Here is a 112,797-nt window from a genome sequence, read left to right as displayed (position 1 = left end):
CCGACATCCACGGCCAGTTCGCGGGCATTCCGGTCGTGGTGCAGGCGGTCAATGCGCTCAACAGGACGCGGCCGGTGCGCAAGCTGCTCGACAGCGCGCTGCACGTGCATCCCGACGCGTGGCTGCCCGACCTGGCGACGAAGCGCTTTCGCTGGAGTGCGCCCGCCGACGATGTCGCCCGGCCGGTGGTGGACGGCGAGCGCACGCCCGGCAAGGTGGCGATCTTCTCGACCTGCTACGTGAACTACAACGAGCCCGGCATCGGCTTCGACCTGATCAAGCTGCTGCGGCACAACGCCATCCCCTACGTCGTGGTCGACAAGGAGAGCTGCTGCGGCATGCCGAAGCTGGAACTCGGCGATCTCGACGGCGTCGCCAGGCACAAGGAGGCCAACATTCCGGTGCTTGCGAAGTACGCGCAGGACGGCTTTGCGATCCTGTCGGCCATCCCTTCGTGCACGCTGATGTTCAAGCAGGAGCTGCCGCTGCTGTTCCCCGACGATGCCGACGTGAAGCGCGTGCAGCAGGCGATGTTCGATCCCTTCGAGTACCTGGTGGCGCGCCACAAGGACGGCCTGTTGAAGACCGACTTCAGCACGCCGCTGGGCAAGGTGAGCTACCACATCCCGTGCCACGGCCGGGTGCAGAAGATCGGCAAGAAGACCGAGGAGATGTTCAAGCTGATCGGGCAGGCGGTCAGCGTGCAGCTCAACACCGTCGAGCGCTGCTCGGGCCATGCCGGCACCTATGGCGTGAAGACGGCGACGCATCCGATCGCGATGAAGATCGGCAAGCCGGTGTTCAAGGCGATGGCGAAGGACGCGCCCGACTACATCAGTTCCGACTGCGCGCTGGCCGGCCACCACATCGCGCAGGGCATGGCACAGGATGCATTGCCGGCCGCGCGGCTGCAGCATCCGCTGAGCCTGATGCGCATGGCCTACGGCCTGGAGTGAACACGATGGCGATCACCAAAGAGAGTCTGATGACGCTGGAGGCCTACGCGAAGATCCGCAAGACCAGCACCGCCGAGTTCATCGCGCACCGCAGGCTGCGCACGGCGCATCTGGGCGAGCACATCAGCATCCAGTTCGAGGACGAGCGCACGATCCGCCGGCAGATCCAGGAGATGCTGCACATCGAGAAGATCTTCGACGAAGAAGGCATCCAGGGCGAGATCGACGCCTATGCCGCGCTGGTGCCCGACGGCACGAACTGGAAGGCGACGCTGCTGATCGAGTACCCCGATCCGCACGAGCGCAAGCGCGAGCTGGCGCGGCTGATCGGCGTGGAGGACCGCGTGTTCGTCGAGGTCGAAGGGCACGACCGGGTCTACGCGATCGCCGACGAGGACCTCGATCGCGAGAACGACGAGAAGACCTCCGCGGTGCATTTCGTTCGCTTCGAGTTCGGCAAGGCGGCGCGGGCGGCGGTGCGGGCGGGGGCGGGGGTCAAGCTCGGGTGCGACCACACGCACTATCCGGCGTTGATGACGATCGGGCCGGAGGTGCTGGCCAGCCTGGCGGGTGATCTGGTTCTTGCTCCCTCTCCCTCTCCCTCTGGGAGAGGGTTGGGGTGAGGGCGCCGGGCGTCTAGTACGGCTGCATGTTTTCTTGAGGCCGGAGCCGGGAATTCGCCCCGGCGGGCGAGTCACGTTCTTTGTCTCGCCAAAGAAAGTAACCAAAGAAAGGCGACCCCCACTGTGCGCGACCCCTGCGCTTCGCCACGGGGCAACCTGCGGTGCTCGCTTTTCGGCGCGCACAGAGGGGATGAGGGTCCACGCGCCATGGCGCGTATATGTGTTTCTCGGGCCGTCGCTTCGCTTGGCTGGAGAACAGCCAAGACAACCGAATGCCGCTGCTGATTGCTGATCGCACTTGTCGCCCGCCGGGGCGAATTCCCGGCTCCGGCCTTCGATCAAACGCAACGCACAAGGCAGAGGCCCGGAGCCCTCACCCCAACCCTCTCCCAGAGGGAGAGGGAGCAAGTCAATTCGAGACATCTCCGAACACGAGCTCCAGCGCTTCCCGCGGCAGCCGCCCGCGCAGCGCGATCGCCACCACTGCGGCACCGCCCGCCGGCGCCTCGGTCGCTCGCAGTGAGCCGTGCTTGCCTGCAAACTGAATCTCGGACCACTGTTCTGCGCCCGTGCGCACCAAGCCTTTCAGTCGCAGCAGTCCAGCCGGCGTATCCCGCAGCCATTCGCGCAGCGATGCCGCAGCGAAAGCGTGCCCGGGCCTGCAGGACCACGTGTCGAACAACTCGCCATGATCATGCGGATGATCGTGATCGTGATCGTGATCGTGATCGTGATCGTGATGGTCATGGTCATGGTCATGGTCATGGTCATGGTCATGGTCATGGTCATGGTCATGCCCACTACCACGCCCACGCCCCCCTGGCAGCACCAGCCCCTCGAGCAATGTCATCGGCACATGCGACTGCGTCGTCTCCAGCTGCGGCGTCTTCCCCGCAATCGTCGCGATCCATTCACGCACGCGCACGAGTTCTTCCGGCGCGACGAGGTCCGTCTTGTTCACCACGATCAGATCGGCCGCGCGCAGCTGCCGCTCCAGCGTGTCCGTCAACAGCGGATCGCGCGCCTGGTCCCGCACCGCACCCGCATCGACCAGCACGATCACGCCGTCGAGATTCAGCCCCGGATCGGCCATGCCCAGCTGCGCGATGCGCCATGGATCCGACACCCCGCTGGCCTCGATCACCACCGCGTCGAAAGGCGTCGCTGCGTCGAGCACCGCGATCAGCGCGCGCGACAGGTCGTCGCCGATCTGGCAGCACACGCAGCCGTTGGTCAGCGCGATGGTGTCGCCGCTGGCCGCCGCGATCAGCTCGGCATCGATGTTGAGCGCGCCGAAGTCATTGACCAGCACCGCGATGCGCCGTCCGCGCGCCTCGCGCAGCCAGCGGTTGAGCAGCGTGGTCTTGCCGGCACCGAGAAAGCCGCCGATCACCGTCAGCGGCAGCCGGCGCCGTGGCTGCTGCGGCGCCATGCCGCTCAGCCCCGGCGCGCCTCGAAGACGCGCCCCGACAGCACGGTGCCCCAGACGCGCGCCTCCTTCAGCTTGGCCGGGTCCATCGCGAGCGGGTCGTCCTCGAGCACGCAGAAGTCGGCGCGCTTGCCGCATTCGATGCTGCCGATCTCGTGGTCGAGCTTCAGCGTCCAGGCCGCGCCGAGCGTGATCGCGCGCAGCGCCTGCGGCACGCTGAGGCGTTCGGCTTCGCCCAGCACGCGGCCCTTGGGCGTGACGCGGTTGACCGCGCACCACGCGGTGAACAGCGGCCCGAGCGGCGTGACCGGCGCATCCGAATGGATCGCCAGCGGCACGCCGGCGGCGAGCGCGCTGCCGCAGGCATTGATCCGGTTCGCGCGGTCGGGGCCCATCGTCATCTCGTAGTGCTGGTCGCCCCAGTACCAGATGTGATTGGTGAAGAGGTTGGCGCACAGGCCGAGTGCGGCCATGCGGTGGAACAGCGGCGCATCGATCATCTGGGCGTGCTGCAGCGTGTGGCGATGGTCGGCGCGCGGTGCGCGCGCCAGCACGCGCTCGATGGCGTCGATCGCCGCCTCGCTGGCCTCGTCGCCATTGGTGTGCGTGTGGATGGTGAGACCGGCGCGGTGGTAGGTCTCGAAGTCGGTCTCGTACTGCGCCGGCGCGGTGACCCAGATGCCGTTGGGCGCGCCGTTGAAATGCCCGGGCCAGCGCAAGCGCGCCGAGAAGCCCTGGATCGAACCGTCGAGCATCATCTTGACCAGCCCGTAGCGCAGCCGGTCGGTGTTGCGCGGCATCAGGCCCCGCACGTGCTCGGCACCCAGCGCCGCGGCATGCGAGCCATGGAAGGCCTTGAACGCGGGCAGGATGCGCACGCTGAAACCCTCGTCCTGCGTGACCGTCTCGAGCACGCCGCAATCGACTTCGGTCAGCGCGTTGACCAGGTCGGTCGCCGTCGTCACGCCCTGCAGGCAGGCGAGGCGGCCGAAGGAGCGCACGCCGGCTTCGGTCATCGGCGCCAGCAGCCCGGCGTTGCCGATCTTGCGCAGCACCAGGAACATCGCGGCCGGCTCCTGCAACTCGCCGGTGGGTTCGCCGTCCGCCGCGCCGCCGGCAAACTTGACCACGCCTTCGACCTCGTTGTCGCGCGTGATCCCGGCCAGCCGCAGCATCGCGCTGTTGACGTTCATCAGGTGGCCGTTGGCATGGCTGATCACGATCGGGCGCGTGACGCTGGCGCGATCGATGTGCGCGACCGTCATGCGCTCGCCGCCGAAGTAGATCGGATCGAAGCCCCAGGCGATCAGCGGCTCGGTGGCGGGCCGGCCTTCGGCATCCATCTGCGCGGCGACCTCGGTGAGCCGCGCGACCACCGCGTCCATCGAGCGCAGGCCGCTCCACACCTTGCCCTGCGGATCGCGCCGGTCGAACCAGCCGAGGTACGCCCAGTCCCACATGCTGCCTTCCTTCAGATGGCAGTGGCCCTCGACCAGGCCGGGCATCAGCACCTTGTCGGCGAAGCGCGTGTCGAGCTCGAAGGCGCCCCAGGCCTGCATGTCGGCCAGCGTGCCGACCGACAGCACGCGTCCGTCGCGCACCGCGACGTGCGTCGCGGTCTCCTGCATCGGGTTCATCGTGATGATCTTGCGGGCGGGGTAGACGGTGGTGGAACTCATGGCGATATCGAAAGAAGAAAGGAAGGCGGAGAACAAGGCCTCAGGCCTCGGGCATCCGCAGGGGAGGGCGCGGCATGCCATCGACGAGGTCGACACGGCGGCAGCGCACCCAGTGGCCGGGCGCGGCTTCGCGCAGCGGTGGCAACTCGGCCGCGCAGGCCGGCTCGGCGACCGGGCAGCGGCCGGCGAAGCGGCAGCCCGCGGGCGGATCGATGGGGCTCGGCGGATCGCCCGTGAGCTTGATGCGCTGCGCCGCGCGGCGGCGCCCGCCGCCGACCGTCGGCACCGCCGACATCAGCGCGACGCTGTAGGGATGCAGCGGCTGCGCGAAGAAGGCGCGGCGCGGCGCGCGCTCGACGATCTGGCCGAGGTACATCACCGCGATGTCATCGCAGATGTGCTCCACCACCGCCATGTCGTGCGAGATGAAGAGGTAGGTCAGTCCGAGTTCGCGCTGCAGGCGCGCCAGCAGGTTGAGGATCTGCGCGCGGATCGCGATGTCGAGCGCCGAGACCGGCTCGTCGCACACCACCAGTTCCGGATTGGTGGCGAGCGCGCGCGCGATGTTGATGCGCTGGCGCTGACCGCCCGAGAACTGGTGCGGGAACAGGTGCTGCTGTTCCGGCCGGAGGCCGACCTGCTCGAACAGTTCGGCCACGCGGCGCGTGCGCTCGGCCGGCGTGCCGACCTTCATCAGGTCGAGCGGCGCGCGCACCGCGGCGCCCGCGCGTTCGCGCGGGTTCAGCGAGGAGAACGGATCCTGGAAGATGATCTGCATGCGCGTGCGCGCCTGGCGCAGCGCCTCGCCCTGCAGCGCGCCGAGGTCGGTGTCGCCGAGCTGCATGCGGCCGGCGGTGAACGGCGCGAGGCGCATCACCGCCAGCGCCGTGGTGGTCTTGCCCGAGCCCGATTCGCCGACCAGCGCGAGCGTGCTGCCGCGCCGGATGTCGAAGGAGACGCCGTCCACCGCCTTCACCACCTCGGCGGGCTTGCCCCAGCCGGTCTTGCGCGGGAAGTGGACTTGCAGATCGCTGACGGACAGCAGCGTGTCGGTGGTGACCGGCATCATGCGGCCTCCGCCATGGCTTCGGCATGCAGCCAGCAGGCCGCGCCGTGCGGCATCGCCGCATCGGTCGGCGCCACCAGCCCGTCCACCTGGAACATCGGCGGCACCTCGGTCGCGCAGCGCGGCATCGCATGCGGGCAGCGCTCGCGGAAGGCGCAGCCGGCGCCCAGCTCCCAGATCGACGGCACCACGCCCGCGATCTCGGCCAGCGCCACGCGCTCGCCGTGGTTCGCGGCCACGCTGCTGCCGAGTTCGGGCAGGCAGTCGATCAGCCCCCGCGTGTAGGGATGGCCGGGCTCGGACAGCACCTGCTCGGTGCTGCCCTGCTCGATCACGCGGCCCGCGTACATCACGATCACGCGGTCGGCCATCTCGGCCACCGCGCCCATGTCGTGCGTGATCAGCATGATGGCCGTGCCCCTGTCGCGCTGCAGGTCGCGCAGCAGGTCGAAGATCTGCGCCTGCACCGTCACGTCGAGCGCGGTGGTCGGCTCGTCGGCGATCAGGATGTCGGGCCGGCAGGCCAGCGCCATCGCGATCATCACGCGCTGGCGCATGCCGCCCGAGAGCTGGTGCGGATACTCGTCGACGCGCCGCTCGGGTGCGGGAATGCCGACCTGCTGCAGCATCTCGATCGCACGCTGGCGCGCGGCGCCGGCATCGAGGCCCGCATGCAGGCGCAGCGATTCGCCGATCTGGTCGCCGACGGTGAACACCGGGTTGAGCGAGGTCATCGGCTCCTGGAAGATCATCGAGATCCGGTTGCCGCGCACCGCGCGCATGCGGGCCTCGTCGGCGGCGACCAGGTCCTCGTCGTGGAACATCACACGGCCGGCGCTGATGCGGCCGGGCGGCGAAGGGATGAGGCGCAGCAGCGCCAGCGCGGTCATGCTCTTGCCGCAGCCCGATTCGCCGACCACGCACAGCGTCTCGCCGGCGCGGATCTCGAAGTCGACGCCGTTGAGCACCAGCGCCTGGCCGCGGCGCGTGCGGAATTCGACGTGCAGGTCCTGCACGCGCAGGATGGCATTGGCTTTGTCGGTGCTCATCAACGCTCCCTCAGTTTCGGGTTGAGGGCATCGTTGAGCCCATCGCCGATCAGGCTCACCGCGAGCACGGTGACGAAGATCGCCGCGCCCGGAAAGGCCACCGCCCACCAGCACGACAGCACGTACTGGCGGCTCGATCCGATCATCAGGCCCCAGCTCATCTGGTTGGGATCGCCGAGGCCGAGGAAGGACAGGCCGGCCTCGAACAGGATCGACACGCCGACCGCCAGCGTGGCCGACACCACCAGCGGCGGCAGCGCGTTGGGCAGGATCACCTTCCAGATGATGCGGGCGTCGCGCGCGCCGATGGCGCGCTCCGCGCGCACGAATTCCAGCCCGCGGTACTTCAGGAACTCGGCGCGCGTGAGCCGGGCCGTGCCGGTCCAGCTGACGATGCCGATCGCGATCGTGACGGTGAGCAGCGTCGGCGAGAACAGGGTCACCACCACCATCGCGAACAGCAGCGCCGGCAGCACCTGGAAGAACTCGGTGATCTTCATCAGGATGGCGTCGACCTTGCCGCCGTAGTAGCCCGCGAAGGCGCCGAGCGTGATGCCGATCGCGACCGACAGCAGCGCCGCCACGGCGCCCACCAGCAGGGTCGCGCGGCCGCCGTAGATCAGCGTGGTCAGCACGTCGCGGCCGAGGTAGTCGCTGCCGAGCCAGGCGTCCTCGGTGAAGGGCGGCGTGAGCGGCGCGGCCTTGATCTCGAAGGGGTCGGCCGGATAGACCCACGGGCCGGCGATGGCAACCGCCAGCACGATGAGCAGCATCACCATGCCGGCAATCGCCGAAGGGTTGCGCACGAACATGCGCATCGCCTCGACGGTCGGGTGCTCGACCTTGGGTACGGCGCGAGGCTTGGCGGTGGGCGAAGTGATCGCGGGGGAGCTCATGAGGTTTTGATCCGTGGGTCGATCAGGCGGTAGCACACATCGGTGAGCAGGTTCATCACGATCACCACCACCGAGGAAAACAGCAGCACGCCGAGGATGGTCGGGTAGTCGCGGCGCAGCACCGAGTCGAAGGCCAGGCGTCCGAGGCCGGGCCAGTTGAACACCGTCTCGACCAGGATCGCGCCCGCCAGCACGTTGCCGAACTGCAGCCCGAGCACGGTCACGACCGGCAGCAGCGCGTTGCGCAGCGCGTGCTTGTAGAGCACCACGCGATCGGCCAGGCCCTTGGCGCGCGCGGTGCGGATGAAGTCGGCGCCCAGCACGTCGAGCATCGACGAGCGCGCGAGGCGGCTGTACTGCGCAAGGTAGACCAGGCCCAGCGTCACCATCGGCAGCACCAGATGCTGCAGCACGTCCAGCATGTCCATCACGCCGCCGCCGCTCGCATCGGCCGCGCGCATGCCCGACACCGGCAGGATCGGGATCAGCGAGGCGAACAGGATGATCAGCATGATGCCCATCCAGAACACCGGCGCGGCGAAGCCGATCATGCTCAGCACCGTGATGCACTGCGACAGCAGCCCGTTGGGCTTGCGCGCCGACAGCACGCCGAGCGTGGTGCCGACCACGAAGGCCATCAGCACCGAGCTCAGCACCAGCAGCAGCGTGGCGGGCACGCGCTCGGCGATCATCGAGCTCACGGGCAGGTTGAAGAAGTACGAGTAGCCGAGGTCGCCGCGCACCACCTTGCCGAGGTAGACCGCGAGCTGCACGGGCAGCGGCTTGTCCAGCCCGTACTGCGCGCGCAGCTGCGTGCGCAGCTCGGGGCTCATGCCGCCGCTGGCGCCGGCGATGGTTTCCACCGGGTCGCCCGGTGCGGCGTGCACCAGCACGAAATTGAGGACCACCACCGCGAGCACCAGGGCCACGCCCTGGAGCACGCGGAAAAACAATTGACGCGCGAGATTCATGGGCGGCTACTTGAAGTAGACCTCGTCGAAGGGCGACATCGGCCCCCAGATGGTGGTGGGCACGTTCGCAACCTTCTTGACGGTGGCCGTGTGGTACGGGATCTGGTTGATGAACAGGATCGGCAGCTCGTCGGTCACGATCTTCTGGAAGGTCGCGTAATAGGCCTTGCGCTGGGTCGGATCGACCAAGCCGCCGGCGGTGTTGAGCAGCTCGTCCACCTTCGGGTTGTTGTACGACTGCGTGTTGGTCCAGACGATCGGCTTGATGTTGGTCGACAGGTAGGTGCGCGCCACGCCGATCACCGGATCGCCCCAGTTGAACACCGCGTCCATCGACATGTCGAAGTCATGGGTCGCCATGCGCTTGGCCCAGGCCGGGAAGTCGGCCGAGGCGCGCACCTCGACCGTGATGCCGACTTTCTTGAGCTGGCCGCGCAGGTACTCGGCCACGGTCTTCTGCTGGTCGTCGCCGCCCGGCAGGTAGTCGACGGTGAGCTTGAAGCGCTCGCCGCCGGCGCCGGCCTTGTAGCCGGCGTCGTCGAGCATCTGGGCCGCCTTCTTGAGGTCGTAGGGATAGCGCACCAGGTCGGTGGTCGCGAAGGGGCTGCTGGCCACGATCGGGCCGTCCGACACGGTGGCGAAGCCGCCCATCAGCGCCTTGACGATGAAGTTCTTGTCGACCGCGGTGGCGATCGCCTTGCGCACGCGCACGTCCGACAGCGGCTTCTTCGCGGTGTTGAAGGCCAGCCAGTTGAGCGCGCCGATGCCTTCGTAGCCCTTGGCCGTGAGCGCGATCTGCGGATTGGACTGCAGCCGGCGCAGGTCGGTCGCCGCGGTGACGAAAGGAATCATCTGGATCTCGTCGCGCTCCAGGCTCAGCACCAGCGTGGCGATGTCGGGCGCCATGTTGATGACGATCTTGTCGAGGTAAGGCTTGCCGGGCAGGAAGAACTTGTCGAAGCGCTCCATCACGATGCGCTGCGAGGGATTGAACTCGGTCACGCGGAACGGGCCGGAGCCGATCACGTCGGTGCTGTTGCGCGGGTGGTTCTTCAGGTCCTGGCCGTCGCCGTAGATGTGCTTGGGCAGGATCGGGCACAGCGCCGGCGACATGGCCAGCACGATCGCCGGGTGCGGCGTGCTCATGCGGATGATGGCGGTGTAGGGATCGGGCGTGTCGACCTTCTCGACCGGACCCATCATGGTCTGGAACGGGTGGTTGGCCTTGATCGCCATGACGGTGAAGGCGACGTCGGCCGAGGTGACCGGCTTGCCGTCGTGGAACAGGGCGTCATGGCGCAGGTTGAGCGTGAGCGACTTGCCGTCCTCGGCCAGCTTCCACGATTCGGCGAGATAGGGCTGCGGGTTCCACTTGTCGTCGAAGCGCAGCGGGCTCGCGAAGATCTGCGTCGAGGGCACGGCGGTGGCGACGCCCGACTGCACGGCGCCGTTCAGGTGCCGGGCCGTCTGCGTGCTGCCGATGACCAGCGTGCCGCCGCGCTTGGCTTGCTGCGCCAGTGCGCCCAGCGGCAGCAGCGAGCCCGAAGCCATCAGTGCGACCGACGAGAGCACGGCGGTGCGGCGGGTGGGATGGAAATGCGACATGACGGACACCTCGTGAAGTTCTTCGGCAAAGATGATCGACCATAACGGCCGCGAGGTCGAAGATATTCGTTCCATCGATGCCGGCGAAGAGCCACGTCCACGCGACCCGCAGGGCCAGAAATCGCGGGTTTGTCCTGTTGTGCACCACAGCAATGCGTTGGCCGCGCGGATGCGCGAGCCCGGTGCGCCGACGCCTATTTCTCGTCGCGCAGCCAGTACCACTTGTAGAGCATGCGCTGGCCGATGCGGCGGAAGGGCGCGAAGGCCGGCGACTCGACCAGGCCCAGCACGTTCGGGAAGGGCAGCGGCGACTTGTAGATCGGCAGCTCGAACACTTCGCGGCCGCTGTCCTTGCCGGCCACGCGCTCGGCCAGCCGCTTGCCGGCCCAGGTCGAGAACGACACGCCATTGCCGCCGTAGCCGACCGCATACCAGATCTTCTTGCCCGCATCGGGCTGGGTGATGCGCGGCATCATGTCGTGGCTCACGTCGACCCAGCCCCACCACGAGTACTCGATCGGAATGCCGGCCAGCGGCGGGAACTTGCGCGCGATGGCATCGGTGAGCAGCTTCAGGTGCACCGGGTCTTCCGCATCGGCGCCGCTGACCGAACTGCGGCTGCCCAGCTGCAGCCGGTTGCCCTTGAGGAGGCGATAGTAGAAGCGCAGCGTGCGCGTGTCGGTGAGGAAGGTGAGCGACCTGAAGTTGGTCGCCTCCAGTTCCGCATCGGTCAGCGGCCGCGTCACCACCGAGTTCGAGAGGATCGGCATGATCCGGTTGCGCAGCAGCGGATTGAGTCCCTGGCCCGTGTAGCCGCCGGTGCATACCGCCACGCGCCTGGCGCGCACCGTGCCGCCAGGCGTGCGCAGGTGGTGCACGCCGTCGATGGTCTGCCAGCCCTGCACCGGGCTCGAGGTATGGACCTTCACGCCGAGCGCGCGCGCCTTTCGCATCAGGCCGAAGGTGAACTTCAGCGGATGGATGCCCACGCCTTCGGCCTCGAGCATCGCGCCGGCGGTTTCGCGCTCGTCGCAGTACTCGCGCCGCACTTCCTCGGCCGTGAGCATGCGCGTGTCGTAGCCGAACTGCTCGCGCATCACGCGCGCTTCGCTCTCCAGGCCCGCGAGCTTCTCGGGCCGGTGCGCAAGGAAGAGGTGGCCGCCGTCGTAGGCGTCGCAATCGATCTGTGTCGTCAGGTGCCTGAAGTTCTCGAAGCCGCCGCGGATCTCGGCATCGAGCCGGCGCGCGACGTCGATGCCCCAGCGCGCGATCCACTGCGAGCGCTTGAGGCGCCCGCTCGCGTTCTGGCCCTGGCCGCCGCTGCGGCTGGAGCAGCCCCAGGAGGCCTGGTTGGCCTCCAGCACCGTCGCGGCGATGCCGTGCTCCTGCGCGAGGTAGAGCGCGGTCGACATGCCGGTCGCGCCCGAGCCGATGATGGCCACGTCGACATCGATGTCGCGCATCACCGGGCCGTCGTCTTCCGGCGGCGCGCCGGCGCTGGCCACCCACCAGGTGGGCGCGTAGGCGCGTCCGGCGCCGGGGTCGGGCGCCACCAGCGGGTCGTAGCGCGGGTCGTAGGGCTTGCGCGCGGGCGAGGCGGGTCCGCTGGCGAACTGCGCGGTGCCGGTCGTGGTCATGAACGCTCCCGGAATGGACTACTTGGCGGCGGGCAGGTTGGGGCGTGCCTTGCGGAACACGTTCTTGAGCTGGATCTTGCCGTCCTTGAAGGTGAAGACGTCGATGCCGTCGGTCTCGATGCGGCTGCCGTCCGCGGCGGTGCCGGTGAAGGTCCACTGCGAGGTGCCGAAGTCGCCGTGAACGAAGTGCTGGCCGTTGCGCCATTGCGCATCGGGCACGGCTTCCCAGGCGGCGGCGAAGGCGCGGCGCACGGCGGCGGTGCCGGTGATCCGCGCGCCGCAGGCCTCGGCGCCGCCGGCGGTCTGGAACACGCAGTCCTCGCTCATGAAGCTCATCAGCGCGTCGATGTCGTGGCGGTTCCAGGCGTCGCTGAAGGCGGCCAGGGTGGCGGTGGTCACGGGGGCGGTGGTGGATGCGGTCACGCGGAAACTCCTCAGATGAATGGGGTCAAGGGTAGGGAGCCGTCGCGTGGAGCGGTAGGGCCAGATGCGGGGATTCGACCGAGCCAGTGGCCCCGACTGGTTCTAAACTTCCCGCACCATGCCGAATCCGCGATCGACCCAATGGGCCCAGCTCTTCGCGCTGCCCGACCAACCCGGCCTGCCGCTGCAGGGCCGCCTGCGCGCCGCGGTGGTCCAGGCCATCCTCGAAGACCGCCTGACCTCCGGTGCGCCGCTGCCTTCGTCGCGCGAACTCGCGGCGCTGCTCGGCCTGAGCCGCAATACCGTGACCTCCGCCTACCTGCAGCTGATGGACGAAGGCTTTCTCGAAGCGCGCCCGCGCAGCGGCGTGTTCGTGGCGGCCAATGCGCGGCCGCTGTCGGCCGCGCTGGCCGAGCCGCTGGTGGGCCGCAGCGGCCAGTCGGGCCTGCCGCCGGACTGGTCGGCGCGCGTGCGGCGCTCGCTGCTCGATCGGCCCACGCTGTCCAAGCCCGAGCGCTGGCGCGACTATCCCTATCCCTTCGTCTACGGCACCTACGATCCGCAGCTTTTCCCCACCGAGGACTTCCGCGAATGCTGCGCGCGCAGCCTCGCGCGCTCGCAGCTGCCGCACTGGACGCCCGACTTCGAGACCGACGACGTGCCCGACCTCATCGAGCAGATCCGCACGCGCCTCCTGCCCAAGCGCGGCGTGTTCGCGCTCAAGGAAGAGATCCTCGTCACCCTCGGCGCGCAGCATGCCTGCTACCTGCTGGCCGATGCGCTGTTCGACGAGAACACCCGTGTCGGGCTGGAAGAGCCCGGCCATCCGCATGCGCGCAACAGCTTCGCGCTGCGCAAGCCCAAGTGGGTCGAGATCGACGTCGACGAGGAGGGCCTGGTGGTCGATGCGCTGCCGGCCGCCGACTATCTGTTCGTCACGCCCTCGCACCAGAGCCCGACCACCGCCACGCTGAGCCTCGAGCGCCGCCAGTGGCTGCTGCGCAAGGCCGAGCTGCAGGACTTCGTGATCATCGAGGACGACTACGAGGCCGAGAATCTTTATGAAGGCGCGCCCATGCCGGCGTTGAAGAGCCTGGACAAGACCGGCCGCGTGATCTACGTCGGCTCGGTGTCCAAGAGCCTGTCGCCGGCGCTGCGGCTGGGCTTCATCGTGGCGCCGCGCGCGCTGATCAAGGAACTGCGCGTGATCCGGCATGCGATGGTGCGGCATCCGAGCGCCTTCCTGCAGCATGCCTATGCGCTCTTCCTGTCGCTCGGCCATCACGAGTCGCATGCGCGGCGCGTCAACCATGCGATGCAGGAGCGCCTCGCGCTGGCCGCGCAGGCGCTGCGCGATCACCTGCCCGATTTCGAATTCACGATGCCGCAGGGCGGCGCCTCGCTGTGGGTGCAGGCGCCGACCTGGGTCGATGCGGCGGAGCTGTCGCTGATGGCGCGCAGCCACGGGGTGCTGATCGAGGCGGGGGATGTGTTCTTCGCCAAGCCGCCGTATCCGTGTCCCTTCTTCCGGCTGCGCCTGTCGTCCATCGCTTCGGCGCAGATTCCGGCGGGGATCCGGGCGCTGGGACTGGCGGTGGAGGAACTGGCGCAGGCGCGCGGCGAGAAGCGGGCGCCTGCCAGCCGGCCGCATTGACCGGCCCGCAATGCACCGCCACCGTGCGGCGCCCAGCGCCAGCGCACCACAACAAGGGTAAATCCCAGCCCCCTGGCTCCATGCCAACGCGCAGGCTGGCCCTTCCGACCCGCGCCGCTTGGGTGCAAAGTCGCTTCCAGTTCACCTCAAGGAGAAACAGATGAACGTGCCTCGTCTCATGCTTCGATACGCCGCCCTGGCCGCCGCGATGTTCTGCGGTGCCGCATTCGCCCAGACCAAGGAGGTCACGATCGCCCACCAGGACATGCTGGACCCGTACCGCATCGTCATGGAATCGGGCGAACTCGAGAAGGCGACCGGCTACAAGATCAACTGGCGCATGTTCGGCGGCGGCGGCGACGTGATCCGCGCGATGGCCTCGGGCGACGTCCAGATCGGCGAGGTCGGCTCGGCCGGCATCACCGCGGCGGCGACCCAGGGCCAGGACATCAAGCTGTTCTGGATCCTGGACGACATCGCCGACGCCGAGGCGCTGGTTGCGCGCAACGGCTCGAACATCAACAGCGTCAAGGACCTCACGGGCAAGAAGGTCGCCACGCCCTTCGTCTCGACCTCGCACTACCAGCTGATGGTCGACATGAAGGCCGAGGGCGTCGATGCCAAGACCGTGAACGTGATGAACCTGCGTCCGCCGGAAGTCGCGGCCGCATGGGAGCGCGGCGATATCGATGCCGCATTCATCTGGGATCCGGTGCTGACCAAGATCAAGGCCAACGGCAAGGTCATCGCGACCTCGGGCTCGATCGGCAAGAAGGGCTATCCGACCTTCGACGGCATGGTCGTCAGCTCGAAATGGGCCGCGGCCAACGAAGGTTTCATGGTTGCGCTGGTCAAGGCGCTGGCCAAGGCCGACGAGGAATACCGCAGCAACACCGCGAAGTGGACGGCCGATTCGCCGCAGGTCAAGGCGGTCGCCAAGTGGACCAAGGCGGATGCCGCCAACGTGCCCGCGGCGATGGCGCTCTACCGCTTCCCGACGCTGGCCGAGCAGGCTTCGCCCGCCTGGCTGGGCGGCGGCGCCGCGAAGGCGATGACCAACACCGCGGCGTTCCTCAAGGAACAGAACCGGATCCAGGAAGTCAAGCCGAGCTACGCGGACTTCGTGACCACGACCTACGTGCAGAAGGCAATGGGCAAATAAACGTACTCCCCCAGGCTGCGCGCACTTCGTGTCGCTTCGCCAACTCCCTCACCGGGGGCAACACCAGCGGCCCGGCAAAGCCGGTTCCGCGGTGTTTCGCGAAGGGGCGCGACGTTTCGCAGGGTATGGGTCACTGGTTTTCTGCATGGAGCGCTGAGATGCCAACATTGGACATCCGTGAATTGACGGTCAACTACGCGGTGAAGGGCGGCACGCTGCAAGCGCTCGCGCCGGTGAACCTGACGATGCGCGACGGCGATTTCGTCGTCGCGCTCGGCGCCTCGGGCTGCGGCAAGACGACGCTGCTCAATTGCATCGCCGGCTTTCTGCCGGCCTCGACCGGCGACATCCTGCTCGACGGCAAGCCAGTGGTCGGCCCGGGCGCGGACCGCGGGGTCGTGTTCCAGAAGCACGCGCTGATGCCCTGGCTCAACGTGCGCGACAACGTTGCGCTCGGCCTGCGCCTGACGGGCGTGGACAGGGCCCGGCGCGACCGCGTCGCGGCCGAGAAGCTGGCGCTGGTGGGCCTCGAGAAGTACGGCGACAACGCCGTCTACGAGCTCTCCGGCGGCATGCAGCAGCGCGTGGGCATTGCGCGCGCGCTCGCCTCCGATCCGGCGGTGCTGCTGATGGACGAGCCGATGGGCGCGCTCGATGCGTTCACCCGCGAGACCGTGCAGGAGATCCTGCTGCGCGCCTGGTCGGCGACCCACAAGATGGTGTTCTTCATCACCCACTCGGTCGAAGAGGCCCTGTTCCTCGCGACACGCCTGATCGTGATGAGCCCCAGCCCCGGACGCATCTCGCACGTCTACGACAACGTGCCGTTCTCGCGCCAGTTCCTCTCGCACGGCGACGCGCGCCGCGTCAAATCGGAGCCGGAGTTCATCCGCATGCGCGAAGAAGTGCTTTCCATCATCCACCACCGCGAGCCTGCGGCTCGCGCCACTGCGGAGGCCGATCATGTCTGAGGTCGCACAACCCGCCGTCATCGCGGTCCCGCCGGCCGCAGGCGCTCCCGCGCAGCTCAAGACCAGCTCGTTCAAGGTGCCGGGCGCCGGCAACAGCGCCACGATCAGCGTCGTCACGGTGATCGCGCTGCTGGTGCTGTGGTTCCTGGTCACCAACCTGGGCCTGGTCAAGCCGCTCTTCCTGCCCTCGCCGCAGGCGGTGTTCCAGCAGTTCTACGACTACCTGACCGGCCAGGCCAACGACAAGCCGCTGGCGCAGCACTTCACGGCCAGCATGCTGCGCGTGTTCTCGGCCTTTATCCTGGCCTGCCTGACGGCGATCCCGCTGGGCATCGCGATGGGCATGAGCCGCGTGGTGCGCGGCATCTTCGATCCGCCGCTGGAGTTCTACCGCCCGCTGCCGCCATTGGCCTACCTGCCGCTGATCATCATCTGGTTCGGCATCGACGAAGTGCCCAAGGTGCTGCTGATCTTCCTGAGCTGCTTCGCGCCGCTGGCGCTGGCCGCGCGCGCGGGCATGCGCAGCGCCTCGCAGGAGCAGATCAACGCGGCCTACTCGATGGGCGCGAGCTACATGCAGGTGATCCGCCACGTGATCCTGCCCTCGGCGCTGCCCGACATCCTGATCGGCATGCGCATCGCCATCGGCTTCGGCTGGACCACGCTGGTCGCCGCCGAGATGGTGGCGGCCAATGTCGGCCTCGGGCAGATGGTGCTCAATGCATCGAACTTCCTGCGCACCGACATCGTCATCATGGGCATCATCGTGATCGGTGTCGTGGCCTACATGTTCGACCTGCTCATGCGCTGGGTCGAGCGGCGGCTGGTGCCGTGGAAGGGTCGGATGTAAGGCCGACGCCGGGACATCCGCTGCCGGCGCGGCCCGCGGCCGGCCTCTACCGGCCGCCGCGGCCCGCCTGCAGCGAAGGCGCCGCAAGGCCGATCTCGTCGGGTTCGGGCGAACGCCCGATCCACCACGCGCACACCGCCGACACCGCGCCCGCGAACACCACGTACCAGCAGATCAGCCACGGATCGCCGCCGCCCGACTTGAGCAGTGCGGTCGCGATGATCGGCGTGATGCCCGAGGCGAAGATGCCCGAGAACTGGTAGACGAAGGAGATGCCGGTGTAGCGCACCTTGGCATCGAAGAGATCGCAGAAGAGCGCGGCCTCCGGCGCATAGACCGCCGCGTACAGGATGCCGAAGGGCACGACGATCGCCAGCCAGATCAGGAGCACGTTGCCGCCGCTGTGGGTCATCAGCCAGAAGCCGGGGAAGGCCGACAGCGCGGTGATGATCGAGCCCCACATATAGACCTTCGGGCGACCATGCCGGTCCGACATGCGGCCGAAGTAGGGAATGGCAAAGCACATCACCACCGCCGCCGCCATCACGCCCAGCAGCGAATCGGTGCGGCTGATCTTGAGCGTGCTGGTGAGGTAGTTGATCGAGAACACCGCGAACACGTTGAAGAAGACACCGTCGATGTAGCGCGCGCCCATGCCCTTCAGGATGTTGCCGGGGTAGCGCCGCAGCATGTCCATGAATGGAATGCGCGATTCGGCGTTGCGCGCCTTCAGCGCCGAGAACTCCGGCGTCTCCTGCACGCGCAGGCGGATGTACATGCCGACCACCACCATCACGCCCGACAGCAGGAAGGCGATGCGCCAGCCCCAGGCCAGGAACTGCGCGTCGGTCAGCAGCGAGGACAGCAGCGCCACCACGCCGGAGGCCATGCACAGCCCGACGGCCAGGCCGATCTGCGGCAGTGAGGCGTAGAAGCCGCGCTTGCCTTTCGGCGCGTACTCGTAGGCCATCAGCACCGCGCCGCCCCATTCGCCGCCCAGGCCGATGCCCTGCGCGACGCGCAGCAGCAAAAGCAGAAGCGGCGCCGCGACGCCGATCTGCGCATAGGTCGGCAGCAGGCCGATCAGCAAGGTCGAGATGCCCATGATCATCAGCGTGATGATCAGCATGCTCTTGCGGCCGATGCGGTCGCCGAAGTGGCCGAAGATCACGCCGCCCAGCGGCCGCGTCACGAAGCCGACCGCGAAGGTGGTGTAGGCCAGCAGCGTCGACACCACCGGGTCGCTGCCCGGAAAGTAGAGCTTGTTGAAGACGATGCCCGCGACCACCCCGTAGAGGAAGAAGTCGTACCACTCGATGGTGGCGCCCACGATCGCCGACATGACGACCCTGCGAATCACCTTCTCGTCAATTGCACTCATGTGTTGTCTCCATTGAAGTGTCTTAGTGAATGCCCGTGCGGGCCCGGATCTCTCGCAAAATCAGTGCGGTCTGGCGGCGTCCTCGCGAATCATGTCGACGGCCTTCTCGGCCATCATCACGGCCGGCGCGTTGGTGTTGCCCGAGACCAGCGTCGGCATCGCCGAGCAGTCGATCACGCGCAGGCCGCCGATGCCGTGCACGCGCAGCCGCGCGTCGACCACGGCCAGGGGGTCGCTGCCCATGCGGCAGGTGCCGGTGGGATGGAAGATCGTGGCGCCGTTGTCGCGGCAGAAGGCGAGCAGCTCGGCATCGCTGGCCGCGCCCGGGCCGGGCTTGACCTCGCGCTTCACATAGGGCCGCATGGCCGGCGACTCGGCGATGGCGCGTGCGGCTTTCATACCCGCGACGGCGGTCGCGCGGTCGAGCTCGGTCGACAGGTAGTTGGGCTGCATCTCGGGCGGCTCGAAAGGGTCGAGCGAGCGGATGCGTATGTGGCCGCGCGACTCCGGCCTGAGCTGGCAGACCGAGAAGGTGAAGCCCGAGTACGGATGCACCTTGCCGCCGGCCATGTCGGCCGACAGCGTGGCGACATGGAACTGGATGTCGGGCGTCGCGGCCACGGGTCGCCCCTCGGCATCCTTGAGTGCGCGCATGAAGCAGCCGCCCTGGTTGATGCCGACCGCCAGCGCGCCGGTGCGGTGCAGCAGCCACTCGATGCCGAGCTTCGCCTGGCCGACCCACGAATTGAGCTGGTCGTTGGTGGTGATCGGCTTGGTGCACTCGTAGCCGAGCCGGATCTGCAGATGGTCCTGCAGGTTCTCGCCGACGCCCGGCAGGTCGTGCAGCACCGCGACGCCGCGCGCCTCGAGCAGTGCACGCGGCCCGATGCCCGAGAGCTGCAGCAACTGCGGCGACTGGATCGAACCGGCCGCGAGCAGCACCTCGGCATTGCAGCGTGCGGTCTTCATCTCGCCGCCCTGTCGATAGCGCACGCCGACCGCGCGCCGGCCCTCGAACACGAGGCCGGCCGCGAAGGCATCGGTCTCGATGCGCAGGTTGGGCCGGTGCCGCGCCGGCACGAGGTAGGCCTTGGCCGTGCTGCAGCGCCAGCCCTTGAAGGTGGTGAGCTGGTAGTAGCCGGCGCCTTCCTGCGCGGCGCCGTTGAAATCGCCGGTGCGTGGCACGCCGATCTGCTGCGCGCCGTCGATGAAGGCCTCGATCAGCTCGTGCTTCGCGCTGATGTCCGAGACCTTCAGCGGGCCGGCGCCGCCATGGAAGGCATCGCTGCCGCGCTGGTTGCCTTCGGACTTGACGAAGTAGGGCAGCACGTCGTCATAGCCCCAGCCCGCATTGCCGAGCGCGGCCCAGTGGTCGTAGTCCTCGCGCTGGCCGCGGATGTAGATCAGGCCATTGATCGCGCTCGAGCCGCCCAGCGTCTTGCCGCGCGGCCAGTAGATGCGGCGGCCGTTCATGTTCGGATCGGGGTCGGTCTCGAAGCGCCAGTTGTAGGTGGCGCTCCACATCGTCTTGCCATAGCCGATCGGCAGGTGGATCCACAGCGAGCGGTCGGCCGGCCCGGCCTCCAGCAACAACACGCGCGTGCCCGGGTCTTCGCTCAGCCGGCCGGCCAGCACGCAGCCGGCGGAACCGGCACCCACGACGATGTAGTCGAACGCTTCACTCATTCAGAAGAACCCCGGCAATGGAACAATCGCTGTCGTTGGATCGAGTGGCCGCATCGTAGGTCATGTATTTTCGGAACACAATGTTCCACTTTAGAGGTTTACCCGTATGACGCGTTCCGCGCGCTCCGCTGCCGCCGTGCTTTCCCAGGCGCCCACGTCGCCGCCCGAAGAGTCCGCTTCGGGCTCGTCGGCCGAGCGCAGCCTGCGCCTGCTGGCGCTCCTGGCCAACGAGGGCCGCGCGCTGTCACTGGCCGATCTGGCCGCGCGGCTGTCGCTGCCCAAGGGCACCGCGCATCGCATCTGCGCGCAGCTGCTGGCCGGCGGCTTCCTGGCGCGCGACGTGGACGAGCGTTCGTTCAGCGTCGGGCCGGCGCTGCGGCAGCTGGCCTTCGACACGCTGAACCATGGCGTGGTGCGCGGGCTGCGGCACGAGGTGCTGGCCGAGCTCGTGCGGCAGGTCGGCGAGACCTGCAACTTCACCACCATCGACGGCGTGCAGGTGCTCTACCTCGACCGCGTCGAGGCGCAATGGCCCCTGCGGCTCACGCTCGATGTCGGCTCGCACGTGCCGCTGCATTGCACGGCCAGCGGCAAGCTCTTTCTGGCGCGGCTGCCGCCTGCCGAGCGCGATGCGTTGATCGAGCGCATCACGCTCACGCGCATGACGGCCAACACCATCACCTCGGCCGCCAAGCTGCGCGCCGAGTGCGATGCGATCGCGAAGCAGGGCTATTCGTGCGACCGCGAGGAGTTCATCGCCGGGCTGATCGCGGTGGCGGTGCCGGTGGCCGCCGCGTCGGGTGAGGTCCGCGCCGCGATCGCGGTGCATGCGCCGACGGCGCGCATGACATTGGATGATGCGGTGGAGCGTATCGATGCGCTGCGTAGTGCGGCTGCGCGCATGGGTGGGTTGCTCTAGCCTGATTGGCCCTTGATGGGCGCAATTGCGTAGCTGTATCGGATAAGACGCGCGATGCGTCAGCAGCTCGTCCACGCGGCTGTCAGTCGCGTGGACGGCTTGGTCTCACCCTATTCCCTTCTGCTGTGATTGGAGATCGTGTTCCATAGACATCCCTAGCATTGGTCGGTAGGAGCCCAACCAAGCAGACATGCGGCAAGCATCGAATACGCCAGCAAGCCGACACCAAGTGCCGCGATGACCAGTCCTGCAAGGATGGCAACCCAGCCATTGAGAGAAGACGACGGAGCGCGCCCTTCAATCCAACAGGCACAGACCGGCGGAATATCCATAGGATCCCGGTTGCTATACAGGCCACACCGGCAACCCTGACAGCTGCCTTTGCGCCAAACAGAAGGTGGCGCCAAAAAAGAAAATGAAAACAACCGCGCCGACACACCACTCGATTCGATGACGTTTTTCAGAAGGCATTGCCCCCCTCCTTTGCGAAATTGATCGTCGCCGTAGATCGCCGTGATCTGTTCATCAAAATTTGCATTCGCGTTGATATTTCAGAATGAACTGCGACCCAGCCAGCCACGGCCATGGCCGCAAATGACGAAAGCCGCGATGGCTCTCGTCGTCAATGCATATTTGCAAGTCAACCGGTATATTTACTTCAAAGATTTCCTGTCATAACTTGCCGTTTCCTTGGTGCTCTTCTGATGCATATATCGATGTTTTTCATCGAATCTAACGTCAAAAACTTTTATTTTATCTGATTTCTCAAGTCTTTTTATAACGCAGCGAGCGCGATCGCCGGGTTGTCCTGTTGAGCAATTGACGTAGTCCTTCTTCGATAGTATTTTCATTGAAAACTCGAATGCTTGCGCTTGTTTCCGCCATTTTGAAAGCAAATAATAGTCGGAAAAAAATATAAATACAGATAGGCAAAATCCGCAATTGCATCCGGCTTTATCTCTCTGTTGGACTGAAATGCTTGGCATGTGTTATCTGGGCAAAATTCAATATAATTTCGAGATTTGTTGCTGCTATGAATCATTTGGGGAAATTGTTTCGAGAGTTGCTGCAATGATTCACTCAGGCCGTCCTGCCGCGCCTGGGCATAGCAAGAAAAAAATTCACAACACACCAGGAGCGTGAGCGCGTAGCCAAGGGTTTTCATTTTGATCAATTTTTCTCCATACTCGGTCAAGGCGATTCATTGGCGCCTAGTGACGGCACGCCATTGCCAGGGGTCAGCTGCAGATGCCAATGATCTCGATTGGGGGTATTTGGAAAGCTCTCGAACTGACCTGCGCCAAAGCCGCATGCAGTAGCGCACTCCTTTACATCTGCATCGCTCCCAGCATTGTTGGCTCGTGGGCCAGCAATGTCACAAGCCTCTCCTTTGTAGTGAAAGCTACGAGGACTATGGCCGGTCTTCTCCGCGCCGCCGGTGATGAGCAAATCCAACGATGAGTTGCCTGTTTTTCTTCGCAAGCACAGCTCCACACACTGGAGTTGCGTTGCCACCGGACCGGTGACCGGTACTGTCGCGGGAGGAGGGCGGTTGTAGTGGATCAGTCCGAGCGGATCCGTAGAGACCAGGGGATTGCCTTCTACATATGCGAATAGATTGAGTCCTCCTGTTTCTCCTATGGGATCGCGATTCAACCATCTCCCCCGCCGTGGGTCATAGCCCCGGTACACGGCAAAAGCCAAGCCGCTCGACCCATGCCTGAACAATCCGCCGAATGCGAAGTCCGCATCGATATCACCGTTCACGGTGTTCCGGCTTCCATACGGTTCGAAGTCGTATCGTGCTCTCGTCCTGCCGTCCGCATCAACCAATTGCCGCACGCTGCCCAGCGAGTCGGAGATATAGCGAAAGGGAACGCCATCCTGCACCACCCCCTGGGCAAAATACCGTTTGCTCACCGGCGCCCCTGCCTTCATGTTGTCGCGCTCCAGGCAGCGTTCGAGCCCGCACCATAGATAGGACCTGTCGGCCACCACGACACCCTCTTGCCGATCGATGATGCGCACGAGCCGGCTCTGCCCGTCATAGACAAAGCTGCTGTCGGTGTTGTTGACGGTGTGGCTGACCAGCCGGTTCGCGGCGTCCCATCCGTATGTCGCGGCTCCGACCTTCAGCGGGTTGCCGCCGGCATCGTAGGTTCCTGCGCTCAGGGCATTGGTCGCGGTGACATCCAGATCTCGGACGATGCCATTGCCGTTCATCGACACCAGATTCGACGCCTTGTCGTAGCCATATGCATACGAGGCAAGGATCGGCGCGCCGGGTATGTTCAATGCGCTGCTTGCGGCGATCAATCGATCCGTGTCGTCGTAGCGATACCGGGTCAGGCGCGCGTTCGGGTTCGGCGCAGGCGTGATGCCGCTCGTACCACCGTTCGCACCAGCACCACTTGTCGTGCCGGGCCCGGCTTCCGCGTCGGCGCTGTTGGCCGTGGCAGCGCCATTGTTCGTGCCCGAACTGTTGCTCGCCCCATCGCTGCCGCTCGCTCCGCTGCCCCAGTTCACGCCGCCCGTGGAGCCACCGTTGCCGCCCCCTCCGCAACTGACCATCAGCGCAAGGGCCACTAGCGGCACCCCGATATGCACCGAGTGCCGGTTCGTCGTGCGCCATGTCGCGATCGCGAGGGCCAGTGCGATGAAGAGCGCCGCGAAGGCACCCGGCGCGGCGATCGAGGCCAGCCATCGCACGGCCGCAAGCGGCACGCCGCTGTCGCCGGGATCGCCTGCGCCCATCGGCGACAGGGCCGACAGCTTCTCGCCGGGCAGCGCATCGGCAAAGCTCAGAACGTTGTGGTTGGCGTCGTAGGTGTACGCGTAGCTCGCCAGCGGCGCGCCGGTCGCGCTGGTGTAAGCGATCTGCTTGAGCATCTCGTCACCCTGGGGTCCGTAGTAGCGCATCGCCGTCTGCAGGCCGTCGGCGCCCACGATGGCCGAGACCCGATCCGACGCGCCGACATAGCGATAGTCGAAGCGGCCCAGCGCACTCTCGACCGACGCCAGGCGATCGATGGCGTCGAAGCTGCGCTTGTCGGTCGCGCCATCAACATTTCGCTCGATCACGCGGCCCAGTGCGTCGTAGGCATAGGCCACCGTATCGGTCAGTCCTGGCTGCCCGGCCACGGGGCTGGTGATCATGGCGAGCTGGTTCGCACCGGGGCTGCCCGCCAGGTTGTAGGCATAGGCGGTGACGCCGTTCGCATCCGTCATCGACACGAGCCGCGGGTAGACGGCGTCGTAGACATAGGTGACGCCGGCCGTCGACGTGCGCGCGCCAAGGTACCCGAGCGAGGCTGGCCTGTCGTCCACGGTGTAGGTCATCGCCCGCGTCTGCCCCTGCGCATCGGTCACCGATTTCAGCCGCCCGCTCAGGGGTTCGTAGCCGTAGGTCTCGGTGCTGCCATCCGCATGGTGTTTGGCAACGGGGCGGCCCTGCACGTCGATGTCCCAGGAGGTCACGTTGCCCTTGGCATCGGTGATGCTGCGCAAGGTACCGTTCTCGTGGTAGCCGAAGGCGGTCGTCTGCCCGAGCGGATCGGTGATGGAGATGAGCTGCCGATTCGCGTCGTAGGCGTAGCGCGTGATGCGCCCAAGCCGGTCCTTGGAGGCGACGCGATCGAGCTTGTCATAGGTGTGCTGCGTGGTCGTGCCGTCGGGGTAGCCGATCTGCGTGAGGCGGTCGAGCGCGTCGTACTGGTAAGTCTGCGTGTACCCCTTGGAGCCGGTGCTGCTGGCGACGCGATCGAAGGCGTCGTAGCTCAGGTTCAGGCGCGCGGCGCCCTTGGCGTCGAGCACGGTGAGGAGCCGTCCGGCCTCGTCGTAGACGTAGCGCGTGGTGTTGCCCAGCGGATCGGTCACGCTGACGGGTTGGCCCGCCGCGTTGTAGGCGTAGTGCGTGACCTGACCCGCGGCATCGGTGCGGGAGAGCGGCAGATGCTGGCCGTTGTAAGTGAACGTGGCCAGCGTCGCCGATCCCGCACCGGCGGTGCGCTGCTGCACGGCGAGCAGATCAATGCCGCCATCGGCGTACGAGAACAACGATGTGCGCCCCGCCGGATCGGTGACCGAGACCGGCTTGCCGAACGCGTTGCGATCGAAGCTCGTCAGTTGCGTCGCGCCGCCATCCAGCACGCGCGCGACCTGATTCGGCATGCCCGAGGAGCCCTCGTAATACGACGCGCTCTGCCCCGGATAGAGATTCCACACGCGCCCCTCCAGCGGCGCCTTCGTGCTCTCGGCGATGGGCGAGGTCAGGCCGCTGGGGTCATGCAGCCAATGCGTGAGCCGCGCCGCCGCATAGTTTCCCGCGGCGACCGCATAGGCATGCGGGTCCCAGTGGAAGCTATTGCGGTATTGCAGGTAGATGTTCTGAAGCGATCCATGCATGACCGGCACAGGGGACTCGCTGCCGCCGATGCCCGGCGCGGAATGGCGAAACTCCACGCGCTCCGTGAAACCGAGCGGATCGGTCATCTCCAGGTAGCGGCTGTTGACCGTCATGTCCTGGCCGTAGCGGAAGTGGCTGGTGCCGTACGGCGTCGTCATCGCGTTGACGAGCCCGCCTGCGTCGTAGGTGAAGGACGAGGTGATGCCGATCACGTCGGTGATGGAGGTGAGGCGGCCCTGGCCGTCGTAGCCGAGGTCGGCATGCCGGCCGAACGGGTCGGTGATCCGGGTCACGAGCAGCGGCGACGATGGGGCTTCGTAGGCGAACACCGTGTTCCTGCCGACCGCATCGGTGATCGAGGTCAGGCGAAGCTGCGCGTCGTAGTTGAAGCTCAACGCATTGCCGGCCGGATCGACGATCTGCGTGAGGAACATGCGGCGCGGCCGGACCGTCGCGCCATCCGCATGGCCGAACACCTGCTTGCTGCCGTCGGGCATGCGCAGCTCGTACGATGACGCCGCGCCCGTGCCCGGAATGCGCGCCAGGATCGATCGGCTCTCACGCTCGAGGCCGAAGGTTCCCGTGGCCCGCGTGTAGGCGCCAGGCAGGTAGTCCAGCGGCCCGACCGAGCCGCCGCCGGCCACATGGCGAACGACGCCGATGCCCGGCTGCGCCGGATCGTCCTCGATCCACGAGAGCACGTTCAGGGACCATTTGGGGCTGACGTTGAAGAAGCCGAAGACCGCCGGCTGGCTCGATTCCCGCTGGTTGTAGCTCAGCCGGATCTGCACCGGCGGACCCTTGGGCTGGGTGTAGCCGACGGGCGTGTCGTTGAGGTTCAGGCTCACGAGCATGGTCTTGGCATTGACTTCGCACATGCGGTCGCAGCTGATCGGATACAGCCCCTTCGACGCAGGCAAGGTGTTGCCCGGTTCGTTGTTCGCCGTCTGGCCCATGCCATGGACCCGCCGGGCTTCGTCGACGCTCGCGCTGCGCCAGCCCGCATCCGCGCTCGCCGCGTGCGGCACCAGGAAATAGCCGCTGGATTCCTCGTCGATCGCGGCCCGCGTCAGCCATGCGTCGCCGCTCGCGAAGGTGGGGTCCTGCACGTGGTAGCGGCCGTTCTTCTCTTCGACGATGGCGGCGTAGTGGTGCAGCTTCCAGTGCGCGACGGAGGGGACGGGGATCGCTTGCCGCGGCGTCCTGAGAACGACCCGATGCGCAAGGCCGACCTTGGCGGCAAGCTGCGATAGCTGGTCCAGGTCGAAGCCCTGCGGTCCGGAGCGCTGGGCGTTCATGAGCGCGATCCTGGCCGGCTGCGCATTCATCGAAGTGAGCAGATTGCGTAGCGCCATCGGGCCGCACAGGTAGGCGGTGCCGTAGTCGTTTCGAAAGGACCACAGCCCCTCGCGTGCGCCGGCGATCATCTCCGTCGCGGGACCGCCGACTGCACGATCGCCCATGTCGGAGAACAGGGCATCGAGCTCGGCTGCGTGCCCCAGGCGGGCGTGCATGCGTGCCAGTTCGCCGGCTGCGCGATCGGCCAGGGCCTTTGCCGGTGGCTGCGTCGCGCCGCGCCCGAGCTGCCAGGCCTGCGCCCATGCCGTCATGGCCTTCGAGAAATAGCCCGCGTGGTAGTAGCCGATTCCCAGGTCGGTCAGGAGTGCCATGCGCCAGGCGGAGCGCGGATGGTCGGCAAGGAAGGCGGTCAATGGCCTGGCCGCATCGGCGAAATCGCTGGGCGCGCTTGGCGGGCTTGGCGGCTGCGCGAACCGCGCCAGTGCGGCTTCGAGTGCCACGTCCTCGGACCGGGAAGCCGGGCCCATCGCGACCAGCGGTTCCTCCAGACCCGGGACGATCCGCAGCGGGCCCGCGCCGGCGTGCGACACGGCGGCAAGCAGGAGCAGCGCGCCGGACACAGCCCAGCGGCACAAGACACAGAGAGAGTGAGTGAGGAGGCCCCGCGCATGGCGCGGCCGCACCATGGCCGCAGCCGATGAGCTTGTCATGATCCCGTCCCTTGCCCCTTGGGGGCTGTTATTGCGGGCGGATCATATCGACGAAGCTCGAAAGATCAAGCGCTGTTTGGCGCTACGCAAGAATCCACGGCCGACGAGGCTTCGTCGCCCTCGTCGCCATACTCGGTCTTGAAGCTTTGCGGCTCGCGTCCGTTCTCGGTCAGCAGTGCACCGTCGCAGTCACTGCAGCTTGATGCCGGCGTTGCGGATCACGGTCTTCCACTTGTCGATCGCCTGCGCGAGGTTCTGCCCGAACTGCTGCGGCGTGCCGCCGACCACCTCCGCGCCGTCTTCCGAGAGGATCTTGCGGAACGATTCCGAGGCCACGATCTTGCCGATCTCCTTGTTCAATCGCTCGACGATCGGCGCCGGCGTGCGGATCGGCACCATCACGCCGTAGAGCGAGGTGGCGTCGAAGCCCGGAATGGTTTCGGCGACGGTCGGCACGTTCGGCATCGCGGGCACGCGCCGCGGACCGCTCACCGCCAGCGCGCGCAGGCGGCCCGCGTCGACATGCTGCTTGATCGACAGGATGGTGCCGAACTTCCAACTGATCTGGTTGCCCAGCAGATCGACGGTCGCCTGGGCGTCGCCCTTGTAGGGGATGTGGTTCATCTTCACACCGGCCATCGAACACAGCAGCTCGCCGGCCAGGTGCGTCGCGGTGCCGGTGCCGCCGGAGCCGTAGTTGATCTCGCCGGGATGCGCCTTGGCCAGCGCGATCAGCTCGGCCACGTTCTTCGCCGGCGTCGCCGAATTGACGGCCAGCACGTTGGGGGACACCGCGACCTCGATCACCGGCGCGAAGTCGCGCAGCAGGTCGTAAGGCATGTCGGACCGCAGCCCGGGATTGATGACGTGGCTCGGCGACACCATCAGCACGGTGTAGCCGTCGGCCGGCGCTTCGGCCACCTGGCGCGTGCCGATGATCGTGCTGCCGCCCGGCACGTTGTCGATCACCACCGGCTTGCCGAGCGCGCCGGTGAGTTTCTCGCTCAGCAGGCGCGCGATGATGTCGTTGGGACCGCCGGGCGGGAAGGGCACGACCAGCCGGATCGGACGATCGGGGTAGGCGGCGAGCGCCGCCGTGCCCAGCGCCGCGAACGCCAGCGCGGCCAGGCAGCGCGCGGGCCGCAATCCGTGCAGGCGCGGCAGTCGGAACTTGATCATGTCTTTGTCTCCTGTCGTTCTTTTTTTCGCGCGCGGGCGGGTCAGCCGCGGGCCGGCCCGATGACGTTGCGCAGCGTGCCGATGCCGATCACCTCGGTTTCCATCACGTCGCCCTGCTGCATGAACTCGGGCGGCACGCGCGCATGGCCGACGCCTTCCGGCGTGCCGCTGGCGATGATGTCGCCCGGCTCCAGCGTCAGCCCGTGCGAGAGCTCCTCGAGGATGCGCGGGATGCGGAAGTACATATGCGAGGTGCTCGACGACTGCTTGACCACGCCGTTGACCCTGCAGGCGATCTTCAGGTCTGCCGGATCGAGCGCATCGGCGGTGACGATCCACGGCCCCATCGGGCAGCTGCCGTCCAGGCTCTTGCCCTTGAACCACTGGTTGCCGTGCTGGCGCTGGATGTCGCGGCCGGTGACGTCGTTGAGCACGGTGTAGCCCCACACGTGGTCCATCGCCGCGGCCTGCGCGATGTTCTTGCCGCGCTTGCCGATGATGACGCCAAGCTCGGCCTCCCAGTCCAGTTTCAGCGTGATCGTGTCGTCGATCGGGATCGGGTCGTAGGGGCCGCCGACCGCGGTGCTGGCCTTGGTGAAGAAGGTCGGGCGATCGGGCAGGTCGACCTTGGCGGCACGCGTCTTGTCGCCTTCCTCGAAGTGCGCGAGGTAGTTCCAGCCGACGCAGAACACGTTCTTGCGCGGCTTCGGGATCGGCGCGAAGAGATGGACGTGGTCGAGCGCGATGCGCTCGTGCGGCTGCGCGAGCACGGCGCGCACCCAGGCGAGGCCGGCGTCGCCGGCCTCGATCAGGCCGAGCAGGGAACTGTTGTCGAAGGGTGCATCGGGAAGGGCGGCGAGGTCGATCACGAAGCGCTCGTCGACGACGACGCCGGGGCGCGGCGCCTCCTGGGCGCTCGATGCAAAGCTGACGAATTTCATGGGAGAAGAAAAGAGAAGAGATGGGAAGAGGTGGAGGGATGGGTCAGATCAGGCCGCGATAGGAACCGCCGTCGAGCTGCAGGTTCTGGCCCGAGATGTAGCCGGCCTGCACGCTGCACAGGAAGGCGCAGGTGTCGCCGAATTCCTCGGGCTTGCCCAGGCGTTTGGCTGCAATGGTCTCGGCGATCACCGCCATCGCCTCGTCGCGGCCGATGCCGCGTTCCTTCATCATGCGATCGGCCATCTCCACCTGACGGTGGGTGCCGAAGCGTTCGGGCAGCAGGTTGTTGATGGTGACGTTGTCGACCGCGACGTCCAGCGCGAGCGAACGGGTCAGCGCCGTCAGTGCGGTGCGCGGCGCGGTCGACAAGGCCATCGTCGGCGTCGGCGACTTCACGCGCGCCGAGGTGATGTTGACGATGCGGCCGAACCTGCGCGCGCGCATGCCGGGCAGGAGCGCCTTGATCATGAACATCGGCGCATAGAAGTTGGCCTCCATCGCGCCTTCCCAGTCCTCGCGCTCGAAGCCGAGGAAGGGCCCGGGCTCGGGCCCGGCATTGTTGTTGACCAGGATGCTCGCGCCGGCGCCCGCGGCGGCCAGCACGCTGCGGCCGGCCTCGGTATTGAGGTCGGCGCGCACCGGCTTGACGGTGGCGCCGGTGGCGCTGCGGATCTCGTCGGCGGCGGCCTGCAGGCGGTCGGCATCGCGGCCATTGATGAGCACGGCGCAACCCTCACGCGCCAGCGACATCGCGCAGGCCTTGCCGAGGCCGTCGGACGAGGCGCAGACCACGGCCGTGCGGCCCTCCAGCCCGAGCTTCATGCCTTCGGTCCCGGGGCGCCGACCACCGCGCGCAGGTGGTCGACGGCTTCCGAGCGCGTGCCCATCCAGACGTCGGGCGCATTCTTCGCCAGCCGGATGATCTTTTCGTAGGCCGCCATCGCGAGCGGCCGGCCCGAGACGTGCGCATGGATCGCGGGGTCGATGCGCGCCGCGCCGGTCTCGTGGTTGCGCGCGCAGTCGAGCCAGTCCTCGAACAGCGCGACCATGTCGCGCGGCGAGTTGCCGTAGCGCATGTAATGCGGCAGGTCGTTCACCTCGGTGTTGTTCGGGAAGGCGACGATGGAACGGTCGCCATAGCGCATCACGTAGGGCAGGTCGTCGTTCAGCGTGTCGCCGTGCCAGTCGTAGCCGGCCTCCAGCAGCATGCGCGGCGTGCGCAGGCCGGGCGTGCTGCGCGGGCTGATCCAGCCGCGCGGGCGGCGGCCCATCGCCTTCTCCAGCAGCGCGGTGGTGCGTTCGATGTTGGCGCGCTCCTCGGCTTCGTCGAGGTACACCGGGATCACGTCCATGGTGTAGGAATGCGCGACCACGTCATGGCCGGCGTCGGCCATGCGGCGGATCACCTGCGGATAGTGTTCGGCCAGGATGCCGCTGACGTTGAAGGTGGCGCGCACCTGGTTGCGCTCCAGCACGTCGAGGATGCGGAAGATGCCGCGCCGGTGCCCGTACTCGGCCCAGCTCATCGCGTTGAGATCGGGAAAGCCCTGGCGCAGCGGGTTGCCCATCGGGCCGATGCCGGGCCACTTGCCATCGGACCACCATTCGAACGAAACGCGCGGGAACACCGCGATCCGCTTGCCGCCGGGCCAGCGGAAATCGGCCGGAGTCCGGATCTCCGTGGCGCCGGCGTGAATGTCCAGGGAATGCTGCATCGGGCTGTCTCCAAGAATTTGCGTGGGCCGCAAGATAATCGATATTATTTTTATGGTCAACGGGAAATCGATTTTATTTCCAGAGTCGCAATGACAGAATCCCGGCAACCCGCAGGGAACCCAGGCCTCATGAACAACCCATCCGAACCCCCGAGCAGCGCGACGGGCACGCTGTCTTCCGTGGCGTATGAACGCCTGCGCCAGGAGATCATTCACGCGTTGCTGCTGCCGGGCCGCAAGCTCCACATCGCACAGCTCTGCGCGCGCTACGACATCGGCCTGAGCCCGATGCGCGAGGCGCTGCACCGGCTGGCGCGCGACGGCCTCGTGAGCCACAGCGACCAGCGCGGCTTCCACGTCACGCCGGTCAGCGAGGCGCATCTCGACGAACTCACGAAGACCCGCGGTTGGCTCGACGAGCTGGCGCTGCGGCAGTCGATCGCGCACGGCGACCGCGCGTGGGAAGAGCACGTGCTGCTGTCCTACCACCGGCTCTCGCGCCTGCACCGCGTGGCGCCGGGCGGTGCCGAGCCGCAGATCAACGCGCCATGGGAAGACGCGCACCGGGCCTTTCATGCGAGCCTGCTGGCGGCCTGCGGTTCGAGCTGGCTGCTCGGCTATTGCGGACAGCTCTTCGATGCGGCGGACCGCTACCGCCACCTGAGCCGGCTGTCGAACGCGCGCGAGGTGGTGCGCGTGCGCGACGAGCACAAGGCGCTGATGGAAGCGGCGATCGAGCGCAAGACCGAGGAGGCGGTGCAACTGCTGCTCGACCATCTGGCGAGCACGGCGAAGCTGGTGCGTGACAGTTTGCAGGCTGCTTCGGACAAGGCTGCCGGGTCGGGGCATGAGCCGGGGGGGCGTGCTGCTGGGTCGTCGCGACGGGCGGTGCGGCGCGCAGTCGCTGATCCCTCTCTTGCTCCCTCTTCCTCCGGGAGAAGGCGGGGGTGAGGGCACCGGGCCTTTGCTCTGTGCGTTGCGCTTGATGTGAGGCCGTCGGCCGGGAATTCGCCCCGGCGGGCGAGTCACTTTCTTTTGCTTCGCCAAAAGAAAGTAACCAAAGAAAAGGCGACCCCACTGCGCGCGACCCTCCGCTTCGCTACGGGCAACCTGCGGTGCTCGCTTTTCGCGGGGTCCGCGCAAACTCGCTTCGCTCAAACAGTGCGCGGCCCTGATCCGCGAAAAGCTGCGCTCCTCGGCGCGCGCAGAGGGGATGGAATTCAACGCGCCATGGCGCGTATTTGTGTTTCTCGGGCCGTCGCTTCGCTCGGCCTTTGAACAGCCGACTGCGGTCGAGTATCGAGGCCGCTAATTGCTAATTGCAACTCGTCGATCATCGGAGTCAACGGCCGATGATCATCTCGACCCGATCCATCCACGCAATCTCCGCACTCGCACCGCCCCACACAAGTACGCGCCATGGCGCGTTGACCCTAACCCCCTCTGCGCGTGCCGAGGAGCGCAGCTTCAGGCGGATAAGGGCCGCGCACTGTTTGAGCGCAGCGAGTTTGCGCGGACCCCGCCTGAAGCGAGCACCGCAGGTTGCCCGCAGCGAAGCGGAGGGACACGCGCAGTGGGGTCGCCTTTTCTTTGCTTACTTTCTTTTGGCGAAGCAAAAGAAAGTAAGTCGCCTGCCGGGGCGAGTCCCGGCCTCAGGACTCAACAAGAAACGCAACATACAAATCAACCGCCCGGCGCCCTCACCCCAACCCTCTCCCGGAGGGGGAGGGAGAAAGACAGAGAGTCGATGATCGTCTTACTCCGCCCCATCGATCCCCAGCCTCACCCAAACAACCCCACCACCGACCGCACCACACTCACCCCCGCCAACGCAATCAGCAGATTCAACACATGCCGCCGAAACTGCGCCTCGGACACACCGGCGAACGAGCGCTGCCCGACCCAGATGCCGACCAGCATCGCCGGCGCCAGCCACAGCGCCCACGTCAACGTGCCGACACCCAGCAGCCCACCGGCCATGCGCGCACCCGAAGGCATGAGCGCCGCGCTCACGAGCGACACCACGTCGGTGAACAGGAACAGCGCGATCAGCGTCGCACGCAAGGTGGCCGGCGCCATCTGCGCCGTGCTCAGCAGCACCGCGATGGCGATGCCGCCGATCGCGGCCACGCCGTTGATGAAGCCCGACACCATGCCGGCCGCCAGCCGCACGCTGCGCGTCGGCCGCAGCGTCGCCTTGCGCCCGCTGCGCAGCAACAGGGCCGCCGCCATCAGCAGCGCCCCGATCAGAAGGCGCAGCGGCGTCTCGGGAAGCCACGCCAGCAGCGCAACGCCGATCGGGATGCACAGCAGATTGCCGAGCGCGAGCCAGCTCAGCCAGGGGCCGTCGATGTCGCGCGCGATGCCGCGCAGCTGGCTCAGGCTGGCCAGCACCTCGAGCATGAAGATCGCCGGCACCACCAGCGCCGGCGAGATCACGACCGAGATGCCCGCCACCGTGATGGCCGAGAAGCCGAAGCCGGCGAAGCCGCGCACGATGCCGGCCGCGAACACCACGCCGAGGCTGTAGACGAGCAGGGCTGGCGCCAGCGGCGGCGTCAGCAGCTCGGGGCTCATTCGAAGAGCGGCAGCAGCTTCAGGCGCTGCACCTTTCCGGACGGCCCGCGCGGCAGGTCGGTGACGAAGCGGAAGTGGCCCGGCGTCTTGTAGCGGCCGAGCGCCGTGTCGCAGAAGGCGCGCAGTTCGTCCTCGGTGCAGGCCAGGCCTTCGCGCAGCACGATGCACACGCCGATCTCCTGGCCGTAGTGCGGATGCGGCACGCCGACCGCGGCGGCCTCCAGCACCGCGGGATGCTGCAGCAGGGCCTCGTCGATCTCGCGCGGCGCGATGTTCTCACCGCCCTTGATGATCAGCTCCTTGATGCGGCCGGTGACGAAGAAGAAGCCGTCGGCGTCGCGGTGCCCGAGGTCGCCGGTGCGCAGCCAGCCGTCGGGCGTGAAGCTCGCGCGCGTCGCTTCCTCGTTCTTGTAGTAGCCGAGCATCACGTTGGGGCCGCGGATCGCCAGCTCGCCGGTCGTGCCGTCGGGCACCTCGGCCAGCGCCGCATCGATCACGCGCGCCTCGCAGCCCGAGGCGCGGCCCACCGAGCCGAGCTTGCGCGCGGCCGGGGCGAGCGGATTCGAGAAGGCGGGCGCCGCGGTCTCGGTCAGGCCCATGGTCTCGACGATGCCGATGCCGAACAGCTGCTCGAATGCGCGATGGTGCTCGGGCGGCAGCGCGGCCGATGCGGAGCGGCACAAGCGGATGCGCGCCGTCTGCGCCGCCGGCGGCCGCTCGCCTTCGAGCAGGTAGGAGATCATGGTCGGCACCACGTTGATCCAGGTGCACTGCGTGTGCGCGGCCTGTTCCCAGAAGCGGCCGGCCGAGAACCTCGGCGCCATCGCGAGGCTGCCGCCCTGCACGAGCGGCGCCAGCATGGTCACGGCGAAGGCATTGATGTGATAGAGCGGCAGCACGGCCAGCACGCGGTCGGCGGCGCCGAGTTCGTGCTCGGTACTGATGGCCTGCGCATTGGCCGCGAGGTTGCGCTGGCTCAGCATCACGCCCTTGGGCATGCCGGTGGTGCCGGAGGTGTACATCAGCAGCGCGAGGTCGCCGGGCGCGGGCGGCGATGCATCGGCGAGCGCAGGCACTTGCGCCTCGCCCGGCAGTGCGGCCGCATCGGGGTCGACCACGATCACGTCCACCGTGCGGTCGAGCCCGGCCAGCATGCCGCGCACGCGCTCTTCCCATTCGGGTGCGACGCAGACCACGCGGCAATCGGAATGCGCGAGCACGTAGCGCATCTGCTCGGGCTGCGACAGCAGGTTGACCGGGTTCACGCACAGTCCGCCGTGCATCGCGCCGAGCAGCACGCGCAATGTCTGCAGGCCGTTGGGCATCACCACCGAGACCGTGTCGCCCGGCTGCGCGCCACGGCTGCGCAGCAGCGCCGCGACGCTGCGGCAGCCGCGCACCAGTTCGCCGTAGCCGAGCTGCCGATCGTCCTGCGTGGCGACCGCATAGGTCGCCTGCGGCCGCGCGGCCGCCTGCCGCTCGATCAGCTCATGGACGGTGGCAGGCGCCTGCCTCACGCCGCACCATGCTGCGCGAAGAAGGCGCCGAAGATCTCCTCCTCGCCCGGCATCTGCTCCGGGATCGGCCGCGACACGCGCGTGATGTTGAGGTAGTGGCGGTAGTTCATGTTGTCGGAGAAGTTGTTCTTGCCCCAGGTGCCGCAGCCCATCGACAGCGAGAACGGCAGCCCGTTGTCGAAGCTGCCGCCGGTGGCGATGCAGTGCGCCTGGTCGACGATCACGCGCGACACCGGCAGCGTCAGGCCGAGCGTCAGCGCGCGTTCCGGCTTCGCGCTGTGCAGTCCCACCGAATGGCCCGCGCCCTCGTAGGCGTAGATGCGCGCGACGATCGATGCCGCGTCCTCGAAGTCGCGCGCCGCATAGATCGCGAGCACCGGGCTGAGCTTCTCGCCGGAGTAGGGATGTTCATGGCCCACGCCGTCCTCGGCCACCATCAGGATGCGCGGCTGGCGCGCGGCGATCGCGCGCCAGGCGTCGCGTCCGGCCGCGTCCTGCTCGGCCGCGCGTTCGGCGATCTGCGTGGCCGACTTGCCGATCACCGCGGGCGACAGCTTGCCTTCGGGCCACATCAGCGCCTGCAGCGCGGCCTTCTGCGGGCCGTCGAGCATGACCGCGCCGCGCGCCTCGAGCGCGGCGATCAGCGCGGGCCGCGCCGCATCGATCACCACCAGGCTGTTCTCCGACGAGCAGCTGGTCGCGTTGTCGAAGGTCTTGGAGCGCACGATGCGGTCGGCCGCCAGCGCCGCGTCGGCCGTCTCGTCCACGATGCCGGCCACGTTGCCCGCGCCGACGCCGAAGGCCGGCGTGCCGCTGGCGTAGGCCGCGCGCACGTTGGCCTGCGAGCCCGTCGCCACCACCAGGTCGCACAGGCGCATCAGCTCGGCGGTCGACTGCTTGTTGACCGGCGAGGGCAAGAGCTGCACCAGGTCGCGCGGCGCGCCGATGCGGTCGAACTGCGCATGAATGAATTCGATCAGCCGCGCGGCCGTGGACCAGCCCTTGGGCGAGGGCGCGACGATCACCGCGTTGCGGCCCTTGAGCGCATTGATGATCTTGTTGGCCGGCGTCGCGCCCGGGTTGGTCGAGGGCGTGATGGCGCACACCACGCCGACCGGCCGCGCGATCTCGATGATGCCGCGCGCGGGGTCTTCGACGATCACGCCGACCGAGCGCGCGCCCTTGAGGTCGCGCAAGAGGCCGAAGGTCTTGCGGTGGTTCTTGGCGACCTTGTCCTCGACGTTGCCGACACCGGTGTCGGCCACCGCCAGCTCGGCCAGCTCGCGGTTGCGCGTCGGCTCGATGATGGCCCAGCCGGCGGCCGTGACCGCCATGTCGACCTGTTCCTGCGACCAGGTTTCATAGATGCGTTGCGCCGCACGCGCGCGCGCGACGAGTTCGGCGATCGGGCCTGCAGGAGAAGGTGTTGAAGTTTCCATGGTCGTCATAGTTAGGGGACTCTCTAGTCGGGAAACACCGCGGAACCGGCTCCGCCGGGCCGCCGGTGTTGCCCCCGGTAGGGGGTTGGCGAAGCGACACGAAGTGCGCGCAGCCTGGGGGCGAGCGTGATTCACCACGAAGTGCGCGCAGCCTGGGGGCGAGCTCTAGTCCACTTTGATGTTGGCTTCTTTGGTGAGCTTGGCCCAGCCGGCGAGTTCCTTCGTCACGACCTTGCCGAGCTGCTCGGGCGTGCCGCCGACGCCTTCAGCGCCCTGGGCCAGCAGCTTCTCCTGCACCGCGGGCTCGTGCACCACGGTGTTCATCACCTTGTTGAGCTTGTCGATGATCGCGCGCGGCGTCTTGGCCGGCACGAACATCGCGTACCAGGAGTCGACCTCGAAGTCGGGGATGCCCGCTTCCTGCATGGTCGGCACGTCGGGGAAGGCCGCGCTGCGCTTCTTGGTCGATACCGCGAAGGCCTTGAGCCTGCCGGACTTCACGAACGATGCGGCAGCCGGGATCGACACCCACAGCAGCGGCACCTGGCCGCCCATCACGTCGGTCACGGCGGGGCCGCCGCCGCGGTAGGGCACGTGCGTCATCTGCGTGCCGGTGCGCAGCTTGAACATCTCGCCGGCGAGATGGCCGGGCGAGCCGTTGCCCACCGAGGCGAAGGAGAGGCTGCCGGGCTTGGCCTTGGCCAGCGCGATCAGCTCGGCCACGTTGTGCGGCGGGAAGTCGGTGTTCGACACCAGGATCTGCGGCAGCGAAGCCACCATCACCACCGGCGCGAAGTCCTTCTCGGTGTCGAAAGGCAGCTTCGGATAGATGTTGGGGTTGATCGTGTGCGAGGACAGCGTGAAGAGCACGGTGTAGCCGTCGGGCGCCGACTTGGCCACGATGTCGGTGCCGATCGAGCCGGCCGCGCCGCCGCGGTTGTCGATCACGAAGGGTTGCCCCAGCAGCGCCGCGCTGCGTTCCTGGATGATGCGCGCGATCACGTCGGTGCCGCCGCCGGGCGGATACGGAACGATCAGCCGGATCGGTTTGGTGGGATAGTCGCCGGCGCCCTCGGCCTGTGCGGCGAAGGGCATCGCCATGGCGGACATCGCCGCGCAGGCCAGCAGCACGGCACGCAGCCACGGTGCAAATCGATTCATTCCAGTCTCCTTCTCTTGGTGGTGGGCGTCGGCAGACGCGTCGCGAGCACCGGTTCGCACCGGTAGCCCAGCGTGATGCTGGCATCGCGTGCGCAGGCCATGACCTGTTCGGCGAGCCCGCGGGCCTGGGTGCGCGTGAAGCGGATCGACGGCACGCTCATGCCGAGTGCCGCGACCGCTTCTCCGCGCGCGTTGAAAACCGGCGTCCCGAGGCCGCAGACGCCGAGGCGCCATTCTTCGCGATTCTCGGCATAGCCGCGCGCGCGGGTGCGCTCGAGCTCGGCCTGCAGGGCGCCGAAGTCGACGATGCTGTGGGGCGTGTGCGCGATCAGCCGGCTGCCGAGGCGCTCGTGCAGCGCCGCCGCGTCCAGCCCGGCGGCCGCGAGCAGCGCCTTGCCCGAGGCCACGCAGTAGGCCGCCGCCCGGCCGCCGATGCGCGAGTACGCGGCCACCGGCAGCGGGCTGTCGAACTTGTCGAGGTAGACGATCTCCGCACCGTCGAGCGTCGCGAGATGGATGGTTTCGCCGGTGGCGCGTGCCAGCGCCGCCAGATGCGGCCGCAGCAGCCCGGTGATGTCGGCGACCTCGGCCACCAGCGCGCCGAGCTCGAACAGGCGCAGGCTCGGCCGGTAGGTGCTGGTGGCCGCATCCTGTGTCGCCCAGCCGCACTCGACCAGCGTCTGCAGCGTGCGATGCGCATTGCTGCGCCCCAGGCCGAAGGCCTGGGCCAGGTCGGTCACGCGGCAATCGCGCTGCTGGCGGGCCATCCATTCGATCACGGTGAGGCCCTTGGCGAGGGTGGAGTCCATGGAATCCTGTGCTTCGGCTGTCCTGAATAATAGAACTCTGTCCGAAGATTTGGAACAACTCTAGGCTGCGCGGAGGATGCTGTCAACCCGGGGCAGGCGAGCCGCCGGCGGGCGGGCCGTCAACGCCGGTGCTGTCCGGCGATGAGTTCGGTGATCTCGCGGAAGATCGTGTTGCCGGTGGAAGCCGCGAGGTCGAGCACGTGGCTGCGACTGTAGTACGGGCTCAGGTCGAGCCCGACGCCGACGCCCGCGATCGCCACGCCGCCGGCCTGCTCGCGCCGCGCGACGACGTCCTTGAGGTGGTGATCGAGATAGTGCGCGTCGTTCGCAAGGTTGGTCGCGCTGTCCATCGGCGAGCCGTCGGAGATCACCAGCAGCAGCCGGCGTTCCTCGGTGCGCGCGAGCAGGCGGGCGCAGGCCCAGTCCACCGCTTCGCCGTCGAGCCCCTCGCGAAACAGGTCGGCCTTGAGCAGCGCCGCGATGGCCGGCCGCGCGCGCCGCCACGGCGTGTCGGCATCCTTGAACACGATGTGGCAGCGTTCGTTGAGGCGGCCCGGGTGCGCGGGCTTGCCGGCGCGCAGCCAGGCGCGCTGCGCGCGGCCGCCGTTCCAGGCACCGGTCGTGAAGCCCAGGATCTCGCTCGCCACGCCCGCCTGTTCGAGCGCGCGTGCCATCACGTCGACCAGCATCGCGACCGATTCGGCATGCTCCTTCATCGAGCCGGAGCAGTCGATCAGGAAGCTCAGCACGCAGTCGGCTGCCGGCTCCTGGCGCTCGGTGCGGAACAGGCGCCGTTCGGTCGGCGAGGCGACCAGCTGCGCGAGCCGCCGGCCGTCGATGTGGCCTTCTTCCTGGCCGCCGTCCCATCCGTCGCGCGCGGGCTCGGCGAGCAGTGCGCGCAGCGCGCGCGCCAGGCGCGCGACGTTCACGCCCTGCGCGGCGACGCGCCGGTCGAGCTTGTCCCGCAATTCCCCCAGCAGGTCCCGGCGTACCAGCGATGCGGCTGCGTGCTCGCGGTCGTAGGCCTCGGTGAAGATCCGGTAGGCGCCGTCGGCATCGTCGAGCACCGCGCTGCGGCCCGAGACCGCGGTCGTGAAGCGCTCGATGATCTCCTGGTCCATGTCGGCCACCAGGCTGAAGACGCTGCGCTTGTTGTCCGAATCGGCATCGTCGTGCGCATCCTCGGCCTCGTCGTGGGCCGCGTGCAGCATGCCCGAGACGGTGTGCGCGATCGACAGCGCATGGACCGCATACGCGGCCTGGTCGAAGCGCGCGCGGCGCAGCGCGGCCAGTGCGTGGCCGATCAGCGGCGAGAGCGCGAAGCGCGTGGCCTCCAGCATGTCTTCGGTTTCTTCCACCACCTGCTGGCCGCTGACGCGCGCGCGGCAGATCTGCGCCACGGCATAGAGCAGCAGCCCGCGCGCGCTGTCGGTCATGCCGGCGTGATGGAAGCCCAGCGACCATTGCTCGTGCCGGTGCCGCAGGTTGCGCTGCATGCCGGGCAGGTCCTGCGGTGCCAGCGCCTCGACGCGGAACTGCTCCAGCATCTCGAACACCATGCGCGCCACCGGCTCTTCGGGGCGCAGGCGCGCATGCAGGTCCGCGTCGCAGGCGGTCAGGCGCAGCGCGAGCCCGTCGGCCGCGCCGCGGAAGGAGGCGAAGTCGTCGGTGTCGGGCGAGGGATGCAGGTGCGGCGCGAACCAGGGCAGCGGCGTGCGGCCACGGTGCAGGCGCTGGCCGCGGAAGTGCAGGTCGGCCTCGCCGCTGAAGGCGCGCACGACGCCGGCGCAGAGCTCGGCAACTTGCTCCTCTTGCCGAACGCGGCGCTGCGCCTCGGTCATGGCGGGCTCAGCCTTGCGGGCTCGTCAGCTGGTGCGACTCCTTCAACTCGAGGTCGAAGCAGCGCTGGAAGTATTCGGCCACCAGCGGCCGTTCGGCGTCGTCGCACTTGTTGACGAAGGACAGGCGGAACGCGAGCGCGGGGTCGCGGAAGATCTCGATGTTCTCGGCCCAGGTGATGACGGTGCGCGGCGACATCAGCGTCGACAGGTCGCCGGCCGCGAAGCCGCGGCGCGTGAGATCGGCCACTGCGACCATCGACCGGACCAGCGCGCGGCCGGCATCGTCGGCCAGCGAAGGCACGCGGGCCTGCACGATCGCCACTTCCTCGTCGCGCGGCAGGTAGTTCAGCGAGGCGACGATGTTCCAGCGGTCGATCTGCGCATGGTTGAGCCGCTGCGCACCGTGGTAGAGCCCGTTGAGGTTGCCCAGGCCCACCGTGTTGGCGGTCGCGAACAGGCGGAAGAAGGGATGCGGCGTCAGCACCTTGTTCTGGTCCATCAGCGTGAACTTGCCGTCGCGCTCGAGGATGCGCTGGATCACGAACATCACGTCGGGCCGGCCGGCGTCGTACTCGTCGAAGATCAGCGCCACGGGCCGCTGCAACGCCCAGGGCACGATGCCTTCCTGGAACTCGGTCACCTGCTGGCCGTCGCGCAGCACGACGGCGTCCTTGCCGACCAGGTCGAGCCGGCTGATGTGGCCATCGAGGTTGAGCCGCACGCAGGGCCAGTTCAGGCGCGCCGCGACCTGTTCGATGTGGGTCGACTTGCCGGTGCCGTGCAGGCCCTGCACCATCACGCGCCGGTCGCGCGTGAAGCCGGCCAGGATGGCGAGCGTGACGTCGGGGTTGAAGCGGTAGACCGCGTCGATCTCGGGCACGTGCTCGTCGCGTTCGCCGAAGGCCGGCACCTTCAGCTCGCTGTCGATGCCGAACACCTCGCGCACGGCAAGCATCCGGTCGGGTTTCAGCGCGGCGGTGTCGGTCATTTCATCTCTCCATCGAACGCAGGACACGGGGCCCGCCGGCATCGGCATCGATGCGGCTCAGCGCCAGCGCGGCACGCTGCAGCGCGGGCAGCAGCAGCTTCGCCTTCGCGGCATCGAGCCGCATCACCGGCGCCTGCACCGCGACGCAGAGGTTCGAAGGCCCATCCGGGGACGGCACCAGCGTCGCGATGCAGAGCAGGCCGGGCAGGAACTCTTCCTGATCGAGCGCGAAGCCGTCCTTGCGCACGCGCTGGACCTCGCGCTCGATCTGCGCGAGATCGGTCAATGTCTGCGGCGTGTAGGCATCGAGCGGCGCGTTGGCCAGGAGGCGCCGGCGCTGGGCCGGGCTCATCTGTGTCAGGAAGATCTTGCCGCTGGCCGAGCAATGCACCGGCACGCGCGAGCCGGAATGCAGGTAGAAGCGCAGCGGCGCCGCGGTCTCCACGCGGTCCAGGTAGACGACCTCGCTGCCGGAGAGCGAGGTGATGTTGCAGCTCTCGCCCACTTCCTCGACCAACTGGCGCAGCACCGTGTGCCGCGCGCCGTGCAGGCTGTCGTTGAGCAGCAGGTTCTCGGCCAGCCGCCGCAGCCGCGTGCCGATGCCGTAGTGCCGGCCGTCGCCTTCGCGCTGCAAGAGGCCCGCGGTTTCGAGCTGCTGCAGCATGCGGTGCAGGGTGGGCTTGGGCAGGCCGGTCTCTTCGACCAGGTCCTGCAGCGCATGCCGCTGGTCCTTGGCGGCGATGGTTTCGAGCAGCGCGAAGAGCCGCAGCGCGGGCGTGTCGCCGCCCGGTTCCGGCGCTTCGGCTTTCAGACCCTTGACGACTTTCATGGGATGGATCATAGTTGTTTTTACAAAAAACAAGACGTATCGTCCCATTTTTTGTAATTTGTTGACGACAAGGCTTTGCGCGCCTATATTTCGCCGGTACGAATTCCGGAACCATCGGTTCCAACTTTTGATAGATCCGCGACCACCCCTGACCCCAAGGAGACCTCCATGAGCAAGCAACCCCCCGCCGCCGCAGCCCGGGCCGCCGTGACCGGCGTGCAGAAGATGACGCCCTCCGAAGCCTTCGTCGAAACGATGGTCGCCAACGGCGTGACCGACATGTTCGGCATCATGGGCTCGGCCTTCATGGACGCGATGGACATCTTCGCGCCGGCCGGCATCCGCCTGATCCCGGTGGTGCACGAGCAGGGCGGCGCCCACATGGCCGACGGCTATGCGCGCGTCTCCGGCCGCCACGGCGTGGTGATCGGCCAGAACGGCCCCGGCATCAGCAACTGCGTGACGGCCATCGCGGCGGCCTACTGGGCGCACAGCCCGGTGGTGATGATCACGCCCGAGACCGGCACCATGGGCATGGGCCTCGGCGGCTTCCAGGAAGCCAACCAGCTGCCGATGTTCCAGGAGTTCACCAAGTACCAGGGCCACGTCGTCAATCCGAAGCGCATGGCCGAGTTCACCGCGCGCTGCTTCGACCGCGCGATCTCCGAGATGGGCCCGACGCAGCTCAACATCCCGCGCGACTACTTCTATGGCGAGATCACGACCGAGATCCCGAAGCCGATGCGCGTGGAACGCGGCGCCGGCGGCGAGAAGAGCCTCGATGCCGCGGCCGAGCTGCTGGCCAACGCCAAGTTCCCGGTCATCCTGTCGGGCGGCGGCGTGGTGATGGGCGATGCGGTCGAGGAATGCAAGGCGCTGGCCGAGCGCCTGGGCGCGCCGGTGGCCAATGGCTATCTGCGCAACGACTCGTTCCCGGCCAGCCATCCGCTGTGGGCCGGCCCGCTGGGCTACCAGGGCTCGAAGGCGGCGATGAAGCTGATCTCGCAGGCCGACGTGGTCATCGCGCTCGGTTCGCGCATGGGCCCCTTCGGCACGCTGCCGCAGCACGGCATGGACTACTGGCCGAAGGATGCCAAGATCATCCAGGTCGAAGCCGACCACACCAACCTCGGCCTGGTGAAGAAGATCACCGTCGGCATCCACGGCGATGCCAAGGCCGCCGCGGTCGCGCTGCTCAAGCGCCTCGAAGGCAAGAAACTCGCCTGCGACGCCACCAAGGCCGAGCGCGCCGCCAAGATCAAGGCCGAGAAGGACGCCTGGGAAAAAGAACTCACCGAGTGGACCCATGAGCGCGATCCCTTCAGCCTCGACGCCATCGCCGAAGCCGAAAAGGAAAAGGGCAACTGGCTGCACCCGCGCCAGGTGCTGCGCGAACTCGAGAAGGCGATGCCGCCGCGCGCGATGGTCTCGACCGACATCGGCAACATCAACGCCATCGCCAACAGCTATCTGCGCTTCGACGAGCCGCGCAGCTTCTTTGCACCGATGAGCTTCGGCAACTGCGGCTATGCGCTGCCGACCATCATCGGCGCCAAGTGCGCCGCGCCGGACCGCCCGGCCATCGCCTATGCGGGCGACGGCGCCTGGGGCATGAGCATGGTCGAGATCATGACCGCCGTGCGCCACGACATCCCGGTCACGGCCGTGGTGTTCCACAACCGCCAGTGGGGCGCGGAGAAGAAAAACCAGGTCGACTTCTACAACCGCCGCTTCGTCGCCGGTGAACTCGAGAGCGAAAGCTTTGCCGGCATCGCGAAGGCAATGGGCGCCGAAGGCATCGTGGTCGACAAGCTCGAGGACGTGGGTCCGGCGCTGAAGAAGGCGATCGACATGCAGATGAACCAGGGCAAGACCACGGTCATCGAGATCATGTGCACGCGCGAACTGGGCGATCCGTTCCGCCGCGATGCCTTGTCCAAGCCGGTTCGCTTCCTGGACAAGTACAAAGACTATGTCTGAAGCGCACCCCCGGCTCGCGGCGCTGGTGCAGCGCGCGCAGCAGGGGGCGAAGGGCGCGCGCATCGCGCTGGTGTATCCCTGCGATGCGACGGCGATGGACGCGGCTGCGCGCATTGCCGATGCGCGGCTCGCGCAGCCCGTGCTGGTCGGACCACGCGACGGCATCGCGCGCGCCGCCGAGGCGGCCGGGGTCGATGCGTCCGGCTTCGAGATCATCGACACCGGCAGCGAAGCGCCCGATGCCGCGCGGCGCGCTGTCGCGCTGGCGCGCGAAGGCGCGGTCGGCGCGCTGATGAAGGGCTCGCTGCACACGGACGAACTGATGTCGGCCGTGGTCGAGCGTCATACCGGCCTGCGCGGCGAGACGCGCATCAGCCACGTCTTCCTGTTCGACCTGCCGCGCTATCCGAAGCTGCTCGGCCTGGCCGACTGCGTGGTCAACATCGCACCGACGCTGGCCACCAAGCGCGACATCCTCGGCAATGCGATCGCGCTGCTGAACAAGCTCGGCATCGCGCAGCCGAAGGTCGGCATCGTCGCGGCCGTGGAATCGGTCAACCCCGCGATACCGGCGACCGTCGATGCCCAGGCCCTGGTCGAGATGGCGCGGCAGGGGGCGTGGCCCGGGGCGCTGGTCGAAGGCCCCTTCGGCTTCGACAATGCGATCTCGGCCGAGGCCGCGCGCATCAAGAAGATCGACTCGCAAGTCAGCGGCGATGCCGACCTGCTGCTGATGCCGGACCTCAATGCCGGCAACATGCTCTACAAGAGCTTCGTCTACATCGGCGGCGGTGAATGCGCGGGACTCGTGCTCGGCACGCGCGTTCCGGTCGTGCTGACCTCGCGTGCGGATTCGCTGGTGTCGCGCATTGCGTCGGTGGCGCTGGCGGTGCTCGCGGCGGCTTGACGTTGCACGCGGTCGACGGCTTGCAAGCCCGCATCCGCGGCCGTTGAATGGGACGGCGAGGTCCGCGCATCTGCGGATCCTTTGAGAACTTTCTCCCTGCTTGTAGTCAGAGTCCGGTCCACCTATATTGGCGCCGGATTCGCATGCAATGCAATTGCGCTGTCCACAAAAAAAACAGGCCACAACAGGGAGCTATCACCTATGAGAAGTCCATCGCGGCTCGCATCGCTGCGAGCATGGGCTGCGCGCGTTCCGCGCAGCATCGATCCGCACACCGCATCCCAACACCATCCGCCTCTTCGACCGCGCCGCAGGGCGCAGGCGGGCAGGTTCATGGAGGCGGTGTGTCGCGCATCAGGCCGTTGCGTTCGAGCAGCCCGCGCAGCGCTGACCCAGCGGGACTTGGGTCGACTCCTGCTTTGCGTCATCGCCGCAGCCGTTCCTGCCTTCGCTTCAGCGCAGTTCCGGCCCGATCTCCATACAACGCCGTTTCGCATCGTCAACAAGCTGCGCGGCTTTTGCATCCAGCAATACGAAGACGGATACAAGGGCACGGATGCCCTGCTGTTTCGGACCGCGACGTGCAGCGACACTGATTTTTTTCAGAAGTTCTACTTCTTCGACCACGCCGCAGACACGCCCTATGTTCCTCAATTGGAAGGCAGAAGCGAGCCCGTTCGCATCCTCGAGGCAGGAAGCATCGAGTTCACGCCACGGCAGTGGTACAACTTGAATGCGGATGCCTCACCGGGTTCTTTCGTTTACAACCTCCACACGGATATTCAGTTTCCTGCCCTTGGAGGTGAGGGTGGAAACGCATACTGGTACCTCACGCGAAAACTGGACACGCAAAACCTGGTCAATACGCAATTCGAGGGACTGATCTTCAATGCGTCCACGCACAATTGCCTGAGTTATCAAGATCACAACCCGGCAATGGGAACTCAGATTGTCTCGGGTACATGCCAGAACGAGGACGTATGGCGGCTCGAGCCGACGACCTACTTCACGCCTTCGTCGCAGCAATAAGGAGGCGCATCGTCATGAAACTCGGATCCCTTTTGAATCGGCTGGCCTTCATGGTGATGAGCCTGTCGACCCCGCTCCTGGCGTTGGCGGCACCCGATCTGAACACCACGCCATTCCATATCGTCAACAAGCTCAATGGCCTGTGCGTCCGCATGCAGACGGGCCCTCGCGTCTCGACCTATCGCACCGCGACGTGCAACGATTCGGACATTCTTCAGAAGTTCTATGTTCGTCACGCCGTCGAAGACAAAGCCTATATCCCCCAAGTCGACGGCTCCGCGCCGTTTCGAATCCTCGCAGCAACCGGGTACGACAGTTCACCCAGGCAATGGCTCAATCTGGGTTCCGACAGCGCATGGGGCTCTCCGGTGTGGAGCGATCTGTCTCAAACGAACGTCCCATTTCCCCCCGGCGGGGCGCGCGCGACGTGGAGACTGTTGCGGACCGGTGGTACCCAGACACTCGTCAACACCCAGTTCGAAGGGATGATCACGAACGTGGCGACAGGCATGTGCCTGGGTTATCAGGGCGGCAATCCCGTCGCGTTCATTGTTGTGGGAGCGTGCGGGAATCAGGATGTATGGCGGCTCGTGCCGACGTCCTATCCGGCGCCGTAGTCGCCGGTCGAAAATACAAGGCGGCATACTGGGCAGTCTCTACGCACCGGACGGCACCGCGTCATTGCAATGCTTCAGAAAATCCGTGGTCGCCCGCCCCAGCCGCTTCTCGGTATGCAACACGATCGCCAGCGTGCGCACCGCCCGCGGCAGCCGGGTGCGCAGCTCGACCAGCCGTCCGTCGTCGATGCTCTGCGCCACCGCGTGACGTGACAGGCAGCTCAATCCGCCCCCCGCCGCCACCACGCGCTTGATCGCCTCGGTGCTGCCGAGCTCGAAGCCCACGCGCACGTGGGCGAGGTTGCGGATCAGCCAGGCGTCGGCGACTTGGCGCGTGCCGGAGCCGTGCTCTCGCATCACCCAGGTGAGCTCGGCCAACTGGCGCAGCGTGGCGGTGCGGCCGGCCAGCGGATGGCCTGGCGCGGCGACGACGATGAGCTCGTCGTCGAGCCAGGGGCGCACGGTGACTTCCGGATGCGTCTGCGGGCCTTCGATGAAGCCGACGTCGACGTCGAAGCCGGCCACCGCCTCGATCACCTCGCTGGTGTTGCCGATGCGCAGCTGGACCTGGCTCTGCGGATGGCGCAGCGTCCATTCCGAGATCAGTTCGGGCAGGAGGTATTCGCCGATCGTGAAGCTGGCCGCGACCCGCAGCGGCGCCGCATGCTCCTCGCTGAAGAGGGCCTGCAGCTCGGCCGCCTGCTCGACCAGGGCCTGGGCGCGGGGCAGCAGCGCGCGCCCGTTCTCGTTGAGCTGCAGCCGGCGCCCGATGCGGTCGAACAGCTCGACGCCGAGCGAGCCTTCGAGATCGGCCAGCGCGGTGCTGGCGGCCGACTGCGAGCGCGCGATGCGGTCGGCCGCGGCGCGCGTGCTGCCGCCACGCGCCGTGGCGACGAACACTTCCAGGTGGCGCAGATTCAGACGCAGCCTCGGCGGAATCCACTGATTGGTTTTGTCGATCATTCTGACCGGTATTCTCCGCTTTTTCCTTTGAGCACTCTTGTCTAAGATCGCGCGAAGACCGGGGCTTTGATCCCTGGCCGGCGTGCCTCACGCACGCGCCAACAAGGGTTGCCCAGTGTTCGATTTTCTTTCGCGCGAGCCCGTCCACGATCCGCTGGCTTCGCCCACGCCGACCGCGGGCACCGAGGTCAAGACCACCACCTGCTACATGTGCGCCTGCCGCTGCGGCATCCGCGTGCACCTGCGCGAGGGCGACAACGGCCCCGAGGTGCGCTACATCGACGGCAATCCCGACCATCCGCTGAACAAGGGCGTGATCTGCGCCAAGGGTTCGTCGGGGATCATGAAGCAGATCTCGCCCGCGCGGCTCACGCAGCCGCTGCTGCGCAAGCCGGGCACCGAGCGCGGCGCCGGCGAGTTCGAGCCCATCAGCTGGGAGCGCGCCTTCGACATGCTCGCCGAGCGCCTGGGCAAGCTGCGCGCAACCGATCCGAAGAAGTTCGCGCTCTTCACCGGCCGCGACCAGATGCAGGCGCTCACGGGCCTCTTCGCGCGCCAGTTCGGCACGCCCAACTATGCGGCGCATGGCGGCTTCTGCTCGGTCAACATGGCCGCGGGAATGATCTACACCATCGGCGGCAGCTTCTGGGAATTCGGCGGCCCCGACCTCGATCACGCCAAGCTGTTCGTGATGATAGGCACCGCCGAAGACCACCACAGCAACCCGCTGAAGATCGCGCTCAGCAAGTTCAAGCGCCAGGGCGGGCGCTTCATCTCGATCAACCCGGTGCGCACCGGCTACTCGGCCATCGCCGACGAATGGATCCCCATCAAGCCGGGCACCGACGGCGCGCTCTTCATGGCGCTGCTGCACGAGCTGATCGCGAGCGACCTGGTCGACCATGCCTTCCTCAAGCGCTTCACCAACGCGCCCCAGCTGGTGGTGCTCGACGATTGCGAGCGCCAGGGCCTGTTCGCCTTCGACCCCGATCGCGGGCCGCCGGGCGATGGCCGCGAGCCGCACAACAAGCTGATCTGGGACAAGGCCGATGGCACGGTGAAGCCGGCCTATCCCGAAGGCATCGCGGACGGCTGCGATCCCGCGCTCGAAGGCCACTACACGCTGGCCGACGGCACGCGCGTCGCGCCTTCGTTCCAGCTGCTGCGCGACCGTGTCGCCAGCTGCACGCCCGAGTGGGCGCAGGCCATCACCGGCATCCATGCCGATCGCATCCGCAAGCTCGCGCGCGAGATGGGCGAGACCGCGCTGAAACAGGCCTTCGAGCTGCCGATTCCCTGGACCGATGCCTGGGGCAAGGTACATCCGACGACGCAGGGGCGCCCGGTCGCCTTCCATGCGATGCGTGGGCTCGCGGCGCACTCCAACGGCTTCCAGACGATCCGCGCGCTGGCGGTGCTGATGAGCGTGCTCGGCACCATCGACGCGCCCGGCGGTTTCCGCCACAAGGCGCCGTACCCGCGCCACATCGTGCCGAACTACCGCGCCTTCAACTCGCCCGAGATGATCCAGCCCAACACGCCGCTCAACGCGGCGCCGCTGGGCTTCCCGGCCAGTCCGGAGGAGCTGGCGATCAATCCCGATGGCTCGCCGATCCGCATCGACCATGCGTTCTCGTGGGAGCATCCGCTGTCGGCGCACGGGCTGATGCACAACGTCATCACCAACGCGGTGAAGGGCGATCCCTACCGCATCGACACGCTCCTGATCTTCATGGCCAACATGGCCTGGAACTCGAGCATGAACACCTCGGCGGTGCGCGAGATGCTCAACCGCAAGGACGAGAAGGGCGAACACCTGATCCCCTTCATCGTGGTGTGCGATGCCTTCCAGAGCGAGACCGTGGCCTTCGCCGACCTCGTGCTGCCCGACACGACCTACCTCGAGCGCCACGACGTGATGAGCATGCTCGACCGGCCGATCTCCGAGTTCGACGGGCCGGTCGATTCGGTGCGCATCCCGGTGCTGCCGCCGACCGGGCAGTGCAAGCCCTTCCAGGAAGTGCTGATCGAGCTCGCATCGCGACTCAAGTTTCCGGCCTTCACCACGCCCGAGGGCGGCCGCAAGTTCGCCGACTATCCCGACTTCGTCGTCAACTTCCAGCCCGCACCCGGCATCGGCTTCCTGATGGGCTGGCGCGGCAAGGACGGCACCGAGCACCTGCGCGGCGCGCCCAATCCGAAACAGTGGGAGGCCTACGCGAAGAACAACTGCGTCTTCCAGTACCACATGCCGGAGACGATGCACTACATGCGCAACTGGAACCGCGAGTACCTGGACTTCGCCAAGGACAAGGGCTGGCGCCAGAAGAACGACGTGGTCCAGCTCGCGCTGTACTCCGACACCTTGCAGAGCTTCCGCCTCGCGGCGCAGGGCAAGAGCGCGGGCCGCCAGCCGCCCGACGAGCTGCGCGCGCGCATCGACACCTACTTCGATCCGCTGCCCTTCTGGTATCCGCCGCTCGAGGAAGATGCGACCGATCTCGCCGCCTACCCGCTGAATGCCATCACGCAGCGGCCGATGGCGATGTACCACTCCTGGGATTCGCAGAACGCGTGGCTGCGGCAGATCCACAGCCACAACTACCTGCATGTGAACCCGCTCACCGCCAAGGCGGCCGGCATCGCCGACGGCGGCTGGTGCTGGGTCGAGAGCCAGTGGGGCCAGGTGCGCTGCATGCTGCGCTACAGCGAGGCCGTCGAGCCCGGCACGGTGTGGACCTGGAACGCGATCGGCAAGGCCGACGGCGCCTGGCAGCTCGCGCCCGGCGCGGACGAAGCGCGCAAGGGCTTCCTGCTCAACCACCTGATCTCGGAGGAGTTGCCCTTCGACGGGCCGAAGGGCGGCAAGACCATCAGCAACTCGGACCCCGTCACCGGGCAGGCCGGCTGGTACGACGTGCGCGTGCGCATCCGGCCGGCCGAGCCGGAGGAACCGGCCGAGAGCTTTCCGCAATTCGCCAGTATGCCGGTCGTGCCCGGCGTGCTGGGCAAGGCGGCGAGCGTGTTGACCTACTTTGCGGGACGCAGGAAATGATTCAATGGCTCAAAGACCTGATGGGTGCTTCGCTCCCTCTCCCTGCGGGAGAGGGCTGGGGTGAGGGCGGCGGCGGGGGATCGGGTGCGATCGCCATGAAGGCTGGGGTGCCCTCACCCCAGCCCTCTCCCAGAGGGAGAGGGAGTCATGCCAGCGTGCGCGCGGAGCAGGGCGAGACGCTCGCCAAGCAGCTCGCCCTCGTGATCGACCTCAACGTCTGCGTCGGCTGCCATGCCTGCGTGACCTCGTGCAAGCAATGGAACACATCGGGCAGCGCCGGCCCCCTGGCCGACGAGCAACCCTATGGCGCCAACCCGACCGGCACCTTCTTCAACCGCGTGCAGACCTACGAGGCCGGCGCCTTCCCGGGCACCGACACCATCCACTTCCCGAAGAGCTGTCTGCACTGCGAAGACCCGCCGTGCGTGCCCGTCTGTCCGACCGGTGCCAGCTACAAGCGCAAGGAAGACGGCATCGTGCTGGTCGACTACGACAAGTGCATCGGCTGCAAGTACTGCGCCTGGGCCTGTCCCTACGGCGCGCGCGAGCTCGACGAAGAGCGCCAGGTGATGACCAAGTGCACGCTGTGCGTGGACCGCATCTACGACGAGAAGCTGCCCAAGGAAGACCGCAAGCCCGCCTGCGTGAAGGCCTGCCCGACCGGCGCGCGGCTGTTCGGCGACGTCAAGGATCCGAATTCGGAAGTCTCGATCGCGATCCGCGAACGCGGCGGCTATTCGCTGATGCCCGAATGGGAAACCAGCCCGGCCAACCAGTACCTGCCGCGGCGCGTCACCGACATCGCGGGCGGCGCGAGCAAGATCGACCCGAAGCTGGGTGGGCTGTCATGAACCCGGCATTCTCGGTCGTCATCTTCACCACGATTGCCGGTGCCGCGCAGGGGCTGGTCGTCACGCTCGCATTGGCCGTGCTGGCAGGCCTGTCGCTCGCGCCGGCCTTCGCGAGCACTGCGCTGATCGTCGCCGAGGTCATGCTGCTGGTCGGGCTCGGTGCGTCATTCGGCCACCTGGGCCGGCCCGAGCGCGCCTGGCGCGCCGCGATGATGTGGCGTACCTCGTGGCTGTCGCGCGAGGTGATCGTGCTGCCGGCCTTCATCGCGGTGGTCGCGCTGTGGTGGCTGGCGCTGCGCAACGGCATCGACAGCATGGCGCTGCCGCTGGCCGCGCTCGTCGTGGGTGCCTTGCTCTGGTACTGCACCGCGATGATCTATGCCTGCCTGCGCTTCATCCAGGAGTGGGCGCAGCCGCTGACGCTGGTCAACTTCGCGCTCATCGGTCTCTCGTCGGGCCTGATCCTCGCGAGCGCGCTGGCGGCGCTGATGGGCGAGCACGCGCTGCTGCAGCTCACGGCACCGTGCGCGTTCGCGGTCACGGCGATCGCGTGGTTCACGCGCACGCTGGCCTTGCGCCGTAATGCCGCGCTGACGCCGCGCTCCACGCTGCAGTCGGCCACCGGCATCCGGGCGCCGAAGCTGATGCAGAAATCGATGGGCATGTCGGCCGGTTCGTTCAACACGCGCGAGTTCTTCCACGGCGCCAGCCGTACGGCGTTGAAGCAGGTCAAGCTGGCCTTCATCGTGCTGGGCTTCGCGCTGCCCTGCGTGCTGCTGCTGTGGGCGATGAGTTCGCAGTCGACCCTCGTCTTCGTGCTGGCGCTGGCGGTGCAGATACCGGGCCTGGTGGCCGAACGCTGGTTCTTCTTCGCGCAGGCGAAGCATCCGCAGAACCTGTACTACCAGTTCGTCTCCTGAGCTGACCATCGTCCTACAGCCGGTTGCGGCTTCGGCGGCGCGCGAGGACGGGCCAGGCCGCCTAGGCTGAGGTCGCAACAGCCTGAGACAGGCGAAAGGGACCTCATGACGATCCAAGCTTTGAGACCGAAGTCACGCACCTCCTGCGCACTGGTGATCGCATGCGCCGCACTCGCGCTCGGCGCCTGCGACGACCGTGCCGGCAAGGACACGGCATCGCGCAGCGCCGACCCCGACGTGCAAAAGGCCGAGAACGCGGTGGCTGCCGGCGCCAGCAAGGCGGCCGAGCTGGCGGAGACCGCGCGCGACAAGACCGAGGCCTTCATCAAGTCGCCCGGCGTGCAGCGCGACGCGGTGGCTGCGGGCCAGGCGCTGAAGAACGCGGGCAACGCGATGGTCGCGACGGTCGACGATGCGGCCATCACCGCCTCGGTGTCCACCGCGCTCGCCAAGGATCCGGAACTCAGCGCCGTGCGCATCGACGTCAACACCAAGGGCGGCGCGGTGAGCCTGCGCGGCCCGGCACCCAGCGCCGCCGCGAAGGCGCGCGCGAGCGAGATCGCCAAGGCCCAGACCGGCGTGAGTTCGGTCGACAACCAGCTCGACGTGCGCTCGATGTGAAGCCGCTGCTTCAGGCAGGCCGCGCGTGCGCCTTCGCAGGCCGCACGCACAGCAGCAGGATGATCCCCGAGAGCGCGTAGAAGGCGATCACCAGCAGCATGCTGTAGACCGGGCTGCCGGTGCGCGCGCTGAGCCATCCGGTGACCGACGGGCCGGCGGCGGGACCGAGGTTGCCCAGGCTGCTGATGAGCGCGATGCCGCCGGCTGCGCTCGCCTTCGACAGGTACTCGGTCGTGGTCGTGAAGAACAGCGGCGTGGCCGCGATCCAGCCGATGCCGGCCAGCGTCAGGCCGGCCATCGACGCGGCCAGGTTCCCTTGCGACAGCGCGATGATCCCCATGCCCGTTGCCGCGGCCGCCACGCAGGCCATGTAGTGCCAGCGCCGCTCGCGATGCTTGTCGGAATGGCGGCCGATCCACACGGTCGCGAAGATGCCGCACAGCTGCGGCACGGCGGCGCACAGGCCCACCATCAGCAGGTCGGCCACGCCCCAGCTCTTGATCAGGCTCGGGATCCAGAACACCATCGTGTAGGTCGCACCCAGGAGCAGGAAGTAGGCGAGCGCGAGCGCATAGACCTTGGGGTCGGCGAACAGCTGGCCGAGCCCGGTGTGCGACGCGGACTCGACATCCTTCTCGTCGTGATCGAGCTGCCAGCGCAGGGTCTTCTTCTCGTCCTGCGACAGCCATTTCGCGTCCTCCGGCTTGTCCTGCAGGTAGAGGTAGGCCACGATGCCCAGCACCGCGGCGGGCAGCCCCTCGACGATGAACAGCCACTGCCAGCCGTGCAGGCCCCCTGCGCCGTTGGCGTACTTCATGATGGCGCCGCACAGCGGGCCGGCGACGACGCTCGAGATGGCGGTGGCGGTCATGAACAGCGCGATCATCTGGCCGCGCCGCGCCGACGGATACCAGTACGTGAAGTACAGGATGATGCCGGGAAAGAACCCCGCCTCGAAGACGCCGAGCAGGAAGCGCGCGACATAGAACTGCATCGGCGTCTCGACGAAGGCCATCGCCGTCGCGACGATGCCCCAGATCAGCATGATGCGAAGCAGCGTCTTGCGCGCGCCGATCTTCGCCAGCAGCAGGTTGCTCGGCACCTCGAACAGGAAGTAGCCGATGAAGAAGATGCCGGCGCCGAAGCCGTAGGTCGCATCGCTGAAGGTCAGCGTCTGCTTCAAATGACAATCCGTCTCCGTCATCACCTTGTTGGCCTGGCACTGGTGCAAGCCGTACTGGTCTTGCCGCTCGACCTGGCCGCGCAAACCCGGCCGGCCAAAGGGGCCGCCACGGCCGGCGGACCTGGCGCTGCGACAGCCGCGGAACGCGCTGTTTTGCGCGTGGCCTGTGAAGGCGACAACGTGGGCGCCGCAATCACCCTCAACGGCCAGTTCAAAGGCGAATGCCCGGTCGACATCACGGTGCTGGAGGGCCGCATTCAACTGCGAGCCGTCAAGCAGGTGGACGACTCGCGAGAGAGGACGTTCGAGCAAGGCTTTTCAGTCGTCGGGGGCACAGGCAAACGCATCGACGTGGTCCTGGGCCCCGTACAACTCACCGCCGACGCGCAACAGCGTGAAGCGCAGCGCGCCAAAGAGGCGCAGCAACGCAAGGCCGATGCCCTGGCGGCCGCCATCAAAGCCGCCGAAGGCGGCGACGCCTCAGCCATGTATGCACTCGGCCGGCGCTTCGAACTGGGCCACGGCCTGCCCATCGACTATGCGCAGGCCGCGGCCTGGTACGGCAAGGCTGCGGATGCAGGTGATGGCCGCGCTGCATCCCAACTGGGGTACATGTACCTGGCCGGGTCTGGCGTTCGGAGCGACAAGCCCACGGCGCTGACGTACATCAAGAAAGCAGCCGATCTCAACGACCCACGCGGCTTGGGGCTGTGGGCGCTCAACGGGTACCCCATGCGTGGCAACGACTTCGCACCGGAAGCAATCTCCCTTTATCAGCGCGGCGCAGAAGGAGGCGACCCGCAAAGCCAGCACTTCATGTATGTCATTGGCAGTGCCGCCGGACAATCAGCCAAGAGTCAAGAGTGGGCGCGCAGGTCAAGAGAAGGGTATCGCCGACAAGCCGAGGACGGCGACTTTATTGCGATGTTCGGATTCGCTGACACGTACAGGTATTTCGAATACGACAACGACAATGCGCGCTACGTCAAGCTCACCCGCGACGCGATAAGCGCCGCCGAGAAGGCCGCGGCTGCAGGCAACTCCTGGGCCGCTCTCAAAGTGGCACTGGCCCATTACGATCTGTTCCACGCCGATTCCGGTGGCAACAAAGATGCGGAAAAGGCCGCCGCTCGGGAGTGGCTGAAGAAGGCCGCGGACTTGGGAGAACCGCAAGGCAAGTGGGGGTTGGCAAACATGACCTTCGACTGAGCAGAAGGGCGCCCGCGGGGCAATGGGTGAAGCATTGTCAGGTCAAAGGTTGACGCCGTTGTTTTGACGTCGTCTGGCCATACCGTGCCGATCAGGCGCGCTGGCCACCAGAGGCCGTGATCCGTTCGCCGGTCACCCAGGCCGAATCATCGGAGGCCAGGAACAGCGCCACGCGAGCGATGTCGTCCGGCATGCCAGGACGACCGAACGGGATCGTCGCGACCATGGCGTCGACGGCCTCCTGCGGCCAAGCCAGAGCTGCGATGCCTTCAGTGAAGGTGGCGCCTGGTGCGATGCTGTTGACGCGGATCTTCTTCGGAGCGAGTTCGATCGAGGTCACGCGCGTGACGGAGTCGACAGCGCTCTTGGATGCCGCGTAGATCACCGAGTTGGGCATGTAGCCGACACTGGCGATGGAACTGATGTTGATGATGCTGCCGCCGTTCGGGCCGATGTACTTCGCCGCTTCTTGCGTTGCAGTGATCACGCCGAGCACGTTCGTGCTGAACTCGCGATGGAATTCTTGCTCCGTGGAATCCTGTAGGGGTGCGAAGGCGTAGACGCCCGCATTGTTCACCAGGATGTCGAGAGCGCCGAAGGCGCGCTTCGACTCTTCGAACAGTCGCTGGATATCGGCGGTCTTCGAGAAGTCGGCCTGAATGGCCACGGCCTTGCCGCCGGAACGCTTGATCTCGGCGACCAGGGCATTCGCTGCTTCCTTGCTGGTCGCGTAGTTCACGACGACGCAGGCGCCGGAACTGGCGAAAAGCTTGGCAATTCCGGCACCGATCCCTTTGGAGGCGCCGGTGACGATGGCAACCTTGCCGGTCAGTGTGGTCATGAATTGATGTCCTATCGATTGACGGCGCCACGTCGGCGTCTGGATGGACTGTCGTCGATCGATGAACGCATGAGTAGGTGCGCCGACAACTAAGACTTATTCGCCAAATGGATCGCTCACCCCACCGAACATTGAGCCGATCGATCTGCTAGCGGCGAAGTTCTGCGATCAGGTACTCGACGAGCGCGCGTGCCGAGGGCTTCGGTTGTCGACCTGGCGTGAACATGCCATGGACTTCGACCTCGCCCATCTTCCAATCGGGAAGCAGTTGAATCAACGAGCCGCGCGCGAGTTCGGCGCGACATCCCCACAGAGCTGTGGTCACGACACCGATTCCCGCCACGGCGGCAGCGACCGCCGCTTCGTTGACGGATACGGTCAGATGGCTGTTGATGCGGACCACCACGCTTTGGCCATCCTTCTGAAAGGACCATGTGCCGGCGCTCGTTCCAGCAGGCCCGACGATGCCCGCGTGCGCAGCCAGGTCTGCGGGCGTCTTGGGTGTGCCCCTCGCCTTCAGATAAGTCGGCGACGCCACGAGCATTCGCTGGGTTCGGCCGATCAGGCGCGCGGTGGCACTCGAATCGGCCAACTCGCCGAGGCGAAGTGCGACATCGACACCTTCCTTGATGGTGTCTTGCCGTTGATCGCTCATCAACAAGCTGACGTTCAGCGAAGGATGGCGCGCCAGAAAGCCCGGCATCACGGGGATGATTTCGCGCACGCCAAAGCTTGCAGGCATGGCCACACGCAGTGACCCACGCAGCTCCCTCGATCCACGTGCCTCGTGATCGGCTTCCTCAAGGGAAGCCAGGATCGCTTCGACACGCGCCAGATATTCGTTGCCGACGTCAGTCAGCGTGACAGCCCGCGTCGTGCGGGCAATCAAAGCCCCGCCAACGTCTTTTTCCAGCGCCGCGATGATGCGCGATACCGACGGCTGTGAAAGGTCAAGCTCTCGCGCCGCAGCCGAGAAGCTTCCCGTTCGGGCGACGCGCACGAAAAGTCGCAGCGCCAGCAGTTTGTCGTTCATGCGAGAAGTGTGTCGTAGACCGAGCGCGCGAACACCGCCCAATAAGACCGTTGCTACCTGGCCAGGGCCACCAGCTTTTCCTTGGCACTTTGCAGGAAGCCTCCGCGCTCGATGCCACGCTTTGCCTTGGTCTCACCTTCTGCAATGATTTCGAACGCAGTGGGCGCAGCCAGTTTCCGGCCAAGGTCGTCGCGTTGGGCGAGTGCGGCGTGACGCTTGCTGGAAATGACGTGGACCTGGAGGTGCCGGCCGATAGCTGCCGAGACCTTCCGGCAGGCCGCTGACATCGCCGCTTCATCGGGGACCTGCCGGCCGTGCACAACGAGCAGTTCAATCGTGGCGTCCTTGCCTTCTCCGAGGATGTAGGCGCGCAGAACAGAATCCCTGAACTTTGAACGCAGCATCGTACGCAGGGGTTCGGCGGCAGCGAACGACTTGAGCGCGAGAGACCGAAGCTCGCTGTAGAAAACGAACGACATGTTCGTCTCGACCGTTTCAGGTTCGTCGGCCTCCGACTTGTGCCTGGTCAGGATGCCGCTCTGGATGAGATGCTCTTGTGTCCGCTCGACTTCGTCTGCATCCAATCTGGCCTTCTTGGCGAGCTCCGCGACGGAGAACCTGTGGGTCGGTGCTGCGAAAACGACCTTCAGCAACTTCTGGACTTCTGGCGCGAGGAGAAAATCTGCGGCACTCATTCTGGTTTCAAACAACTGCTACCCTGTGACGACCGGCCCTTGCCCCATGCGAACGCAGGGAGGTCAGCGGCATTTCTAACACAGAGGGCATCACGGCTGCCTCTGCCCAGCAACATTTCAGCGCCCGACGAGGAGTGTGAATATGGAATCAGCCGTCGCCGCGACTTTCGACGAAGCCTATTACCGGCGCTACTACTTCGACAAGAAGACCAAAGTGGTGGACCCCCAACATGTCGAACGGTTGGGCGCGTTTGTCTGCGCCTACCTGCGATACCTGCGCGTGCCCGTACGGCGAGTGCTCGACGTGGGTTGCGGCATCGGCCTCTGGCGCGACATCGTGGCGCGGCAATTCCCCTTGGCCAGTTACCACGGCGTCGAGTTCAGCGAATATCTGTGCGGGCGCTACGGGTGGGAGCGCGGCTCGGTGGTGGACTACCAGGCCAGGAAGCCCTTTGACTTCGTCATCTGCCAGGGCGTGCTGCCCTATCTCAGCCCGCCGGATGTGAAGCGCGCTCTGCGCAATCTGAACTTGCTGAGTCAGGGCGCCCTGTATGTGGAGGCCGTGACGCGCGAGGACTATGCGCGCGACATCGTGGATGAGGACTTGACCGACCCGCACATCTTTCGCCACAGCGCCGAGGTGTACCGAGCCGGGCTGTCTCGGCACTTTCGGGAGGTGGGCGGCGGCGTGTGGCTGAGCCGGCAGGCCGAGTTGCCACTGTTCTCTCTGGAGTGCGCAGCAGAGTGACGTCTCCTAGGAAATCCCTGCAGGATCTTCGTGCCCAGGTTCCCCGCCTCCATCGCGTTCGGCCAACTTCCATGCCGTGCGTCCACTTCTTCACGGTACAAGGCGGCCTCGGGGAGGCACACTGATGCGATGTTCAGGGCACTCTTTCTCCTCTTTGCCGTTCTCCTGCCGATTGGATTGGTCTACGCTTTCGGCGCTTGGACGCTGCTCGCGCTGTTCGGGGCGATGGCCGCAACACTGCTCTTCTCAACCCGCAAGGCACGCGGCGCCGAGGCGACGCAGGGCGGCAGGCTTACCGGATACCACACCACCACGACGGCGAACTTCTAGGCTCCGCCGATCAACTTGCGGTCTTCCCGCGTCTCCTGCCTGAAAGTCCTGTGGACGGCGTTCACTTTCCGGATATAGTTGTGGACGGCGTACACAACAGAGGATGCCGGCCAGAAGTCATTCTGGCCCTGAGGCTTGCTCGATGGCCACACCGGTGAGGCCATGGAAAGCTCGGCGCCTGCGTCAGGCCGACGCTCGAACACGCAAAGGACAATCATGAGCAAGGTATTCGTCAACATCGGACTCAGCCTCGATGGCTACATGGCCCCGGAAGGAATGACCATGGGCAAACCTGAGTACAAGAACTGGGGCGCGAAGTGGGGTGCGATGATGGCCTGGATCCTCAAGCAACAGTACTTTCGCGAGAACGTCCTCAAGCTCGAACCAGGGGGAGAGACCGGACCGGTCAATGACCTGGTTCGCAGCACCGTCGAGCGCATCGGCGCCAACATCATGGGCAAGCGAATGTTCGACCAGGGCGAGATCGCCTGGCCGGAGGACGCGCCGTTTCACACGCCGGTCTACGTTCTGACCCATGAAAAACGCGACCCTTGGGTGCGCCCCGGCGGGACGACCTTCTACTTCGTCAACGACGGGCCGGAGCGTGCCCTGGCGCTGGCTCGAGAATCCGCAGGCAGTCGCGACATTCGCATCGCGGGCGGGGCGGATGTGATCCAGCAGTACCTGAGTCTGGGTGTCGTCGACGAACTGGAGATTGCCTTGGCACCCGTGTTGTTCGGCGGCGGGCGGCGTCTCTTCGAGAACCTGCAAGAGTCCGTGCCGCAGTTTCGCATCGACAGCGTTCTGGATGGTTCAGCCGCCACCCACTTGCGATATGTGCGCCAGTGAGAGCGGCCCGGCAACTGGTTGCAGCGGTTCGCCCGCTGGACCGGAGCGTTTGCAAGCCTGAGAGACGCGACGCCGCATCCTGCCGTCAGGGCGATGTGCAGGCATTCAGCATGCCGGCCATGTCGACCTCGATGAAGTGAGAGTGGCAAGGTCGACAACCTTGCCTACCCACAGTCGCAGCGGCTCAGACCTGGCGGTCCATCGTGAACACGATGCGGGGATGGCCGTCGGGCCTGTCCCAGAATTCGCCCGCCCTCTGCAACGCAACCGCCTGCACCGGCACTTCGAATTCGCCGGCGGCGGCTGACGCGAAGAGGTCGCGAATCGCGTCCTTGATCCGCGGCAGCGGGACGCTGTTGATGCCGCTGCCGAGCAGCTCGATCGACGACGAGCGCAGCACGGGACTCGGTAGCGTGATGTCGGGCCCGCTGGCCGAGCCGATCTGGATGTAGCGAATCGGCACCGCCTCCGGCGCGGCCTGGGCGGCAGCGACCAGAATGGCCTCGGCGCTCGGTCCCCAGAGATAGTCCAGGACGACATCCACGCCGTTCCGGAACGAGGCCTTGAGCGCCTTGTCGAGCGCGCCGGCCTCCTGGTTGAGCGAAATCGTGAGGTCGGCGCCCAGGGATGCCAATCGCGCGAGCGCCTCGGCGTTGCGGCCGGTGGCGATCACTCTTCGTGCGCCCAGGCGCTTGGCCACCTGCACCGCCAGACCCCCCGACGTGCCCGTGGCCCCGTTGACGAGCACGGTGCCGCCCGCAGCGAATCGGGCGCGTTCCTTGAGCGCGACCCACGAGGACATGCCGGGGATCGCGATCGCCGCCGCCGCGATGTCGCTCAGCTTGTCGGGAAGCTCGATGCAATGCGCCGGGTCGACCACCGACAACTCGGCCATGCTGCCATGCGGCGACTCGGGCAGGAGGAAGTAGACACGGCGGCCGTCTTCGAGAATGCCCGTGCCGTCGATGCCCGGGACGAAATTCTGTCCGCCTGCAGCGCTGTAGTGTTTTCCGGAGGCGCGGCTTTTCGTCACGTGGCTCAAGGCCGCTGCCCTGACCTGGATCAACCGGCAGCCCTCCGCTGCGCGAGCATCGGCGAGCTGTCCGTAGACCGGCGTCGCGCCGGCCTGTTCGATCATTGCTGCGTTCATGAGCGGGCTCCTTGCCGGCGATCATAAGCAGCCAGCGCGCCACGCGGCACGCCGATGCGAGCGCCTAACCCAAGGCCAGCCGCGTCCCCGCCCCGCTCGCAGCGCGGGCCGTGCCGTCCGGCCCATAGAAAGGCTGCCGCCCCGCATGCAGGAAGTGCAGTGCCTTGCGGGTGAAGTCGAGATGGCTGTTCACCATCGAGCCATTGCGGCGATTGCGTGCCCTGGCTCTTTCGGCCAGCACCAGCAGCCCGGCCCATGCAGCCAGCGAGGCGTCGCCGCTCGCGGCCGCGGCCGCATCGGCGCCCGCGCGTCCCGGCCCGAAGCCCAGCGCCATCTGCGTGGCCTCGCGCTGCAGGTCCAGTTCGGCCATGCGGTCCAGCAGCTCGGCCTTGCGCGCGCTGATCGATTCGAGCTCGGCGAAGCGGCCTTCGGTCATGGCCTCCTGTTCCCGGTCCATGGCTTCCAGCAGTTCCTCCGCGCAGGTGCATTCGGCCTGCAGGTGCGACAGCAGGGTATTCATTGGTGCACCCTTGGCGCTTCGCGCCTTCCCGCCAGGCGGGAGCGAGCTTGCTTGGAGCGGTCCGGCGCGGCGCTCATAAGGCAACCTCCTGCTTGACGCTGCCTTGGACAGGTGCTGAGGTGGCGATCCGACTTCCGTGCCCTCGTGGTGACTGCCCGCGGCGCTGGCTGTTCGACAGCCCGCATGAGACCTGCAGCACCCGAGGTGCCGGAAGGCCACGACGGGCCACCGGATGTAGCGCTACGCCTACCCAGCCAGAGCGCCAATTTATGAGCGTCCCGCCATGCCTTCCGACACGGACAGTCTTAACCCAAACCGATGGAGGTTGTCCATGACTCGTAGTGTCTTTGTCGGCCTGGATTGGGCCTACCGCTCGCACGCGGTGTGCGTGATCGATGCTCAGGGCAGCGTGCTCAAGCACTTGACCATCAGCCACGACGCCCAAGGACTGGGCGAGCTGCGGCACGCGCTCGCTGCCTTCGGCAAGGCCTTGCCCATCGCCATTGAACGGCCTTCGGGCCTGATCGTCGATGCCCTGGTTGAAGCCGGCCATCAGGTCTTTGCAATCCACCCCAACCCCGTCAAGGCCAGCCGCCCACGCTACCGCAGCACCAACGCCAAGAGCGATGCGGGAGATGCCTTCATGCTGGCTGACTTGCTGCGTACCGACGGTCATCGCTGGCACGCTTTGCAGCCCCAGTCGGCGGCTATCCGCGGCTTGCGCGCCCTGGTGCGCACACGCGACGATTTGGTGACCACGCGCGTTCGCCTGGCCAACCAGCTCACCGCACTGCTTGATGCCTATTGGCCTGGCGCCGCCTGCATCTTTGCCGCCGTCGATTCGCCCATTGCACTGGCCTTCATCGAGCAGTGGCCTACCGCGCGCAAACTCACCGCCCGCCAGATCGCCGCCTTTTGCAAGCGCCATGGCTACAGCGGCCGGCGTTCGGCCGGTGTCTTGCTCGAGCGCCTTCAGGCTGCCGCGCCAAGCCTGTGCGAACCCACGCTCGCCCAGGCCCACGCTACGGCCGCCTTGGCCTTGGTGGCCGTGCTCAAGCCCCTGAGCGTCCAGATCAAGGCCCTGGATGCACACATTGCCCAAGCCATGACCGCGCTGCCGCAGGCCATCTCGGTGATGTCGCTGCCGCGCGCCGGTTGCATCTGCGCCGCCCAGATCCTGGCCGAATTGGGTGACGTACCTGAGCGCTTTGCCAGCGCCCAGCAGCTGTGCTCCGAGGCAGGCGTCGTACCGGTCACCTACGAGTCCGGCAAGAGTCGCGCCGTCACCTTCCGATGGGCTTGCAACCATCGCCTGCGTCGAGCCATTACCTGCCTTGCAGACAACTCTCGTCATGCCAGCCCATGGGCTGCCAGCGTCTACAACGCCGCGCGCAAGCGCGGTTGCGATCATCCGCACGCAGTGCGCATATTGGCTCGCGCCTGGACCCGTGTGCTCTGGCGCATCTGGACCAACGGCACTCTCTACGACCCGGCCATCCATTCCAGCGCTTGTCGCATCGAAATCTCTCAAGAGGGTTGACACCGGATGTCTCATGCGTCCTTCTTCTTCGACCCGAGCAGGTCGCGCACGCTGTCGATCAGGCCGTCCGCGATGCGCTCGGGATGGACCTGGTAGCGGCCGGCGCGGATGTCATCGCGGATCGCAGCGACGCGCGCGGCATCGAAGTCGCCGCCGGGCGCGCTGGGCAGGGAGTGAACTTGCGCGGACATCTGCGCTGCATCCTTGGTGCTGCCAGCGGCGTCGGTCCCTGCTGCGGGTGCGGAACCCGCCTTGGCCGGGCGGGCGGGGGGCGTGGCCGAAGTGGCGGATTGATCAATTTTCACGGTGGTTCCTCAAAGGGCTGACCTCTATATCGGCGGCTTGTGCCGGAACTTTAGGCGAGTTGTCCAGGAAATTCGAGTGGCCTACTGCGTCAGCCGGATCTGCCCCTCGGCATCCGCCAGCCCGCTGACCATGCGGCCGTCGCGCGTCTTGGCCTGCACCATCGCGCCGACCTCGGCATGCGTCATCGCGCGCGCCTCGGTGCTGACGACGAAACCCGGGCCCTCGGCGACCACCTGGACCGTCTGGCCCTGCTGGATCACGGTCGCGCCGCGCAGGAGTTCCCGGCGCAGCGGCGCGCCCGAGGCGATGCGGTTGGCCGCCACCACGCCGGTCAGCGCGGCGGCGTCGGTGACGACCGAGCGCGGCAGGCGGGTGAGATCGCCGCTGCGCTCGGCGACGTCGCCCGGGCCCAGCGGCCTGCCGCTGTCGATCGCTCGCGTGGCGACGAAGTAGCGTCCCTCGACCGCGACATGCGCGGGCACGAAGCGCGTCCAGGGCCTGTCGCCCGGGCAGCGCAGCCCGATCGACACCCGTCCCCAGATCGCCGCGCCCGGTGGCACGAAAGGCTCGAGCGCATCGCAGGCCGGCAACGGCCCCGAGCCCGGCGCATCGACCGTGATGCGGACCTTGCCCGGCAGGCCGGCGGTCTGGACCTTGAGAAACTCGTCGACGGCGGCGCGCGCCGGGCCGGCGAGCGGCTCGGCCGCAGAGACCGTGCCGAGGCCCGCCACGAGCGCCGGCAGGGCGAGGCAGACGAGGCGGGACCAGGGCAGGGACATGTCCATCTTCGATCGGTGAGGGGTTGCGAAGCCGGTGCTTCTCCAGGCAAGTGCAGAGACACCGGGGCTGGGTCATTCTAGGAAGCCGCGGCGCCGATCGAAGTTGCGAAGTGTGGGCGAAAACCCCCTTTGTTCGAGCCATTGCCAAAGCGATGCATGCATAGACTCGCTTTCCATCAGTCGCCATGCCTTGTGCAAAAGCGATGCCTCAAATGGTGGAAACACAATGATCGACAAGCTCGATGCGGCGCTTCGCTTCAACCGCGAAGCCCTCAATCTGCGGGTGGAGCGCCAGAACGTGCTGGCCTCCAACATCGCGCATGCGGACACGCCGAACTACAAGGCACGCGATTTCGATTTCAGCAGCCGGCTGAGCCAGGCCGTCGAACAGGGACGCACGTCGCAGTCGGTGCAGATGGCCACCACCTCCGCGCGCCACCTGGCCGGCCAGGCGCAGGCCGCGCCCGACGAGGAGCTGCAGTACCGCGTGCCGACCCAATCGAGCATCGACGGCAACACCGTCGACATGGACGTCGAGCGCGTCAACTTCGCCGACAACGCGTTGCGCTACGAATCGAACCTCACCGTCATCAGCGCCAAGATCAAGTCGCTGCTGTCGGCGGTGCAGCAGTAAGCGCCGGAGCCGCACATGCCTTCTCCCGGTGCCATGAACATCTTCAGCGTCGCGGGCTCTGCGATGACCGCGCAGTCGCAGCGCATGAACGTCACGGCCAGCAACCTGGCCAATGCCGACAGCGTGGCCGGCCCCGACGGCCAGCCCTACCGCGCCAAGCAGGTGGTCTTCGAGGTCGATGCCGCCGGCTCGCAGGAGGTCGGCGGCGTGAAGGTCGCACGCGTGGTCGAGGACCCGTCGCCCTTCAAGATGGTCTACGACCCCAAGAACCCGCAGGCCGACGGCAAGGGCTACGTCGCCATGCCCAACGTCAACGTGGTCGAGGAAATGACCAACATGATTTCCGCCTCGCGCAGCTACCAGGCCAACGTCGAGGTGCTCAACACCGCCAAGACGCTGATGGTCAAGACGCTCAGCATCGGCCAGTAAGCCCAACCCCAGACAAAGAGCAAAACCCCATGGCCATCTCCGACACCTCCTCGATCACCGGACTGAACGCCGCCAGCGCGGCGGCGAGCGCCACCACCGTCTCGAACGACGACACCGAGCAGCGCTTTCTCAAGCTGCTGGTGACGCAGCTCAACAACCAGGATCCGCTCAACCCGATGGAGAACGCCGAGCTGACCTCGCAGCTCGCGCAGATGAGCACCGTGAGCGGCATCCAGCAGCTCAACAGCACGCTCTCCGGCCTGGTGAGCCAGACCGGCTCGAACCAGGTGCTGCAGTCGGCCTCGCTGATCGGCTACTCGGTGCTGTCGCCAAGCAGCGAGCTGAACGTGACGGCCGACAAGGCCACGCCCTTCGCCGTCGATATGGCCGGCTCGGCCTCCGACGTCAAGGTGACGATCACCGATGCATCCGGCAGGACGGTGCGCACGCTCGACCTCGGCACCCAGCCGCAGGGCGTCGCCGGCGCGAGCTGGGACGGCCTCGACGACGCCGGCAACGCTGTGGCGGCCGGCACCTACCAGTACGCCGTGGCGGCGACCAACGGCGGCACCGCGGTCGATGCGACCGCGCTCTCGTTCTCGACCGTGGCCGCGGTCAAGCAGGCGTCGGGCGGCGTCACGCTGGAGCTGGCATCGGGCAGGAGCATCGGCCTGGCCGACGTGCGCATGTTCCTCTGAATTCCTTCTGCTCTCGCAAGCCACTTTCCCCTGGCGGCAGTCCTCGCGCTGCAGGCCGCTTCTCCATTGCATTGAATAACAAGGACTAATCATGAGTTTCTCCCAGGGCGTCAGCGGCCTCGGCGCGGCCGCAGCGAATCTCGACGTGATCGGCAACAACATCGCCAACTCGGGCACCATCGGCTTCAAGTCGGCGGCCGCCACCTTCCAGGACGTGTACGCGGGCTCGCGCGTCGGCCTCGGCGTCGCGGTGGGCGGCGTGGTGCAGAACTTCACCCAGGGCGTGACGCAGACCAGCAGCCGCCCGCTCGACGTCGCGATCCTCAACGGCGACGGCTTCTACCGTTTGAGCAGCGCCAGCGGCGAGGTCATGTACTCGCGCAACGGCCAGTTCACCAAGGACAACAACGGCTACATCGTCAACGCGGGCGGACTTCGGCTGACCGGCTACGGCGTCAACGCCAACGGCGGCATCAGCGGCGGCACGCCGGCGCCGATCCAGATTCCCACCCAGGCCATGACGCCGCGCGCGACCACCACCGTCAATGCCGAGTTCAACCTCGACGCGCGCAGCACGGTGCCGACCAAGACGCCGTTCGACCCCGCCGACAACGACACCTTCAGCTACTCCAACGCCATCGGCCCGGTCTACGACTCGCTGGGCAATTCGCACGACCTCGCGGTCTACTTCGTGAAGACCGGCGCCAACAGCTGGGACGCCTACGGCACCGCGGACGGCGCGCCGCTCAACGGCGGCGCCGCACTCTCGGGCATGACCTTCGACAGCAACGGCAACATGACGGCGCCGGCCGGCGGCAAGCTGAACATCGCGGGCCTGAGCTTCACCAACGGCTCGGCGCCGCTCACCATGAGCGTCGACCTCTCCGGCACCACGCAGTTCGGCACCCTCAACGGCATGAGCAAGCTGAACCAGGACGGCTACACCTCCGGCGAGCTGACCTCGTTCGCGATCAATCCCGACGGCACCATCACCGGCAAGTTCTCCAACGAGCAGACCAAGCTGCTGGGCCAGGTCGTGCTGTCGTCCTTCGCCAACCCGAACGGCCTGGAGCCCAAGGGCGACAACGTCTGGGCCGAGACCGCGGCCTCCGGCCAGGCGCTGACCAGCACGCCCGCCGAAGGCACCAAGCAGGGCTCGCTGCAGGCCGGCGCGCTCGAATCCTCCAACGTCGACCTGACGTCCGAACTCGTCAACCTGATCGTCGCCCAGCGCAACTACCAGGCCAACGCGCAGACCGTGAAGACGCAGAACGAGGTCATGCAGACCTTGATGAACATCGGCTGACCGCCGCAGGACCCACGCAATGGATCGAATGCTGTATGTCGCGATGAGCGGCGCCAAGCAGGCCATGGAGCAGCAGGCCTCGGTCGCCAACAACATGGCGAACGTCTCGACGCCGGGATTCCGCGCGCAGATCAACAGCTTCCGCGCGGTGCCGGTGGTCGGCGAGGAGACGCCCACGCGTTCCTTCGTCGTCGCCACCACGCCCGGCGCCGACTTCACCCACGGCCCGCTCACCGAGACCGGCCGCGCGCTCGACGTCGCGGTCAAGGGCGAGGGCTGGCTGGTGGTGCAGACGCCCGACGGCGGCGAGGCCTACACCCGTGTCGGCAACCTGCAGGTGGGCGCCGACGGCCAGATCCTGACCATGGGCGCGCGCCCCGTGATGGGCGAGAGCGGCACGCTGGTGATCCCGCCCGGCTCCACCGCGACCGTCGCCGAGAACGGCCTCGTCACCGCACGCGGCGCCGGCGATCCGAACGTCGGCGTCGGCGAGGTCGGGCGCCTGAAGCTCGTCAACCCGCCGAACGCCGACCTGGTGCGCGGCGAGGACGGCCTGTTCCGCATGCGCGACGGCCTGCCGCCGGCGCCGGCCGACGAAGCGGTCACGCTGGTCTCCGGCGTGGTCGAGGGCAGCAACGTCAATCCGGTCGAGGCCATGGTGGCCATGATCGCCAACGGTCGCAGCTTCGAGATGCAGATGAAGTCGATCCAGTCCGCCGACACCAACGCGCAGTCGGCCAACAAATTGCTGGCGTACGGCTGAGGCCGAATCCCATCCGCCGTCCGTTCACCCGCTCCGCAGGAGATTCCCCATGTTGCGTTCCCTCTATATCGCCAAGACCGGCCTCGAAGCCCAGCAGACCCAGCTCGACGTCGTCTCCAACAACCTGGCCAACGTCGGCACCACCGGCTTCAAGCGCAGCCGCGCCGTGTTCGAGGACCTGATGTACCAGAACCTGCGCCAGGTCGGCGGCCAGACCTCCGACCAGACGCGGCTGCCCTCGGGCCTGCAGGTCGGCACCGGCGTGCACGTGGTCTCGACCGAGCGCATCCATGCGCAAGGCAACATGACCAAGACCGACAACCCGACCGACATCGCGATCAACGGCAACGGCTTCTTCCAGGTGCTGATGCCCGACGGCACGACCGCCTACACGCGCGACGGTTCGTTCACGCCCGACAAGGACGGGCAGCTGGTCACGGCCAGCGGCTTTCCGGTGCAGCCGGCGATCACCCTTCCGCAGAACTCGACCGGCATCACCATCGGCCGCGACGGCATCGTCACGGTCACGCAGGCCGGCACCACCGCCAGCGTGCAGGTCGGGCAGCTGCAGCTCGCCACCTTCCTCAACCCGACCGGGCTGCAGAGCATGGGCGAGAACCTCTACACCGAGACCGATTCCTCGGGGCCGCCGAACCAGGTTAACCCGGGGCTCGACGGCGCCGGCATCGTGAGCCAGGGCTACATCGAGGCTTCCAACACCAACGTGGTGGAAGAGCTGGTGAACATGATCGCGGCGCAGCGCGCGTATGAGATCAACAGCAAGGCGGTGCAGGCGTCCGACCAGATGCTCCAGCGCCTAGGCCAGCTGTAATGCACACCGCAGGGCGTTTCGCGATCTCGGTGGCGGTCGTCGCGCTGGCCTCCGGCTGCGCGCAGCTTCCGCGCGAGCCGCTGGTGCATCAGCCGATGACGGCGCGCGCGGACCCGTATGCGGCAATGGCGCCGCGGCGGGCGAACGGGGCGATCTTTCAGGAGGGGCCGGGCGGCAGCGCGCTGTTCGAGGACCGCAGGCCGCGCAACGTCGGCGACATCCTGACCATCGTGATCAGCGAGAAGGTCAACGCGAGCAAGAACTCGGGCGCGAACGTCAGCCGCAACGGCAGCGTCGGTGCAGCCTTCGGCGCGATCCCGAAGCTGCTGGGCGGCCTGCTCGACGGACAGGACGCCAAGCTGTCGGGCAACAACGTGCTCGATGCCAAGGGCGGCGCGAATGCCAACAACACCTTCAACGGCGTGATCACCGTCACGGTGACGGACGTGATGCGCAACGGCAACCTGCTGGTGAGCGGCGAGAAGCAGATGGGCATCAACCAGGGCACGGAGTTCATCCGTTTCTCGGGCGTGGTGAATCCGCGCACGGTCTCGGGCAACAACACGGTGCCTTCGACGCTGGTGGCCGATGCGCGCATCGAGTACACGGCCAAGGGCTATATCGACGAGGCGCAAACCATGGGCTGGATGCAGCGTTTCTTTCTGAATGTGATGCCGTTCTAGATATGGCTCCCCCCAGGCTGCGCGCACTTCGTGTCGCTTCGCCAACCCCCTGCCGGGGGCAACACCGGCGGACCGGTGGAGCCGGATCCGCGGTGTTTCTTGAATAGAAAGATCCTTTTCATGCGACGTTTAATTTCTCTGGTCGGTGTTGCTGTGCTCTGCGCGCTCGCGTTGAGCGCACCGGCGCACGCAGAGCGGCTCAAGGAGCTCGCCAGCATCCAGGGCGTGCGCGACAACCCGCTGATCGGCTACGGGCTGATGGTGGGGCTCGACGGCACGGGCGATCAGACGATGCAGACGCCGTTCACCACGCAGAGCCTGAACAACATGCTGCAGCAGCTCGGGATCACGATTCCGGCCGGCGTGAACATGCAGCTGAAGAACGTGGCTGCGGTGATGGTGACGGCGACGTTGCCGTCGTTCGCGCGCCCGGGCCAGAACATCGACGTGACGGTGTCCTCGATGGGCAATGCCAAGAGCCTGCGCGGCGGCACGCTGCTGATGACGCCGCTCAAGGGCGTCGACGGCGCAACCTACGCGATCGCGCAGGGCAACCTGGTGGTCGGCGGCGCCGGCGCCTCGGCCAACGGCAGCAAGGTGCAGATCAACCAGCTGAGCGCCGGCCGCATCCCGGGCGGTGCGCTGGTCGAGCGCACGGTCGAGTCCGCCTTGGGCAGCGACGGCGCCATCTCGCTCGAGCTCACGCGCTCCGACTTCGGCACCGCGGAACGCGTGGTCGAGGCCGTCAACCGCCAGTTCGGCGCCGGCACCGCCAACGCCATGGACGCGCGCCAGATCCGCGTGCGCGCGCCCGCGCTGCAGGATCACGTCGGCTTCCTCGCGCGGCTGGAGAACATCGAGGTCACGCCGGTGCAGGCCGGGGCGCGCGTGGTGATCAATGCGCGCACCGGCTCGGTGGTCATGAACCAGGCGGTGCGGGTGAGCGATTGCGCGATCGCGCACGGCAATCTCTCGGTCGTCATCAACACCGAGCCGGTGGTCAGCCAGCCCAACGCACTCGCGGGCGGCACGACCGTGGCCGCGCAGACCTCGCAGATCTCGGTCAACCAGGGCGGCGGCGCCTTGCAGATGGTGCGCGGCGGCGCCTCGCTGTCCGACGTGGTCAAGGGCCTGAACAGCCTGGGTGCGAATCCGCAGGACCTGGTGTCGATCCTGCAGGCCATGAAGACGGCCGGCGCGCTGCGCGCCGAGCTCGAAGTCATCTGAGGACGGCATGGCGATGACGTCCCTCAACGCGTCGATCGGCACCGATGCGGCGAACCGCAGCGGCGCGCTGGACCAGCGTTTCGCGCTCGACGTGCAGGGCGTCGATGCGCTGCGGCGCACCGCGCGCACTTCGCCCGAGGAAGGGCTCAAGCAGGTCTCGCGGCAGTTCGAGGCGCTGTTCATGAACATGGTGTTGAAGAGCATGCGCGAGGCCACGCCATCGAGCGGCCTGCTCGATGACAGCAACCAGAAGCTCTACACCTCGATGCTCGACCAGCAGCTGGCGCAGAACCTGTCGGGCCGAGGTCTCGGGCTGGCCGAGGCGATGCTGGTGCAGCTGCGCCGCGCGTCGGCATCGGGCACGCCGGAGGCCGAAGGCGATGCCCGAGGCGCGGGCATGTCGCTCGCGCCGCGGCCGGGGCTGCCGATCCGGCCGCAGTCGGGGATTCCGCTCGGCTCCTCGCCGACGCCGCCGATGGCAACGGGGCGCGCCGACCTGAGCGCCTACCAGCTCAACAACGACCGCGCCGCATCCGGTGCGATGGCCTCGCTGCAAAGCCATGTCGACAGCTTCGTCAGCCGCATGGGCACGTCCGCACAGGCGGCGAGCGCGGCCAGCGGCGTGCCCGCGCCGCTGATCCTCGCGCAGGCCGCGCTCGAGTCCGGCTGGGGCAAGCGCGAGATCCGCGGCGACGACGGCACGCAGAGCTTCAACCTGTTCGGCATCAAGGCCGACCGCGGCTGGCAGGGCCCGGTGGTCGAGACCACCACCACCGAGTACGTGGACGGCGTGCCGCAGCGCGTGCGCGCGAAGTTCCGCGCCTACGGCTCGTACGACGAGGCCTTCACCGACTACGCGAAATTCATGACCGGCAATCCGCGCTATGCCAACGTGATCACCACCGGCGATCCGACCGAGGCCGCACACGGCCTGCAGCGCGCCGGCTACGCGACCGATCCGCAGTACAGCCAGAAGCTGGTTCGCATCATGCAGAAGTTCGTCTAGGAACGGACCCCGACAAAGGAATCCCATGCCACAGATCGAAAGCCTCGAACGCCCCGCAGACGCGGCGGCCTCGCGCGGCGATGCCCACGCAAGGCGGCTGGAGGTCGTGACCTTCACGCTGGGCGCGGAGGAATACGGCATCGACATCCAGAAGGTGCAGGAGCTGCGCGGGTACGACGCGGTGACGCGGATCGCGAACGCGCCGGAGTACATCAAGGGGGTGGTGAACCTGCGCGGGATCATCGTGCCGATCATCGACATGCGGGTGAAGTTCAACCTGGGCACGCCGAGCTACGACCAGTTCACGGTGGTGATCGTGCTGAACATCGGCGGCCGTGTGGTGGGGATGGTGGTGGACAGCGTGTCGGACGTGATCACGCTGACGCCCGAACAGATCAAGCCGGCGCCGCAGATGGGCTCGGTGCTGGACACCGACTACCTGATCGGCCTCGGCACGGTCGATGAGCGGATGCTGATCCTGGTGGACATCGATCGGCTGATGTCGAGCGACGACATGGGCCTGATCGAGAAGATCGCGGCCTAGCGACCCGGCCGATCGAAGCCGGCGCGGGATTTTTGAAGGAGGAGGCAAGGATGAAGAACTGGAAGATCGGCACTCAACTCGGCATGGGCTTCGCGCTGGTGCTGGCGCTCGCCGCCGGCATCGCGGCCGTCGGCGTGCTGCGCCTGCAGGCCGTGGGCGATGCGACGCAGGAGATGGCGCAGCATTCGCTCGCCAAGGAGCGCCTGGCCGCGGCATGGCTGCAGTCCACCAGCAACAACAGCGTGCGCACCTTCGCGCTGCTCAAGAGCGACAACCCCGAGGTGCAAGCCTACCTGCAGAAGAACATCGGCACGACCAGCGCGGCCATCTCGGCGACGCAGAAGAAGCTCGAGGAGATGCTGGCCTCGCCCGAGGAACTCGCGCTGGCCGAGGACATCCGCAAGCGCCGCGCCGAGTACGTGGGCTTGCGCAACGACATCCTCAAGCTGCAGGCGCAGGGCCGGCAGGCCGAGGCCGCGCAACTCACCGATGGCCAGCTGGTGCCGCTGCTCGACAGCTACGACGCCAGCATCCGCGGCATGCTGAGCCACCAGCAGGCCGAGATCGACAAGACGGCCGCGGCCATCGACGAACTCCACCGCTCGGGCCGGCGCAACCTGCTCGTGCTGGCGGCGCTCGCACTGGCGCTGGGCGCGCTGCTGGCATGGCGGCTCACGCGCGGCATCGTGCAACCGATCGACGAGGCGATCCTCATTGCGGAGACCGTCGCCTCGGGCGATCTGAGCCAGGAATTCGCGACCGAACGCGGCGGTGATTTCGGCCGGCTGCTGAACGGCATGGGCGAGATGGAGGACACGCTGACCGAACTGGTGCGGCGCATCAAGGGATCGACCGATTCCATCGTGGTGGCGTCGAGGGAGATTGCCTCGGGCAACCAGGATCTTTCTTCGCGCACCGAAGAGCAGGCGAGTTCGCTGCAGCAGACGGCAGCGTCGATGGAAGAGCTCACCTCCACCGTCAAGCAGAACGCCGACAACGCGCGCCAGGCCAACCAGCTCGCCGTGTCCGCTTCGGAAGTCGCAGTCAAGGGCGGCAGTGTCGTCAGCCAGGTGGTCGACACCATGGGCTCGATCAATGCGTCCTCGCGCAAGATCGTGGACATCATCGGCGTCATCGACGGCATCGCGTTCCAGACCAACATCCTGGCATTGAACGCGGCCGTCGAAGCGGCCCGTGCCGGCGAACAGGGCAGGGGCTTTGCCGTCGTCGCTTCGGAAGTGCGCAACCTCGCGCAACGCTCGGCCGCAGCGGCCAAGGAAATCAAGACCCTGATCGGCGACTCGGTGGACAAGGTCGAGGAAGGCAGCAAGCAGGTGGCCGAGGCGGGCCGCACGATGCAAGAGATCGTCGGCAGCGTCAAGCGCGTGACCGACATCATGGGCGAGATCACGGCGGCCAGCCAGGAGCAGACCTCGGGCATCGAGCAGATCAACCAGGCGATCACGCAGATGGACCAGGTCACGCAGCAGAACGCGGCGCTGGTGGAAGAGGCCGCAGCGGCGGCGGCCTCGCTGCAGGAGCAGGCCGGTGGTCTGTCGCTGGTGGTGGGCGAGTTCCGATTGGACTGAATTTCGAGTCGACCTTCAAGAATGGCCCGCAGCTGCCGATAACCCCTCTGCAGCACCCGTTTCCCTGGAGAGAAAAGGCCCCTGTTCGACCTGAACCTCCGGAGCCTGAGCCTCACCAGGCGGCGCGGTGCGGACAACGGACAACAGATTCAAACCGGAGGCACAAGAGATGCTGATGAAGACCACAGACACATCGAAGCCGGCCGCGGAGCATGCGGCCCCGGCGACGGCACGCGCGGACAAGCCGCTGGAGTTCCTTTCCTTCACGCTGGGCGCGGAGGAATACGGCATCGACATCCAGAAGGTGCAGGAGCTGCGCGGGTACGACGCGGTGACGCGGATCGCGAACGCGCCGGAATACATCAAGGGGGTGGTGAACCTGCGCGGGGTCATCGTGCCGATCATCGACATGCGGGTGAAGTTCAACCTGGGCACGCCGAGCTACGACCAGTTCACGGTGGTGATCGTGCTGAACATCGGCGGCCGTGTGGTGGGGATGGTGGTGGACAGCGTGTCGGACGTGATCACCCTGACGCCCGAACAGATCAAACCGGCGCCGCAGATGGGCTCGGTGCTGGACACCGACTACCTGATCGGCCTCGGCACGGTCGATGAGCGGATGCTGATCCTGGTCGACATCGGCCGCCTCATGTCCAGCGACGAGATGGGCCTCGTCGAAGCCATTGCCTGAAGTTGCCCGCCATCACCTCGAACACCGGATCCGCGCCATGAACTTTCTTTCCAACCTCCGTATCGGCACGCGCCTGGCGACCGGCTTTGCCATCGTCCTCGGCCTGACCATCCTCTCGTCCGCCTTCGCGCTCGTCAGCGCCCGCAACAGCGCGGAAGCCACCCGCCACATGATGCAGGGTCCGCTGGCGAAGGAGCGGCTCATCGCCGACTGGTATGTGCTGACCTACTCGGCCATCGCGCGCACCTCGATGATCGCCAAGACCTCCGACGAGACGCTGCCCGTCACCTTCGCCGACGTGATCTCCGACAGCGTGAAGAAAGGCAGCGAGACCATGGCCAAGGTCCAGGCGCTGCTGGTGGCCGATGTCGAGAAGACGACCTTCCAGTCGATCGTCGACCTGCGCGCCAAGTACCAGACGGCCAAGGACCTGGTCGGCAAGACCAAGGCGGCCGGCGACGCGGCAGAGACGGAGCGGGTCTTCAAGGACGTCTTCACGCCGGCCGCGAAGGCCTACGAAGGGCGGGTGCTCGACCTGCTGGCGATGGAGCGCAAGGCGATCGATGACCAGAGCCGGGCCATCGACGCGGCGAACGCGCGCAGCTTCAACCTGAGGCTGGCGTTGACCCTGCTGACGGTGATCGCCGGCGGCGCCTTCGCGTTCTTCATCTCGCGCAGCATCGTGCGGCCGCTGGGCCATGCGATCAAGGTCGCGGAGACGGTGGCCGGCGGGGACCTGAGCTCGCACATCGAAGTGGCGAGCCGCGACGAGACGGGCCAGCTGATGCAGGCGCTCAAGCACATGAATGCGAGCCTGGCGAAGGTGGTCGGCGAGGTGCGCTCGGGCACCGACACCATGGCGACGGCGTCGAGCCAGATCGCCTCGGGCAACCAGGATCTTTCTTCGCGCACCGAAGAGCAGGCGAGTTCGCTGCAGCAGACGGCAGCGTCGATGGAAGAGCTCACCTCCACCGTCAAGCAGAACGCGGACAACGCGCGCCAGGCCAACCAGCTCGCCGTGTCCGCTTCGGAAGTCGCAGTCAAGGGCGGCAGTGTCGTCAGCCAGGTGGTCGACACCATGGGCTCGATCAATGCGTCCTCGCGCAAGATCGTGGACATCATCGGCGTGATCGACGGCATCGCATTCCAGACCAACATCCTGGCGCTCAACGCAGCGGTCGAAGCCGCCCGTGCCGGCGAACAGGGCAGGGGCTTTGCCGTCGTCGCTTCGGAAGTGCGCAACCTCGCGCAACGCTCGGCCGCGGCGGCCAAGGAAATCAAGACCCTGATCGGCGATTCGGTGGACAAGGTCGAGGAAGGCAGCAAGCAGGTGGCCGAGGCGGGCCGCACGATGCAAGAGATCGTCGGCAGCGTCAAGCGCGTGACCGACATCATGGGCGAGATCACGGCGGCCAGCCAGGAGCAGACCTCGGGCATCGAGCAGATCAACCAGGCGATCACGCAGATGGACCAGGTCACGCAGCAGAACGCAGCGCTGGTGGAAGAGGCGGCAGCGGCTGCGGCCTCGCTGCAGGAGCAGGCTGCCAGCCTGTCGAGCGTGGTCGGTGTGTTCAAGCTCGATGCCGGCACACATGGCGCCTCGCCGCTTGCCCGCATCGTGCCGATCGCCGGTGCGGCGCCCCGGACGCCCGCGAAGGCACGCGCCAAGGCCTTGCCCGCGCAACGCGAAAAGGGCGCGGGATCGCAGCCCCAGCTTGCGCTCGCTGCAGGCGCGGCCGGCGACTGGACGGAGTTCTAGGATGACACGACGCTACGCAGGAGAATGAAAATGCAATGGTTCCAACAGCTTCGCGTGAGCGTCCGGCTGATCCTCAGTTTCCTGGTCGTCGCGGCGGTGGGCGGCGCCATCAGTGCGCTCGGCATCTTCCACATGGGCCGCATCAATGCATTGACCGAAAGCCTCTACGACAACGAGCTGCATGCGTTGAAGGCTGCGCAGGAGGCCCACATCGACCTCATCGATGCGAGCCGCGCCCAGATGAGCCTGCTGTCGGCCTCCACGCGCGGCGACCGCAACACCGGCGCGAAGGCGCTGAAGTCCGCGCTGGAAGGCCTCGAAGCGCAGCTCGCGCAAGCCAGGCCGCTGCTCCAGGACAGCGACGAGGGACAGGCGCTCTTCAAGCAGTACGAGAGCCTGATGCCGCCGTTCAGGAAGCGCATGCTGGATTTCGTGGCGCTGATTTCCAGGCAGTCGCTGGACAGCTCGCAGTTCGATGGCCAGGTGACCGAGGACAGCGACAAGCTGCTGAAGGATTCGCGCGTGCTCGAGGACGTGCTGAGGAAGATGGTGGTCTACAGTGACCAACGCGCCAAGGCCAGCGTCGACGATGTGGGCGAGACCTACCGGACCTCGCGGCTGCTGATGGCGGCGCTGGCGCTGGCCGGGATCGTCGGCAGCGTGGGTCTGGGCGTGATCGTGGCGCGTCTGCTGGCGCGTCAATTGGGCGGCGAGCCGGGTTATGCCGCGGCGGTGGTGGGCCGCATCGCCGGCGGCGACCTGACGGACGAGGTGCAGGCGCGCTCGGCGAAGGACGGCAGCCTGCTGCATTCGATCAAGCAGATGCAGCACCAGCTGACCGAGGTGATCGGGCGCATCCGGGTTTCGACCGACACGATCGCGACGGCCTCGGGGCAGATCGCAGTCGGCAACCAGGATCTTTCTTCGCGCACCGAAGAGCAGGCGAGTTCGCTGCAGCAGACGGCAGCGTCGATGGAAGAGCTCACCTCCACCGTCAAGCAGAACGCCGACAACGCGCGCCAGGCCAACCAGCTCGCCGTGTCCGCTTCGGAAGTCGCAGTCAAGGGCGGCAGTGTCGTCAGCCAGGTGGTCGACACCATGGGCTCGATCAATGCGTCCTCGCGCAAGATCGTGGACATCATCGGCGTCATCGACGGCATCGCGTTCCAGACCAACATCCTGGCATTGAACGCGGCCGTCGAAGCGGCCCGTGCCGGCGAACAGGGCAGGGGCTTTGCCGTCGTCGCTTCGGAAGTGCGCAACCTCGCGCAACGCTCGGCCGCAGCGGCCAAGGAAATCAAGACCCTGATCGGCGACTCGGTGGACAAGGTCGAGGAAGGCAGCAAGCAGGTGGCCGAGGCGGGCCGCACGATGCAAGAGATCGTCGGCAGCGTCAAGCGCGTGACCGACATCATGGGCGAGATCACGGCGGCCAGCCAGGAGCAGACCTCGGGCATCGAGCAGATCAACCAGGCGATCACGCAGATGGACCAGGTCACGCAGCAGAACGCGGCGCTGGTGGAAGAGGCCGCAGCGGCGGCGGCCTCGCTGCAGGAGCAGGCCGGCAGCCTCGTCGAGGCGGTCGGCGTCTTCAGCCTGCGGACCGCCTGAGTGCCTGCGCCGGCCTTCATTTTTCGGCGCCGTTGCCGATATACAGGACCAGGGCATCGATGCGATCGATGCCGCGATCCAGATCACTCTCACAGGTAAAAGCCTTATGTCCGGAAGCTTGTTCCTCACGGGTCTGAGTGGCCTCAGCGTGGCCCGAACCGCGTTGGTGACCACGGCCCACAACACCGCCAACGTGTACACGCCGGGCTACAGCCGGCAGGTCGCCGAGATCGCCAGCGCCGGCGCCATCTCGAGCGGCTCGGGCTTCATCGGCAGCGGTGCCAACGTGAGCACCGTGTCGCGCAGCTACGACCGCTACCTCACCGCGCAGCTGGCCGCGGCGCAGTCGGCCTCCGCCGCGCTCAGCACCAACAGCACGCAGATCAATCGCGTCGATACGCTGCTGGCCGACAAGACCTCGGGCCTGACGCCGCTGATGCAGAGCTTCTTCGCCAGCATGCAGGGCGTGGCCGACACGCCCGCCGATCCGGCCGCGCGCCAGCAGCTCATCAGTTCGGCGCAGTCGCTGTCGAGCAAGTTCCGCTCCACCGACCAGTATCTGAGCGACCTGAACTCGTCGATCAACGACCAGATCGGCGGCAGCGTCGACCAGATCAACACCTACTCCAGCAAGATCGCCAGCCTCAACAAGCAGATCAGCATGCTCAGCGACATGGCCGGCGGCCAGCCGCCCAACGACCTGCTCGACCAGCGCGACCAGCTGGTGAGCCAGCTCGGCCAGATCGTCGACGTCAAGGTGCTGCAGCAGGACAACGGCAAGTACAACGTCTTCATCGCCACCGGCCAGTCGCTGGTGGTGGGCGACCAGGCAGCGAAGATGGTGGCCGGGCCGTCCGCGGCCGATCCGACGCGCGAGGCCCTGTCCCTGGTCGGCTACGCGGGCAACACCAGCGAGATCAGCGACGAGACCATCACCGGCGGCTCGCTCGGCGGCCTGATGGCCTTCCGCAGCCAGACGCTGATCCCGACGCAGAACGCCATCGGCCGGCTCGCGATGTCGATCTCGGATGCGGTCAACGCGCAGCACAAGCTCGGCGTCGATCTGAACGGCGCGCTGGGCCAGGACTTCTTCACCCAGGCCACGCCGGGCGTGCTGTCCAATGCAGGCAACACCGGCAACCTCGTGCTCGGCGCGACGCTCACCGATGCGTCGCAGCTCACGATCAGCGACTATTCGGTGGAAGTGCGCGATGTCGCGGGCACGCTCAACTATTCGGTGACGCGGCTGTCGGACAAGCAGTCGATGGGCAGCTTCACCAGCCTGCCGATCAGCTTCGACGGCGTCACCGTCGCCGCGACCAGCGGCACGGCGCAGGCCGGCGACACCTTCCTCGTGCAGCCGACGCGCACCGGTGCGCGCGACCTCGACGTGCTGGTGCGCGACCCGGCCAAGGTCGCCGCCGCATCGCCGCTTTCCACCGGCAACACCGTCGGCAACCAGGGCAGCGGCGCAATCGGCAGCGCGAGCGTCGATGCGAGCTATCCGGCCTCGCCGCTGGCCGCCACGGTGACGCTGGGCTACGACGCCGCGAGCCAGACGCTGTCGGGCTTCCCGGCCGCATCCCCGGTCACGGTGACGCTGGCCGACGGCACGGCCACCACCTATGCGGCGGGCGCTGCCGTGCCCTATACGGCCGGCGCGGCGATGAGTTTCGGCGGCATCAGCGTGAGCATGACCGGCGCGCCCGCGCACGGCGACACCTTCACCGTCGGCAAGAACGTCTCGGGCGTGTCCGACGGCAGCAATGCGCTGCAGCTCGGCGCGCTGCAACGCAAGGCCACGATGGGCAACGGCACCACCACTTTCAACGGCGCCTATGCGCAGCTGGTCAGCGAGGTCGGCAACCGCGCGATGGAGATCCAGGTCGCCGGCGCCACGCAGGACAGCGTGACCAGCCAGATCAAGGCCAGCCAGCAGTCCATCTCCGGCGTCAACCAGGACGAGGAAACCGCCAACCTGCTGATGTACCAGCAGATGTACCAGGCCAATGCGAAGGTGATCCAGACCGCATCGACCATGTTCGACGCGATCCTCGGCATCAGCGCCTGATCCCCCGCAACACCCAGATCCCAGGAGCCGCGATGCGCATCAGCACCCAGTCTTTCTACGAGCAGAGCCTCAACGCGATGGGGCAGCAGCAGCAGCAGCTGTTCAAGGTCCAGCAGCAGCTCGGGACCAACTCCAAGTTCCTCACGGCCGGCGACGACCCGGTCGGCGCGGCGCGCTCGCTCGGCGTCAGCCAGACGCTGGCCGAGTCGGCGCAGTACGCATCGAGCCGCGACCACGCGATGCTGTCGCTGTCGCGCGAGGAAGGCGCGCTGGACTCCGTCACCTCGATCCTCCAGAACATCAAGACCCTCACCGTGCAGGCCGGCAACGGCACGCTGTCGGATGCCGACCGCAACGCGCTGGCCACCACCATCCAGAGCAACCTCGACCAGCTGGTCGGCGTGGCCAACTCCGACGACGGCAACGGGCAGTTCCTGTTCGGCGGCTTCAAGAGCGCCAACGCGCCCTTCGCCGCGACGGCCGGCGGCGGCGTGCAGTACGTGGGCGACCAGGGCCAGCGGCTGATGCAGGTGGATGTCGCGCGGCAGATGTCGACCTCGGACGACGGCCGCACCGTCTTCCAGTCGGTGCAGGGCGGCGCGGGCTATGTCGCTTCGGGCACGGCCGGCAACACCGGCTCCGGCGTGTTCGGCGCGATCGGCGTGACCGATGCGACCGCGGCCAACTATGGCAAGGATTTCACCATCAGCTTCGCCGGCGGCAACTACACGGTGACGACCAAGGACACGCCGCCGGTCGTCGCGGCCACCGGCGCGTTCACACCCGACACGCCGATCGCCTTCGGCGGCCTGCAGATCAGCATCAGCGGCAAGCCGGCGGACGGCGACAGCTTCGACGTCTCGACGGCCAGGAACGCCGGCACCGACATCTTCGCCGCCATCGGCCAACTGGTCAGCGCGCTGCGCACGCCGCTCGAAGGCGGCGGCGACGCGGCGCAGGCCAAGCTGCTCAACGCGCTGAGCACCGCCAACGTCAAGGTCAGCAACGCGCACGACAACGTGCTGACCATCCTGTCGTCGGTGGGCTCGCGCCAGAACGAGCTCGACGCGCTCAACACCAGCGGCGCGACGCGCGACCTGCAGGACAAGAGCTACCTCTCGTCCATCCAGGACCTGGATCCGGCCAGCGCGATCTCCGAGTTCTACCAGCGGCAGACCTCGCTGCAGGCCACGCAGCTGACCTTCGCCAAGCTCAGCAGCATCTCGCTGATGAACTACCTGTAGCGCGGCGCGCGCGGCTCGGACAGTTGCGCTCTTTGCATATCGCAATTGATTGGTTCGTGATTGCGTGATGGCTCCCTAGACTTCGGCGCTCCACCCAAGGAGCACCGTCCGTGAGCACTGTCACCGCAACCAACATCGATACCTCTTTCGGCGATTTGTATATTCGCCGCGTCGCCGGCCGCATCGGCGGCGAGGTCCTCAACGTCAAGCTGAGCGCGCGGCTGGATGGCGAGGTGATTGCCTCGATCCATGCGGCGCTTGTCCGGCACAAGGTGCTGTTCTTCCGCGGACAGACGCAGCTCGGCGACCGCGAGCAGGAGGCCTTCGGCGCGCGCTTCGGCCGCGTCGTGCCGCATCCGACGGTGCCCGCGGTCGAAGGCCTGAAGCTGCTGGAGCTCGATGCCTCGCGCGGCGGCGGTCGTGCCGATTCGTGGCACACCGACGTCACCTTCGTCGATGCCTTTCCGAAGATCTCGATCCTGCGCGGCGTCACGCTGCCGGTCCATGGCGGCGATACCGTGTGGGCCAACACCGCGGCCGCCTACGAGCAACTGCCGGCCGGACTCCGCACGCTCGCCGATGGCCTGTGGGCGGTGCACAGCAACGCGTACGACTACGCCGGCGGCCGCGACGTGGTGGACCCCGAACGGCTGCGGCACTACCAGGACGTGTTCGCCTCCGCCGTGTACGAGGCCGAGCATCCGCTGGTGCACGTGCATCCCGTGTCGGGCGAACGCGCGCTGCTGCTGGGCCACTTCATCCGCAAGATCTCGGGACTCTCGAGCGCGGAGTCCGCGCGCATCTTCGAGATCCTGCAAAGCCGCGTGATCGCGCTGGAGAACACGGTGCGATGGACCTGGCAGAAGGACGACGTGGTGATCTGGGACAACCGCGCGACCCAGCACTACGCCATCAACGACTACGGCGACCAGCCGCGCGTCGTGCGCCGCGTCACGATCGAAGGCGAGCCCGCGGTGTCGGTGGACGGACAGCGCAGCCGAACGCGCCGGCGCCCCGATGCCGTCAACGACGGACGCCTCGGCGCCGACCTCGCACGCGCTGCCTGATCGTCGCGCCTTCACACCCACTCGTCGCCGGAACCACGCGTTCACCCCCTCCATGAAATTCTTGCGTCCCCTTCTTCTCGTCGCGCTGTGGCTGGGCCTTGCCGCCTCGGCCGCCGCCGAACAAACCGAACTGCGCTACCAGGGCTGGACCGGCCAGGTCACCTTTCCCGAACTGGCCGAAGACCTCGGCTATCTCGCGCCCGTCAAGCTCGAGTGGATCGGCAACACCATCAGCGGTCCGCAGGACATCCAGACCGTGGTGACCGGCGACATCGATTTCGGCGGCGCCTTCAACGGCGCGGTGGCCAAGCTGATCGCTGCCCATGCGCCGATCAAGCCGGTGATCGCCTACTACGGCGTCGACGACACCACCTGGAACGGCTACTTCGTGCGCGCCGACAGCCCGATCCGCAGCGCGCGCGACCTGATCGGCAAGAAGGTCGCCGTCAACACGCTCGGCGCGCACCACGAGTTCATGCTGCGCGAGTTCCTCGCGCGCGGCGGCCTGACGCCGGCCGAGATCCAGCAGGTCACGCTGGTGGTGGTGCCGCCGGTCAGCGGCGAGCAGGCGCTGCGCCAGGGGCAGGTCGAACTGACGACGCTGGGCGGCGTGCTGCGCGACAAGGCGCTGGAACGCGGCGGCATCCGCAAGCTGTTCTCCGACCTCGACCTGTACGGCAACTTCAGCGCGGGGACTTACGTGCTGCGCGACAAGTTCATCAAGGACAACCCGGCCACCGCGCGCCGCTTCGTCGAGGCCACCGCGCGCGCCATCGAGTGGGCACGCAATTCGCCGCCCGAGGAAGTGCGAGCGCGCTTCGACAGGATCATCGCCCAGCGCAAGCGCAACGAAGACAACTCGACCATCAAGTACTGGAAGAGCACCGGCGTCGCCGGCAAGGGCGGGCTGATCGCCGACAAGGAACTGCAGGTCTGGATCGACTGGCTGGTGAAAGACGGTGTGCTCAAACCCGGCCAGCTGCGCGCGGCCACGCTCTACACCAACGAATTCAATCCATACCGCACCGAAGCGGTGGGCGTGGCGGCGAAATGACCTCGCGCATCACCTTCGAAAAAGTGCGCAAGGAGTTCGTGGTCCGCCCGGACGACGGCGGCCCGGCGCAACGCTTCACGGCGCTCGAGGACATCTCGCTCGAGGTCGAGGCCGGCGAGTTCCTCACGCTGGTGGGCCCGAGCGGCTGCGGCAAGTCGACCTTGCTCGATCTGCTGGGCGGGCTGACTTCGCCGACCTCCGGGCGCATCCTGCTCGACGGCAAACCGATCAGCGGGCCGGGCCGCGATCGCGCGATCGTGTTCCAGCAGTACGCGCTGTTCCCCTGGCGCACGGCGCTGCAGAACATCGAATTCGGGCTCGAAGTGGCGGGCGTTGCGCCCGCCGTGCGGCGCGAGCGGGCGCGGCACTACCTCGACCTCGTCGGGCTCTCGGCCTTCGGCAACCGCCATCCGCACGAACTGTCGGGCGGCATGAAGCAGCGCGTCGCGATCGCGCGCAGCCTGGCCTGCGAGCCCGAGGTGCTGCTGATGGACGAGCCCTTTGCCGCGCTCGATGCGCAGACACGCGAGAACCTGCAGGTCGAGCTGTTGCGCATCTGGCGCGCCACCGGCAAGACCATCGTCTTCATCACGCACGGCATCGACGAGGCCATCGTGCTCGGCCAGCGCGTGGCGGTGATGAGCGCGCGGCCCGGCCGCATCCGGCAGGTGTTCGAGGTTCCCGCGGCGCTCAAGCAGGCGGCGGAGGACGTGCGTTCGCTGCCGCTCTTCGGCAGCGTGCGGCACCAGATCTGGACCCTGCTGCAGGACGCGCCGTCCCTCTCTTCCATTCCATCCAACCAAGAGGCGATCGCCCATGTCTAGTGCCCAACAGACCCTGCACCACACGCTGCAGACTTCCGCACCGCCCGATGCCGTGCCATGGCGCGCGACGGCGCTGCGGCCCGTGCGCTGGCTCGCCCGCGCGCTGGACCGCACGGCCATCCTCGTGCTGCTCGCAGTCCTCTGGGAGGTCCTGCCCCGGCTGGATCTGACCGATCCGACCTTCCTGCCGCCGTTGTCCGAAGTTCTCGCCGCGGGATGGAGCCTGGCGCTCAATGGCCAACTCGCGGAGCACACCGGCGCCAGCCTGTTCCGCGCGCTGGCGGGCCTCCTGATCGCGGTGGCCTATGCGATCCCGCTGGGCCTGGCCATCGGCTGGTACCGGCGGCTGGCCGATCGATTGGATCCGCTGATCGAGATCCTGCGCAACACCGCGCCGCTGGCGCTGCTGCCGGTGTTCATCCTGGTGCTGGGCATCGGCGAGGTGTCGAAGGTGGCGCTGGTCGTCTACGCGTGCTCGTGGCCGCTGCTGCTCAACACCATCTCGGCGGTGCAGCAGGTGGACCCGCTGCTGATCAAATCCGCGCGCACCATGGGCGCGACGCCGATGCAGCTGTTCCGCAAGGTGATCCTGCCGGCCTCGGTGCCCGCGGTCTTCGTCGGCATCCGGCTGGCGAGCGCCTCGGCCATCCTGGTGCTGGTCGCCTCCGAGATGGTGGGCGCGAAGGCGGGGCTGGGCTATCTGATCATCTATTCGCAATACAACTTCCAGATCCCGCAGATGTACTTCGGGATCATCGCCATCACCTCGCTCGGCCTTGTCTTCAACTGGCTGCTGCAGCGGCTCGAACACCATTTCACCGCCTGGAAACATCCATGACGCAACGCCAACTGCGCCTCGGCGCCTTCATCATGGCCACCGGCCATCACGTCGCCGCCTGGCGCCATCCCGGTTCGCAGGTCGACTCGGGTGTCAACATCGACCACTACATCGAGGTCGCGAAGACCGCCGAGCGCGGCCTGTTCGACCAGGTCTTCGTGGCCGACAGCCCGGGCGTCGGCTTCCATGGCGACGGCGAGGCTTTCAGCCGGCAGGGCCGCGTGTCCTACTTCGAGCCGGTGACGCTGTGGGCGGCGCTGTCCGCGGTCACGAAGCACATCGGCTTCGTCGCCACCGCATCGACCACCTACGAGGATCCCTTCCTGCTGGCGCGCAAGTTCGCCTCGCTCGACCACTTGAGCAAGGGCCGCGCCGCATGGAACGTGGTGACCACCGGCGCCGACAACGTGCACGGCAATTTCGGCCTGGACCGGCATCCCGATCCGGCTGTGCGCTACGAGCAGGCGCACGAGTTCATCGACGTGGTCAAGGGCCTGTGGGACAGCTTCGAGGACGATGCCTTCTCGCGCGACCCGGCCTCGGGCCGCTACTTCGATCCGGCGAAGCTGCATGCGCTGAACCATGCGGGCAAGTACTTCAAGGTCAGCGGTCCGCTCAACCTCGAACGTCCGCCGCAGGGCTATCCGGTGATCGTGCAGGCCGGCTCGTCGGAGCCCGGGCGCGAACTCGCCGCGGCCTCGGCCGAGGCCATCTTCACCGCCTGGACCAGCCTGGCCGAAGCACAGGCCTTCTACCGCGACGTGAAGGGCCGGCTGGCCAAATACGGCCGCGGGCCCGATCAGTTGCTGGTGCTGCCGGGCATCTCGCCGGTCATCGGCCGCACCGAGGAAGAGGCGCAGGCCAAATGGGCCGAGCTGCAGGCACTGATCCATCCCTCGGTGGGCCTGAACACGCTGCAGATCTTCTGGCCGGGCGAGGACCTGTCGACATGGGATCTCGATGCGCCGCCGCCCTACATCCCCGAGCCGCCTGCCGGCCGCAACAGCCGCGCCCACGTGGTGCTCGAACTGGCGCGGCGCGACCGGCTCACGGTGCGCCAGCTCTACGAATACCTCGCGGGCGCGCGCGGCCACTGGGTGGTCGTCGGCACGCCGCAGACCATCGCCGACCAGATGCAGGAATGGTTCGAGAACGAAGCGGCCGACGGCTTCAACGTGATGCCGCCGGTGCTGCCGCAGTCGCTCGAAGAATTCGTCGACCTCGTGATCCCCGAGCTGCAGCGGCGCGGCCTGTTCCGCACTGCGTACGAAGGAAAGACGCTGCGCGAGAACCTTGGCCTCGCGCGGCCCGTCAATCAGTTCGCCGAGCGCGCGCGCAAGGTGGCCTGAACGACGCGATCGCCGAGTCGTGGCGAGGTGCGCGGCGTGCCGAGCGCCGCTCAGGGCTGCTTCGGCACCAGGCGCGGATCCTTGAGCGCCGGGTCCTCGCCCTTGACGTGCGACTTGCCGGCCTCTTCGGCGCGCTTCATGTCTTCGGCCTCGGCCGCGTCACGGGGCTTGGCCGCGCGCGCGGCCGGCTCGACCTTGCCGGCCTCGACGAATTCGCGCTGCGCCTTGTCGTAGCGGCGCGTGGCGTCGTAGTTGCCTTCGCCTTGCAGGTCCTTGTCCTTGTCGGGTGGGTTCATCGCGGCTCCTTGGGTTGAGGAACCACACTAGATCCATGCAGCCCGAGAGCGAGCGGCAAGCAGCGGGGCGCAAGGTAGGCGGAGTCCGACACCGGCGCCACTCAGCCTTCTCTCGTTCCCCGGAGATAGGCCGGCGCCTGCGCATGTTTCTCGAAGCCGCCGTAGCGCACGGACGACGGGTAGTACTCCGCGCCGAACTGCACCTTGCCCGCGGCTTCATCGCCGCCGACGCTGGCGATGAAGGCGAGCATCAGATCGATGCCGGCGGACACGCCCGCCGATGACCACACCTTGCCGTCCTGCACGTAGCGCTCTTCCACGACCGTCACGTCGCCGAGCGCGCGCAGGCGTTCGAGCGAACCCCAGTGCGTGGTTGCCTTCTTGCCCGACAGCAGCCCGGCCGCATGCAGAACGAAGGCGCCGGTGCAGACCGACAGCACGGCCTGGCAATGCCTGGCCTGCTGCGCGACGAAGTCGACCAGCACCGGGTTGTCGACTTCGCGGCGCGTGCCCTGCCCACCGGGGACCAGCAGATGGTCGAGCGGCGGGCAATCGGCGAAGGACACGTGGGGATTGATCGACAGGCCCTTCGAGCATCGGACCGGACCGGGCGACTGGCTGACGATGAGGCAGGGGGCCGGGCCGTCTGCGAACTTGCTCCACATCGTGAGCATTTCCCAGGGGCCTACGAAGTCGAGTTCTTCGACTTCATTGAAAACGAGGATGCCGAAGTTCATGAGCAGGACCTTGTGCGTGCGCGGCTGAACGAATGAGGGATGACGCCATCCTACCGAGGACTCAGCGATGCAACGCCTGGGTCAACCCGAGCAGCGAAGCCAGCGCATCCGCAAACCGCGGCTCCAGAAACGCCCCCAACTGCGGCATCAACAACCCCAACATCCCCACCCCCGCCAGCAGCGTCAGCGGAAACCCCACCGCAAAGATACTGAACTGCGGCGAAGCCCGATTGAGGATGCCCATCGCAAGGTTGAGCGTCAGCAGCGCCGTCACCAGCGGCAGCGACAGCATCACCCCGGTCGAGAAGATCCGGCTCGCACCGAGCACCAGGAACATCCATCCCTGCGCGGCCAGCGGCGCGTCGGCAATGGGCAGTGTCTGGAAGCTGTCAGCCAGCGCAGACACCAGCAGCAGATGACCATCGACGGCGATGAAGATCAGCATCGCGAGCATGTTGAGCAGTTGCGCCACGACCATGGTGGAGCCGCCGCTCATCGGATCGAAGAAGGACGCGAAGGACAGGCCCATCTGCAGGCCGATGTACTCGCCCGCCGCCATCACGGCGGCGAAGACCATGCGCATGGTGAAGCCCATCGCGACGCCGATGAGCACCTGCTGCACCAGGATCCAGATGCCGCCGACCGAGACCACCGGTACCGGGGGCAGCGGCCCGAGCGTGGGCGCGAGCACGAGCGCGAGCAGTGCCGCGATCGCGACCTTGACCTGCCGCGGCACCCAGATCTCGCCGAAGACCGGCGCGGTGCTGACCAGCGCCAGCATGCGGACGAAGGGCCAGAGGAAGGCAACCAGCCACGCCGTCAGCTGGGCCGAGGTGACCGAGAAGACCGGCGGCATCAGCCCACGAGCTGCGGGATGCTCGCGAACAGCGCGCGGATGTAGTCGAGCATCTGCCCGAGCATCCAGGGGCCCGCGATCACGAGGGTGACGAACACGGCCAGCAGTTTCGGGATGAAGGACAGCGTGGCCTCGTTGATCTGCGTGGCGGCCTGGAAGATGCTGATCACCAGGCCGACGACCAGCGCCACCAGCAGCAGCGGCGCACCGAGCAGCAGCGAGACCTGGATCGCCTGCGAGCCCATGGACATGATGGTTTCGGGTGTCATCGTTGGCTCCTCGCGGCTAGGTGTAGAAGCTCTGCGCCAGCGCGCCGATCAGCAGCTGCCAGCCATCGGCCAGCACGAAGAGCATCAGCTTGAAGGGCAGCGCGATGCCGGCCGGCGGCACCATCATCATCCCCATCGACATCAGCACGCTGGCCACCACGAGGTCGATGATGAGGAAGGGAATGAAGATGGTGAAGCCGATCTGGAACGCGGTCTTCAATTCGCTGATGACGAAGGAGGGCAGCAGGATGCGCAGCGGCACGTCTTCGGGGCCCTGCATGTCGGGCACCTTGGCCAGGCGCGCGAACAGCGCGAGATCGTTCTCGCGCGTCTGGCGCAGCATGAAAGTCTTGAAGGGCTCGATGCCGCGCTCCAATGCCTTGTCGGCGCTGATCTTGTTTTCCGAGAGCGGCTTGTAGGCGTCGGTGTAGACCTTGTCGAACACCGGCGACATCACGAAGAAGGTCAGGAACAGCGACAGGCCGACCAGGATCTGGTTGGGCGGCGACGATTGCGTGCCGATCGCGGTGCGCAGCAAGCCCAGCACGATCAGGATGCGCGTGAAGCTGGTCATGCTCAGCAGCAGCGCGGGCAGGAAGGACAGCGAAGTCAGCAGCACCAGCGTCTGCACGCTGAGCGACCAGGTCTGGCTGCCGCCGGGGCCGGGCGTGCTGGTCAGGCCGGGCAGGCCCTGCGCCCAGGCGGCCATCGGCAGCACGGCCGCGAGCAGCAGGAGCGCACCGCGCAGGCCGCGGCGCAGGAAGGCGTTGCGGGGCACTGGAGCACCTTCGCGCAGCAGCGCTTCGGTATTCGCCTTCGGAACGGCCGGTCGGCTCATGCGGCCGGACGCTGCTTGACGCCGAGCGACTCGCGCAGCTTCTGCGCGAACAGGTCGATCGGCGTGCGCGCGGGCGCGTCGCCTGCGGCGGGCGCGTTCGGCAAGGCCTGGGCCGGCAGCGTGTGCAGCGTGTTGATCTGGCTCGCGGTCACGCCCAGCACCAGCCAGGTCGCGCCGACCTCGACCACCACCACGCGTTCGCGCTGGCCGACCATCGAGCTGGACAGCACCTTCACCAGCTGGCCGCCGCCGAAGCGCTGCAGGCCGAAGCGGCGCGCGAGCCAGGCGCACGCGAAGATCAGGCCGATCACGACCAGCATGCCGAAGCCGGCCTGCAGCATGCCGGAGGCGCCGACCGCCGGCGCGGCCTCCGCGACCGGCGTGTGCACGGTCGGCAGCGCGGCCTGCGCGGGGAGGGCGGCCAGCGCCGCGATCCACGCCAGCGCGCGCGGTGCCTGCGGCCGGTGCCTTGCAGGGATCATGAGCGCGCGAGTTTCTGCATGCGTTCGGACGGCGTGATGATGTCGGTCAGCCGGATGCCGTACTTCTCGTTCACCACCACCACCTCGCCCTGCGCGATCAGGTAGCCGTTGATCAGCACGTCCAGCGGCTGGCCCGCGAGGCCGTCGAGTTCCACCACCGAACCCTGCGAGAGCTGCAGCAGGTTCTTGATGGTGATGCGGGTGCGGCCGATCTCGGCGGTGAGCTGCACGGGCACGTCCAGCACGCGCGTGAGATCGACGGGCGAGGTCACCGTGCCGGGTGCGGGCGGTGCCGCTTCCTGGATCTGCTGGAAGACCTGCGCGGTGGCCGGTGCTGCCACCGGTGCGGGTGCGGCGGCCGGCGCGGCGGCCGCGGTCTGCTCGGCCAGCGCGCTGGCCCAGTCGTCCGCGTCGCCGGCGGAGGAGGTGTTGTCAGTCATGGTCGTTCTTCGAATCGCTGTCTTGGTGGGTGATCATGTGCTGCACGCGCAGCGCGTAGCGCTCGTTCGAGATGCCGAAGCCGCACTCCATCACCGGGATGCCGTCGACCTTGGCGGTGACCGTGGTCGGCAGCTCGATGGGCAGCACGTCGCCGACCTGGAGCTTGAGCACCTCGCCGATGGTGGAGGAGAGCGTCACGAAGTCGGCGCGCAGCTCGACGTCGGCGCTCTGCATCTGGCGCGACATCTGCGTGACCCAGCGCTTGTCGACCTCGACCTCGTCCTGGATCGGGTTGGACAGGAGGTCGCGGATCGGCTCGATCATCGAGTAGGGAATGCACACGTGCAGGAAGCCGCCGATCGGTCCGAACTCGATCTGCAGCGTGGTGTTCACCACCACCTCGTTGGGCGCCACGATGTTGGCCAGCTTGCCGTGCATCTCGGCGCGCACGTAGTCGAAGTTCAGCGGGTACACCGGCTGCCAGGCGTCGCCGTAGCATTGCAGCGAGAGGTCCAGCAGGCGCTTGATGATGCGCTGCTCGGTGCGCGTGAAGTCGCGGCCCTCGACCCGCACGTGGTAGCGGCCGTCGCTGCCGAACAGGTTGTCGACGACGAGGAACACGAGCTTCGGATCGAACACGAAGAGTGCCGTGCCGCGCAGCGGCTTCATGTGCACCATGTTGATGTTGGCCGGCACCGGCAGGTGGCGCACGAACTCGCCGTACTGCTGGATCTGCACCGGCCCGACCGAGATGTCGGGGCTGCGGCGCATGAAGTTCAGCAGCGCGCTGCGCAGGCCGCGCGCGAAGCGGTCGTTGATGACCTCCAGCGTGTGCATGCGGCTGCGCACGACGCGGTCGGGCGCGCCGAGGTCGTAGGCCGGCAGGCCATCGCGCACCGGCGGGGGCGCCGCGGGTTGGTCGGTGCTGCCGGTGACGCCCTGCAGCAGCGCGTCGACCTCGTCCTGCGAGAGGACCTGTTCATAGGCCATGGATCGCTTGTCCGGACGCGGTCACTGCACCACGAAGGTGTTGAAGGAAACGCCGGCGATGCCCTGCGGCTTCAGGTCGTCGCCCAGCGGACGGTCCAGCTCGGCGCGGATCTCGTCGGCCAGCCGGGTCTTGTCCTCGGGCGAGACCAGCGAGTCGGGTGTGCGGTTGGCCAGCAGCATCAGGAGCCGGCTGCGCAGCTCGGGCATGAATTCCATGATCTGCGCCTTGGCCTTCTCGCCGTGCACCTTGAGCGCGACGCCGATGTGCAGGAAGCGCGGGCGGCCTTCGCCCTGGAGATTGACGGTGAGCGGCTCGAGCGCGATGAAGATCGGCTTCTCGGGCACCGGCGCGGCCACCTCCGCGGTCTTGAGTTTCGGCAGCACCACCAGGTAGCCGGCCGCGGCGGCGGCGAGGAGTCCGATCGTGATCACCAATGCAAGGATGAGCAGTTTCGGCGAGCGGGCAGGAGGAGCTTCGAGTGCGACGGGAGGAGAGGTAGCCATGATGGAGCTGAATAACGGGTCGGGTCTATTCTTCGCGAACAGGCCGGCGGACGAACGGGCGATCAAGTGGGGAAAAGCGCTTCAGATCCCGTCATTGCCGCGCGGCCGCGCGCCGGGTGGTCAGGCGAAGGTGTCGAGGCCGGCCTTCGATGCGTGCGCGGCATTCGGCCGCGCAGCCGGCACTGCGGCGGATGCGGCGAGGGCATCGCGGCGCGCAGTGCCCGGATAGTCCGGCGTGTTCGATGGCCGGGGCTGCTGCTGTTCGAAGGCATTGCCCTGGCCGGGCTGGCGCGCCTCGGCGCCGACCGAGGTCTGACCCAGGCTGATGCCTTGGTCGGCGAGCGTGGTGCGCAACTGCGGCAGCGCGGCCTCGACGGCACGGCGCACGCTTTCGTGGGCCGAGACGAACATCGCCTGCGCCTGGTTGTCGCCGAGCGTCAGCGTGACCTTGAGCGGGCCGAGGCCCGCCGGGTTGAGGTTGAGTTCGGCGACATGCTGGCCGCTCGTGCTCATGCGGATCATCTGGTGTCCGATCGCCGTGCCCCATTCGCTGCTGCCGACGGGCGGCGCCACCGTCAGCACCGGCGTGGTGTTCGTGGTGACGGTCTGCCGTTCGATCGCCGTCGGCACCAGGGCCTGCAGCGGCGGCAGCGGCTGCGGGCTGGTTGTCGAGGCGGCATCGGCGCCGTCGCCGGCCGAGGCCTCGGGCGCGGCGGCGAGCTTGGCGGTGGCGGCCTCGATCGGGGCGCTCGCATTCGTCTTCGCGGCGTTGGCCGGGGCGGCATTGGCGGTCGAGGGTGCTGCGGCGATGGACGATGCAGCGCTCGCGTTCGGCGGCTGCGCCGTGTTCGCCGCAGCGGGCAGGGCGGGCGATGGCGACGAGGGCGTTGCGGCGCTTGTCGTCTTGCCGGGATCGGATGGCGGCATCGTCTTGGCGAGTCCGGCGCGCAGGCCGGCGTCGAGCGGCGATCCGGGTTGCGCGGCCTTGGCCACATCCTGCGCGGCGTCGGGCTTCGGCGCGGGATCGGACTTCGATGCCGGATCGGCATCGGCCGCCGGCGTGGCCGTGGCCACGTCCTGCGACGAAGCCATCTGCTGCGAGGCCGCGTGCACGGCCTGCGGCAGCACGCCATCGGCCGGGGCACTCTTCGCGTTCGCTGCGCCCGGCGATGGCGTCGCCGCACCGGGCAGCGCCGGCGTCGGGGCCGCCACCACAGGCAGCACCGCCGGCGCGAGCAGCGCCATCACGTCGGCCGCGGACAGCTCGCTCTTTCTGCCGGCCGCCCGCTGCGGCTTGTGCGCGTCGGCGGCTTCGGCTTCGGGAAGCCCGGACGCGTTTTCGCGCGTCTTCGTCGATGCGGCCGTGGTGCGCACGCGGTCCAGCGCGGCGCCGAAGCTGCCGCCTTGCGAATCATCGGCGGCGCGTCCACGCGCACCCGAAGGCGAGGCCGCGGGGCCGGACACGTTCGCAGGGGCGGCGGGCAGGATCATGGAAGGCATGGCGGCTCCGGAAAGCATCAGGGGATCGGGTGGGTGGGGCGGTCGAAGAACTTGCGCGCCGATCGCTCATCGCTCTCGCGCTGTTCGTTCTTGGCCTGCGCCAGCAGTTCCTGCCGGCGCACGCGCTCGGCCAGGGTGTCGAAGGAATTGAGCCGGCGCTTGTGGTCCTGCCAGTCGACGCGCCCGTGGTCGACGCGGCTCGCGGCCTGGGCGGCGATGGCGCGCTGCTGGTCGATCGCGCCGTCGAGCGTGGCGAGGAAGTTCTGGTAGTTGCGCCACTTCGCCGTCGGCAGGCCCTGCATCATCAGCGCCTGCAGCTGGTCGTAGTAATCGCGGCGGTACTGCTGCAGCAGCGCCAGTTTCTGGTCGGCGGTGATGCGCGCGGTCTGCAGCGTGCCGAGGCGGCGCGCGGCGTCGTCGGTCTGCGTGCGTTCCAGGTCGGTCAGCGTGTCGAGGGGAAGTCGCTGGGGCATGCGGAATCCTTGCGGTGCGTTCAGGCGGGTTCGAACAGCTTGGCCATGCGCGCGATCGAGTCCGCATAGTCGGTGCGCTCGGTCATCGATTGCTGCAGGAAGGCTTCGATGCGCGGATAGAGCGCGATCGCCTGGTCCAGTTGCAGATCGTGGCCGGGCGCGTAGGCGCCGACGCTGATCAGGTCGCGGTTGCGCTGGTAGCGCGACAGCATCTGCTTGAAGCGCCGCACGGTGTCGAACTGCGCGGGCGTGATCAGCGCCGTCATGGCGCGGCTGATGGAGGCCTCGATGTCGATCGCCGGATAGTGGCCCGCTTCGGCCAGCGTGCGCGACAGCACCACGTGGCCGTCGAGGATCGCGCGCGCCGCGTCGGCGATCGGGTCCTGCTGGTCGTCGCCTTCGGACAGCACGGTGTAGAAGGCCGTGATGGAGCCGCCGCGGCCTTCGGCATCGCGCGCGCCGTTGCCGGCGCGCTCGACCAGCGCGGGCAGCTTGGCGAACACCGAGGGCGGATAGCCCTTGGTGGCCGGCGGCTCGCCGACGGCCAATGCGATCTCGCGCTGCGCCATCGCGTAGCGGGTGAGCGAATCCATGATCAGGAGCACGTTCCGGCCCTGGTCGCGGAAGTACTCGGCCAGGCAGGTCGCGTAGGCGGCGCCTTGCAGCCTGAGCAGCGGCGAGTTGTCGGCCGGCGCGGCGACCACGACGGCGCGCGCCAGGCCTTCCTCGCCGAGCGTGTTCTCGATGAAGTCCTTCACTTCGCGGCCGCGTTCGCCGATCAGGCCGACCACGATCACGTCGGCGCTGGTGTAGCGCGCCATCATCCCGAGCAGCACGCTCTTGCCGACGCCGGAGCCGGCGAACAGGCCCATGCGCTGGCCGCGGCCGACGGTGAGCATGGCGTTGATGGCGCGCACGCCGACATCGAGCACCGAATCGATCGGCGCGCGCGACAGCGGATTCATCGGCGTGGAGGACAGCGGCACCTTGCGGCTGATGTCGAGCGGACCGAGCCCGTCGAGCGGCCGGCCGGCGGCATCGACCACGCGGCCCAGCATGCCTTCGCCCACCGGCAGCCGCTTGGTATGGGCATCGCCGACCGCGCCGCGTTCCATCAGGCCGGGCCGCGCGAACACGCGCGCGCCGGGCAGGAGGCCGGCCACTTCGCTTTGCGGCATCAGGAACAGGCGGTCGCCGGCAAAGCCGACCACTTCGGCTTCGGCATGGCGCAGCGGATAGCCGGGCGGCAGCTCGATCAGGCAGTCGCTGCCGACGGGCAGTTGAAGGCCGACCGCTTCGAGCACCAGACCGACGGCGCGCGTGAGGCGGCCCGAGGTCGTGGTGGTGGTGCAGCGGCTCACGTCGCTGCGTGCCTGGGCGAGCGTGCCGAGCCAGGATTGCAGGTGGGGGTTGGGCTGGACGGTTGGCATCAGTTCAGTGCCTCCGCAGCGCTTCGCAAGCTGGGCCTTTTCGGGGAACACCGCGGAACCGGCTTGGCCGGGCCGCCGGTGTTGCCCCCTGCATGGGGGTGGGCGGCCCCACGAAGTGGGCAAGCCTGGGGGTGTGTCTCATGATGCATCGACGTCGCGGTGCAGTGCCGCTGTCACGCTTTTCCAGCGCGTCTCGAGGCTCGCATCCATCTCGCCGCTGGCCGATTGCACGCGCACGCTGCCGCGCGCCATGGTGTCGTCGGGGCGCACCTGCCAGCCGGCGATCTGCAGTTCGTTGCCCAGGCTGTTCTTCACCAGCGCGACATCGTCGGGATGCAGCAGCAGGCGCGGCTCGCCCTGCAGCGCGGGCTCGGCATGCAGCAGGTCCTGCACCAGCGGCAGCACCCATTCGGGCTCGGCGCGCAGCGTGCGGTGCACCACCTGGCGCGCAACGTCGAGGGCCAGCGTGAGGATCGCATCGGCCAGCTCGCTCTGCGCGCGCTGCAGTGCGGCCGGCAGCGTCGCGGCCAGCGCGCGCAGGTGTTCGGCATGGGCGCTGGCGGCGGCCAGGCCGGTGGCCAGCCCTGCGGTGTGGCCTTCGGCATGGCCCTGGGTCCAGCCGTCCTGGCGGCCTTCGGCTTCGCCGAGGGCACGCGCTTCCAGGCGCAGGCGGCGCAGTTCGGCTTCGTCGACCGATGCCTTGGCGACGATCGGCAGCGGCACGCTCGTGGCGTCGCTCTTGCGGGGCGGGAGCGGCGCGGCCGCCGGTTCGTTCAGCGTGCCCATCTCCCAGCGCTCCCAGGCGGAGACGGCGGGCTTCGCGGCCTTGCCCGCGGCGGCCGCGCGCGCGGGCACATAGGCAGCGGCCAGGCGCGCACGCGCGCCCGATGGGGAAGGCTGCTTAGACAAAGTCATCGGTACCCGGCGTGGAGATCACGATCTCGCCGGCCTCGGAGAGGCGGCGCGCGACTTGCAGGATGGCCTTCTGCTCGGTCTCGACCTGCGACACGCGCACCGGGCCGCGCAGCTCCATGTCCTCGCGCAGCGTCTCGGCGGCGCGCTGCGACATGTTGTTGAGGAACTTGTCGCGCAGTTCCTGCGGCGCGCCCTTGAGCGCGATGATGAGCGACTCGGATTCGATGTCCTTGAGCAGGCGCTGGATGCTGCGGTCTTCCAGGCTCAGCAGGTTCTCGAACACGAACATCTCGTCGACGATGCGCTGCGCCAGGGCTTCGTCCTGTTCGCGCACGTGGGCGATGGCTTCTTCCTCCTGCGCGGTGGTCATCAGGTTCACGATCTCGGCCGCGGTGCGCACGCCGCCCAGGCGGCTGCGCTTGAGGCCCTGGCCCGACAGCATCTCGGTCAGCACGTCGGTGAGCTCGTGCAGCGCCGCCGGCTGCACGCCGCCGAAGGTGGCGATGCGCATGACCACGTCGTGGCGCAGGCGCGCCGGCAGCTTCTCGAGCACCTCCGACGCCTTCATGCGGTCGAGGTGGATCAGGAGCGTGGCGAGGATCTGCGGATGCTCGTCGCGCACCAGCTCGGCGACCTCGCCGGCCTCCAGTTCGTTGAGGCGCTCGATGCCGCCGTGCGGTTCCTCGGGCTGCAGGATGTCTTCCAGCAGGTTGCTGGCGCGGTCGTCGCCGAGTGCCTTCTTCAGCACCGCGCGGATGTAGCTGCTCGAACCCAGGTGCAGGGCCGACAGCTGCTCGGTCTCCTCGCGGAATTCGGTGAGCACCGACATCAGCTCGTCCTTGGACACCTGGCTCAGCTTGGACATCGCGATGCCCAGCGTCTGCACCTCGGAGGTCGGCAGATGCGCCAGCGCCGCCGCGGCGCGGTCTTCGCCCAGGGCCATCAGCAGGATGGCGCTCTTGCGGGTTCCCAGTTCGCTGCTCATGGCGTGTTCATCCAGTGCTGGATCAGCGCGGCGACCAGCTTCGGATCGCGGTCGGCGGTTTGGTGTGCGTAGTCCATGATGGCCTTCTGGCGGTTCACTTCGCGGTCCTGCAGGCTTTCTTCGGGCGCCGGCGCCTGCGCCTGCGCTTGCGTCGGCGCCTCGACCGGTGCCGGCGGCGCGGCCACGGGGGCGGGTGGTGGTGGTGGCGGCGGCGGCGCGAGGTGCTTGCGCATCAGCGGGCGCAGCACGGCAAGCCAGGCGAACAGGGCCAGGCCGGCGAGCAGCAGGTAGGGGGCGATGGACTTGCCGAGATCGAGGTTCTCGCGGTCGCGCCAGAACGGGACTTGCGGTGCCGGCGGCTCCTTGTCTTCCTGGGCGAAGGTGCTGTTGACGACGTTGAGCGAATCGCCGCGCTCCTGGCTGAAGCCGACGGCCTCGCGCGCCAGGTTCCTGATCTGGTCGAGCTCGGCGGGCGTGAGGGCGCGCGCCGTGCTCTTGCCGGAACCGTCGGCGACTTCGCGGTCGTTGACCACCACCGCGACCGACAGGCGCTTGACGGCACCCGCGCCCTGCTGCACGTGGCGGATCGAGCGGTCGAGTTCGTAGTTGGTCGTCACGTCGCGGCGCGTGCTGCCGGGGCCGGCCGGCGCGGTGGTGGTGGTGGTCGTGGCGCTGGCAGGGACGCCGGGCGCTCCGGGCGGCACGGGTGCGGCGGTGCCGTTGGCCGGCTTGGGTGTGAGGATCGGCGCGCTCGGATTGGTCGGCGGCTGGTTCGTCAACGCGCCCGGGATGCCGCCCGGCGGCGTGCCGCCATGCTGGCTCGATTCGCTGGACTGCTGGCTGCGCACCGCCATCGAGGCGGGGTCCTGGTTGGGGCGGTATTTCTCGTCGGTGTTCTCGACCACCGAGAAGTCGATCTCCGCCGCGACCTGCGCGCGCACGTTGGCGGCGCCGAGGATGGGCTGCAGGATGGCCTCGATGCGGCGCACGTAGCCCTGCTCGATCTCCTGCGTGTACTTGAGCTGGCTCACGTCCAGCCCGCGCGCGCCGCTGTTGGCCGCGGACAGCAGGTTGCCGCGCTGGTCGACCACGGTCACGCTCTTGGCGTCGAGCTCGGGCACGCTGCTGGAGATCATGTGGACGATGGCGCTGACCTGGCCTTCGTCGATGCTGCGGCCGCGCTGCAGGTTGAGCACCACCGAGGCCGAGGGCTTCTTCTGGTCGCGCACGAACAGCGAGGGCTTGGGCAGCGCCAGGTGCACGCGCGCCGATTCGACGGTGCCGATCGACTCGATGGAGCGCGCGAGCTCGCCTTCGAGCGCGCGCTGGTAGTTGACCTGCTCGGCGAACTGGCTGGTGCCGAACTTCTGGTTGTCCATCAGTTCGAAGCCGACGCCGCCGCCCTTGGGCAGGCCCTGCGCGGCGAGCTGCAGGCGCACCTCGGGCACCTTGTCGCTCGCCACCAGGATCGCGCCGCCGCCCTCGGCGAACTTGTAGGGCACGTTCATCTGCTGCAGCGAGGCGATGATCGCGCCGCCGTCGCGGTCCGACACGTTGGTGTAGAGCACCTTGTAGTCAGGGGCGCGGCTCCAGAGCATGAAGGCGGCAGCCGCCGCCACCAGCGCCGCCGCGCCGATGATGAAGGGCAGCCTGGGCTGCGCGCGCAGCTTGTCGAGCAGCTGCGGCGCGGGCGTCGCGGCCCCGTCCAGAGCGGCCGTCGAACTCATGCGCGGACTCCCATGACGACAGGTGCCAGGCGGGCCATGGTCATGGAGAGGAAGGGGAGTCGTCGATGTTCAGAGGTCATGCCGCGGGGCTGGTGGTGTCACTGGCAGGCTGTTCGTTTCGGCGTTCATTGTCTGCAGCCGGTGCGATTTCGATTGGTCGAACAGCCGGGGCTTTTGCCATCAGTTGGCGGCATGCCCAAAGGCCTTGCGCTGCTACGCTGACGGCACCCGGAAGCGCATCGGTGCTTCCATGCCAACCCGAAAGCCACAAGGAAAAGATCAGCCATGTCGATCTCCGCCATCGAGTCCGTCCTGCAGCAGATGCGCGCCACCGCGCTCCAGGCAGGCTTCGCCCCGCCTGACGGCCCGGCCTCCGCTGCCGGCGCCGAACCGGGTGGCTTCGCCGCCGAGCTCAAGCGCTCCATCGACAACATCAGCGGCGCGCAGCAGCAGGCCTACGGCCAGGCCGAAGCCTTCGAGCTGGGCAAGCCCGGCGTCGCGCTCAACGACGTGATGGTCGACCTGCAGAAGGCCAACGTGGCCTTCCAGACCGGGCTGCAGGTGCGCAATCGCCTGGTCGCGGCCTACCAGGAAGTGATGAACCTGCCAGCCTGACCGGCCCGCGCAGGGTGAGCGCGCGCTTTTTTGACGGCCCCCCTAAATGTTTGGAAACCCCTGCCGATAACTAACTCAACGATGGCTTGAGTCTCACCACAAAGAGCGGGTCCAGCGTTACGGCCTCGTGCCGGTTTCCACAACCTTTGTCAATCAGGAGTCGAAAATGGCGCAAGTCATCAACACCAATTCACTTTCCCTGCTCACGCAGAACAACCTGAACAAGTCGCAGGCATCGCTCAACACCGCGATCCAGCGCCTGTCGTCGGGCTTGCGCATCAACAGCGCCAAGGACGACGCCGCCGGTCAGGCCATCGCCAACCGCTTCACGGCCAACATCAACGGCCTGACGGTTGCACAGCGCAATGCCAACGACGGCATCTCGCTGGCGCAGACGACGGAAGGTGCATTGACCGAAGTCAACAACAACCTGCAGCGCGTTCGCGAACTGGCCGTGCAAGCCGCCAACGGTTCCAACTCGCCCTCCGACCTGAAGTCGATTCAGGACGAAATCACGCAGCGCCTGGCCGAAATCGATCGCACCTCGCAGCAGACCGACTTCAACGGCGTGAAGGTTCTCTCGGCCGGTGCCAAGCCGCTGAGCATCCAGGTCGGTGCCAACGACGGTGAAACCATCAACATCGACCTCAAGCAGATCGACACCTCGACGCTCGGCCTGAAGGGCTTCTCGGTGGCCAACAACGCGCTGCCGACCAGCGCGGCGATCACGCAGACCAACCTGAGCGGCACGCCCGCCGCGGTCGACCTGTCGGCCGTCGCGACGGACCTCGGCGTCAGCGGCAGCTCGCTGAGCCTGCACAACGTGCTCGACAAGAACGGTGCTGCGACGGCCAATTTCGTCGTCCAGTCCGGCAGCGACTTCTATGCCGCTTCGGTCGATGACACCACCGGCAAGGTCGTGCTCAACACCGCGCAAGTCGGCTTCACCGACACCGACAACGGCGTGACGCCTGCGGTGACGCTCGCCAACCAGCACATCAAGGTCGGCGTGGATGCCACCGGCGCGGCCACGGGCTACGTGACGGTGCAAGGCAAGAACTTCGACATCACCGCGGCTTCGATCGCCAACGGCGGCGCCACTGCCACCGACACGACCCCGACCGCCATCGAACTGAGCACGGCCACCCCGACCGCCCAGTTCGCCGGTGCCTCGTCGGTTGACCCGATGAAGACGATCGACGCCGCGCTGAAGATGGTCGACGACCTGCGCAGCTCGCTCGGCGCGGTGCAGAACCGTTTCGACTCGACGATCTCCAACCTCGGCACCACGGTGACCAACCTGTCTTCCTCGCGTTCGCGCATCGAGGACGCCGACTACGCAACGGAAGTGTCGAACATGACCCGCGCGCAGATCCTGCAGCAAGCCGGCACCTCGGTGCTGGCCCAGGCCAACCAGACCACGCAGGGCGTGCTCTCGCTCCTGCGTTAAACGGCAAGACGCGTCAGGCCCTTCCCGAAAGGGAAGGGCAAGGTTGGGTGCAGGCGTTCGGGTTTCGGCCCGAAGCCGCCTGCGCTGTCCTCTGCGGTCTGGGTCTCGAAGGCCGAGACCGCAGAGGACAGCGAAGCGCAACGAATTTTCAATCGCGCGCCATGGCCCCGGCGGCCGGCACGCGTTCAATGACAGGAATGATCGCACCATGACCATCAGCAGCATCGGCGTCGGATCGGGTCTCGATCTGAGCACCCTGCTCACGCAGCTCCAGACGGCGGAAAGCCAGCCGCTGGTCGATCTGCAGAGCCGCCAGACGAGCTACACCACCAAGCTGTCGGCCTATGGGCAGTTGCAGAGCTCGCTCAACACGCTGCAGGCCGCGGCCGACAAGCTGTCCGCACCCTCGCTGTTCCAGGGCGTCAAGGCGAGCTCCAGCGCGTCGGACGTGCTGTCCGCCACGACCGACACGACCGCGGTCGCCGGCAGCTACGCGATCAACGTCACGCAGATGGCGCAGTCGCAGGCGCTGGTCGCGACGGGCCAGGCCAGCGCGAAGACGGTGATCGGCCACGGCACCATCAGCTTCGACTTCGGCACCATCACCGGCGGCAGCTTCGACGCGGCGACCGGCACGTACACCGGTGCCGGCTTCACGCCGGACACCACCCGCACGGCGGCCCCCATCACGATCGACGCCAGCAACGACACGCTCGAGGGCATCCGCGACGCCATCAACAAGGCCAAGATCGGCGTCACGGCCAGCATCGTCAACGACGGCAGCGGCACGCCCAACCGCCTGGTGCTGACCTCCACGCAGACCGGCCAGGCGTCGAGCATGAAGATCTCCGTGACCGGCGACGCCACGCTGCAGAACCTGCTCGGCAACGACCCGGCCGGCGCCCAGAGCATGCAGCAGACTCTCAAGGGCCAGGATGCGCAGCTCACGGTGAACGGCATCGCCATCACCAGCGCCAGCAACACGGTCAAGGAGGCGATCCAGGGCACCACGCTGAACGTGGCGAAGATCGGCAGCAGCAACGTGAACCTGAGCACGGACACCGCATCGGTGGCGTCGGCGGTCAACGATTTCGTGAAGGCCTTCAACGGCCTGCAAGGCATGGCCGCCACGCTGACGGCCTACAACGCAGACACCAAACAGGCGGCTCCGCTGCTCGGCGACGCGACGCTGCGCAACCTCCAGACGCGCATCCGGCAGACTTTGACCACGCCCCAGGATGGCGGTCCGAACGACATGAAGGTGCTGTCCGAGATCGGCGTCTCCTTCCAGAAGGACGGCACGCTGGCGGTGGACTCCGACAAGCTCAACGCCGCGCTGGCGAACAACCTCGAGGGCGTCTCGCACCTGTTCGCCAGCGCGGACGGCAGCACGGCCGGCTATGGCAAACAACTGAGCGCCCTGGTCACCAATGTGACCTCGAGCGGCGGTGCCCTGAAGACCGCGACGGACGGCATCAACACCACCCTCAAGCAACTCGACGACCAGTACACGGCCATGTCGGCGCGCGTCGACGACACGGTGGCCCGCTATCGCGCGCAGTTCAATCAGCTCGACGTGCTGATGAGCAGCATGAACAACACCATGACCTACCTCACGCAGCAGTTCGCTGCGATGAACAAGTAAGACCCGCCCGGAGCCCTCGATGTACACACCCCACACCTATCGAACCGGCGCCAGCGCCTACGCGCAAGTCGGCGTGGAAACCGGTGCGATGAGCGCATCGCCGCATCAGCTGATCTGCCTCCTGTTCGACGGCGCCAAGACGGCGCTCGCGATGGCGCGGCACCACATGGCCCACGGCGATGTACCGGCCAAGGGCAAGGCGATCTCGCATGCCATCAGCATCATCGACGGCGGGCTCAAGGCCAGCCTCGATGCCAAGGCAGCGGGCGCCGGTGGTGCGGAGCTGGTCGGCAACCTGGCGGCGCTCTACGACTACATCAACCAGCGTCTTCTGCGGGCCAACCTGCGCAACGACGCCGGCGCGCTCGACGAAGCCGACCGGCTGCTCGAGAACGTCGCCTCGGCATGGCGTGAAATCGATGTCGGCCGTCCCGGCCGCTGATCAACTACTACAGGACAACGCTGCCCGACATGACAGCCGAACAGCAGACAGGGAGAAAAATGGCAACCCGAAGTGAGGTCATTCATTGCTACAGCCAACTCGCCGCGTGCCTTGCACTCATGGTGAAGCTGGCTCGCGCGAAGGAGTGGGGCCGGCTTCCCGAACTGGAGATCCAATGTGCGGAGATCGTCGAGCGCCTGAAGGTCGTCGAACCCATGGAGTTGCTGGACTCGGAGCAGATGCAGGAAGCGCGGCGGATGATGGAACGCATCCATGCCGATCAGGACGAGGTCTGCCAGCTGGTCAAGCCGCAACTGGAAAAGCTGGTGGCGAGAATGTCCTTCCTGCAGCAGCAGAAGAATCTGGACAAGATCTACGGACTGCCGCATTGAGCAGAGCACTCGCGTCATGAGTGCCGCCCGGCCGCCCGAAGGCGCTCGCACCGCAGCCCGCAAGGCGGAGGTTGTCTTATGACAGGATTGACCGGACTGATCGACACGCTGCTCGCCGCGAAGCTTTCGCAGCGGCTGGACGTGCTGGCGATCAAGTCCGAGGTCGAGATCGCGGGACCGGGGCCGGTGATCCAGGCCCAGAAGGTCGACAACGACACTCGCCTGCTTTCCAACGCCGCGCTCGATCGGCAGATCGCCGCCGACGCGCCTGCCGGGTCGCAGCCGGCCATGGCGCCGGCGCCTGCCGCGCAGCTTTCCGTGGCGGCACGCGCGATTGGCGTCCTGCTGGCGGAAATCCGGGCGGATGCGGGACCGGTGCGCGACGCCGCGCCGGTCTGGCCCTCCGCGAGTACGCCGTCGGCCGAAGCACTCGCGTCCACGCTGGCGCGAGCGGTGTCCGTGAGCGGGCTCTTCTACGAATCGCATCTGGCCCAGTTCGCTGCCGGCCAGCGCACGCTGGCGCAACTCGCGCAGGAGCCGCAGGCGGCCTGGGGCGCGCCGGCTGCGGCGTCTTCGCGACCGATGCCAACGCGCGTTGAGGTGACGACGGCCGGTACGCCGGTGCGCGCGGCGCCGGGTGCGAGCCCGGCATGGCCGGTCGCCGATGGCGGGCCCGGTGCAATCTCCGGCTTGCTCTCCGAAGCGGCCGACGCACCGGCGTCCATCGAGTCTGCCGCATCGTCGCCGGCCGCCGCGCGTCCGCCCGGCGTGACCGAGGAACGCGGCGCCGTCGCGCCACGCGTCGCTGCATCGCCTTCCGAAACGCACGCTGCCGCCGGCGCCCTTCGCGCCGATGCGGTGCGCGTGCAGGCAACCTATCGCCAGACCGATGCCGTGGCGACGGGAACGGCGCTGGACACCGCGGCGCTGCATCGCCTGGCCGACACCGCGCCTGGCGCGGAAGGCGTGTCGGCGACGAGCGGGGCGGCCAGGGCGCTGGCGCCTGCCGACATCATTCATCCCCAGGCGGCGACGATCGTCCACCAGCAGCTCGATCTTCTGGCCACGGCCGTCTTCCGCTGGAGCGGCGAGGCATGGCCCGGCGCACCCATGGCGTGGTCCATCCGCGAAGACAACGAGGACGAGGCCGCGGGCCGGCATGCCGGTGCGACGGACGAAGCGCCCGCGCGCCGGTGGACGACGACGCTCTCGCTCAGCTTGCCGAGGCTGGGCGCCGTGGATGTGCGTCTGAGCCTCGCAGAACCGATGGTGCAGGCGCAGGTCGCGGCCAGCGACCCGGGCACGCTGGCCGATCTGCGGGTGGAGGGCCGTGCACTGGCTCGCCGCCTCGAGACGATCGGTCTTCGACTGCAGGATCTCCAGATCACCGGAATGCCTCGGCCATGAACAGCGCAATGGACGATCGCCAAAGTGCCGTGGCACTGTCTCGTCCCGACCCTGCCGGGGCACCGACGGTCGTGGCCAAGGGCTACGGGGTGGTGGCCGAATCGATCATGCGCGAGGCGCGGGCGAACGGCCTGTACGTTCATGCATCGCCCGATCTGGTGCGGCTTCTGATGCAGGTCGACCTCGACCAGCAGATCCCGCCCCGGCTGTACCTTGCCGTGGCCGAAATCATGGCCTGGCTCCATGGCCTCGACGCCGCGGCCAAATCTTCGGCGAGCCCTACAGTTTTCGACTGACCTGCCGATATAAGCCGGGAGAGAAGAAAAAAAGTGCGACGCGGACTCCGGGCGTGGCGTTGACGGTTGTTTTTTGAATTGATACGTTTTGTTTCCTTTTAATAAAATCGTCATGCAAATGCTTGATTAATTAAGACTAGTACTTTTTGTTACTAAATTTGAAATAATACTTTTTTCTAAAAACTGATGAGACCTGGGTGAGCGGAATTTTGAATGAATTAGGACTACACCCAGAGTGTCGACGAGTTGGTTGTGTCGGACAGGTTCTCTCGGTGATGTCAGATAAGTCTCACTTTCCAAGATGGCTTAGTTACCTTTGTTAAACATGTTAAATTTTGTGTTTAAACTGCGGTTTCGATGAATGGAGTGCGGAGTGGAAATGGAAAACGAGAGGAGCGGAATTCATGGCGAGATTTCAAAAGAAATCAGCGACATCAATTTGGCCTATATGCTGCTTGCGCAAAAACTCGTCAAACAGGACCGGGCCGCAGCGATGCTCCGCCTGGGCGTCGGCAAGGAGCTGGCCGACCTGCTGGCGAACATGTCGCTGACGCAGATCGTCAAGCTGGCCGCGTCGAACTTTCTGCTCTGCAGCTTTCGCCTGGACGACCATCCGATGTTCGCGGTGGTCGGCGAAGGCAAGGATGCGACGCTGCAGCACGCGCACATGTCAATCCTCATGGCCGCGCGCCAGATGCAGGGTGTGGGTGCGCTGGCATGAGCTCCAAGAGCGTCCTGGGCGAAGTCCGCCAGGTTCAGTTGGCCATCGAGCTGATTGAACTGGGCGCACGCCTTCAGTTCCTGGAAGCCGAAGTGGGCCTCAGTCGTGAGCGCCTGATCCGGCTCTACAAGGAGTTGAAGGGTGTCTCTCCGCCCAAGGGACTGCTGCCGTTTTCCACCGATTGGTACATGACCTGGATGGCGAACATCCACTCGTCGATGTTCTACAACATCTATCGGTTCATGCTGGATCAGGCGGACCAGGGCGAGCTTCAGGCCCTGATCAAGAGCTATCGGCTGTACCTCGAGCAGATCGAATCGGCCGGCGGCGAGGTGGTGCTCGACTTCACCCGCGCCTACACGATGGTGCGTTTCTTCGACAGCGACATGCTGCAGCTCAGCGGCTGCACGCGTTGCAAGGGCCTGTTCGTCGCCCATGCGCACGACAACAAGAGTGGTTATGTCTGTGTTCTCTGCCGCCCACCGTCCCGGGCAGGCAAGGCACGCGGCGCCAAGCGCGTCGCGGAGCAAGCGGTTGCCGATCTTGCGCCGGCAGGCGCCGGGTTCGCGGCCGAGCCGTCGGCGGCTGGCGCAGGGATCCACTGACGTGGTCCATGTGCCTGGCGCCATGTTTTGATTTTTGACGCCTGATGGCAAAAGGGGACGCACGTGCTGGTTCTGGTTGGGTATCTCGTGGTGGTGGGCGCCGTCTTCGGCGGCTACGGCCTCATGGGCGGGCACTTCGGCGTTCTGTTCCAGCCCGTGGAGCTGCTCATGATCGGTGGCTCCGCGCTGGGTGCCTTCGTGGCAGGCAACAACGGCAAGACCATCAAGGCGACGATCAAGGAGCTCCCGCTCCTGCTGCGCTCGTCCAGGCACAACCGCCAGCTCTACATGGACCTGCTGGCGCTGCTGTACGAACTCCTGGCCAAGGCGCGCAAGGACGGCATGATGAAGCTGGAGGCCGATGTCGACGATCCCTCGCAAAGCGAGATCTTCGGCCGCTACCCGAGCATCATGGCCGACGCGGGTGTGATGGAGTTCCTGTGCGACTACCTGCGGCTGGTGATCAGCGGCAACACCGACGCCTTCGAGATCGAGGCGCTGATGGACCACGAAATCGAAACCATCCGGCATGAAGCCGAAGTGCCCGCGCACAGCCTGGCCCGTGTGGGCGATGCATTGCCGGCCCTGGGCATCGTGGCAGCCGTGATGGGCGTGGTCCATGCGCTCGGCTCGGCCAACCTGCCACCGTCCGAGATGGGTGCGCTGATCGCGCACGCCATGGTCGGCACCTTCCTCGGCGTGCTGCTGGCCTACGGCTTCGTCTCGCCGCTGGCCTCGCTGATCGACCAGAAGGTCGAAGAGGCGATGAAGATCTACCAGTGCGCAAAAGTCACCCTGCTTGCGAGCCTGAATGGCTATGCGCCGCAGCTCGCCGTCGAGTTCGGCCGCAAGGTGCTGTTCTCGACCGAGCGGCCTTCCTTCACCGAACTGGATGACCACGTTCGGGAAGTCAAGGCCCGCTGAGTCCACGGGTGCCCGGCCATGAGCGCAGAGAAAGCCCGGATCATCGTCAAGCGCGTGGCGCCCAGCAGCGGCGGCCGTCACGGCGGCGGCTGGAAGATCGCCTACGCCGACTTCATGACGGCCATGATGGCGTTCTTTCTCGTCATGTGGCTGTTGTCGATCTCCTCGCCCAAGCAGCTCGAGGGCATCGCCGAGCACTTCCGCATGCCGCTGCGCGTCGCGCTGGCCGGCGGTGAGAAGAGCAGCCTCAGCACCAGCATGATTCCGGGCGGCGGCGACGACGTGGTGAAAACCGACGGCGAGGTCAAGAATGCCGACAGCGACGGCGACCGCCAGAATCAGAGCGACGACGCGGCCGATGCCGACCGGCTGGCCATCATGAAGAAGCGCCTGGACGATCTGATCGAGAAGAGTCCCGTCTTCAGGCAGTTCCGCTCGCAGATCCTGATCGACATCACGACCGAGGGCCTGCGCCTGCAGATCGTTGACAGCGACAACCGCCCGATGTTCGACCTGGCCAGCGCACGCGTGGTGCCGCACATGCAGGCCATCCTGCGCGAACTCGGGCCCGCGCTCAACGATCTGCCGAACAAGATCACGCTGTCGGGCCACACCGACGCGATCGTCTACACCAACGGCGACAGGTCCTACGGCAACTGGGAGTTGTCCGCCGACCGGGCCAACGCCTCGCGGCGCGAACTGGTGATGGGCGGCATGAACGAGGACAAGGTGCTTCGCGTGATGGGCCTGGCCGACAGCATGCACCTCGACAAGGTCAATCCGCGCAACCCGATCAACCGGCGCATCAGCGTCATCGTGCTCAACCACCGCACGCAGGAACGCATCGAGCGCGAGAACAGCGGCGATGCACAGACCACCCGGATCAGCACATTGACGAATGCGGACCCTGCCAGAGACAACGTCAAGCTGACCTCGTTCAAGCCGCCGGCACGGGCGAACTGAGCGCAAGACACCCTACCGGCATCAAGGTCCGGCCTCGGAGCACCCCATGGATCTCAGTCAGTTTTCACAAGCATTCTTCGTCGAGGCCATCGAGCTTCTGGCGCAAATGGAGCAATTGCTTCTCGAGCTCGACGTCGAGGCACCCGACAGCGAACAGCTCAACGCCATCTTCCGCGCGGCCCACTCGATCAAGGGCGGCGCCGCCACCTTCGGCTTCGCCGCGCTGACCGACACCACGCACCTGCTGGAAACCCTCCTGGATCGGGCACGCCACGGCCAGCTGAGCCTGAGCGCTCCGATGATCGATGCATTTCTTGAAACGAAGGACGCCTTGCAAGAACAACTGACTGCCTACCAGGCTGGCAAAGAACCCGAGCCTGAGAAAGTCGCGCACATCTGCGCAGTGCTGCAACAACTCGCGCTCGAGAGCGGCGATCGGCAAGCCGCGCCCGCACCGGCGCCCGTCGCCGCGCCTGCAGCCGCGCCCGCACCGGCGGGCGACAGGGCACTGCAGGTGCGCTTCACCCGCCTGTCCGACAGCGAATGCGATCTGCTCGCCGACGAACTCGGCAACCTCGGCCGCGTGCTGTCGCGCACGCGCAGCGGCGACCAGTTGTCCGTCGTGCTGCAGACCAGCTGCGAGCCCGGCGACATCACGGCCGTGTGCTGCTTCCTGATCGACGAGTCGCAGATCGACATCGGCGTCGTGGCGGAACCTGCCGAAGCGCCCGTCGAATCCGAACCCGCAGTTGTCGCCGCGCCCTCGGCGGTCGCGGCTTCCGCTGTCGCTGCCGCGGCCCGACCCGCGCCGCCGTCGCCCGCGACACCGAACGCAGGCGCCGGCGCCAGGGAATCGAGCTCGATCCGCGTCGACGTCGAGAAGGTCGACCAGCTCATCAACCTGGTCGGTGAACTCGTCATCACGCAGTCGATGCTGACGCAGGCCGCGACCATGCTCGACCCGGTGGCCTACGAGCGCTTCCTCAGTGGCCTCGGCCATCTGGAGCGCAACGCGCGCGATCTGCAGGAGTCCGTGATGTCCATCCGCATGATGCCGATGGACTATGTGTTCAGCCGCTTCCCGCGCGTGATCCGCGACGTCAGCGCCAAGCTCGGCAAGCAGGTGCGCCTGGACACCTTCGGAAAGGAAACGGAACTCGACAAGGGTCTGATCGAGCGCATCGTGGACCCGCTCACGCACCTGGTGCGCAACAGCCTCGACCACGGCATCGAGACGCCGCAGGAGCGCCTGGCCAAGGGCAAGGACGCGACCGGCCAACTGCTGCTTTCCGCGCAGCACCACGGCGGCAACATCGTGATCGAGGTCAGCGACGACGGCGCCGGCCTCAACCGCGAGAAGATCCTTGCCAAGGCCCTGCAGCAAGGCCTGCCGGTGAACGACGCCATGCCCGACGAGGAAGTCTGGCAGCTGATCTTCGCGCCCGGCTTCTCCACCGCCGAGCAGATCACCGACATCTCCGGCCGCGGCGTCGGCATGGACGTGGTCAAGCGCAACATCCAGGAAATGGGCGGCCACGTGGAGATCATCTCGCGCGGCGGCCATGGCACCACGACGCGCATCGTGCTGCCGCTCACGTTGGCGATCCTCAACGGCATGTCGGTCAAGGTCGGCCGCGAGGCCTACATCCTGCCGCTGAGCTACGTGATCGAATCGCTGCAGCCGCGGTCGGAGCATCTGCACTCGATCACCAGCGACGGGCACGTGATCAAGGTGCGCGGCGAGTACCTGCCGCTGATCGAGCTGCACCGCGTCTTCGACGTCGGCGGCGCGCAGACGGATCCGACGCAGGGCATCCTGGTGATCGTGCAGGCCGACGATGCGCGCTTCGCGCTCCTGGTCGACGAACTGCTCGGCCAGCACCAGGTCGTGGTCAAGAACCTCGAGACCAACTACCGCAAGGTGCCCGGCATCTCGGCCGCGACGATCCTCGGCGACGGCAGCGTCGCCTTCATCGTCGACGTCGGCGCCATGCCGCGCATCCAGCGCGCGCGGGCGGCGGGCGCCGCGGCGCTGGCAGGCGCGGCCCGGATGGACGCGGTGGCGGCCTGAGCCTGCACGTTGCGAGATACGACAAGGGGATGTGATGCGATTCGACTTCTTTCGTCGCCAGTCCGAAGGCGCCGTGGTGCACGACGGATCGGGCGCGCCGCCGCGCAGCCGCGGCGATGCGCCGGGCCAAGCCGGCTACCTGAGCGCCACGCCGCTGCTCGATCCGCAGAAGCAGGCGATCGGCTATCGGCTGGCCTGGTGCGCGGCGCCGGGTGGCGAGGCGGCCGGCACCGCCGCGCACCTGCGGGCGCTTCTGGCTTGCGTGGCCATGCATCTCAACGACCGCAAGACCGGCTGGCGACTGGGCCGCACGGCGCTGTTCCTGGACATCGATGCCGACTCGCTGCTGCTGGACGAACTGCAATCGCTGCCGCCCGAGAACGTGGTGCTGTGCGTGGGGCCGGAAGACTTCGCGCAGCCGGACGTGCAGGGTGCGCTCCTGTTCCTTCGCGAGCAGGGCTACGGCGTGATGCTGTGCCGCAGCCGGGCGCTCCCGATCGAAGCGGAGTTGCGCGGACTGGTCACGCACTTCGATGTCGGCAGCGGCGCCGCCGACATCGTCGCCGAGGTGCGCGGCGCACAGGTGCCGGGCACGGCGCCGGTCCGCCTGATCGCGACGCAGATCGCGAACTGGGAAGAGTTCGCCGCCTGCGCCGCGCGCCGCCTGGAGATCTTCGTCGGCGGCGCCATGGCGCCGCCGCAGCTGAAGAAGACCGATCAGGTCCTGCAGCCGGAGTCGCTCCTGATCATGCGGCTGATGCAGATGATCCGGCGCAACGACGACGTGCGCGAGATCGAGTCCGCGCTCAAGCACGATGCGGTGCTGACCTACCAGTTGCTGCGGCACATCAACTCGCCCGCCATCGGCGTCGGCGTCGAGATCCATTCGCTGCGGCACGCGGTGTCCATGCTCGGCTACTCGCCGCTGTTCCGCTGGCTCTCGCTGCTGCTGGCCACCAGCAATGCGCGGACCGCCTCGCCCTACCTGATGAAGCAGGCCATCCTGCGCGGCCGCTTCGTCGAGCTGATGGGGCAGGGCATGCTGGCGGCCGGGGACGCCGACAACCTCTTCGTGGTCGGCATGTTTTCCCTGATCGACCAGCTGCTGGGCGTGCCGATGGAAGAAGTGCTGGCCAAGGTGCAGCTCGCCGAATCGGTCCAGCAGGCGATCCTCGCGCGCGGCGGCATCTACGGCCCCTTCCTCGCGCTCGCCGAAACCTGCGAACGCGACGCCCGCGATGCGGCGCGCCTGTCGGAAGCCTTGTTCCTCAGTGCCGAACAGGTCAATGCGGCGCACCTCTGGGCGATGGCATGGACGCAGGGCGTGAACACCTCCGAGGCACCGGGCTGAGCATGACGTCGCGCGATCTGCCGGGCTTTTGTCACGTTGATCGGGCCATTGCGCGAGATGTCCGCCATGTACATTGAAATGCCCTCATCGACATCGCCCGTGAACTCCGAATTCCTCTTCACCGACAGCGACTTCGCGAAGATCCGGACGCTGATCCATCGCCGTGCCGGCATCGCGCTGGGCGAGCAGAAACGCCAGATGGTCTACAGCCGGCTCTCGCGGCGTCTGCGCGAATTGCGGCTGCCGGAGTTCTCGACCTATCTGCAATTGCTGGAATCCAGCAGCGACGGCGACGAATGGCAGTCGTTCATCAACTCGCTGACCACCAACCTGACCTCGTTCTTTCGCGAGGCCCATCACTTCCCGGCGCTGGCCGAGCACGTGCGCAAGGCACGAGAGCCTGTCACGGTCTGGTGCGCGGCCGCATCGACGGGCGAGGAGCCGTATTCGATCGCCATCACCCTGATCGAGGCGCTCGGCGAGCGCGCGAGCACGGCGCGCATCATCGCCACCGACATCGACACCGTCGTGCTGGCCAAGGCCTCGGCCGGTGTCTTCAGCCTCGAACAGGTCAACCGGCTTTCGGCCGAGCGCCTGAAGCGCTTCTTCAACAGGGGCACGGGTGCCAATGCCGGGCGCGTGCGCATCCGCCCCGAAGTGGCTGCGATGGTCAAGTTCGCGCGGCTCAACCTGCTCGATCCCTCGTGGTCGGTGAAGGAGCCGGTGGACGCCGTCTTCTGCCGCAACGTGATGATCTAT

Annotated in this window: 105 protein-coding genes (2 of these 105 running past the window's edge); 56 read left to right on the top strand and 49 right to left on the bottom strand. The window is 67.2% G+C overall.

Annotated elements, in window-relative coordinates; all coding sequences use genetic code 11:
- Nucleotides 1–956, top strand: the 3' portion of a protein-coding gene (locus WDLP6_RS18465) for a (Fe-S)-binding protein (protein ID WP_162593522.1). It extends 397 nt beyond the left edge of the window; only the last 956 of its 1,353 coding nucleotides appear in the window; its start codon lies off the left edge, out of view; the stop codon is at nt 954–956.
- A gap of 5 nt (nt 957–961) precedes the next feature.
- Nucleotides 962–1,579: a DUF3501 family protein gene (locus WDLP6_RS18460; protein WP_162593521.1), complete on the top strand. Its 618-nt coding sequence runs from the start codon at nt 962–964 to the stop codon at nt 1,577–1,579.
- Between the two features lie 409 nt (nt 1,580–1,988).
- On the opposite strand, the gene WDLP6_RS18455 is transcribed toward WDLP6_RS18460, so the two are convergent.
- The 9 genes from WDLP6_RS18455 to WDLP6_RS18415 form a co-directional block, all read right to left on the bottom strand.
- Entirely contained in the window at nt 1,989–3,011 is a 1,023-nt protein-coding gene (locus WDLP6_RS18455) for a CobW family GTP-binding protein (RefSeq protein ID WP_162593520.1), read from the bottom strand.
- 5 nt (nt 3,012–3,016) lie between these two features.
- Nucleotides 3,017–4,687: an amidohydrolase gene (locus WDLP6_RS18450; RefSeq protein WP_162593519.1), complete on the bottom strand. Its 1,671-nt coding sequence runs from the start codon at nt 4,685–4,687 to the stop codon at nt 3,017–3,019.
- 40 nt (nt 4,688–4,727) lie between these two features.
- Nucleotides 4,728–5,756: an ABC transporter ATP-binding protein gene (locus WDLP6_RS18445; RefSeq protein ID WP_162593518.1), complete on the bottom strand. Its 1,029-nt coding sequence runs from the start codon at nt 5,754–5,756 to the stop codon at nt 4,728–4,730.
- Nucleotides 5,753–6,802: an ABC transporter ATP-binding protein gene (locus WDLP6_RS18440; protein WP_162593517.1), complete on the bottom strand. Its 1,050-nt coding sequence runs from the start codon at nt 6,800–6,802 to the stop codon at nt 5,753–5,755. Before WDLP6_RS18440 ends, WDLP6_RS18445 begins: the two co-directional genes overlap by 4 nt.
- A complete protein-coding gene (locus WDLP6_RS18435; RefSeq protein WP_162593516.1) occupies nt 6,802–7,698 on the bottom strand; it encodes an ABC transporter permease in 897 nt (298 codons plus the stop codon). The genes WDLP6_RS18440 and WDLP6_RS18435 overlap by 1 nt, the downstream gene beginning before the upstream one ends.
- Entirely contained in the window at nt 7,695–8,669 is a 975-nt protein-coding gene (locus WDLP6_RS18430; RefSeq protein ID WP_162568609.1) for an ABC transporter permease, read from the bottom strand. The genes WDLP6_RS18435 and WDLP6_RS18430 overlap by 4 nt, the downstream gene beginning before the upstream one ends.
- A gap of 6 nt (nt 8,670–8,675) precedes the next feature.
- Nucleotides 8,676–10,220, bottom strand: a complete 1,545-nt coding sequence (locus WDLP6_RS18425; RefSeq protein WP_232077482.1) for an ABC transporter substrate-binding protein — start codon at nt 10,218–10,220, stop codon at nt 8,676–8,678.
- A 248-nt stretch (nt 10,221–10,468) separates the two neighbouring features.
- A complete protein-coding gene (locus WDLP6_RS18420; RefSeq protein WP_162593514.1) occupies nt 10,469–11,911 on the bottom strand; it encodes an NAD(P)/FAD-dependent oxidoreductase in 1,443 nt (480 codons plus the stop codon).
- An 18-nt stretch (nt 11,912–11,929) separates the two neighbouring features.
- Nucleotides 11,930–12,334, bottom strand: coding sequence for a nuclear transport factor 2 family protein (locus WDLP6_RS18415; protein WP_162593513.1), 405 nt, complete (start codon nt 12,332–12,334; stop codon nt 11,930–11,932).
- Between the two features lie 118 nt (nt 12,335–12,452).
- On the opposite strand from WDLP6_RS18415, the gene pdxR reads away from it, so the two are divergent.
- The 4 genes from pdxR (at nt 12,453) to WDLP6_RS18395 (ending at nt 16,971) form a co-directional block, all read left to right on the top strand.
- Entirely contained in the window at nt 12,453–13,988 is a 1,536-nt protein-coding gene (gene pdxR, locus WDLP6_RS18410) for a MocR-like pyridoxine biosynthesis transcription factor PdxR (protein WP_162593512.1), read from the top strand.
- Between the two features lie 160 nt (nt 13,989–14,148).
- Nucleotides 14,149–15,150, top strand: coding sequence for a taurine ABC transporter substrate-binding protein (tauA, locus tag WDLP6_RS18405; RefSeq protein WP_162568604.1), 1,002 nt, complete (start codon nt 14,149–14,151; stop codon nt 15,148–15,150).
- Nucleotides 15,151–15,308: 158 nt separating this feature from the next.
- Nucleotides 15,309–16,121 carry a taurine ABC transporter ATP-binding protein gene (locus WDLP6_RS18400; protein WP_162593511.1) on the top strand — a complete coding sequence of 271 codons (813 nt, stop codon included), beginning with the start codon at nt 15,309–15,311 and terminating at the stop codon, nt 16,119–16,121.
- Nucleotides 16,114–16,971: an ABC transporter permease subunit gene (locus WDLP6_RS18395; protein WP_162568602.1), complete on the top strand. Its 858-nt coding sequence runs from the start codon at nt 16,114–16,116 to the stop codon at nt 16,969–16,971. Before WDLP6_RS18400 ends, WDLP6_RS18395 begins: the two co-directional genes overlap by 8 nt.
- 46 nt (nt 16,972–17,017) lie before the next feature.
- Here WDLP6_RS18395 and WDLP6_RS18390 read toward each other — a convergent pair whose 3' ends face one another.
- Together WDLP6_RS18390 and WDLP6_RS18385 are read right to left on the bottom strand one after the other, a co-directional pair.
- Nucleotides 17,018–18,352 carry an MFS transporter gene (locus WDLP6_RS18390; RefSeq protein ID WP_162593510.1) on the bottom strand — a complete coding sequence of 445 codons (1,335 nt, stop codon included), beginning with the start codon at nt 18,350–18,352 and terminating at the stop codon, nt 17,018–17,020.
- 60 nt (nt 18,353–18,412) lie between these two features.
- Nucleotides 18,413–20,038, bottom strand: a complete 1,626-nt coding sequence (locus WDLP6_RS18385; RefSeq protein ID WP_162593509.1) for a GMC family oxidoreductase — start codon at nt 20,036–20,038, stop codon at nt 18,413–18,415.
- Between the two features lie 106 nt (nt 20,039–20,144).
- On the opposite strand from WDLP6_RS18385, the gene WDLP6_RS18380 reads away from it, so the two are divergent.
- The gene (locus WDLP6_RS18380; RefSeq protein ID WP_162593508.1) at nt 20,145–20,957 is read left to right on the top strand and encodes an IclR family transcriptional regulator; all 813 of its coding nucleotides are present in this window, start codon (nt 20,145–20,147) and stop codon (nt 20,955–20,957) included.
- Between the two features lie 847 nt (nt 20,958–21,804).
- On the opposite strand, the gene WDLP6_RS18375 is transcribed toward WDLP6_RS18380, so the two are convergent.
- The 6 genes from WDLP6_RS18375 to WDLP6_RS18350 form a co-directional block, all read right to left on the bottom strand.
- On the bottom strand, nt 21,805–22,131 hold the full coding sequence (locus WDLP6_RS18375) for a hypothetical protein (RefSeq protein WP_162593507.1): 327 nt from the start codon (nt 22,129–22,131) through the stop codon (nt 21,805–21,807).
- Between the two features lie 17 nt (nt 22,132–22,148).
- Complete coding sequence (locus WDLP6_RS18370) at nt 22,149–27,371, bottom strand: RHS repeat-associated core domain-containing protein (RefSeq protein WP_162593506.1); 5,223 nt, start codon at nt 27,369–27,371, stop codon at nt 22,149–22,151.
- A 189-nt stretch (nt 27,372–27,560) separates the two neighbouring features.
- The gene (locus WDLP6_RS18365; RefSeq protein ID WP_162593505.1) at nt 27,561–28,550 is read right to left on the bottom strand and encodes a tripartite tricarboxylate transporter substrate binding protein; all 990 of its coding nucleotides are present in this window, start codon (nt 28,548–28,550) and stop codon (nt 27,561–27,563) included.
- 41 nt (nt 28,551–28,591) lie between these two features.
- Nucleotides 28,592–29,491: a fumarylacetoacetate hydrolase family protein gene (locus WDLP6_RS18360; RefSeq protein WP_162593504.1), complete on the bottom strand. Its 900-nt coding sequence runs from the start codon at nt 29,489–29,491 to the stop codon at nt 28,592–28,594.
- A gap of 43 nt (nt 29,492–29,534) precedes the next feature.
- Nucleotides 29,535–30,314, bottom strand: a complete 780-nt coding sequence (locus tag WDLP6_RS18355) for an SDR family oxidoreductase (RefSeq protein ID WP_162593503.1) — start codon at nt 30,312–30,314, stop codon at nt 29,535–29,537.
- Nucleotides 30,311–31,207 carry a polysaccharide deacetylase family protein gene (locus tag WDLP6_RS18350; RefSeq protein WP_162593502.1) on the bottom strand — a complete coding sequence of 299 codons (897 nt, stop codon included), beginning with the start codon at nt 31,205–31,207 and terminating at the stop codon, nt 30,311–30,313. The genes WDLP6_RS18355 and WDLP6_RS18350 overlap by 4 nt, the downstream gene beginning before the upstream one ends.
- A gap of 129 nt (nt 31,208–31,336) precedes the next feature.
- On the opposite strand from WDLP6_RS18350, the gene WDLP6_RS18345 reads away from it, so the two are divergent.
- Entirely contained in the window at nt 31,337–32,158 is an 822-nt protein-coding gene (locus tag WDLP6_RS18345; RefSeq protein WP_162593501.1) for a GntR family transcriptional regulator, read from the top strand.
- Nucleotides 32,159–32,989: 831 nt separating this feature from the next.
- Here WDLP6_RS18345 and WDLP6_RS18340 read toward each other — a convergent pair.
- The 8 genes from WDLP6_RS18340 to WDLP6_RS18305 form a co-directional block, all read right to left on the bottom strand.
- On the bottom strand, nt 32,990–33,784 hold the full coding sequence (locus tag WDLP6_RS18340) for a sulfite exporter TauE/SafE family protein (RefSeq protein WP_162593500.1): 795 nt from the start codon (nt 33,782–33,784) through the stop codon (nt 32,990–32,992).
- A complete protein-coding gene (locus WDLP6_RS18335) occupies nt 33,781–35,301 on the bottom strand; it encodes an AMP-binding protein (protein WP_162593499.1) in 1,521 nt (506 codons plus the stop codon). The genes WDLP6_RS18340 and WDLP6_RS18335 overlap by 4 nt, the downstream gene beginning before the upstream one ends.
- On the bottom strand, nt 35,298–36,749 hold the full coding sequence (gene sauS, locus WDLP6_RS18330) for an acylating sulfoacetaldehyde dehydrogenase (RefSeq protein ID WP_162593498.1): 1,452 nt from the start codon (nt 36,747–36,749) through the stop codon (nt 35,298–35,300). Before sauS ends, WDLP6_RS18335 begins: the two co-directional genes overlap by 4 nt.
- A gap of 156 nt (nt 36,750–36,905) precedes the next feature.
- Nucleotides 36,906–37,901 carry a tripartite tricarboxylate transporter substrate binding protein gene (locus WDLP6_RS18325; RefSeq protein ID WP_162593497.1) on the bottom strand — a complete coding sequence of 332 codons (996 nt, stop codon included), beginning with the start codon at nt 37,899–37,901 and terminating at the stop codon, nt 36,906–36,908.
- A complete protein-coding gene (locus WDLP6_RS18320) occupies nt 37,898–38,710 on the bottom strand; it encodes an IclR family transcriptional regulator (RefSeq protein ID WP_162568575.1) in 813 nt (270 codons plus the stop codon). The genes WDLP6_RS18325 and WDLP6_RS18320 overlap by 4 nt, the downstream gene beginning before the upstream one ends.
- A gap of 119 nt (nt 38,711–38,829) precedes the next feature.
- Nucleotides 38,830–40,551 carry a cobaltochelatase CobT-related protein gene (locus WDLP6_RS18315; RefSeq protein WP_162593496.1) on the bottom strand — a complete coding sequence of 574 codons (1,722 nt, stop codon included), beginning with the start codon at nt 40,549–40,551 and terminating at the stop codon, nt 38,830–38,832.
- A gap of 7 nt (nt 40,552–40,558) precedes the next feature.
- Entirely contained in the window at nt 40,559–41,539 is a 981-nt protein-coding gene (locus WDLP6_RS18310) for an AAA family ATPase (protein ID WP_162568573.1), read from the bottom strand.
- Between the two features lies 1 nt (nt 41,540).
- On the bottom strand, nt 41,541–42,380 hold the full coding sequence (locus tag WDLP6_RS18305) for an IclR family transcriptional regulator (RefSeq protein ID WP_162593495.1): 840 nt from the start codon (nt 42,378–42,380) through the stop codon (nt 41,541–41,543).
- Between the two features lie 156 nt (nt 42,381–42,536).
- Between WDLP6_RS18305 and xsc the strand changes: the two genes are divergently transcribed.
- From xsc to WDLP6_RS18285, 4 genes are all read left to right on the top strand, one after another.
- Nucleotides 42,537–44,348, top strand: a complete 1,812-nt coding sequence (gene xsc / locus WDLP6_RS18300; protein WP_162593494.1) for a sulfoacetaldehyde acetyltransferase — start codon at nt 42,537–42,539, stop codon at nt 44,346–44,348.
- On the top strand, nt 44,341–45,255 hold the full coding sequence (locus WDLP6_RS18295; protein WP_162593493.1) for a bifunctional enoyl-CoA hydratase/phosphate acetyltransferase: 915 nt from the start codon (nt 44,341–44,343) through the stop codon (nt 45,253–45,255). Before xsc ends, WDLP6_RS18295 begins: the two co-directional genes overlap by 8 nt.
- A 201-nt stretch (nt 45,256–45,456) precedes the next feature.
- Entirely contained in the window at nt 45,457–46,284 is an 828-nt protein-coding gene (locus WDLP6_RS18290) for a hypothetical protein (protein WP_162593492.1), read from the top strand.
- A gap of 14 nt (nt 46,285–46,298) precedes the next feature.
- Entirely contained in the window at nt 46,299–46,901 is a 603-nt protein-coding gene (locus WDLP6_RS18285) for a hypothetical protein (protein WP_162593491.1), read from the top strand.
- Nucleotides 46,902–46,940: 39 nt separating this feature from the next.
- Here the strand turns inward: WDLP6_RS18285 and WDLP6_RS18280 are convergent, their stop codons facing one another.
- On the bottom strand, nt 46,941–47,864 hold the full coding sequence (locus WDLP6_RS18280; protein WP_162593490.1) for a LysR family transcriptional regulator: 924 nt from the start codon (nt 47,862–47,864) through the stop codon (nt 46,941–46,943).
- Nucleotides 47,865–47,979: 115 nt separating this feature from the next.
- On the opposite strand from WDLP6_RS18280, the gene WDLP6_RS18275 reads away from it, so the two are divergent.
- The 4 genes from WDLP6_RS18275 (at nt 47,980) to WDLP6_RS18260 (ending at nt 53,311) form a co-directional block, all read left to right on the top strand.
- Complete coding sequence (locus WDLP6_RS18275) at nt 47,980–50,919, top strand: molybdopterin oxidoreductase family protein (protein ID WP_162593489.1); 2,940 nt, start codon at nt 47,980–47,982, stop codon at nt 50,917–50,919.
- Nucleotides 50,920–51,014: 95 nt separating this feature from the next.
- Nucleotides 51,015–51,770, top strand: a complete 756-nt coding sequence (locus tag WDLP6_RS18270) for a 4Fe-4S dicluster domain-containing protein (RefSeq protein ID WP_162595149.1) — start codon at nt 51,015–51,017, stop codon at nt 51,768–51,770.
- Nucleotides 51,767–52,690, top strand: coding sequence for a dimethyl sulfoxide reductase anchor subunit family protein (locus tag WDLP6_RS18265; protein WP_162593488.1), 924 nt, complete (start codon nt 51,767–51,769; stop codon nt 52,688–52,690). The genes WDLP6_RS18270 and WDLP6_RS18265 overlap by 4 nt, the downstream gene beginning before the upstream one ends.
- A gap of 105 nt (nt 52,691–52,795) precedes the next feature.
- On the top strand, nt 52,796–53,311 hold the full coding sequence (locus WDLP6_RS18260) for a BON domain-containing protein (RefSeq protein ID WP_162593487.1): 516 nt from the start codon (nt 52,796–52,798) through the stop codon (nt 53,309–53,311).
- A gap of 10 nt (nt 53,312–53,321) precedes the next feature.
- Here WDLP6_RS18260 and WDLP6_RS18255 read toward each other — a convergent pair whose 3' ends face one another.
- Complete coding sequence (locus tag WDLP6_RS18255) at nt 53,322–54,494, bottom strand: MFS transporter (protein WP_197910168.1); 1,173 nt, start codon at nt 54,492–54,494, stop codon at nt 53,322–53,324.
- Here WDLP6_RS18255 and WDLP6_RS18250 point away from each other — a divergent pair, their 5' ends adjacent.
- Nucleotides 54,495–55,703 (top strand): tetratricopeptide repeat protein, encoded by a 1,209-nt coding sequence (locus WDLP6_RS18250; RefSeq protein ID WP_162593485.1) that lies wholly within the window; start codon nt 54,495–54,497, stop codon nt 55,701–55,703. It begins immediately after the preceding gene.
- 91 nt (nt 55,704–55,794) lie between these two features.
- Here WDLP6_RS18250 and WDLP6_RS18245 read toward each other — a convergent pair whose 3' ends face one another.
- The 3 genes from WDLP6_RS18245 to WDLP6_RS18235 form a co-directional block, all read right to left on the bottom strand.
- A complete protein-coding gene (locus tag WDLP6_RS18245; RefSeq protein ID WP_162593484.1) occupies nt 55,795–56,544 on the bottom strand; it encodes a glucose 1-dehydrogenase in 750 nt (249 codons plus the stop codon).
- A gap of 148 nt (nt 56,545–56,692) precedes the next feature.
- The gene (locus WDLP6_RS18240) at nt 56,693–57,577 is read right to left on the bottom strand and encodes a LysR family transcriptional regulator (RefSeq protein WP_162593483.1); all 885 of its coding nucleotides are present in this window, start codon (nt 57,575–57,577) and stop codon (nt 56,693–56,695) included.
- A gap of 53 nt (nt 57,578–57,630) precedes the next feature.
- The gene (locus tag WDLP6_RS18235; RefSeq protein ID WP_162593482.1) at nt 57,631–58,272 is read right to left on the bottom strand and encodes a hypothetical protein; all 642 of its coding nucleotides are present in this window, start codon (nt 58,270–58,272) and stop codon (nt 57,631–57,633) included.
- 142 nt (nt 58,273–58,414) lie between these two features.
- On the opposite strand from WDLP6_RS18235, the gene WDLP6_RS18230 reads away from it, so the two are divergent.
- The 3 genes from WDLP6_RS18230 (at nt 58,415) to WDLP6_RS18220 (ending at nt 60,199) form a co-directional block, all read left to right on the top strand.
- On the top strand, nt 58,415–59,020 hold the full coding sequence (locus WDLP6_RS18230; RefSeq protein ID WP_162593481.1) for a class I SAM-dependent methyltransferase: 606 nt from the start codon (nt 58,415–58,417) through the stop codon (nt 59,018–59,020).
- Between the two features lie 129 nt (nt 59,021–59,149).
- Nucleotides 59,150–59,350 carry a cell division protein CrgA gene (locus tag WDLP6_RS18225; RefSeq protein ID WP_162593480.1) on the top strand — a complete coding sequence of 67 codons (201 nt, stop codon included), beginning with the start codon at nt 59,150–59,152 and terminating at the stop codon, nt 59,348–59,350.
- Between the two features lie 216 nt (nt 59,351–59,566).
- Nucleotides 59,567–60,199, top strand: coding sequence for a dihydrofolate reductase family protein (locus tag WDLP6_RS18220; protein ID WP_162593479.1), 633 nt, complete (start codon nt 59,567–59,569; stop codon nt 60,197–60,199).
- A 184-nt stretch (nt 60,200–60,383) separates the two neighbouring features.
- On the opposite strand, the gene WDLP6_RS18215 is transcribed toward WDLP6_RS18220, so the two are convergent.
- Both WDLP6_RS18215 and WDLP6_RS18210 read right to left on the bottom strand, forming a co-directional pair.
- On the bottom strand, nt 60,384–61,349 hold the full coding sequence (locus WDLP6_RS18215; RefSeq protein ID WP_162593478.1) for a quinone oxidoreductase family protein: 966 nt from the start codon (nt 61,347–61,349) through the stop codon (nt 60,384–60,386).
- A gap of 64 nt (nt 61,350–61,413) precedes the next feature.
- Nucleotides 61,414–61,869 (bottom strand): flagella synthesis protein FlgN, encoded by a 456-nt coding sequence (locus WDLP6_RS18210; protein ID WP_232077109.1) that lies wholly within the window; start codon nt 61,867–61,869, stop codon nt 61,414–61,416.
- Between the two features lie 283 nt (nt 61,870–62,152).
- Here WDLP6_RS18210 and WDLP6_RS18205 point away from each other — a divergent pair, with 283 nt between their 5' ends.
- Entirely contained in the window at nt 62,153–63,409 is a 1,257-nt protein-coding gene (locus WDLP6_RS18205; RefSeq protein WP_197910167.1) for an IS110 family transposase, read from the top strand.
- An 11-nt stretch (nt 63,410–63,420) separates the two neighbouring features.
- On the opposite strand, the gene flgM is transcribed toward WDLP6_RS18205, so the two are convergent.
- Together flgM and flgA are read right to left on the bottom strand one after the other, a co-directional pair.
- On the bottom strand, nt 63,421–63,714 hold the full coding sequence (gene flgM / locus WDLP6_RS18200) for a flagellar biosynthesis anti-sigma factor FlgM (RefSeq protein ID WP_162593477.1): 294 nt from the start codon (nt 63,712–63,714) through the stop codon (nt 63,421–63,423).
- Between the two features lie 81 nt (nt 63,715–63,795).
- The gene (flgA, locus tag WDLP6_RS18195) at nt 63,796–64,494 is read right to left on the bottom strand and encodes a flagellar basal body P-ring formation chaperone FlgA (RefSeq protein WP_232077108.1); all 699 of its coding nucleotides are present in this window, start codon (nt 64,492–64,494) and stop codon (nt 63,796–63,798) included.
- A gap of 226 nt (nt 64,495–64,720) precedes the next feature.
- Between flgA and flgB the strand changes: the two genes are divergently transcribed.
- The 21 genes from flgB (at nt 64,721) to WDLP6_RS18090 (ending at nt 86,713) form a co-directional block, all read left to right on the top strand.
- The gene (gene flgB / locus WDLP6_RS18190) at nt 64,721–65,128 is read left to right on the top strand and encodes a flagellar basal body rod protein FlgB (protein ID WP_162593475.1); all 408 of its coding nucleotides are present in this window, start codon (nt 64,721–64,723) and stop codon (nt 65,126–65,128) included.
- Nucleotides 65,129–65,143: 15 nt separating this feature from the next.
- Nucleotides 65,144–65,557, top strand: a complete 414-nt coding sequence (flgC, locus tag WDLP6_RS18185; RefSeq protein WP_162568541.1) for a flagellar basal body rod protein FlgC — start codon at nt 65,144–65,146, stop codon at nt 65,555–65,557.
- Between the two features lie 29 nt (nt 65,558–65,586).
- On the top strand, nt 65,587–66,255 hold the full coding sequence (locus WDLP6_RS18180; protein WP_162593474.1) for a flagellar hook assembly protein FlgD: 669 nt from the start codon (nt 65,587–65,589) through the stop codon (nt 66,253–66,255).
- 91 nt (nt 66,256–66,346) lie between these two features.
- Nucleotides 66,347–67,561, top strand: coding sequence for a flagellar hook protein FlgE (gene flgE / locus WDLP6_RS18175; protein ID WP_162568539.1), 1,215 nt, complete (start codon nt 66,347–66,349; stop codon nt 67,559–67,561).
- Between the two features lie 19 nt (nt 67,562–67,580).
- A complete protein-coding gene (locus WDLP6_RS18170) occupies nt 67,581–68,324 on the top strand; it encodes a flagellar basal body rod protein FlgF (RefSeq protein ID WP_162593473.1) in 744 nt (247 codons plus the stop codon).
- A 49-nt stretch (nt 68,325–68,373) separates the two neighbouring features.
- A complete protein-coding gene (gene flgG, locus WDLP6_RS18165; protein ID WP_162568537.1) occupies nt 68,374–69,156 on the top strand; it encodes a flagellar basal-body rod protein FlgG in 783 nt (260 codons plus the stop codon).
- A complete protein-coding gene (locus tag WDLP6_RS18160; RefSeq protein ID WP_162593472.1) occupies nt 69,156–69,839 on the top strand; it encodes a flagellar basal body L-ring protein FlgH in 684 nt (227 codons plus the stop codon). The genes flgG and WDLP6_RS18160 overlap by 1 nt, the downstream gene beginning before the upstream one ends.
- 120 nt (nt 69,840–69,959) lie before the next feature.
- Nucleotides 69,960–71,066, top strand: coding sequence for a flagellar basal body P-ring protein FlgI (locus WDLP6_RS18155; RefSeq protein ID WP_162593471.1), 1,107 nt, complete (start codon nt 69,960–69,962; stop codon nt 71,064–71,066).
- 13 nt (nt 71,067–71,079) lie between these two features.
- Nucleotides 71,080–72,072 carry a flagellar assembly peptidoglycan hydrolase FlgJ gene (gene flgJ / locus WDLP6_RS18150; protein ID WP_162593470.1) on the top strand — a complete coding sequence of 331 codons (993 nt, stop codon included), beginning with the start codon at nt 71,080–71,082 and terminating at the stop codon, nt 72,070–72,072.
- Between the two features lie 25 nt (nt 72,073–72,097).
- Nucleotides 72,098–72,616 (top strand): chemotaxis protein CheW, encoded by a 519-nt coding sequence (locus tag WDLP6_RS18145; RefSeq protein WP_174259882.1) that lies wholly within the window; start codon nt 72,098–72,100, stop codon nt 72,614–72,616.
- Nucleotides 72,617–72,666: 50 nt separating this feature from the next.
- Nucleotides 72,667–74,205 (top strand): methyl-accepting chemotaxis protein, encoded by a 1,539-nt coding sequence (locus WDLP6_RS18140; protein ID WP_162593469.1) that lies wholly within the window; start codon nt 72,667–72,669, stop codon nt 74,203–74,205.
- Nucleotides 74,206–74,380: 175 nt separating this feature from the next.
- Nucleotides 74,381–74,896: a chemotaxis protein CheW gene (locus tag WDLP6_RS18135; RefSeq protein WP_232077107.1), complete on the top strand. Its 516-nt coding sequence runs from the start codon at nt 74,381–74,383 to the stop codon at nt 74,894–74,896.
- Nucleotides 74,897–74,933: 37 nt separating this feature from the next.
- The gene (locus tag WDLP6_RS18130; RefSeq protein WP_162593468.1) at nt 74,934–76,655 is read left to right on the top strand and encodes a methyl-accepting chemotaxis protein; all 1,722 of its coding nucleotides are present in this window, start codon (nt 74,934–74,936) and stop codon (nt 76,653–76,655) included.
- A 30-nt stretch (nt 76,656–76,685) separates the two neighbouring features.
- Entirely contained in the window at nt 76,686–78,266 is a 1,581-nt protein-coding gene (locus WDLP6_RS18125; protein ID WP_162593467.1) for a methyl-accepting chemotaxis protein, read from the top strand.
- Between the two features lie 106 nt (nt 78,267–78,372).
- Nucleotides 78,373–80,337 carry a flagellar hook-associated protein FlgK gene (flgK, locus tag WDLP6_RS18120; protein ID WP_162593466.1) on the top strand — a complete coding sequence of 655 codons (1,965 nt, stop codon included), beginning with the start codon at nt 78,373–78,375 and terminating at the stop codon, nt 80,335–80,337.
- 32 nt (nt 80,338–80,369) lie between these two features.
- The gene (gene flgL, locus WDLP6_RS18115; RefSeq protein WP_162593465.1) at nt 80,370–81,581 is read left to right on the top strand and encodes a flagellar hook-associated protein FlgL; all 1,212 of its coding nucleotides are present in this window, start codon (nt 80,370–80,372) and stop codon (nt 81,579–81,581) included.
- A 110-nt stretch (nt 81,582–81,691) separates the two neighbouring features.
- A complete protein-coding gene (locus WDLP6_RS18110) occupies nt 81,692–82,648 on the top strand; it encodes a TauD/TfdA dioxygenase family protein (protein ID WP_162593464.1) in 957 nt (318 codons plus the stop codon).
- A gap of 52 nt (nt 82,649–82,700) precedes the next feature.
- Nucleotides 82,701–83,702 carry an ABC transporter substrate-binding protein gene (locus WDLP6_RS18105; protein ID WP_162593463.1) on the top strand — a complete coding sequence of 334 codons (1,002 nt, stop codon included), beginning with the start codon at nt 82,701–82,703 and terminating at the stop codon, nt 83,700–83,702.
- Nucleotides 83,699–84,526 carry an ABC transporter ATP-binding protein gene (locus WDLP6_RS18100; protein WP_162593462.1) on the top strand — a complete coding sequence of 276 codons (828 nt, stop codon included), beginning with the start codon at nt 83,699–83,701 and terminating at the stop codon, nt 84,524–84,526. Before WDLP6_RS18105 ends, WDLP6_RS18100 begins: the two co-directional genes overlap by 4 nt.
- Nucleotides 84,519–85,364 carry an ABC transporter permease gene (locus tag WDLP6_RS18095; protein ID WP_162593461.1) on the top strand — a complete coding sequence of 282 codons (846 nt, stop codon included), beginning with the start codon at nt 84,519–84,521 and terminating at the stop codon, nt 85,362–85,364. Before WDLP6_RS18100 ends, WDLP6_RS18095 begins: the two co-directional genes overlap by 8 nt.
- Nucleotides 85,361–86,713: an LLM class flavin-dependent oxidoreductase gene (locus WDLP6_RS18090; protein WP_162593460.1), complete on the top strand. Its 1,353-nt coding sequence runs from the start codon at nt 85,361–85,363 to the stop codon at nt 86,711–86,713. Before WDLP6_RS18095 ends, WDLP6_RS18090 begins: the two co-directional genes overlap by 4 nt.
- Nucleotides 86,714–86,763: 50 nt before the next feature.
- On the opposite strand, the gene WDLP6_RS18085 is transcribed toward WDLP6_RS18090, so the two are convergent.
- From WDLP6_RS18085 to fliF, 15 genes are all read right to left on the bottom strand, one after another.
- Nucleotides 86,764–87,009 carry a hypothetical protein gene (locus tag WDLP6_RS18085; protein WP_162593459.1) on the bottom strand — a complete coding sequence of 82 codons (246 nt, stop codon included), beginning with the start codon at nt 87,007–87,009 and terminating at the stop codon, nt 86,764–86,766.
- A gap of 101 nt (nt 87,010–87,110) precedes the next feature.
- The gene (locus WDLP6_RS18080; RefSeq protein WP_162593458.1) at nt 87,111–87,746 is read right to left on the bottom strand and encodes a DJ-1/PfpI family protein; all 636 of its coding nucleotides are present in this window, start codon (nt 87,744–87,746) and stop codon (nt 87,111–87,113) included.
- 61 nt (nt 87,747–87,807) lie between these two features.
- On the bottom strand, nt 87,808–88,602 hold the full coding sequence (fliR, locus tag WDLP6_RS18075) for a flagellar biosynthetic protein FliR (RefSeq protein WP_162593457.1): 795 nt from the start codon (nt 88,600–88,602) through the stop codon (nt 87,808–87,810).
- Nucleotides 88,602–88,871, bottom strand: a complete 270-nt coding sequence (fliQ, locus tag WDLP6_RS18070) for a flagellar biosynthesis protein FliQ (protein WP_162593456.1) — start codon at nt 88,869–88,871, stop codon at nt 88,602–88,604. The genes fliR and fliQ overlap by 1 nt, the downstream gene beginning before the upstream one ends.
- A 16-nt stretch (nt 88,872–88,887) precedes the next feature.
- On the bottom strand, nt 88,888–89,580 hold the full coding sequence (gene fliP, locus WDLP6_RS18065) for a flagellar type III secretion system pore protein FliP (protein WP_174259945.1): 693 nt from the start codon (nt 89,578–89,580) through the stop codon (nt 88,888–88,890).
- A 125-nt stretch (nt 89,581–89,705) separates the two neighbouring features.
- Nucleotides 89,706–90,191 (bottom strand): flagellar biosynthetic protein FliO, encoded by a 486-nt coding sequence (gene fliO / locus WDLP6_RS18060; RefSeq protein ID WP_162593455.1) that lies wholly within the window; start codon nt 90,189–90,191, stop codon nt 89,706–89,708.
- Nucleotides 90,188–90,631, bottom strand: coding sequence for a flagellar motor switch protein FliN (gene fliN, locus WDLP6_RS18055; RefSeq protein WP_162593454.1), 444 nt, complete (start codon nt 90,629–90,631; stop codon nt 90,188–90,190). Before fliN ends, fliO begins: the two co-directional genes overlap by 4 nt.
- Nucleotides 90,624–91,622, bottom strand: coding sequence for a flagellar motor switch protein FliM (gene fliM / locus WDLP6_RS18050; RefSeq protein ID WP_162593453.1), 999 nt, complete (start codon nt 91,620–91,622; stop codon nt 90,624–90,626). The genes fliN and fliM overlap by 8 nt, the downstream gene beginning before the upstream one ends.
- Before the next feature lie 21 nt (nt 91,623–91,643).
- On the bottom strand, nt 91,644–92,126 hold the full coding sequence (locus WDLP6_RS18045; RefSeq protein WP_162593452.1) for a flagellar basal body-associated FliL family protein: 483 nt from the start codon (nt 92,124–92,126) through the stop codon (nt 91,644–91,646).
- A 120-nt stretch (nt 92,127–92,246) separates the two neighbouring features.
- Nucleotides 92,247–93,626, bottom strand: coding sequence for a flagellar hook-length control protein FliK (locus WDLP6_RS18040; protein WP_162593451.1), 1,380 nt, complete (start codon nt 93,624–93,626; stop codon nt 92,247–92,249).
- Between the two features lie 17 nt (nt 93,627–93,643).
- On the bottom strand, nt 93,644–94,099 hold the full coding sequence (gene fliJ / locus WDLP6_RS18035; protein WP_162593450.1) for a flagellar export protein FliJ: 456 nt from the start codon (nt 94,097–94,099) through the stop codon (nt 93,644–93,646).
- A gap of 20 nt (nt 94,100–94,119) precedes the next feature.
- Nucleotides 94,120–95,529, bottom strand: a complete 1,410-nt coding sequence (fliI, locus tag WDLP6_RS18030; protein ID WP_162593449.1) for a flagellar protein export ATPase FliI — start codon at nt 95,527–95,529, stop codon at nt 94,120–94,122.
- A 138-nt stretch (nt 95,530–95,667) separates the two neighbouring features.
- Entirely contained in the window at nt 95,668–96,444 is a 777-nt protein-coding gene (fliH, locus tag WDLP6_RS18025; RefSeq protein ID WP_232077106.1) for a flagellar assembly protein FliH, read from the bottom strand.
- Entirely contained in the window at nt 96,431–97,429 is a 999-nt protein-coding gene (gene fliG, locus WDLP6_RS18020) for a flagellar motor switch protein FliG (RefSeq protein ID WP_162593448.1), read from the bottom strand. Before fliG ends, fliH begins: the two co-directional genes overlap by 14 nt.
- A complete protein-coding gene (gene fliF / locus WDLP6_RS18015) occupies nt 97,426–99,156 on the bottom strand; it encodes a flagellar basal-body MS-ring/collar protein FliF (RefSeq protein ID WP_162593447.1) in 1,731 nt (576 codons plus the stop codon). The genes fliG and fliF overlap by 4 nt, the downstream gene beginning before the upstream one ends.
- A 285-nt stretch (nt 99,157–99,441) precedes the next feature.
- Here fliF and fliE point away from each other — a divergent pair, with 285 nt between their 5' ends.
- From fliE to WDLP6_RS17945, 14 genes are all read left to right on the top strand, one after another.
- Nucleotides 99,442–99,771 (top strand): flagellar hook-basal body complex protein FliE, encoded by a 330-nt coding sequence (gene fliE / locus WDLP6_RS18010; protein ID WP_162593446.1) that lies wholly within the window; start codon nt 99,442–99,444, stop codon nt 99,769–99,771.
- 166 nt (nt 99,772–99,937) lie between these two features.
- Nucleotides 99,938–101,221 (top strand): FliC/FljB family flagellin, encoded by a 1,284-nt coding sequence (locus WDLP6_RS18005; RefSeq protein WP_162593445.1) that lies wholly within the window; start codon nt 99,938–99,940, stop codon nt 101,219–101,221.
- 208 nt (nt 101,222–101,429) lie between these two features.
- Nucleotides 101,430–102,866 (top strand): flagellar filament capping protein FliD, encoded by a 1,437-nt coding sequence (gene fliD, locus WDLP6_RS18000; protein ID WP_162593444.1) that lies wholly within the window; start codon nt 101,430–101,432, stop codon nt 102,864–102,866.
- 19 nt (nt 102,867–102,885) lie between these two features.
- A complete protein-coding gene (fliS, locus tag WDLP6_RS17995; RefSeq protein WP_162593443.1) occupies nt 102,886–103,308 on the top strand; it encodes a flagellar export chaperone FliS in 423 nt (140 codons plus the stop codon).
- A gap of 29 nt (nt 103,309–103,337) precedes the next feature.
- On the top strand, nt 103,338–103,700 hold the full coding sequence (locus WDLP6_RS17990; protein WP_232077105.1) for a flagellar protein FliT: 363 nt from the start codon (nt 103,338–103,340) through the stop codon (nt 103,698–103,700).
- Between the two features lie 78 nt (nt 103,701–103,778).
- A complete protein-coding gene (fliK, locus tag WDLP6_RS17985; protein ID WP_162593442.1) occupies nt 103,779–105,107 on the top strand; it encodes a flagellar hook-length control protein FliK in 1,329 nt (442 codons plus the stop codon).
- A complete protein-coding gene (locus WDLP6_RS17980) occupies nt 105,104–105,403 on the top strand; it encodes an EscU/YscU/HrcU family type III secretion system export apparatus switch protein (RefSeq protein WP_162593441.1) in 300 nt (99 codons plus the stop codon). The genes fliK and WDLP6_RS17980 overlap by 4 nt, the downstream gene beginning before the upstream one ends.
- A gap of 379 nt (nt 105,404–105,782) precedes the next feature.
- Entirely contained in the window at nt 105,783–106,124 is a 342-nt protein-coding gene (gene flhD / locus WDLP6_RS17975) for a flagellar transcriptional regulator FlhD (RefSeq protein WP_232077478.1), read from the top strand.
- On the top strand, nt 106,121–106,729 hold the full coding sequence (gene flhC / locus WDLP6_RS17970) for a flagellar transcriptional regulator FlhC (RefSeq protein ID WP_162568502.1): 609 nt from the start codon (nt 106,121–106,123) through the stop codon (nt 106,727–106,729). Before flhD ends, flhC begins: the two co-directional genes overlap by 4 nt.
- Before the next feature lie 63 nt (nt 106,730–106,792).
- Nucleotides 106,793–107,653, top strand: a complete 861-nt coding sequence (gene motA, locus WDLP6_RS17965) for a flagellar motor stator protein MotA (RefSeq protein ID WP_162568501.1) — start codon at nt 106,793–106,795, stop codon at nt 107,651–107,653.
- A gap of 18 nt (nt 107,654–107,671) precedes the next feature.
- Nucleotides 107,672–108,616, top strand: coding sequence for a flagellar motor protein MotB (gene motB / locus WDLP6_RS17960; protein WP_162593440.1), 945 nt, complete (start codon nt 107,672–107,674; stop codon nt 108,614–108,616).
- 46 nt (nt 108,617–108,662) lie between these two features.
- On the top strand, nt 108,663–110,687 hold the full coding sequence (gene cheA / locus WDLP6_RS17955; RefSeq protein WP_162593439.1) for a chemotaxis protein CheA: 2,025 nt from the start codon (nt 108,663–108,665) through the stop codon (nt 110,685–110,687).
- A gap of 34 nt (nt 110,688–110,721) precedes the next feature.
- On the top strand, nt 110,722–112,038 hold the full coding sequence (locus WDLP6_RS17950; RefSeq protein ID WP_162593438.1) for an EAL and HDOD domain-containing protein: 1,317 nt from the start codon (nt 110,722–110,724) through the stop codon (nt 112,036–112,038).
- A 39-nt stretch (nt 112,039–112,077) separates the two neighbouring features.
- Nucleotides 112,078–112,797 carry the 5' portion of a CheR family methyltransferase gene (locus WDLP6_RS17945; RefSeq protein WP_443083458.1) on the top strand. Its footprint extends 186 nt past the window's final position, so the window shows 720 of its 906 coding nt (coding positions 1–720); the start codon lies at nt 112,078–112,080; the stop codon falls past the right edge of the window.

It is taken from the genome of Variovorax sp. PBL-E5, assembly GCF_901827185.1.
In the GTDB taxonomy this organism is placed as follows: Bacteria; Pseudomonadota; Gammaproteobacteria; order Burkholderiales; family Burkholderiaceae_C; genus Variovorax.
The sequence above is the reverse complement of the archived record's forward strand: the minus strand, read 5'-3'. Positions and strand labels throughout refer to the sequence as shown.

What these genes read in the sequence shown, in the direction of transcription:
- WDLP6_RS18460 (WP_162593521.1), top strand. Translation starts at nt 962, where the DNA reads ATGGCGATCACCAAAGAGAGTCTGATGACGCTGGAGGCCTACGCGAAG.
- WDLP6_RS18455 (WP_162593520.1), bottom strand. Translation starts at nt 3,011, where the DNA reads ATGGCGCCGCAGCAGCCACGGCGCCGGCTGCCGCTGACGGTGATCGGC.
- WDLP6_RS18450 (WP_162593519.1), bottom strand. Translation starts at nt 4,687, where the DNA reads ATGAGTTCCACCACCGTCTACCCCGCCCGCAAGATCATCACGATGAAC.
- WDLP6_RS18445 (WP_162593518.1), bottom strand. Translation starts at nt 5,756, where the DNA reads ATGATGCCGGTCACCACCGACACGCTGCTGTCCGTCAGCGATCTGCAA.
- WDLP6_RS18440 (WP_162593517.1), bottom strand. Translation starts at nt 6,802, where the DNA reads ATGAGCACCGACAAAGCCAATGCCATCCTGCGCGTGCAGGACCTGCAC.
- WDLP6_RS18435 (WP_162593516.1), bottom strand. Translation starts at nt 7,698, where the DNA reads ATGAGCTCCCCCGCGATCACTTCGCCCACCGCCAAGCCTCGCGCCGTA.
- WDLP6_RS18430 (WP_162568609.1), bottom strand. Translation starts at nt 8,669, where the DNA reads ATGAATCTCGCGCGTCAATTGTTTTTCCGCGTGCTCCAGGGCGTGGCC.
- WDLP6_RS18425 (WP_232077482.1), bottom strand. Translation starts at nt 10,220, where the DNA reads ATGGCTTCGGGCTCGCTGCTGCCGCTGGGCGCACTGGCGCAGCAAGCC.
- WDLP6_RS18420 (WP_162593514.1), bottom strand. Translation starts at nt 11,911, where the DNA reads ATGACCACGACCGGCACCGCGCAGTTCGCCAGCGGACCCGCCTCGCCC.
- pdxR (WP_162593512.1), top strand. Translation starts at nt 12,453, where the DNA reads ATGCCGAATCCGCGATCGACCCAATGGGCCCAGCTCTTCGCGCTGCCC.
- tauA (WP_162568604.1), top strand. Translation starts at nt 14,149, where the DNA reads ATGAACGTGCCTCGTCTCATGCTTCGATACGCCGCCCTGGCCGCCGCG.
- WDLP6_RS18400 (WP_162593511.1), top strand. Translation starts at nt 15,309, where the DNA reads ATGCCAACATTGGACATCCGTGAATTGACGGTCAACTACGCGGTGAAG.
- WDLP6_RS18395 (WP_162568602.1), top strand. Translation starts at nt 16,114, where the DNA reads ATGTCTGAGGTCGCACAACCCGCCGTCATCGCGGTCCCGCCGGCCGCA.
- WDLP6_RS18390 (WP_162593510.1), bottom strand. Translation starts at nt 18,352, where the DNA reads ATGAGTGCAATTGACGAGAAGGTGATTCGCAGGGTCGTCATGTCGGCG.
- WDLP6_RS18385 (WP_162593509.1), bottom strand. Translation starts at nt 20,038, where the DNA reads ATGAGTGAAGCGTTCGACTACATCGTCGTGGGTGCCGGTTCCGCCGGC.
- WDLP6_RS18380 (WP_162593508.1), top strand. Translation starts at nt 20,145, where the DNA reads ATGACGCGTTCCGCGCGCTCCGCTGCCGCCGTGCTTTCCCAGGCGCCC.
- WDLP6_RS18370 (WP_162593506.1), bottom strand. Translation starts at nt 27,371, where the DNA reads ATGACAAGCTCATCGGCTGCGGCCATGGTGCGGCCGCGCCATGCGCGG.
- WDLP6_RS18365 (WP_162593505.1), bottom strand. Translation starts at nt 28,550, where the DNA reads ATGATCAAGTTCCGACTGCCGCGCCTGCACGGATTGCGGCCCGCGCGC.
- WDLP6_RS18360 (WP_162593504.1), bottom strand. Translation starts at nt 29,491, where the DNA reads ATGAAATTCGTCAGCTTTGCATCGAGCGCCCAGGAGGCGCCGCGCCCC.
- WDLP6_RS18355 (WP_162593503.1), bottom strand. Translation starts at nt 30,314, where the DNA reads ATGAAGCTCGGGCTGGAGGGCCGCACGGCCGTGGTCTGCGCCTCGTCC.
- WDLP6_RS18350 (WP_162593502.1), bottom strand. Translation starts at nt 31,207, where the DNA reads ATGCAGCATTCCCTGGACATTCACGCCGGCGCCACGGAGATCCGGACT.
- WDLP6_RS18345 (WP_162593501.1), top strand. Translation starts at nt 31,337, where the DNA reads ATGAACAACCCATCCGAACCCCCGAGCAGCGCGACGGGCACGCTGTCT.
- WDLP6_RS18340 (WP_162593500.1), bottom strand. Translation starts at nt 33,784, where the DNA reads ATGAGCCCCGAGCTGCTGACGCCGCCGCTGGCGCCAGCCCTGCTCGTC.
- sauS (WP_162593498.1), bottom strand. Translation starts at nt 36,749, where the DNA reads ATGACGACCATGGAAACTTCAACACCTTCTCCTGCAGGCCCGATCGCC.
- WDLP6_RS18325 (WP_162593497.1), bottom strand. Translation starts at nt 37,901, where the DNA reads ATGAATCGATTTGCACCGTGGCTGCGTGCCGTGCTGCTGGCCTGCGCG.
- WDLP6_RS18320 (WP_162568575.1), bottom strand. Translation starts at nt 38,710, where the DNA reads ATGGACTCCACCCTCGCCAAGGGCCTCACCGTGATCGAATGGATGGCC.
- WDLP6_RS18315 (WP_162593496.1), bottom strand. Translation starts at nt 40,551, where the DNA reads ATGACCGAGGCGCAGCGCCGCGTTCGGCAAGAGGAGCAAGTTGCCGAG.
- WDLP6_RS18310 (WP_162568573.1), bottom strand. Translation starts at nt 41,539, where the DNA reads ATGACCGACACCGCCGCGCTGAAACCCGACCGGATGCTTGCCGTGCGC.
- WDLP6_RS18305 (WP_162593495.1), bottom strand. Translation starts at nt 42,380, where the DNA reads ATGATCCATCCCATGAAAGTCGTCAAGGGTCTGAAAGCCGAAGCGCCG.
- xsc (WP_162593494.1), top strand. Translation starts at nt 42,537, where the DNA reads ATGAGCAAGCAACCCCCCGCCGCCGCAGCCCGGGCCGCCGTGACCGGC.
- WDLP6_RS18295 (WP_162593493.1), top strand. Translation starts at nt 44,341, where the DNA reads ATGTCTGAAGCGCACCCCCGGCTCGCGGCGCTGGTGCAGCGCGCGCAG.
- WDLP6_RS18290 (WP_162593492.1), top strand. Translation starts at nt 45,457, where the DNA reads ATGAGAAGTCCATCGCGGCTCGCATCGCTGCGAGCATGGGCTGCGCGC.
- WDLP6_RS18285 (WP_162593491.1), top strand. Translation starts at nt 46,299, where the DNA reads ATGAAACTCGGATCCCTTTTGAATCGGCTGGCCTTCATGGTGATGAGC.
- WDLP6_RS18280 (WP_162593490.1), bottom strand. Translation starts at nt 47,864, where the DNA reads ATGATCGACAAAACCAATCAGTGGATTCCGCCGAGGCTGCGTCTGAAT.
- WDLP6_RS18270 (WP_162595149.1), top strand. Translation starts at nt 51,015, where the DNA reads ATGAAGGCTGGGGTGCCCTCACCCCAGCCCTCTCCCAGAGGGAGAGGG.
- WDLP6_RS18265 (WP_162593488.1), top strand. Translation starts at nt 51,767, where the DNA reads ATGAACCCGGCATTCTCGGTCGTCATCTTCACCACGATTGCCGGTGCC.
- WDLP6_RS18260 (WP_162593487.1), top strand. Translation starts at nt 52,796, where the DNA reads ATGACGATCCAAGCTTTGAGACCGAAGTCACGCACCTCCTGCGCACTG.
- WDLP6_RS18250 (WP_162593485.1), top strand. Translation starts at nt 54,495, where the DNA reads ATGACAATCCGTCTCCGTCATCACCTTGTTGGCCTGGCACTGGTGCAA.
- WDLP6_RS18245 (WP_162593484.1), bottom strand. Translation starts at nt 56,544, where the DNA reads ATGACCACACTGACCGGCAAGGTTGCCATCGTCACCGGCGCCTCCAAA.
- WDLP6_RS18240 (WP_162593483.1), bottom strand. Translation starts at nt 57,577, where the DNA reads ATGAACGACAAACTGCTGGCGCTGCGACTTTTCGTGCGCGTCGCCCGA.
- WDLP6_RS18235 (WP_162593482.1), bottom strand. Translation starts at nt 58,272, where the DNA reads ATGAGTGCCGCAGATTTTCTCCTCGCGCCAGAAGTCCAGAAGTTGCTG.
- WDLP6_RS18230 (WP_162593481.1), top strand. Translation starts at nt 58,415, where the DNA reads ATGGAATCAGCCGTCGCCGCGACTTTCGACGAAGCCTATTACCGGCGC.
- WDLP6_RS18225 (WP_162593480.1), top strand. Translation starts at nt 59,150, where the DNA reads ATGTTCAGGGCACTCTTTCTCCTCTTTGCCGTTCTCCTGCCGATTGGA.
- WDLP6_RS18220 (WP_162593479.1), top strand. Translation starts at nt 59,567, where the DNA reads ATGAGCAAGGTATTCGTCAACATCGGACTCAGCCTCGATGGCTACATG.
- WDLP6_RS18215 (WP_162593478.1), bottom strand. Translation starts at nt 61,349, where the DNA reads ATGAACGCAGCAATGATCGAACAGGCCGGCGCGACGCCGGTCTACGGA.
- WDLP6_RS18210 (WP_232077109.1), bottom strand. Translation starts at nt 61,869, where the DNA reads ATGAATACCCTGCTGTCGCACCTGCAGGCCGAATGCACCTGCGCGGAG.
- WDLP6_RS18205 (WP_197910167.1), top strand. Translation starts at nt 62,153, where the DNA reads ATGCCTTCCGACACGGACAGTCTTAACCCAAACCGATGGAGGTTGTCC.
- flgA (WP_232077108.1), bottom strand. Translation starts at nt 64,494, where the DNA reads ATGTCCCTGCCCTGGTCCCGCCTCGTCTGCCTCGCCCTGCCGGCGCTC.
- flgB (WP_162593475.1), top strand. Translation starts at nt 64,721, where the DNA reads ATGATCGACAAGCTCGATGCGGCGCTTCGCTTCAACCGCGAAGCCCTC.
- flgC (WP_162568541.1), top strand. Translation starts at nt 65,144, where the DNA reads ATGCCTTCTCCCGGTGCCATGAACATCTTCAGCGTCGCGGGCTCTGCG.
- WDLP6_RS18180 (WP_162593474.1), top strand. Translation starts at nt 65,587, where the DNA reads ATGGCCATCTCCGACACCTCCTCGATCACCGGACTGAACGCCGCCAGC.
- flgE (WP_162568539.1), top strand. Translation starts at nt 66,347, where the DNA reads ATGAGTTTCTCCCAGGGCGTCAGCGGCCTCGGCGCGGCCGCAGCGAAT.
- WDLP6_RS18170 (WP_162593473.1), top strand. Translation starts at nt 67,581, where the DNA reads ATGGATCGAATGCTGTATGTCGCGATGAGCGGCGCCAAGCAGGCCATG.
- flgG (WP_162568537.1), top strand. Translation starts at nt 68,374, where the DNA reads ATGTTGCGTTCCCTCTATATCGCCAAGACCGGCCTCGAAGCCCAGCAG.
- WDLP6_RS18160 (WP_162593472.1), top strand. Translation starts at nt 69,156, where the DNA reads ATGCACACCGCAGGGCGTTTCGCGATCTCGGTGGCGGTCGTCGCGCTG.
- WDLP6_RS18155 (WP_162593471.1), top strand. Translation starts at nt 69,960, where the DNA reads ATGCGACGTTTAATTTCTCTGGTCGGTGTTGCTGTGCTCTGCGCGCTC.
- flgJ (WP_162593470.1), top strand. Translation starts at nt 71,080, where the DNA reads ATGACGTCCCTCAACGCGTCGATCGGCACCGATGCGGCGAACCGCAGC.
- WDLP6_RS18145 (WP_174259882.1), top strand. Translation starts at nt 72,098, where the DNA reads ATGCCACAGATCGAAAGCCTCGAACGCCCCGCAGACGCGGCGGCCTCG.
- WDLP6_RS18140 (WP_162593469.1), top strand. Translation starts at nt 72,667, where the DNA reads ATGAAGAACTGGAAGATCGGCACTCAACTCGGCATGGGCTTCGCGCTG.
- WDLP6_RS18135 (WP_232077107.1), top strand. Translation starts at nt 74,381, where the DNA reads ATGAAGACCACAGACACATCGAAGCCGGCCGCGGAGCATGCGGCCCCG.
- WDLP6_RS18130 (WP_162593468.1), top strand. Translation starts at nt 74,934, where the DNA reads ATGAACTTTCTTTCCAACCTCCGTATCGGCACGCGCCTGGCGACCGGC.
- WDLP6_RS18125 (WP_162593467.1), top strand. Translation starts at nt 76,686, where the DNA reads ATGCAATGGTTCCAACAGCTTCGCGTGAGCGTCCGGCTGATCCTCAGT.
- flgK (WP_162593466.1), top strand. Translation starts at nt 78,373, where the DNA reads ATGTCCGGAAGCTTGTTCCTCACGGGTCTGAGTGGCCTCAGCGTGGCC.
- flgL (WP_162593465.1), top strand. Translation starts at nt 80,370, where the DNA reads ATGCGCATCAGCACCCAGTCTTTCTACGAGCAGAGCCTCAACGCGATG.
- WDLP6_RS18105 (WP_162593463.1), top strand. Translation starts at nt 82,701, where the DNA reads ATGAAATTCTTGCGTCCCCTTCTTCTCGTCGCGCTGTGGCTGGGCCTT.
- WDLP6_RS18100 (WP_162593462.1), top strand. Translation starts at nt 83,699, where the DNA reads ATGACCTCGCGCATCACCTTCGAAAAAGTGCGCAAGGAGTTCGTGGTC.
- WDLP6_RS18095 (WP_162593461.1), top strand. Translation starts at nt 84,519, where the DNA reads ATGTCTAGTGCCCAACAGACCCTGCACCACACGCTGCAGACTTCCGCA.
- WDLP6_RS18090 (WP_162593460.1), top strand. Translation starts at nt 85,361, where the DNA reads ATGACGCAACGCCAACTGCGCCTCGGCGCCTTCATCATGGCCACCGGC.
- WDLP6_RS18085 (WP_162593459.1), bottom strand. Translation starts at nt 87,009, where the DNA reads ATGAACCCACCCGACAAGGACAAGGACCTGCAAGGCGAAGGCAACTAC.
- WDLP6_RS18080 (WP_162593458.1), bottom strand. Translation starts at nt 87,746, where the DNA reads ATGAACTTCGGCATCCTCGTTTTCAATGAAGTCGAAGAACTCGACTTC.
- fliR (WP_162593457.1), bottom strand. Translation starts at nt 88,602, where the DNA reads ATGCCGCCGGTCTTCTCGGTCACCTCGGCCCAGCTGACGGCGTGGCTG.
- fliQ (WP_162593456.1), bottom strand. Translation starts at nt 88,871, where the DNA reads ATGACACCCGAAACCATCATGTCCATGGGCTCGCAGGCGATCCAGGTC.
- fliP (WP_174259945.1), bottom strand. Translation starts at nt 89,580, where the DNA reads ATGGCCGCCTGGGCGCAGGGCCTGCCCGGCCTGACCAGCACGCCCGGC.
- fliO (WP_162593455.1), bottom strand. Translation starts at nt 90,191, where the DNA reads ATGATCCCTGCAAGGCACCGGCCGCAGGCACCGCGCGCGCTGGCGTGG.
- fliN (WP_162593454.1), bottom strand. Translation starts at nt 90,631, where the DNA reads ATGACTGACAACACCTCCTCCGCCGGCGACGCGGACGACTGGGCCAGC.
- fliM (WP_162593453.1), bottom strand. Translation starts at nt 91,622, where the DNA reads ATGGCCTATGAACAGGTCCTCTCGCAGGACGAGGTCGACGCGCTGCTG.
- WDLP6_RS18045 (WP_162593452.1), bottom strand. Translation starts at nt 92,126, where the DNA reads ATGGCTACCTCTCCTCCCGTCGCACTCGAAGCTCCTCCTGCCCGCTCG.
- WDLP6_RS18040 (WP_162593451.1), bottom strand. Translation starts at nt 93,626, where the DNA reads ATGCCTTCCATGATCCTGCCCGCCGCCCCTGCGAACGTGTCCGGCCCC.
- fliJ (WP_162593450.1), bottom strand. Translation starts at nt 94,099, where the DNA reads ATGCCCCAGCGACTTCCCCTCGACACGCTGACCGACCTGGAACGCACG.
- fliI (WP_162593449.1), bottom strand. Translation starts at nt 95,529, where the DNA reads ATGCCAACCGTCCAGCCCAACCCCCACCTGCAATCCTGGCTCGGCACG.
- fliH (WP_232077106.1), bottom strand. Translation starts at nt 96,444, where the DNA reads ATGACTTTGTCTAAGCAGCCTTCCCCATCGGGCGCGCGTGCGCGCCTG.
- fliG (WP_162593448.1), bottom strand. Translation starts at nt 97,429, where the DNA reads ATGAGCAGCGAACTGGGAACCCGCAAGAGCGCCATCCTGCTGATGGCC.
- fliF (WP_162593447.1), bottom strand. Translation starts at nt 99,156, where the DNA reads ATGAGTTCGACGGCCGCTCTGGACGGGGCCGCGACGCCCGCGCCGCAG.
- fliE (WP_162593446.1), top strand. Translation starts at nt 99,442, where the DNA reads ATGTCGATCTCCGCCATCGAGTCCGTCCTGCAGCAGATGCGCGCCACC.
- WDLP6_RS18005 (WP_162593445.1), top strand. Translation starts at nt 99,938, where the DNA reads ATGGCGCAAGTCATCAACACCAATTCACTTTCCCTGCTCACGCAGAAC.
- fliD (WP_162593444.1), top strand. Translation starts at nt 101,430, where the DNA reads ATGACCATCAGCAGCATCGGCGTCGGATCGGGTCTCGATCTGAGCACC.
- fliS (WP_162593443.1), top strand. Translation starts at nt 102,886, where the DNA reads ATGTACACACCCCACACCTATCGAACCGGCGCCAGCGCCTACGCGCAA.
- WDLP6_RS17990 (WP_232077105.1), top strand. Translation starts at nt 103,338, where the DNA reads ATGACAGCCGAACAGCAGACAGGGAGAAAAATGGCAACCCGAAGTGAG.
- fliK (WP_162593442.1), top strand. Translation starts at nt 103,779, where the DNA reads ATGACAGGATTGACCGGACTGATCGACACGCTGCTCGCCGCGAAGCTT.
- WDLP6_RS17980 (WP_162593441.1), top strand. Translation starts at nt 105,104, where the DNA reads ATGAACAGCGCAATGGACGATCGCCAAAGTGCCGTGGCACTGTCTCGT.
- flhD (WP_232077478.1), top strand. Translation starts at nt 105,783, where the DNA reads ATGGAAAACGAGAGGAGCGGAATTCATGGCGAGATTTCAAAAGAAATC.
- flhC (WP_162568502.1), top strand. Translation starts at nt 106,121, where the DNA reads ATGAGCTCCAAGAGCGTCCTGGGCGAAGTCCGCCAGGTTCAGTTGGCC.
- motB (WP_162593440.1), top strand. Translation starts at nt 107,672, where the DNA reads ATGAGCGCAGAGAAAGCCCGGATCATCGTCAAGCGCGTGGCGCCCAGC.
- cheA (WP_162593439.1), top strand. Translation starts at nt 108,663, where the DNA reads ATGGATCTCAGTCAGTTTTCACAAGCATTCTTCGTCGAGGCCATCGAG.
- WDLP6_RS17950 (WP_162593438.1), top strand. Translation starts at nt 110,722, where the DNA reads ATGCGATTCGACTTCTTTCGTCGCCAGTCCGAAGGCGCCGTGGTGCAC.